Origin of the sequence: Pedobacter sp. CAN_A7 (assembly GCF_015752175.1) — a bacterium.
Classification (GTDB): Bacteria; Bacteroidota; Bacteroidia; order Sphingobacteriales; family Sphingobacteriaceae; genus Pedobacter.
The window spans coordinates 57,672-173,014 of the sequence record NZ_JADOUW010000004.1 but is presented as its reverse complement, the minus strand read 5'-3'; the positions used below and the strand labels follow the sequence as shown (position 1 = coordinate 173,014).

Below are 115,343 nucleotides of genomic sequence, written 5' to 3'. Positions count from 1 at the left end.
GAAGCCGACATGTCATTAATTGTTGACCTGATTGATCAGGTGTTAACAAATCCTGACGACGAAAGCAATCTTGCTGCGGTTAAGAAACAAGTGTTAGCTTTGGCTGCACAGTTTCCGCTCTATAAATAATACCCCATATAAATCTCCAAAGGTTGCCAAATATATTACTTATCAGGATAGAACACCATGAATCAGTTTGATAACCTATGCAAACTAGCCGCCTTGATATGTAATGCGCCAAGAGCTATCCTAGTTATAAAAACCGACGATCAGTTGGCATTAATGGCATCCTTTGGAGTTGCTAAACAAGAAGTTGAACCTAATTTAGACTTTGGCTTGTCCATAGTGGCAATGGAGGGTGATGGTTGTTTGGAAGTGTCCGACACTTTAATTGACGATCGCTTTAAAAATCATCGTTACGTGGTAGAGGAGCCTTTTCTACGTAGTTATTTTGGTGTTCCCCTCCTGGATGAACACGGGGCTAAAATTGGTGCCATCTGTGTATCTGATGTGGTTACAAAATCTTTGAATGAAGACCAAAAACAAGCTTTGGATATTCTGGCCCATGAAGTGATTACCCATGTTTCTTTAAGAAGACGTGAAAAGGAATTGGAGCTCCATATTACCGAAAATAAACGCGTTGAAAATAAACTGACTAATTTATCTTTTGTAGCCAGTAAGGTGAATAACGCCATTGTGATTAATGATGCCGATAATAACCATGTGACCTGGGTGAATGAGGCTTTTGAAAAGATTACTGGTTTTACGCTAGAGGATTTAAAAGGCAGAAGATTAGGCGATTTAATTTCCGGGCCCAAAACAGATGTGGACCTCATTGAGCACGCCAGGGAACTCAATAAAAACAATGAAAGTTTTACGCTTGACTTATTAGCCTACAGAAAGGATAAAAAGCCTATCTGGCTGTCGATTTACAATACGCTGATCTTTGATGAAGATGGCAAGCCGACGGCAGAAGTGGAAATTATCATCGATATTACCGATAAGAAAATAGCCGAGGCGGAAATGATGGAAGCCAAAGAACAGGCTTTACAGTTGAGTGAAGCCAAAGAAATGTTTTTATCGGTGATGAGCCATGAAATCAGAACCCCCCTGAATGCCATACTCGGCATGACGCATTTATTGCTGGAAAACGACCCTAAAGAGAGCCAGCTGGATGACTTGAATATCCTTAAATTTTCTGGCGAGAACCTGCTGCACATTGTAAACGATATCCTTGATTTTACTAAAATAGAAACCGGTAACCTGCAATTGGAATCCATTCCTTTCAATTTGCATAACCTGATTAACGATATCCTGAATTCTTTACAACTGAGTGTATCGAAAAAGAAAAATGTACTGAAGCTGATTTATGATCAGGACATTCCGGAAAGGATTTTGGGGGATAAAACGAGACTGTACCAGGTGCTGATGAACTTATTGGGTAATGCCATAAAGTTTACGGAAAAGGGGGAGATAACCCTGCTGGTGAAAATGCTGTCGGATGGTGAGCATGAAGTAGTCTTGTATTTTGAAGTGCGGGATACGGGCATTGGAATTGCCTGGGAGAAACAGAAATATGTGTTTGAGCCTTTTACCCAGGAGAAAGCAGATATTTCGAGAAAGTACGGCGGTACAGGTTTAGGCTTGGCCATTACTAAAAAGTTATTACAAATATTTGGTTCTGAGATTATGCTGAGCAGTACTGAAGGCCAGGGATCTATCTTCTCCTTCCACATTGCTTTTGATAAAATTCCGGTGATTAACCCGACTTCTGTTCTGGAGGATGCATTACCTTTTGTTTTTAAGGGCAAAAGGATTTTAGTGGTCGACGATAATGAGATTAACGTATTAATTGCTAAACGTATTTTAGGTAAGTGGGGACTGACCGTTGAAGTTGCGGGCAGTGGCATGGAAGCCCTGGATAAAGTGAAAAACGGGATCTACGACCTGGTTTTCATGGATGTGAAAATGCCTGATATGGATGGTTTTGAAGCCACTAACCTGATTCGTAAAATGGAGGGGGACTACTTTAAAACTTTGCCGATTATTGCCTTAACTGCTTCTTCGTTAAGCGATGAATTTACCCGTTATAAAGAGAGTGGCATGAATGGTCACTTAATGAAGCCACTGAATCCTGCGGCTTTCAAGCAGTTGTTGCTTGATTTCTTTGTGGACTAAGGTCCATTTCCAACTATTTCTTGTTATAAAATCTGGAATTTTGTGTTAAGCTATGGGCTGCAAAAAAGCCTGTAAAAGAAGAAAGAGCCGACACTTCCTAGGAAATGCCGACTCTTAAATTAACGCTCTCCTAACAAAGAAACATAAATATTTTGATTTAGCCTAATTTATTTAAAAAATGTTGCGAAGCCTGTGAGGGATATGAGGTCTTAACAGGATAAGGGCTTATTGTTCAGTGATTAGTGTGTGCAACTGTTGCACAACTTTTTTTTCGAAAGCCAAAATAGGACGTATTGTTTATAGGTGCACGATGTGGGATTACTAATATGGTTAAATGATGAAGTGTTGTTTATAGGTGTACGATGTGGTATTACTTATAGGGTTGCACTATAAGGTATAGGCAGCAGCCGCTATACTGATTTTTAAAGGTTGGTACATTTGAATAGCCTGGGCACATGCTTCGAGCGTAGCGCCGGTAGTGATGACATCGTCTATTAATAATACGTGTTTGTTCAGGATGGCTTCAGGGTGTTTAACGATAAAGGCCTGTTGGAGGTTTTCATACCGGTTGTAACGGTTTTTTTTGGTCTGTGTGGCGGTAGAAATATTCCTCCATAATATTTTGTTGTTCATGGGCACTTTTAATACTTCGGCAATGCCCCTGGCGATATAATCACTTTGGTTATAGCCTCTTTTTCTTTCCCTTTTGGGATGCAGGGGCACGGGCAATAATACGTCTATACCGGAATAGGTGTCGCTTTGCAATAACCTGAGCCCAATGGCCCTGCCTAAAAATAAGCCAATTTCTGGCTGGTCTTTGTATTTGAGTTGATGAATGAGGTTTTGCGTACGGCCGCCCTTGGTAAAGTAGAGCAGCGCCATGGCAGCATGTAAGGGTACCCGACCCCAGAATTGTTTTGCTAAGGGGTTATCTGCGTACTGGTGGAAATCTGTATAGGGCAGGTCAAAGGAACAGGGGGTGCAAATTTCTTTTTCGCCTTGTTTAAGTAATTTGTGGCAAGACGGACATAGTCTGGGATACAGTAAATTAAAAAAGTCTGTTAAAGGGTTATTCAAGAATAGCTGCATGAGCTAACTTAGCTCTTTTACAGCTAATTGTCCACATGCGGCGTCAATATCTTTTCCACGACTTCTTCTGATATTCGTGTTGATGCCCTGGCTTTTCAGGTAATTGGAGAACGCATCGATTTTATCACCTTCTGCGTTTACGAAATCAGCAAACTGTATCGGGTTGTACTCAATCAGGTTCACTTTGCAGGGAACATGTTTACAGAATTTGGCCAGGTCTTTTGCATCTTCAATTTCATCGTTGAAGTTGTTAAAGACAATGTATTCGTAAGTAACCGGATTTTTTGTTTTGGAGAAATAGTATTTAAGGGCTTCTGCCAGGGCAGCCAGGCTGTTATGCTCTGTAATGGGCATAATCTCATGCCTTTTGATGTCATTAGCCGCGTGTAAGGAAAGGGCAAGGTTAAACTTCACCCCATCATCGCCTAGTTTTTTGATCATTTTGGCAATACCGGCAGTGGAAACGGTAATCCGTTTAGAGGCCATGTTTAAACCATCGGGTGCCGTAATCCTTTCGATAGATTTTAACACATTAGCATAGTTAAGCAGGGGTTCGCCCATGCCCATGTACACAATATTGGTTAAGGGTACATTGTAGTTTTTCTTGGCCTGCTGGTCAATGAGGACCACCTGGTCATAGATTTCATCGGCATTAAGGTTGCGCTTGCGATCCATATAACCTGTTGCACAGAATTTACAGGTTAAACTGCAACCTACTTGTGAACTTACACAGGCGGTCATGCGATCGGCAAGGGGAATTAATACGCCTTCTACAATGTTACCATCGTATAACCTGAAGGCGTTTTTAATCGTATGGTCGTTACTGAATTGTGAACTGTTTACTTCGACAACGTTGATGGCGAAATGCTCATCCAACTTCTGACGCAGGTCTTTGCTGAGGTTACTCATCTCGGCAAAGGTACGGGCAGATTTTTCCCACAGCCATTGATAAACCTGCTTAGCACGGTAAGAAGGTTCGTTTATAGAACTAAAGTGCTGCTGTAATTGTGTTAAATCAAGCGCACGTATGTCTGTTTTTTTGGTAGTTGCCATCTGGCTGCAAAGTTACCAAAATTAAATAAGTATTTTTATAATGGCTTTGTAATCAAAATTATCGTTGTTTCCGGCTTCCGCTTTTGCCTGGAGCACCTGGTTTTCCGTTAGACGGTCTAACCGGTCTTTTTGCCGGACCATTGGTTTTATGCCAGTCGCCACTTGCTGCTGCGGCACTTCTGCCAGCACTTGCTCCTGGTTTTGGTTTTGCTGCCCTGCCTGAACTTGCTTTAGCGGCTGCAGCTGCTCTTCCTTTGGATCCTTTAACAAAGGTTCTTTTCGGGGCATCCTTGCCTAGGATTTCATCTAATGCGGGTTTGTCAGTTTTTGCTTTTTTAACCACGCGGCGAGGTTCCACGCTTTTTTCGTTGCTGGATTTCGCTACCAGTTTATTGATGCCGTCCATTTCTTCCGGTGTCAATTCTCTGAACTCGCCTAAAGGCAAACCTTTTACACTGATGTTCATGATCCTGGTGCGTTCCAGTTTGGTCACTTCATAACCAAAGTATTCACACATTCTTCTGATCTGTCTGTTAAGGCCTTGAATTAAGATGATTTTAAAAATTAACGGGGTTTCTTTTACCACCTTGCATTTTTTGGTCATCACACCTAATACAGGAACGCCTTTCGACATGCCTTCCAGGAAACCATCAGTAATGGGTTTATTTACGGTAACGACGTATTCTTTTTCGTGTGCATTGCCTGCACGTAAGATTTTATTAACCAGGTCGCCGTTATTGGTCATGAAAATCAGACCCTGCGAATCTTTGTCTAAACGGCCAATAGGGAATACCCTTTCGCTGTAATTGACATAATCAACAATATTGCTTTTTACACCTGCTTCTGTGGTGCTGGTAATGCCTACGGGTTTATTAAAGGCAAGCAGAATGGAGTTTTCTGCTTCTTTTGGTTCAATGGTTTGGCCATTGACCACCACGACATCACCAAAGATTACTTTATCGCCAATTTTGGCCTTTCTACCATTGATGAATACATTACCCTGCTCAACATACCTATCAGCAGCTCTTCTTGAGCACAAACCGCTTTCACTAATGTATTTATTTAATCTTGTATTGGTATCAGACATGGGATAATTTTAATATTGAAATTCTTTTTGCAAAGAAAAGCAATTTAAACCCTAATTTATTAAATATTTTTATACAGGTGCTCCAGGGTAGCTGACCTTGCCTCATCCTATGTTTAGCTGATCATTGGTATTTAGGTTATTTTGTGCCTACATCATTTTCTGGGAATGTGTTAACTTGCACCCATGTTACATTACCTTTCTGCATCTTATATTTATCCGGTAAGTTCAGCGCCTTTGAAAAATGGGGTTATCGCCATGGAAAGTGACGGAACCATACAGGCGTTAATGACAGCGGAAGAAGCTAAACACTTAAGTGCAGCGGAGGTAACACATTATGAGGGCTGCCTGATTCCAGGTTTGATCAATACCCATTGTCACCTGGAACTTTCTCGCCTATTTCAACGGATACCTCAACATACCGGGCTGCAAGCTTTTGTGCAGCAGGTCATCAAATTCAGGGCTACGCCTGATGCTGAGGTGATGCAAGCCATGCAATTGGCGGATAAACAAATGTATGAAAACGGTATTGTGGCCGTAGGTGACATTTCTAATGTGGTGATTTCTAAATCGGTAAAAGTTGATAGTAAAGTCTACTACCACACATTTATAGAAGTCCTGGGTTTTAATCCAGCGCAGGCGGAAAGTGTGATGCAAGCTGCCCTCCAATTAAAAGAGGCTTTTGCGCCGCTAAAAGCATCGGTGGTTCCACATGCACCTTATTCGGTATCGCCTGCTTTATTTGCTGAAATTAAAAAGTATAGTGAAACGACAGATAACCTGATTACGATGCATAACCAGGAAACCTTTGATGAGAACCTGTTTTTTGAGGAAAAACAAGGGGCTTTTTTAAAATTATATGAGTTTTTAGGACTGGATATAGCTTTCTTTAAAGCATCGGGCAAAACTTCGCTTCAAACGGTTTTACCACAATTGCCGGACGGAAAGGTATTGTTGGTTCACAACACACTCACAAACGAAGCGGATATTGCCTTTGCAAAAGCAGTGAATAATAATTTATTTTGGTGCCTGTGTGCGAATGCTAATTTATATATTGAAAATAGGTTGCCTGATGTGAGTTTATTGAAGGAGGCTGGTTTGAAAATTACCCTGGGTACGGATAGTCTGGCGAGTAACCACCAGTTAAGTATTTTAGCGGAGATGAAGACCCTGCAGGAAAGTCAGCGAGACGCCGGAGGGGCGCTTTCCTTTGAAGAACTCTTGCCATGGGCAACTATAAACGGGGCCGAGTTTTTGGGTATTGCTGAGCAATTTGGTTCATTAGCGCCAGGCAAAAAACCGGGGATTAATTTAGTACAACAAATGAATGGTGGTCAGTTAACTTCTGCGACGACCATTAAAAGATTAATATAATATGGGAAACCGCATTACCGATTTATTTAACATCAGATTTCCCATTATACAGGCTGGCATGGTTTGGTGCAGTGGCTGGCGCTTAGCTTCAGCAGTTTCCAATGCCGGAGGTTTAGGCATCATCGGTGCTGGATCGATGTATCCGGAGGTTTTGCGCGATCATATCCGCAAGTGTAAAGCCGCAACAGACAAACCCTTTGGGGTAAATGTGCCACTGATGTATCCCCAGGTAAAAGAAATTATGGATATCCTGGTGGAAGAGGGAGTGAAAATTGTGTTTACTTCTGCTGGCAACCCAGCTACCTGGACGAGCTTTTTAAAGGAACACCAGATGACGGTGGTGCATGTGATTGCGAACACTAAATTTGCGTTAAAAGCAGAGGCCAGTGGTGTAGATGCCGTGGTAGCCGAAGGTTTTGAAGCTGGTGGGCATAATGGGCGTGAAGAAACGACTACCCTGTGTTTAATTCCATTAATTAAAAAAGCAGTGCAGATTCCGGTGATTGCTGCCGGTGGTATTGGTAGTGGAGCAGCCATGCTTGCGGTAATGGCTTTAGGTGCCGAAGGGGTGCAGGTTGGATCCGCTTTTGCAGTGGCCGAGGAGTCTTCTGCGCATCAGCATTTTAAGGAAAAGATTCTGCAAGCGCAGGAAGGGGATACGCAGTTAAGGATGAAATCGCTGGTTCCGGTACGTTTACTAAGTAATCCTTTTGCAGCTGCGGTGGCAAAGGCCGAAGCGGAAGGTGCAGGCAAGGAGCAATTGCTGGAATTACTTGGTCGGGCAAGGGCAAAAGCAGGCATGTTTGAAGGCGATCTGGAAGAAGGGGAGCTGGAAATAGGGCAGGTGTCGGCAAGTTTGACTAAAATTGCATCCGCTAAAGAAATTCTGGAGCAAATGTGGCAGGATTTTTTAGCGGAAAAGGAGAGGATTCAGCAATTAAAGTTTTAAACTCGATGAATCCATGATCAGCTAACATATATCAAATTTTAACAAGCTGATCATAGCTTCATTTCAAATGAAAAACAATAGATAATTAATGAATCCATTGTCAGCTAACATATATCAAATTTTAAACAAGCTGATGATAGCTTCATCACAAATAAAGAACAATAAGTCAACTCGATGAAACATATCAATATAATAATTACAGGAAAAGTACAGGGTGTTTCGTTTCGTGCGGTCACTAAAATGGTTGCCGATCAAATGGGTGTTCGGGGAATGATCCGTAATGAGAAAGATGGCAGCGTGTATGCCGAAGCCGAAGGTGATGATGTATTGCTGGAAGTGTTTTTAGAATGGTGCCACGATGGACCGGATCGCGCGATTGTAGAAAAGGTGGAAGTGACCCCGGGTGAAATGAAAAACTATGGTAATTTTGAAATTATAAAAAATAAATAATCATAATATAACATGAGGGTTCCACGTGTCGGTCATTAAAAAGTTCCTCGGTCAGACAGCCGTTTACGGCATCACCACGGTCTTCTCCAGGCTGTTTAATTTTATTCTTACCCCAATTTATACCTCGGTTTATGCCACGGCAACCTATGGTATATTTACTACGTTATACAGTTATGCAGCCATGACCAATGCCGTATTGGCTTTTGGTATGGAAAGTACTTTCTTTAGGTACCTGAATAAACACGAGGATAAAAAGCAGGAGGTTTACAACAATAGTTTTCTGTGTATCGCCTTTATTGCCACCCTATTTCTGTTGACAGGTTTTGTGTTTGCCGAAACTATTGCTGGTTGGATTTATACAGGTTTACACAACAAGATGCTCGATTACCAGCATTACGTGCGGATTTTTGTGGCCATGTTATTTGTGGATGCCATATGTGTAATCCCTTTTGCGAAACTGCGTGCGGATGCTAAACCTTTACGGTATAGTGTAATTAAATTTGTGAACATCGGGACCTTCGTTGGCCTCAACTTGTTTTTCATTTTCGTTGTCCCTTTCCTGATCAAAAATCACTGGCCTTTGGCAGATTGGTTTGCTTCCTGGTACCGTTTTCATTGGGTTGGTTATGTATTTGTAGCCAATTTAGTGGCCAGTGTGGTCACCATGTTAATGCTTTTTCCACAATTTTTGGAGTTGCAACTGAAGTTTGACAAGGAGCTTTTTGGGAAGATGTTTTCTTACAGCTGGCCGATCCTGATTGCGAACCTTTCTTTTATTGTTAACGAAAATCTCGATAAACTTGCCCTTGGTAAACTCTTGCCCGCTGCTATTGCCGATGCCCAGGTTGGGATTTATGGTGCCGTTGCTAAGCTTGCCATTTTCATGAGTATTTTTATCACAGCCTTTCGTTTAGGTGCTGAGCCTTTTATATTCAGTTATGCGAAAAACCTGAACGCAAAAAAAGCCTATGCGGTTATTCTTCACTATTTTGTGATTGCCCTCACCTTGTTGTTTGTGTTTTTAGTGGCCAACATTGAGCTGTTGAAATATTTTATCAGGCGCGACGATTATTGGGTGGGTTTACCTGCTGTTCCTTTTTTACTAGCGGGATACATGTGCCTGGGTATTTACATGAACTTATCGATATGGTACCGCTTATCTGACCAAACCCGATTTGGCTTGTATATTTCCGTTGCTGGTGCGGTGATTACCATTGTGTTAAACTTTGTATTGATCCCTAAGTATAGTTATATGGGATCGGCATGGGTTTCTATGCTTACTTATTTTGTGATGATGGTGATATCCTATGTATTGGGTCAGAAGTATTATCCCATTCCTTATAACTTCCAGCGGATCGTATTGTATATGGTATTATCAACAGTGTTAGTGGGACTGAGTTTCTGGGTTTTCGACCGTAATATCTATATTGGGAATGCATTGCTCCTGGCTTTTCTTGGGCTAGTGGTGTATTTAGAAAAAGATGAAGTCAGGTTATTGTTACGTAAAGATCTGAAAAAATAAAAACATATAAACCGTGTTGAAGGTACTTATAGTAGCTTCACAATTTAAAAAACAATAAATTCTACGATGAAACCGTCGAATTACGACAGCTTCATCACCTTTAAATAAAAATAGACACTACGATGAAACCGTCGAAATTACGACAGCTTCATCACCTTTAAATAAAAATAGACACTACGATGAAACCGTCGAATTACGACAGCTTCATCACCTTTAAATAAAAATAGACACTACGATGAAAATTAACATTATTAATCATTCTGAATTCCCTTTACCACAATACGAAACCGCACATGCAGCCGGTATGGACCTGCGTGCTTACATAGGAAATGAAATTAAAATTAAACCTTTACAGCGCATATTGATTCCAACAGGTTTACACATCGAACTTCCTATTGGTTATGAAGCACAGATTCGTCCACGCAGTGGCCTGGCTTATAAACATGGAATTAGCATTGTAAATGCACCTGGAACGATCGATGCAGATTACCGCGGAGAGATAAAAGTATTGTTGATTAACTTGTCAGATACAGATTTTGTGGTGAATAATGGTGACCGCATTGCACAAATGGTGATTGCGAAACATGAAACCATTACCTGGGAAAGTGTGGAAGAGTTAAGTGATACCGCACGTGGCGAAGGTGGTTACGGCCATACGGGCAAATAACATACAAATGAAGAAGCGATCATCAGTTTTTGATCGCTTTAGGAGGATAAACTATAAATGTCAATGAATAGGAAGTACCTGAAAAGTATAGTGATGATGGGCGCGGTGGTGCTTACTTTAGCAGCTTGTAAAAGTCGCAAACTGGTGGAAGTGCCTCCGGTGGTTAAAAAGGATACCGTCACCATTGTAAAATCTACAACCCTTCAACTGTTAAAAAATAAAACCAGTACTTACCAGACCCTCTCGATGAGGGGGAAGGCTCAGTTGAATATTAATGGCGACGAGAATAATGTTTCTGTTAACATCAGGATGCTGAAAGACAAAAAGATCTGGATGAGCGTGACGGCCATCGCCGGAATAGAAATCGCCAGGGTATTGGTTACACCAGATAGCCTGGTGGTGATCAACCGCCTTCAAGGATTGGTGTTACAGCAACCTTTTCGTTACATCCACCAGTATGCCAACCGGGAAATCAACTTTAGCATGCTGCAGGATATCCTTGCTGGAAATGCAATTAAGGAGTTTATGGTGGAGGATGTGGCGCTGACTTCACAAAATGGAGCCTGGTTATTAAAAGGTCAAAAAAACAGCCTGGGCTTCCAGATCCTCTTTAATACCTTACTCAAGGCATCGCAGACCAATTTGAATGACGTGAGAACAGGCCAGGCGCTCAAAGTTGTTTATGGCAGTTATACAGAAGTGAACCAGGCTTTATACCCAACTGGTATGCAGTTACAATCTTTCTCCGGTCGTAAAAAGATCAACATCGACTTTGATTTTACAAAAATTGAAAGCAATGTTACATTGGATTTTTCGTTTACTGTTCCTAAGAGGTTTCAAGTTATAAACTAAATTTTTTATACTTTTGAATTAAATGAAGCTATACAGATTACTTTTCTTTTTATTCCTGATGACCTTTGCTGTTCAGGGTTTTTCCCAAAACAGTGCACAGTTAAAACGGAAAAAAGAAGCCATCCAGAGAGAGATTGAATTGTTGCAGCGCAACTTGAAAAAAGCTGCCAACGCGAAAAAACTAACGTTAAGTGAGATCAGGGCTTTAAACACCAAGATCGATTTGATGCAAAGTAAGATCACCGTGATCAACTCTGAGATGAAAAATCTGGATAACCAAATTCATGAGAACAGCAACACCGTACGTTCCCTGAAAGAGCAATTGGCGCATTTAAAAAAGGAATATGCGGGCATGATCCGCTTTGCACAGCGTAACAAAAATGCTTACGATAAGATGATGTTTGTTTTTGCGGCACAGGATTTTAATCAGGCTTACAAACGGATTAAATACATGCAGCAATTTGGGCAGTACCGTAAAAAACAAGCCGCCTACATCCAGGGAACGGAGAAAAACTTAAATTATAAAATCGTTATTCTTGATAAAAGTCTGAAAGAAAAAAGTAACCTGCTGAGGGAACAAGAGAACGAAAGAGAAATACTTGGTAAAAATAAAAGCCAGCGTTCGGCAGTACTCAACAAATTTAGTAAACAGGAACGTCAATACAACCAGGATATATCCAAGCGTAAAAAGCAACAACAGGCCATTGACCGCCAGATTCGTCAGGCTATACAGCGCGAAATTGCTTTAGCGAAGAAACGTGAAGAAGAAGCAGCGAGAGCAGCAGCAGCCAAAGCAAAAGCAGAAAATAAACCGGCTCCTGATGCCCCAAAAACCAAAACTACAGCTGGCTATTTAACAGCTACGCCAGAATCGGCAAAGTTATCTGCTGCTTTTGAAAGCAACAGGGGCGGATTACCTTGGCCAGTTGCTCAGGGGTCTATTACAGAAGGTTTTGGAAGACATAAAGAAGGTCAGGCGAGTTACGACAATGCCGGTATTACCATACAAACGGCTGCGGGTGCTACGGTGCGTGCTGTGTTTAACGGAAAAGTATCCAGGGTGATGAACAATTTGGGAACCTATTTCGTGTTGATTAAACATGGGGAGTACTTTACGGTTTATCAGAACCTGACTTCAGTGAGTGTATCTGCTGGTCAGGATGTGAGTACTAAACAATCAATAGGTGTGGTGGCTGACACAGGTGACATCCCTGAATTGCAATTCCAGATATGGAGAGGTGCTGTTGCCCAGAACCCACAAGCGTGGATAGCGAGATAATTTAAAATTTTAATGCATATATTTGTATTAGCAAACTATAATAGAGGTTAAAATGTACACAGGAACATTATTAGAATTCTTAAATATGGGTGGTGGCGAGATCATGCTTATATTAGCTGTGGTGCTGTTGCTGTTCGGCGGTAAAAAATTGCCTGAACTTGCCCGCGGATTAGGAAAAGGAATCAGAGATTTTAAAGATGCCTCGGAAGGGGTGAAACGCGAAATCCACAGGAATATTAATTCCATGGATATTGACGACGAGCTGAAACGTGATGCACAATTTACACCATCACCGGTAGTAACTGAACCTTTAGATCATACAGATCCTGTAGAACATACAGCAGCTGTATCAGAAACAGCACCTGAAGAACACACCGCACCGGTATTGAATACAGATCCTGTTCAACATACAGTACCCCTGCAACCAAAAGCACCGGTGAGTCATCCTGAAGAAGAAATAAAACCAAATCATAACATTTAATATAACAACTATGTTAAACTCAACCATACTAATAGGCTTAGGTGCCCCGGAAATTGCCATCATCTTAGTTATCGTTCTATTGCTTTTTGGCGGTAAGAAAATTCCAGAACTGATGCGTGGATTAGGTAAAGGGGTAAAAGAATTTAAAGACGGTAAAGATGGTACTGATAACGATCTTTATGATCGTGATGGCAACAAAGTAAACAAGCCGCTTTAATTAATCGATATCACCTAAATACTTCCTGTAGTTTTGAAGAAATTTAACTCTTTAAAAGAGATAAGAATACTTATTGATCAAAAAAAGACCAGCATGCCTCAATTGCTGGACTACTATTTTAGTCAGATCACCGCAAATGAAGGGCTTAATGCCTTTAATGAGGTGTTTACGGCATCGGCAAGTCTTCAAGCTGCAGCAGTTCAACAAAAGATCGACCAGGGTACTGCAGGTAAACTTGCAGGCATGGTGATCGGTATTAAAGATAATATCTGTTATAAAGACCACCAGGTAAGCGCTTCGTCGAAGATGCTTGATGGCTTTATTTCTCCTTATTCTGCTACCGTGGTACAAAGGTTACTGGATGAAGATGCCGTGATTATCGGTCGTCTCAACTGTGATGAATTTGCCATGGGTGGCTCCAATGAAACTTCTTATTTTGGTCCGGTTAAAAATGCCGTAGACGAGGAACGTGTAGCCGGTGGCTCATCAGGTGGTTCGGCGGTTGCCGTACAGGCTGATTTATGCCTGGCTGCATTGGGTACGGATACGGGTGGATCGGTACGCCAGCCTGCAGCTTTTTGTGGCTGCATTGGTATGAAACCTACTTATGGACGTATTTCCAGGTATGGGGTAATTGCCTATGCCTCTTCATTCGATCAGGTGGGAACCATTACCTCTTCTGTTACGGATGCCGAAATTTTATTGGAAGTATTGGCCGGTGCCGATGAATACGACAGCACCGTTGCCCAACAGCCTGTACCGCTTTACAGCGAAATGGCAACTTTGGATAAAAAATACAAGATTGCCGTTTTAAAAGAAACTATACACAGTGAAGCATTGGATGGCAGCATTAAGGCTGCGATACAAGATGCGATTTTGAAGTTAAAAGCGCAGGGACATACCGTTACGGAAGTTTCTTTCGATCTGCTGGATTATATGGTCCCTGCCTATTATGTGTTAACAACTGCAGAAGCTTCTTCTAATCTTTCCCGTTATGATGGTGTGCATTATGGGTACCGCAATACACAAGCGGAAAACCTCAATAATTTATACAAACGTTCGCGTGCTGAAGGTTTTGGGGAAGAAGTAAAACGCAGAATTCTGTTAGGTACTTTTGTGTTAAGCGCAGGCTATTATGACGCCTATTATCAAAAAGCACAACGTGTAAGGCGTTTAATCAGGGAAAAAACCGAAAGCCTGCTGCAGGAATACGATGTTATCTTAACGCCGGTTGCCCCTACACCACCTTTTAAAATTGGGGAAAATATTCAGGATCCATTAGTGATGTACATGGCCGACATTTACACAGTTTTAGCTTCTTTGTCTGGAATACCGGCAATTGCCATACCTTTAGGCAATAATGCCGATGGTTTACCGTTAAGTCTACAATTAATGGCCGGACATTTCAAGGAAGAGATATTATTCTCGTTAGCTGATACTTATTTAAAATAATTCTGAATATATTAAATCAAATATGTAACCTTAAATTGAGCGTGAGCTTGAAAAAGCCTATGAAAACAAATGCATGTCTACTCTCATTTTGTATAATAGCTTTAATCAGCTTCAGGGCCACTGCCCAAAAATACGATCCTTTAGTAGTTGTAGACACTGTCATAGTGCCCATGATCGTAGAAAGTCCCACCTTTAACGAATTTAACGGTCTTTATAAAGACAGGCTGGATGCTGTTCAACAGCGTGTTCCATTAAATTACAACGAATCTGTTCATAAATACATAGATATCTACAAGTCCCGCGGTCACCAGTTTGGTAAAATGCTGGGCATGTCGGAATACTACTTTCCTATTTTCGAAAAGGCTTTCAAAGCCTATGATATTCCCGAAGAAATTAAATACCTGTCGATTATTGAATCAAACTTAAACCCTAAAGCTGTTTCCCGCGTAGGGGCAACCGGCATTTGGCAGTTTATGTTTGGCACTGCTAAAGGTTATGGCTTGAATATGGACAACTATGTCGATGAACGCCGGGATCCGGTGGAAGCCAGTTATGCAGCAGCCGCTTATTTCAGGGATGCCTATGAAGGTTTGGGCGACTGGCTATTAGCCATTGCTGCCTATAACTGTGGTCGCGGAAATGTAGAACGTGCCATCACCAAGGCCAACTCCAGAGATTTCTGGGAAATCAGGCCGTTTCTGCCTGCAGAAACAAGAAATTATGTGCCTGCTTTTATTGCCGCCTTGTATTTGATGAAATTCTCGGAAGCGCATGACATCAAACAACAGCCTTCGGCCCTGGCCATTGCGACAGATTCGATACAGGTGAACCGTTATGTGTCTATTCCCACGATAGCCGAAGCCATGAATATGGAGCCGGAGCTTCTATATGCATTGAATCCTTCTTACAAAAAGAATGTGATCAATGGTACAGAAGACCATCCGAAGCGACTGGTGGTGCCGCGTATTACGCTCGACAACTTTGCACGGGTGTATGATGTGTTGTATAACCAGGAAGGTGTCCGTGAATCAAGGGTGATTTTAGCCAGCAATGATGATCGCCGGGTATCGAAGAAAAAAGCGGTAGCTAAAACGCCGGTTAAGTATCATCGGGTGAGTCAGGGGCAGAGCCTCTCTTCTATTGCAGAGAAATACCAGGTGGAAGTACAGGACCTGAAGGTATGGAACAGGCTGAAAACGTCAGTGTTAATGCCCGGACAACGATTAATTGTGTCACAGCAAGCCGCACTCAAGTCTTCCTCCTCATCAAGATCGCCTAAACAATATATATCTTCAAGAGAAAAAAGCAGTGCTTCCAGCCAGTCTGGCAAAATCTAAGCCGTTTTATTTCGAGGCTCATGAAAGAATCGTAACTTTGGGCTTTTACGAAGACATTTCATATGAGTAAGACGAACAAGAAACAAGATGCTTTAGACTACCACTCACAAGGTAGACCCGGAAAAATACAAGTTGTACCTACAAAACCAACGAATTCTCAGAGAGATTTAACATTGGCCTATTCTCCGGGTGTAGCTGAGCCTTGTTTGAAAATCGCAGATAATACCGAAGACGTTTATAAATATACCGCTAAAGGTAACTTGGTTGCAGTAATCAGTAATGGTACTGCCGTGTTAGGATTAGGAAATATTGGTCCTGAAGCTGGTAAACCTGTCATGGAAGGTAAAGGCCTTTTGTTTAAGATTTTTGCTGATATCGACGTATTTGACCTTGAACTGGATACCACCAATGTAGATGATTTCGTAAAGATTGTTAAAGCCCTGGAACCTACTTTCGGCGGTATTAACCTGGAAGACATCAAAGCGCCAGAATGTTTTGAAATTGAGCGTCGCCTGAAAGAGGAGATGAAGATTCCAGTGATGCATGATGACCAACATGGTACGGCTATCATTTCTGCAGCAGCTTTATTAAATGCCTGCGAATTACAGAAAAAGAAATTAGATAAAGTTAAAATTGTAGTAAACGGTGCAGGTGCTGCCGCCATTTCCTGCTCGAGGTTATACGTATCCTTAGGTGCGAAACTGGAAAACATTGTGATGTGCGACAGAACAGGTGTGATCAGGGCTGACCGCCCAGATCTTGGCGACCTGAAAGCGGAATTTGCCACCAGCAGAGATATTAGAACCCTGGGTGATGCCCTGAAAGATAGCGATGTATTTATTGGTCTTTCTTCTGCCGATTGTGTGTCTGCAGAGATGCTAAAGTCGATGGCTAAAAACCCAATTGTTTTTGCCATGGCGAACCCTAATCCGGAAATTGCTTACGATTTAGCCATCAATTCCAGGAAAGATTTGATTATGGCTACCGGCCGTTCAGATTATCCTAACCAGGTGAACAACGTATTAGGTTTCCCTTATATTTTTAGAGGTGCCTTAGATGTGCGGGCAACCAGCATCAACGAGGAAATGAAAATTGCTGCCGTACATGCCATTGCGGAACTGGCTAAAAAATCAGTTCCTGAAGCGGTGATCATGGCTTACAATGAGAAGAACATTAAGTTTGGCAAGGAGTATATTATTCCAAAACCAAATGACTTCAGGTTATTAACCAATGTTTCGATGGCAGTAGCGAAAGCAGCAATTGAATCGGGCGTAGCCAGAAAAATTATTACCGACTGGGATGCTTATTTCGAAGAATTGAAAGGCCGTTTAGGCAAAGATGATTCGATTATGCGTGCCATTACCAATACCGCAAAATCTGACCCTAAGAAAGTAGTATTTGCAGAAGCGGATAACTATAAAATTCTGAAGGCTGCGCAGATTGTAAAAGAAGAGAACATTGCGATTCCAATTCTTTTAGGTAATAAAGCCGTTATTAAACAGATTATTGAAGAAAGTGCTTTAGAACTGGAAGGCGTATTAATTATTGATCCTTTCCAGGAACCTGAACGCATGAAAAAATATGCAGAGTCCTTGTACCAGAAAAAACAAAGGAAGGGCATAACCCTGGTTGATGCAACGAAATTATTGCGCGACCGGAATTACTTTGGTGCTTCTATGGTAGAATTTGGTGAAGCGGATGCGATGATTTCTGGTTTAACTAAAAACTATGCATCGACCATCAAACCTGCTTTACAAATCATTGGAACAGAAGAAGGGGTGAATCGTGTAGCTGGAATGTACATGATGATGACGACAAAAGGTCCGGTTTTCTTTGGTGATACTACTGTAAACGTGGATCCTACCGCTGAAGAACTGGTAGACCTGACTTTATTACTGGAACATTCGGTAAGGAAGTTTAACATTAAACCACGTATCGCTTTGCTGTCCTACTCTAACTTTGGTTCAAACGAAGGTGATGTGCCACAAAAGGTGAGAAAAGCAGTGAACATTCTTCATAAAAATCACCCTGAAATTGTAGTGGATGGCGAAATGCAGGGCAACTTTGCCATGAACAACGAATTGCTGAGAGATAACTTCCCTTTTAGCACCTTAGCTGATGGGCCGGCGAATACGTTGGTATTCCCGAACCTGGAATCTGGTAACATTGCTTACAAGTTGTTGCAGGAATTAGGTGGTGCAGAAGCCGTAGGGCCAGTTTTATTGGGCCTGAAAAAACCAGTCCACATTGTACAATTGGGAAGTTCGGTTCGTGAAATTGTAAACATGGTAACCATTGCCGTGGTAGACGTACAGACCAAAGAAAGTGAAGCGGCTGCTAAAACAACCGGCTTTTTAAAAAGAAAGACTAAAGTATAAAACATGTTTGAATATATTGACGGGAAGTTAACGTTTAAATGCCCCACTTATATCGTTGTTGAAACCGGTGGGATTGGCTATCACCTCAATATATCTTTAAACACGTATAGCCTGCTTGCAGATGCGGAGCGTTGCAAAGTATATACCTGGCTACACATTAAGGAAGATGCGCATACCCTTTACGGCTTTGCCGATGAAGGGGAGCGCAGACTTTTCCTCCACCTGATCTCCGTTTCCGGAATCGGGCCTAATACCGGAAGAATGATGCTTTCTTCCATTACCCCACAAGAAATTCAACAGGCCATTGTTAATGGCGACCTTGCCCTGATTCAGCGCATTAAAGGCATAGGTGCCAAAGGTGCCCAGCGCATTGTGCTGGAACTGCAGGATAAACTGAAAAAAGAAGGTACAGGCTCTTTAATGGCTGCACCATTGAACAATACAGTAAGAGAAGAAGCGCTTTCTGCTTTGATGATGCTCGGTTTTGCCAAACCACCAGCAGAAAAAGCAATAGACAATGCCATTAAAAATGATGGGGTAGATCTGACGGTAGAACAGATGATTAAAATTGCCTTAAAAAACCTATAACTTGTAACCCATCTTGCGTAACGTATCTCTCCTGATAACCTTTTTGGTTATTCTTTTTCAGGGACAGCAAGCTTTATCTCAGGAGGAAAGCACTGTTGCTCCTGATAGCCTAAAAAACACGTTCGGCTGGAAAGAACGGCAGGATCTTGGTTTTCGCCTGGGGCAAAGGGAGGTGGAATACGACGCCGTAAGTAAATTATACATGATACGGGAAAAATCAGGCGGGCGTTACCTGTCTGCACCACAGTATTTAACGGTAGATGAATACCAGCGCCTGCTGAATGCCGAAATGAAACGCCAGAACTGGCGCCAATACTCCAATGCTGAAATTTCCCAGATCCGTGAAACCGGTATTATCCCAAGTCTTCAAGTAAACGACGCTTCTTTTGAGCGCCTTTTTGGTGGCAATACCATCAGCATAAAACCACGCGGAGAAGCGGAACTGACCTTTTTTGGCCGGGTGAATAAAAACGAAAATCCTTTATTAAACGAGCGTCAGCGCAAGCAGACAAGTCTCGATTTTGACCAGCGCATTCAAATGGACCTGGTAGGCCAGGTGGGCACCAAGCTGCAGGTGAACATGAATTACAATACCGAAGCTCAGTTTGACTTTGAGAATCAGTTCAAGCTGGAATATACGGGTAGCGAAGATGAAATAATTAAAAAAATAGAAGCCGGGCAGGTGAGTTTTCCTTTAAACACAACCCTGATGACCGGTATGGCCTCGCTTTTTGGCGTAAAAACGCAATTGCAGTTTGGGCGACTAAGTGTAACCTCTGTTTTCTCACAGCAGAAATCAGAAAGCAGGGAAATTCAGATCAATAACGGGGGGCAACAAAGTGAATTCAGGTTTGGTGCCGATCAGTACGAAGCAAACAAACATTATTTCCTCGCTCAGTATTTCAGGGAGCATTATAACCAGGCGATGAGCAAAGCGCCGATGATTACGAACGGGATTAACGTGACGAAAGTGGAAGTGTGGATTACCAATAAATCGGGTGCCACACAAGATTCCAGAGATGTGCTGGCCCTGTTGGATCTCGGGGAAAATAATCCCTACTCAAATACCCTTGTTCAGGGGGGAGCGGGTTTCTCTGCTTTACCCTCAGGCTTTAATTCCTCAGCTTTTCCGCGTTTTTCTAATGATTTGCTGACTAAACTTCCTGCCGATGCCAGACAAAGCAATTCCAATGCGGCCATTTCATTTTTTCAGGCCAATGGGGGTACAGATAACTTTGCCCGACTAAGTTATGCACGTAAATTAACCGATAGGGAGTTTAAATTCCATGCCCAGCTGGGCTACCTGTCATTAAATAACCCCTTAAATGCAGATGAGGTATTGGCTGTGGCCTATCGCTATACGTATAACGGTGTGGAGTACCAGGTGGGAGAGTTGAGCAGCGATGTGCCTTTTGATCCAACAGTGCCTAAAGTGCTGTATGCAAAGTTATTGAAAAATGAGACGATCAAGACCTATTTGCCAAGCTGGAACTTAATGATGAAAAACATTTATTCCATTGGCGGGTATCAGATTAGTCCGCAACAATTTAAATTAGACATCTTCCGCATCGACGAGCAAACAGGGGTGGAGCAGGCTTTTATGAGGGAGGGAGAAAAGATTGATGCCGAAACGAAAACCCCACTGAAGAACAAAACCTGGTTGCAAGCCACCCGTTTAGACCGCTTGAACCAACAACAGGAAATCACACCGGATGGGATTTTCGACTTCCAGTGGGAAAACAACCCTTTTTCAGGAGGTGGTTACTTCGGTGAGCAGCCTGGTCTGGGTAGCGGTAACGCCTTAGGAAACACAAGCAGTAATTTTAATGCTAATGCTTCCAACGCTTCAACTAATCCTAACATTTCAAACAACACAAACGCGAATGGGGGTTTAACTGCTTTTGCAACATTGGGACAAAGCGGCTACATTACCATTGATGCAAAACAGGGAAGTATCATTTTTCCGGTCCTGGAGCCATTTGGTAAAGACCTGGCCAGTCAGTTTTATGCAGCAGAGCAAAACTTAATTGATAAATATACCTACCAGGCTTTATACGATTCGACAAAAGTTGTGGCACAAACGCAGTTTATTGCTAAAAACAGGTACATTCTAAAGGGTAGCTTTCAAAGTGAGAACACCAATGAATTTAACTTAAATGCCATAAATGTGGCCGAAGGGTCGGTTAGGGTGTTTGCAGGAACTTTGCCTTTGCAGGAGGGCCTGGACTATACGGTCAATTACATGAGTGGGACGGTGAAGATACTGAACCAGAGTTTGCTGCAAACGGGACAGCCGATCCGCATCACCACAGAAAACAACGAACTTTTCGGTCAGCAGCAACGTTCCCTTTTCGGCACACGCCTGGATTATAAGGTGAATAAAAACCTATACCTCGGTGCCACCCTGATGAACCTGAGTGAGAAACCACTAACCCCGAAGGTAAACCAGGGCGAAGAACCGATATCCAACACCATGTGGGGGATGGACCTGAACTACAGTTCGCCATCACGCTTTTTAACGAAGATGGTGGATAAACTGCCCTTCCTTTCTACCAAGGAACCCTCCAGCATTACCTTTTCCGGCGAGTTTGCCAGGTTAGTTCCTGGTCACCCGAAAGCTTTAAATGCCAATGGAACCACTGCCGGAACCAGCTATCTCGATGATTTTGAAGCTGCACGTTCGGTGATCGACCTGAAAAGTGCGTTAACCTGGCAGCTGTCGGGTACGCCACAGTTGTTTCCTGAAGCACAACTGGTGGATAACCTTGCCTACGGCTATAACCGCTCCTTAATTGCTTTTTACAATATCGACCCTAACTTTTATTACGGTAACGCTTCTACTTTGCCCGAATCTTTGCGACAGAACCGTACGGAATTATCAAATCATTACGTACGAGAAGTACTGGAGCAGGAAGTATTTCCCTTTAAAGACCTGGGTGCTGGTCAGGCTTTAGCCTTGCCGACCCTTGATGTGGCGTATTACCCCACAGTGCGTGGCCCTTATAACTATAATACCACAGGTTTTAACGCTGACGGCACCTGGGTAAATCCGCGCAATAAATGGGGTGGTTTGCTCCGCCGCATGGAAACCAACGATTTTGAAGCACAGAACATTGAATATATTGAGCTTTGGGTGCTGGATCCTTTTCTGTATAAACCAGCTTCCACAGGTGGTGATCTTTATTTTAACATCGGTAACCTGAGTGAAGACATTTTGAAAGATGGCCGTAAATCATTGGAAAATGGATTGCCAACCGATGGTGATGCCAGTCGCTACGACGAAACCAATTGGGGCAGGGTGCCAAAACTGCAACCTGCAGTAGCCACATTCGACAATAATCCGGCATCCAGGAAAATACAGGATGTAGGTTTAGACGGTCTATCTAATGCGGAAGAGCAGGTGAAATTTGCTACACCACTGCAACAAATTTTAGGGAAGTTATTGCCGGCGGCTGCTGCAGAACTGGAAAATGATCCCTCGACGGATGATTATGCTTATTTCAGGGGCACGGCCATGGACCAGCGCAATGCAGGTATTTTAAATAGATACCAGCGTTTTAATGGTACCGAAGGAAATTCTAAAACACCCAGCCAGTCGATGCAGGATTTTGGTGTCGAAAATTCTGCTGCAACGGCCCTGCCCGATGGCGAAGATGTGAACCGCGATAACAACATGACGCAGTCGGACGAGTATTTCCAATACAAAATCTCTATGCGCCCGGCCGATCTGGTGGTGGGTAAAAAATATGTAACCGATAAAGTGACTTCACAGGTGAAGCTGTCTAACGGACAAACACAAGCGGTCAATTGGTACCAATTGCGTATTCCATTGAGTGAATACGACCAGCGCATGGGCGGCATACAGGACTTTAAGTCCATCCGTTTTATCCGTTTGTTTATGACGAATTTTGAAGATACCACGGTGCTTCGTTTTGCAAAAATTCAATTGGTGAAAGGCGAATGGCGCCAATACAATGGGCTAAACGAGGCTTCGAAAGTAATTACCGATCCAAACCTAATTGCGGTTAACGCCGACCAGTCGACATTACATGTAGCCACCATTAACATAGAAGAAAACGGTAAGCGGGCCCCGATTCCATATGTTTTGCCTCCAGGCATAGAAAGAGAGCGCGATTACAGCAATTACCGCACAGAAACCATTCAAAATGAGCAGTCGCTAACACTAACCGTAAAAAACCTGCGTGATGGTTATGGGCGTGCGGCATTTAAAACTGCCATCAATGATTTCAGGGCTTACAAAAACCTGGAAATGTATATCCATGTGGAAGCAGAGGCTAACAGCGTGTTAAACGATGATGACTTGAGTGCCTTTTTAAGGATCGGTACCGATAACCAGGATAATTATTATGAGTATGTGCAGCCGCTGCTTGTTACCCGGCCGGGTACTGCAAACCCGTATGCCATTTGGCCGGAAGAAAATGTGATGCGCATTGAACTGGAACTGTTCCAGAAAGCCAAGCTGGCGCGTAATGCGGCCGTACTTCCTAACGGACAATTATGGCCGCCAAACTTGCCCTATGAATACCGCAATGGCGCCAACACGATTATTGTGAAAGGGCAGCCAGACATGAGTAAAGTGCGGGTATATATGCTGGGCGTCAAGAACCCATTACGCAACCAGGCGGTGCAGGCAAGTGATGATGGTTTGGATAAACATGCACAAGTGTGGTTTAATGAACTTCGCTTAACGGAGTTTGATGAACGTGGTGGCTGGGCAGCCAGTGCAAGGGTGAATGCGCGTTTAGCTGATTTTGCAGACATTAACCTTTCTGGTAGCACATCGACCATTGGATTCGGTTCGCTGGAGAAAAAAGTAAGTGAGCGTAACCGCGCCGACCATGTATTTTTTGACCTGAGCACCAGCATGGAACTTGGTAAATTCTTTCCCGATAAGTCGGGCATAAAAATCCCGCTGTACCTCAGTTATGCTAACCAGGTGAGCACACCACAATATGACCCATTAATTCCGGATGTGGAGCTTAAAAATACCCTTGCCGGCAAGTCCGACCAGGAGAAAAAAGCCATCCTGAACTATGCACAGGATCATACCACCAGGAATACCCTGAGTTTAACCAATGTGCGTAAAGAACGTACAGATCCAGATAAAAAGCCACAATTATGGGATGTGGAAAACCTGAGTGCCAGTTATGCCTACAGCATTTATGAACACCGAGATTTTGTAAACCAGAACGCTATACAGCGCAGTTATAGAGGCTCACTGAATTACAACTATTCGGCGCCAGCGGTCATGATCACACCTTTCGAGAAACTGATTAAGTCGAATACCCTGGCTTTACTTAGGGACGTTAACTTTAGTTTGTTGCCCTCATCCATAAATTTTAGGATCGAGCTGGATCGTTTTTATGCAGAAAACAGCCTGCGCGACAATAACCCTTCCAATGGTATCCCTATCAATACCACCTTTAATAAAAACTTCCTGATTACCCGGGTATATGGCATTTCCTGGAACCTGACCCGTTCTTTCCTGCTTGATTTTGATGCCACCAATTATTCCATTATTGATGAACCCGACGGGCGGATAAATGGTTTAAAAAGAGATACCGTATGGCAAAACCTGCAACGTTTAGGGCGCACCACCGATTATGCACACAACCTGAACCTGACCTATAATTTGCCAATCAATAAAATACCCGGCCTGGATTGGGTAAACGTAGCCACCCGTTATGGAACTACTTTTAACTGGCAAACGGAGAACCAGGTGACGTTGCGTGATCCTCAGGTAGATTTAGGCAACACCGTACAGAATTCCAGAACCATACAGGTAAACCCTACACTGAACCTGAGTAGCTTTTACAGCCAGCTGGGCTTACAGGGGTCCCGGGATAACACCGGTGCCGGGCGTAATCTGTTGATGGATTTGTTAACTACGGTGAAAACCATTAATGGGGCATATACACAAACCAAGGGCATATTTCTGCCGGGGTACCTGCCGAAAACGCAATATTTTGGTATCGATGAGGCCAGCGGAGCACCGGGTTTAGGATTTGTGTTTGGCAGTCAGCGAGACATTAGGCTCATGGCCATCAACAACGGCTGGATCACCACCGACACCCTGCAATCGCAATTGTACATCAACACGCTGCGGGAAGACTTTAGTTTAACCAGTACCATGGAACCCATACGCGACCTTCGCATTACACTGACGGCTAATAAAAACAGAACCCTCAACTATTCCAGCAATTTCAGGTATAAAAACGAAAGCGCAGGATTTGATAATTTGAGTCCGAATACTACCGGTGATTATAGTGTAACCTTTATCACCTTAGGCACGGCATTTTCTGATCAGAAAGGCACCCTGGCATCTAAGGTGTTTCAGGCGTTTATGGATAACCGGCAGGTGATTTCGCAGCGCCTGGGGGTATTAAACCCTAATTCTTCGGGTACCCAGAATGGCTTTGCCGATGGTTACCAGAAAGAATCACAGGATGTAGTTATTGCAGCCTTTCTAGCCGCTTATACCGGCAAGGAAGCCGGCAGCGCGCGTATGAATGGTATGCCCAATATCCCTTTGCCCAACTGGCGCATCAGTTATGGCGGCTTAAGCCGGATAGCTTTCCTGCAAGAACATTTTAAATCCATCGATCTTCGTCATGGCTACCGCTCTGTATACAGCGTAAACGGCTTTAATTCGCTCCAGAAATATGCAGAAACTGGCGGTGCGGTGAGCAGCAGGGATGTGAACAATAATTTCCTGCCTGCCTATCAGTATTCGCAGGTAACGATTGCTGAACAATTTTCGCCATTGATTGGGGTAGACACCCGTTTAAAAAATAACATGACCCTTAATTTTGAAATGGGACGCACGCGATTGCTGGGCCTCAGTCTGGCCAACAGCCAGCTGGCACAGCTTTCTGAAAACAACATGGTTTTCGGCCTTGGTTACCGAAGTAACAAATTCCGCTTTCCCTTTGGCCTGTTCAAACAGCTAAAGCTGGATAACAATATGGATGTGAAACTTGATGTGGCGCTGAGGGACAACAAGACCATTATTTACCGCGCTGATGTGGAAGCGGCAGAAGTATCGGCAGGTGCAAAAAACATTACGCTAAGGCCAAGTGTTGACTATGTGCTTAACAAATTGTTCAATGTGAAAGTCTTTTACGATTCCAATATTACGCAACCCTATACCTCACAAACCTTTAACACGTCGTACAGTAATTTTGGTTTTAGTTTAAGAATGATCTTTAATTAGCGTTGATATAGCGCAGAAGAATAATTAACTTTGGCAACTAAAATAGAAAAGAATGAATTTTCCATCAGAATTAAAATATACTAAAGACCACGAGTGGGTTCGTGTAGAAGGTAACGAAGCTGTAATAGGAATCACTGATTTCGCACAACGTGAATTAGGCGACATCGTTTACATCGACATCAATACTGTGGGTGATGAAGTAGAACAAGATGAAGTTTTTGGATCTGTGGAGGCTGTTAAAACAGTATCTGATTTGTTTATGCCGGTAACAGGTACCATCAATGAAGTGAATGCTGCTTTAAACGATAATCCTGAATTGGTGAATTCTGATCCATATGGTGATGGATGGATGGTAAAAGTAACCCTTGCTGATGTAGCTAGTGTTGACGGATTACTTGATGCAGCTGCTTACCAAACCTTAGTTGGCGCTTAATAGATGAATTTATTTAAAGCATTAAAGTACCAGGGCTGGGCAATTGCCTGGTCTATATTTATTTTAATACTTTGTTGCATGAAAATGCCAGACTCTGGGAGTTCTGGCTTTTTTTTTGAAGGTTTTGATAAAATGGTGCACCTGGGCTTTTTCTATGTATTAACCATCCTGCTTTTCTTTGGTAAAATCAGGTACCAGCATCACTACCGTTTCAGCATTGTCACCATATTTAAAATTATTCTGGTTACCGCTTCTATTGGGGCTGCCATCGAAGTGGTACAAATGCTATTTTTCCCTTATCGCTCTGCCGAATTGTGGGATTTTGCCAGCGACATGCTCGGCGTAATGATGGGCGTTTTCAGTTATGTGGTGCTCCATTTGGCCGATTATGGCAAAAATAATAAAGGTGATGTCGTAAAATCCTGATCATTTCCTCCTGCCTTTATAATCCCCTTATTTCTTGTATTTAAAATGTTACTTATTAATTAATAAGTAGCATTAATCTTTCCGCCTGTTCTGGCGTCTATACCACTAAAATAATCCGATACCACATTTTTATGATAAGAACTTTTACCGCAGGCTTTACCTTTTTTCTGCTCATCACCCTGGCTGCATTTGCACAGGCTCAAACGACCACTACAGTTTCAGGTAAAATATTGAATGCGAAGGATAAACTTCCGATTGATTATGCCACGGTTGCCATCAGGAGCCTTCAGGATTCCAGTGTGGTGGGAACAACCAATACCGAAAAGGATGGTTCGTTTACGGTGAATGGATTAAAATCTGGTAACTACCGCCTGTATGTAGCTTATCTGGGTTTAAAAAGCACCACAAAAGATTTTACCGCCAATGGCGCCCCTGTTCAATTGGGTGCGGTGGAAATGGAAAATTCAGGCCTCGACCTGAACACTGTAGAAATTGTGGGTGATGCCCCACCGGTGAATGTTAAAAAAGATACCATTGAGTTTAATGCAAGCTCTTTCAGGGTGCGTGAAAATGCCGTGGTGGAGGATGTGTTGAAGAAACTTCCCGGCGTGGAAGTGGCAAAAGACGGTTCTATAAAAGCACAGGGCGAAGCCATTACCAGGATTAAGGTTGATGGTAAGGAGTTTTTTGGCAATGACCCATTATTAGCCACTAAGAACTTGCCTGCCGATATGATTGACAAGATCCAGGTGATCGACCAAATGTCTGAGCAATCGCAGTTTACCGGTGTCGACGATGGCAACCGCGAAAAAGTCATCAACATCACCACCAAAAAAGATAAAAAGAACGGTATTTTTGGAAACAGCAGTATCGGTTATGGATCTGACGACCGTCACGATGTCAATGTAAACGTCAATAAATTTAATGGCGATCAACAAATGTCGGTAGTGGCACAGTTTAATAATGTAAACAAACAAAACTTCGGCGGCGGCGGCGGTGGTGGCGGAAGAATGCGAATGGGTGGTGACGGCGGGGGCCAGCAAGGCATTACCACTACGAACGCTGCAGGTTTAAACTATGCCAATATCTTTAAAAATAAAACAGAAATTAACGCCAGTTATTTCTTTAACAATACGTCCTTATTTAACGAACAACAAAGTCTGCGTCAAAACTTATTGGGAAATACAACCACTACCTTTGCCAATAACTTAAACAGTACTACCGAGCGTACAAATCATCGTTTTAATTTCTTGCTTGATACTAAAATTGACTCCACCACGTCCATTAAGGTGCAGCCTAATTTCAGCCTGACCAATACGGATTTAATCAGAAACAGTGATTATGTGAACAACTTTGCAAATTCTGAAACCATTGGTGACCAGGTGTTTAAAACCAACTCTTCTACACCTTCTTTTGGTAACAACTTATTGATCAGAAAGAAGTTTTTGCGCAGAGGCCGTACGCTGTCTTTAAACGTTAACACCAGCTTTAACCAAAGCGATTCAGAAAACTACAACGCTATACAGAATTTTACCACTAACTCTTTGGGTACTTCTCAGGAATTCACCGACCAGTTTAACGATTCGGAAAGCAAAACCATTAGCAATACTTCCAGGTTAGTGTATACTGAACCATTATCGAAAACTTTAAGTCTGGAACTGAACTATGAGAACCGTTACAACTTCTCAGATTCGGAACGTTTTACCTATAACTTTAACCCGGTTACGTCAAGGTATGACCAGATTGATGATACCTATAGCAATACCTACGAAAACACCACTTTAACCAATGCGGTGGGTTTCAGCTTTAATAAAACGGCTAAAAAATACACATGGAATGCAGGTTTGGCCGTGCAGCATACCGATCGTGAAAACGCAAACATTACCACAGGTAACATCATTAACCAGGATTTTTACAACCTGACCCCAAGTGCGCAATTCCGTTATACATTTAGCAACAGCAAACGTTTAAGAATCAACTACCGTGGTAATACACAACAGCCAAGCATTTCACAAATCCAGCCGATTCCGGATAATACCGATACACAAACGATCCCGGTGGGTAACCCTAATTTAAGACCATCTTTTACCAATAATTTAAGTGTCTTTTATAATAACTTCGACTTTGCCAATTACCGTTCACTCTTTGTATTTGTGAATGCCAATCAAACCATCAACGCTTTTGGTAACAACAGTACGCTGATTGCCAATGATCCTGATTCGACCAGAAATGGTAAAATTGCGGTATTGCCGGTTAACGTAAAAGGCGTGTTCCAGGTAAATGCTGGTTCATATGTAGGTTTACCCTTAATTACAGGTAATAAATTGAACCTGAACATTAACTTAAATGGTTCATATGGCCGAGGGGTTAACTTTACCAATTCCATCGAAAACATTTCTAATGATTACAGCATCACCAATGGTTATAAGCTGGTATCGGTATTCGACAAAATTGACTTTACCGCAGGCATCAACGGGACTATGAACCGCAGTACCTACTCGGCAAACCCTAATCAAAATACAACCTATTACACGCTGAGCCCGACCTTAGACATTAGTTACCTTTTGCCAGGCGATATTCGTATAGCAGCTGATGTTGACTATTTCCAGAATACAGGCAGGGGAGAAGCTTTTGATACCAATTACACTTTGTTAAATTCGTTTGTGAGCAAACAGTTTTTTAAAAATAAAGGAACGCTGAAGTTTGCTGTGAACGATATCCTGAATCAAAATCAGGGGATTTTACGTACATCGAATAATAATACCATTACCGACTTGAATTACAATGTGTTAAAACGTTACTACATGGTTTCCTTTACCTATTCCTTAAACCGGATTGGTGGAAAGAACATTGATGGCGCACCACAGGGTCAGGGAGGTCGTCCGGGTGGACGCATGAGAATGTAGGATAAGCCTTAATTATTTGGAATTATTATAAATAAAGGGTAATTTGCGGAAAAATATAGATAATGAAACTATCGCAACTGGGTAAGGGAGAAACTGGAACTATCGTGGCATTTACCGATTTGGAAATGTCTGTAAAACTAATGGAAATGGGTTGTTTACCAGGCGAAACAGTCGAGGTAGAACGCTTTGCTCCACTGGGAGATCCTATGGCCATACGCGTTGCTGGTTATCAACTTTGTCTGCGTAAAGACGAAGCATCCATGATTATAATTTCGTAAAAGATTTGGTAGCTGCTTTAAAAATTGCCCTGGTTGGGAATCCGAATACTGGGAAATCAACACTGTTTAATTTATTAACTGGACTCCACCAAAAAATAGGGAACTTTCCTGGTATTACTGTCGACAAAAAAATTGGTTACTGTAAACTACCCAATAAACAGGCTGCAGAAATTATTGACCTGCCGGGTACGTATAGCTTATACCCGAAAAGCAAGGATGAAAGCATTGTTTTTCAGGCTTTAGCCGATAAACAAAACCCCGTACACCCAGATCTGGTTGTATTAGTGGCTGATGCGACCAACCTGAGACGTAACCTTTTATTATATTCACAGGTGGCCGACCTGGGGTTACCAGTAATCCTGGTGCTCAACATGATGGACATGGCCAAAAAAGAAGGCCTGGAAATAGATGTGAACCTGCTTGCCCAAAGACTGGGTATACAGGTAGTTGCCATTTCTGCCCGCGGTAACAGCGGCTTAGATGAATTAAAAAATGCCATTGTTAACAGGAGTACCATGGCTACCCAGCTTGCGGGTGCCGATGTGAGCGTACTGGCACCTGATGCGATTACCGCTGCACAGGGCCTGTTAAACGCTGATAATGAATATTATGCGCTGCAGATGTTACACCAACACCAGCACATTTCTAATATCCCTTTAGGGGTTCATCAGGAACTGGACAAAATTAAAGTCCAGGCTGAATTTGAATCATCTAAACAACAGGCTGCCGAAACCATTTCCCGTTACCGCTACCTGAGCACCATCCTTACGGGGGTCATTAAAGATACCGGTGCCGCACGTAAATTTGGTTTCAGCGATAAAATTGATTCCGTACTTACCCATAAGATTTGGGGTTTTGCCATTTTTATCTTTATCCTGTTTTTCATCTTTAATGCCATATTTTCCTGGTCTACATACCCCATGGACCTTATTGAAACCAGTTTTGCCTGGTTAACGGAATATGGTCATGCTCACCTGCCCGAGGGTTTGTTAACAGATCTTTTTCTCGACGGGATCCTGGCTGGTTTAGGCGGGGTGGTAATTTTTATCCCACAAATTGCGATATTATTTGCTTTTATCTCCATACTGGAAGACACAGGTTACATGGCAAGGGTTACGTTTATGATGGATAAAATCATGAGCAAATTTGGCCTGAGTGGTAAATCTGTGGTACCCATGATTGGGAGTCTGGCTTGTGCAGTGCCCTCTATTATGAGTGCCAGGAACATTGAAAGCTGGAAAGACCGTATTATTACCATTATGGTGGCACCACTGGTGAGTTGTGCTGCACGTTTACCAGTATATACGTTATTAATTTCGCTGATTATTCCTAAAGAGCATCTGTTTGGCTTTATTAACCTGCAGGGTTTAACGCTAATGGGCATGTACCTGATCAGCATTTTTGCTGCGGTGATTGTGGCTTTTGTGATGAAATTCCTGATCAAGGCTAAAGAGAAATCTTACTTTATTATGGAGCTGCCGGTTTACCGCATGCCTCGTTGGAAAAATGTGGTGTATACCATGTACGAAAAGTCGAAAACTTTTGTGGTGGAAGCCGGTAAAGTTATTATTGCCATTTCCATTGTGTTGTGGGTGCTGGCCACTTATGGTCCGCCAAGCCGTTTTGAAGCCATAGACAAAAAATATGCTGAAATAGAAGCAGGACAGGATAGTGTGCGCATCAGCACGCTGGAGCGGGACCATTCGGCCGAGCGTCTGGAAAACTCTTATGCAGGTATTTTGGGTCATGCCATTGAACCCGCCATTCGCCCTTTGGGTTTTGACTGGAAGATTGGTATTGCATTGATTACCTCTTTTGCGGCCCGTGAAGCTTTTGTGGGAACCATGGCCACCATTTATAGTGTAGAAGGTGGTGATGAGAATGTGGACACCATTCGTGGTAAAATGGAAGCGGCTACCAATTCACAAACTGGCTTAAAGGTGTTTACCTTTGCCACAGGTTTCTCGCTGATGTTGTTTTATGCTTTTGCCATGCAATGTATGAGTACTGTGGCCGTGGTGTACCGTGAAACCAAGTCATGGCGATGGCCAATGATACAGGTGGTTTACATGACGGTTTTGGCCTATGTGGCGAGTTTAATCGCCTACCAATTGCTCAAATAAAAGCTTTATCTTCGTTCTTGTGGAAAAAGATCAGGTACTCGCCCAATACATGCCGCCTGCTGCGGCTCCGGTGATCGCACGCTGGATTGATTATTTCCAATGTGAGTTTAAAATTGCCAAAGGGCGACGCACTAAATTAGGCGATTACCGGCATCCATACCTGGGCGCCGGGCACAAGATCTCTGTGAACAATGATATGAACCCTTATGCCTTTCTGGTCACTACCGTGCATGAGTTTGCACACTTGCTTACCTGGAACGACCATAAGAATAAAGTGAAACCGCATGGCAGGGAGTGGAAACATAATTTCAAAAGAATGATGCATCCCTTCCTGGAACAGCAAATCTTTCCCGACGATATACAGCAGGCCATTAGCCTGTACCTCCATAATCCTTCTGCATCCAGTTGTACTGATTTACAGTTGTCACGAGCCTTGAAAAAATACGACCAAGCCAGTAGCGGTTCCCGCCTGGAAGAGATTCCCCTACATACCGTGTTTACCATTAAGGATGGGCGTAAATTTAAAAAAGGGGAGCGCCTGCGTAAACGTTACCGTTGCACTTGTTTAGATAACGGGCATGTGTATTTGTTTAGTCCCCTTGCCGAAGTGTTACTGGCACCTACCGGTTCTTAAATCATCCAGTAATTATGCTTAATAATTCAGTAATCTTTCTACCGTATCTGGAAGACGGCTTTTAGCGAGGAAACTTTCTTCCAGGGTTTTGTTCATGGGTATGGCCGTATCCAGACTCGCGCATCGCATCACAGGAGCATCTAAATACTCAAAACAATGCTCAGCGATCCATGCTGAAAGCTCGGCACCAAAACCTGAACTCAGGGTATCTTCATGTAAGATCACCACTTTTCCGGTTGCCTTTACCGCTTTAAACACCGCTTCTTTGTCCCATGGCTGTAAGCTGTAAAGATCAAGCAGGTACACCGATAGCTCGGGATACTGGTTAATGAAACTCAGCGCCCAGTGCACACCCATACCATAAGTAAGGATACAAAAACCTGTGCCCTCACGGATTACCTGTGACCCGCCAATTTTCAGCGTATAATGGCCCTCTGGCACCTGGCCACTCAGGCTGCGGTACAGTGATTTATGCTCGAAATAGATCACCGGATTAGGATCTTCAATGGCCGCCAGCAGCAATCCTTTGGCATCATATGGGAAAGCAGGGTACACCACCTTTAAACCTGGCGTTTTGGTAAACCAGGCCTCATTACTTTGAGAGTGGAAAGGGCCTGCACCCGTACCCGCACCGGTAGGCATCCTGATGACTACGTCAGCTTTTTCGCCCCAGCGGTAATGTGTTTTTGCTAAATTATTAACAATCTGGTTGAAACCACAGGTAACAAAATCGGCGAATTGCATTTCCACCACCGATTTATACCCTTTGATGGATAAACCTAAAGCAGCGCCTACAATGGCTGATTCGCAAATTGGGGTATTGCGCACCCTTTGGGTACCAAAAGTATCACTAAAGCCTGCCGTAATCTTAAAGGCACCACCATAAGCGGCAATGTCCTGGCCCATGAGCACCAGGTTTGGGTATTGTTCCATCCCCAGCTTCAGTCCCTCACTAATGGCATCCAGAAAACGCATTTCTTTACTTGGGCCCTCTGGTGTTTTGACTTGCTGTAGGTAGGGGAAAAACATATCTGCCGTTTCGCGCTGCGGATCGGCCTGTGGTTCTTCTTCGCAGAAAGCAAGCTCCACATCCTGATCAATCTGTTTTTTAAAGCCAGTTTTTAAGTCCTCGCATAGGGCATCTGATAAAATGCCTTGCTCGTACAGATAAGCCTCAAAGTTTTTCACGGGGTCTTTTTTCTCCCAGGTCTCCAGTAAATGTGGCGGCACGTATTTAATGCCCGAAGCTTCTTCATGGCCCCGCATGCGGAAGGTTAAACATTCGATCAGTACCGGTTTAGGGTTTTTTCTTAGTCGTTCGGCCACCTCGCTGAGGGTGTCATAAACTTCCAGGATGTTATTGCCATCGATTTGCAGGCCTTCCATGCCGTAACCCAGGGCACGGTCTACCAGGTTTTTACAGCGGTATTGTTCTGAAGTAGGGGTGGAGAGGCCGTAGCCATTGTTTTCGATTAAAAAGATGACGGGTAAGTTCCATACGGAAGCCACGTTGAGGGCTTCATGGAAATCGCCTTCACTGGTGGCTCCTTCGCCGGTATAGGCTAAAGTAACACCAGGTTTCCCCGCCAGGAGGTCGGCAAGGGCCATGCCATCGGCCAGTGCCAGTTGCGGCCCCAGGTGCGATATCATGCCTACGATTTTGTGTTCTTGTGTACCAAAATGAAAGGAGCGGTCACGGCCCTTGGTAAAGCCGGTCACTTTGCCTTGCCATTGTGCCATCAGTTTCCACAGGGGCACACCACGCGAGGTGAAAACACCCAGGTTGCGGTGCATGGGCAGGATATAGTCGCCTGCGTCCATGGCCAAGGTGCTGCCCACGGCAATGGCTTCCTGGCCAATACCGGAAAACCATTTTCCAATGCGCCCCTGGCGAAGCAGGATCAGCATCTTTTCCTCAATTAAGCGAGGATAGAGCAGCTGTTTATACAAATTTAATAAAGTACGATTGTCTTTATCTTTTCTGTCAAAGCGCATGGATACAGGGTTAGGTTAAACTTTTTTGCTCTCCTCGTATTGCTTGGAGAAAGATTTTGGTGCTACTACGGGCATCTCGCGGTATTTTCCCCATATTTTTTTGAAAAGTAATTTCAGAAAAAAGTTTTTCATCTTGCCGCCAAACATATCCATCATGGATCTTTTGGCCATGCCTTTTTTCCAGATCTTCCAGCCGAAGGCTTCTGCTTTCGTGTTTTCATGTGCTGCAACAGCATCTCTGCGGTTGGCCAGCAACATCTTGTGGATGTCGATTTTTACCGGGCATACCTCTGTACACTTTCCACACAGGGTGGAGGCGTAACTCAGGTGTTTGAATTCCTTCATCCCTTTTAAATGCGGGGTGATCATGGAACCAATCGGGCCGCTGTAGGTAGTGTCGTAAGTGTGTCCACCGATGTTTTTATACACGGGGCATGCATTGAGGCAGGCACCGCAACGGATGCAGTACAAGGCCTGGCGTTGCTCTTTTTGGGCAAGCAGGTTGGTGCGGCCGTTATCCAGCAGAATTACATACATCTCTTCCGGTCCATCGGTTTCCCGGGGCTGCCTTGGGCCGCTTAAAATGGTGTTGTATACCGTTAAGTTTTGTCCGGTACCATGACTAGCCAGTAATGGCCAGAACAAGTCGAGGTCGGCCATCGAAGGAATGATTTTTTCGATGCCTACAATGGCAATATGTATTTTAGGGAAAGTGGTACACAATCGTGCATTCCCTTCATTTTCTGTCAACGCAATACTTCCGGTATCGGCAATTAAAAAATTACCTCCAGTTATGCCTACAGAAGCGCTTAAATATTTCTCGCGCAAAAGTTCGCGTGCTTTTTGTGTCAGTTGTTCGGGTGTGGCGTCCAGAGGGGTGCCAAAGTGTTCATGGAAAAGCTTCGCGATGTCTTTTTTACTTAAATGCATGGCCGGCGTAACGATGTGATAGGGTGCCTGACCCAATAGCTGCACAATGTATTCGCCTAAATCGCTTTCCAGTGATTCGATGCCATTTTTTTCCAGGAAATCATTTAAGTGGATCTCTTCGGTGGTCATAGACTTCGATTTGATCACCGATGTGCCACCTGCTTTCTTGATGATGTTCAGGATTTCGCGCTGGGCTTCTTCCACATCATTGGCCCAAATTACCTTGCCGCCTTTACGCTGGAAATTAGCTTCAAACTCTGGTAAATGCTTATCCAGGTTTTCCATTACCCTCCATTTGATGACGTTAGCCTTCTTTTTAGAATTTTCGAGGTTCTCGAATTTTGATAGTCCGCGGGCTACTGCAACGTTGTATTTACCAATATTATGATTGATAATGGTACGATGGTCGAGATCAAAAGCCTTTTCATCAGCCTTTACCAAAAAATCTTCTGCAGTTTTCATCATGTTCAAATATAAATATTTAGCCTGCACCAAAAAATAAAATCACGTTTATTGCAAATTTAGCGGGAAGCGAGGTTTCTCAGGAGGTAACAAGCGTCCTAGGTGCGAGCTGGAATTTTCGTTTGATTACCAGGTAAGCGATCGGTACAGGGGTGTTAACCCGGCGTTATAAGGGTATTTGAAGGGCTGTAGCCGTTTGGAGGCCCTTCAAAGGCCCTTCCAACCCCCTTCTAAAGCCCTTATATCTGGGGCAGAAAAGGTAATGATTTTTTAGTCCTGAACTGGTTGTACAAAATCCTATTTTACCGTAAAATAAAAAAGGGGTGCCGCTGATCTCCAGCGGCACCCCTTTTAAAAGATGTTCTAAAATTATTTTCTTGGTGTTCCGTCTTCGTTTTTATCAACCACTGGGCGTTTAGCAGCATTCGCTATTTCCCATGCGGTAAAATACACCAATTGTGCTCTTCTGGCCATCATTGGGAAATCAATTAGCTCAATTTCATCACCTGGAGCATGGTATTCCGGGTGTACACCGTTGAAATAAAAGATCACCGGAATATCGTGTTTAGCGAAATTATAGTGGTCTGAACGGTAGTAGAAACGGTTAGGGTCTGTGCGGTTGTTGTAACGCATATCCAGGTCCATTTTCACATAATCGTCATTGGCTTTGATACCCAATTTATTCAAGTCAGAACTTAACATGTCAGAACCGATAATATAAATATAATCAGGGTTATTGGCATGGTCCGCATCTACACGACCAATCATATCGATATTTAAATTGGTTACTGTGTTTTTTAATGGGAAAATTGGGTTTTCAGAATACCATTCAGAACCTAATAGACCTTTTTCTTCGGCGATAACCGTCATGAACAAAATACTTCTTTTTGGTCCTTTACCAGCTTTTTTAGCTTTAACAAAAGCTTCGGCTAACATCAATACCGCTGAAGTTCCTGATCCGTCATCATCTGCACCATTGTTTACTTTATCTTCACCAGATTCAGTTAAACCAATGTGGTCGTAGTGAGCGGTGATCACTAGTACTTCTTCTTTCAATTTAGGATCTGAACCTTCTAAAAAGCCCAATACGTTCTCTGCACGGATTGGCACCTCTTTACGTACTGCTGAAGCACAAAAAGCAACGTCGATTACTTTAGTAGCTGGTTTTTTAGTTTCTTTTAGTAGTTTCTCTAAAGCAGCAACGGTACTGCCACCTTCTTTTAAAATTTCATTGGCAGTTTTAGTCGAAACGGTAATAACCGGTAAGCTTTTGGCGTTGGCTTGTTCTTTCAGGTAACTTGCTGTTTTCATTACCAGACGGCCTTCGCCGTTGTGGTAACGTTCTTTAGTTTGCTCTGTGTAGGTATCCAATGAAGGATCTACGATCACAAGCGCAGCAGCCTGGTTATCGGCAAGAAATTTCACTTGCTCGCGTTGTGCCAGCATTCTTTGACGCATTTCATTGCGATCGGCAGGTGCAGCACCACCCAATATCATGACTACCTTATCTTTCAGGTCTTGTCCTGCGAAGTCATTGTAGCCATCTTTGTTTACGCCATAACCAGCAAAAAGCACAGGTTTGTTGTTAAACGTAAAACCCTCTCCCGATACGCTTCCCGGCGTAATGATAAAATCTTTCAGCAATTCTTTGGCTTCGCCATTGATGGTCACAATGCTTTGTACCAGGTTATTGGTGGCCAGGTCTACAGGCTGGTAGTAACTGCCATTTACTGGTGCTTTTAAGCCTAAAGCTTTGAAATGATTTTTTATATATTCAGCCGCCATAAAGGCGCCTTTTTTACCTGTCTCTCTACCTTCATACTCATCAGAAGCCAATACCGACAAATGTTTGTAGGCATTTTCCTTGGTAATGGTCTTGCTAAATTTGATGGCCGTTTTGTCTTGAGCGCAAGCATTAAGGCCTAGAAATAACACCAGACTGGTGTAAATAAAGTGTTTGTTCATGAATAGTTTTCAGTTATGTTTAGAATAGTAATAAGTTTTCGTTAACAAGACATTTTCCCTACACGGGTGCCATGTCGGCCACCTTCAAATTCAGTATTTAAAAAGAGGGTGGTGATTTCTTTGGCCAGTTCTTCTGAAATAAACCGTGCTGGAATACACAATATATTCGCATTGTTATGTTTCCTGGCCAATTCGGCAATTTCGGTCTGCCAGCAGATGGCTGCACGGATACCCTGGTGTTTATTGGCCGTAATGGCTACACCATTGGCACTGCCGCATACCAGAATGCCGAAGGTAGCTTCATTGCTTTCTACCGCTTCTGCAACAGGGTGTGCAAAGTCGGGGTAATCAACCGAATCAGGTGTGTAGGTACCAAAGTCGGTCAGCTCATAGGCAGATAAAAAATCCCTGAGCATTTCTTTGTATTCGAAACCGGCATGGTCGGAGCCGATGGCTATTTTGATGGATGTTGACATGTGTAGTGATCTAAAGTTTAAGGTTGGGTTTCTGTGCCAAACACGGCTTTATTTCTTTTTTTCTCAATGTAGGCAGAGATAAAAATACTCAGTTCGTATAAAATAAAAAGTGGGAAGGCCACCACCAACATGGTAATCATATCAGGTGTAGGGGTAACAATGGCTGCGATGACTAAAATAAGTACTGCTGCATACCTTCTGCTGGCCCGCATAAATGCTGGGGTCATGATGCCAAATTTCGACAAGATGTAAATGACAACCGGCAATTCGAAGATGATACCGGTACCGATGGTTAAGGTGGCTACCGACGATAGGTAAGAGGTGATGGTAAAGGTGTTTTCGATTTCCTTGCTGACCGAGAAATTGGTAAGGAAGTTAATAGACAGCGGACAAATGATGAAATATCCAAACAGGATACCGATGATGAACAATAGGGAGGAGAAAAAGACGAACCCACTGGCTGACTTGCGTTCACTATCGTGCAGGGCAGGTTTAATAAACAACCACAATTCGAACAGGAGGTAAGGCACGGCAAAAACGATACCTGCCATAATACAGGAGTTAATTTGCAGGGTAAACTGACCGGCCATTTCGGTGTTGATAATTTTACCGTTGATTTGGGTAATACAAAAGTCTGAACCGAGGGAAGGGAAACGATCTACCAGGTTGCACATCATTCTATACGTCCAGAAATCTGGCTTTTTAGGCCCCATGATAACGGTTTCAAAGATGAACTCGTAGAAATAGAAGGCAAGCGCGGTGAAGATGACTGTAACCAGGAGGGCCCGCAATAAATGTTTTCTTAACACATCAATGTGGTCAAAGAAAGACATTTCCGTTTCGATAGCTTTACCTTTATTTTTAATGGAATCGATTAGATTCTGCGTTTTATTCTCACTCATGTAAATTGCTTGTTAAAACAAAAATACCATTCTGTTCTATTAGAATGGTATTTACGTTTTAAATATTACAAATAGTTTTTTATTATTCTGTGAATACGAAGGTTTCCATGAATTTGGTAGTAAAATTACCTGCACGGAAGTTAGGGTCCTTCATTAATTTCAAGTGGAAAGGGATGGTAGTTTTAACGCCTTCAATCACAAATTCACTTAAAGCACGTTCCATGGTGCTGATGGCTTCTTCGCGGGTTTGGGCCACGCAAATCAGTTTTGCAATCATGGAATCATAGTTGGAAGGAATTTGGTAACCTGCATATACATGTGTATCTACACGTACCCCATGACCACCCGGAGAGTGGAAATTGGTAATTCTTCCCGGACAAGGGCGGAAGTTGTTAAATGGATCTTCCGCATTGATCCGGCATTCTATGGCATGCATATGTGGTAAATAGTTTTTACCAGTAATAGGGATGCCTGAAGCTACTTTAATTTGCTCTTTGATTAAATCGTAATTGATTACCTCTTCTGTAACCGGGTGTTCTACCTGGATACGGGTATTCATTTCCATGAAATAGAAGTTGCGGTGTTTATCGACCAAAAATTCGATGGTACCGGCACCTTCATATTGAACGGCAACTGCACCTTTGATGGCTGCATCGCCCATTCTTTCCCTTAATTCAGGCGTCATGAAAGGAGATGGTGCTTCTTCAACCAGTTTCTGGTGACGACGCTGTATAGAGCAGTCACGTTCTGATAAGTGACAAGCCTTACCATATTGATCACCGATAATCTGGATCTCGATATGACGTGGATCTTCGATGTATTTTTCAAGGTACAAGCCATCGTTACCAAAAGCAGCACCAGATTCTTGACGGGCACTGTCCCATGCATTTTCGAAGTCTTCATCTTTCCAAACCACGCGCATCCCACGGCCACCACCACCGGCAGTTGCTTTCAGGATAACCGGATAACCCATTTCATTCGCAATTTGTATACCTTCTTTTACGCTGGTTAACAAACCTTCGGAACCAGGAATAGTAGGCACGCCTGCTTTTTTCATGGTTTCTTTAGCCGAAGCCTTATCACCCATGGAGTTGATTTGCTCTGGAGTAGCACCAATAAATTTAATTCCATAATCACGGCATACCGAAGAGAATTTTGCGTTCTCTGATAAGAAACCGTATCCCGGGTGTATCGCATCAGCATTGGTTAATTCAGCTGCAGAGATAATGTTGGGAATGCTTAAATAGGAATCTTTACTTGGTGGCGGTCCAATACAAACAGCCTCGTCAGCGAAGCGAACATGCAGGCTTTCTCTGTCGGCAGTAGAATAAACTGCAACAGTTTTGATCCCCATTTCCTTACAGGTACGTATAATACGCAAAGCAATTTCGCCCCTGTTGGCAATTAATATTTTTTTAAACATATAATTGATTAGATAATGATTTACCCAAAGGCAAATATTACATAGGTTCTACTAAAAATAACGGTTGGTCGTATTCTACTGGTGATGCATTATCAACAAGTACTTTTACTATTCTTCCTGAAATTTCACTTTCAATTTCATTGAATAATTTCATGGCTTCGATGATACAGATTACTTTACCTGATGGGAATTCATCGCCAACGTTTACGAAAGAAGGTTTATCAGGACTAGACGAACGGTAGAATGTTCCGATCATTGGTGATTTGATGGTCACGTATCTCGAATCATCTTCCAGTTTTGCTTCTGGTTTGTTCTCCACCACTGCAGGTTGCGCTGCTGCCGCTGCTGGTAATACTGCTGCTGGCGCTGCTACTGGAGCAGGAACGGTAGTGGTAATAACAGTGGGCGTTTGGTTGGTTTTAATGGTGATCTTGAAGTCTACTTGCTCGATGGCGACTTCATTTACGCCTGAACGAGAAACAAACTTTATAAGTTCCTGAATTTGCTTAATATCCATTTTATGTGATTTTAAAAAGATGTATTTCCTTAGATAATACTAAGTTAAGATTATTTTATTAGATAAAATTAATATGCCCATTTCAAGTAAATGGATCCCCAGGTAAAGCCACCACCGAAAGCGGCCAGGATAAGGGTATCGCCCTTATTAAGCTGACTTTCCCATTCCCATAAACAAAGGGGGATGGTTCCATTGGTGGTATTACCATATTTTTCAATGTTGATCATTACCTTTTCTGTGCCAAGGCCCATGCGGTGTGCTGTGGCATCGATGATTCTTTTATTCGCCTGGTGAGGTACCAGCCAGGTTACATCATCAGCACTCAGGTGATTACGTTCCATGATTTCTGCGGCTACATTGGCCATGTTGGTCACGGCAAATTTAAAAACCGCCTGGCCTTCCTGGTGTACAAAATGTTCGTGGTTATCGATGGTTTCGTGAGATGCCGGCGTGACCGAGCCTCCCGCTTTCAGGTTCAGGTGATTTCTTCCTGACCCGTCAGTACGTAAAATGGAGTCGATGATTCCGTTTCCTTCTTCATTGGCTTCTAACAATACCGCTCCACAGCCGTCGCCAAAAATGATGCAAGTGGTACGGTCTTCGTAATTGATGATGGACGACATTTTATCGCCGCCAACAACCAATACGTTTTTATGTTTACCTGATTCAATAAATTGAGATGCAGTAGCCAGTCCGAAAATAAAACCCGAACAAGCGGCTTGCAAATCATAGCCCCATGCGTTTACAGCACCAATTTTATCGGCAAGTATATTTGCTGTGGCAGGAAATTGCATGTCGGGGGTTGTGGTGCAAAAAATAATCAGCTCGATTGCATCGGCGCTGATTCCACGTTTTTTTAATAAGCCATTAACGGCATGAACAGCCATATCTGAGGTGCCTAAACCTTCTTCTTTTAGAATCCGGCGCTCCTTGATTCCTGTTCTGGAGGTGATCCACTCATCTGTGGTCTCCACGATTGATTCCAGTTCCTTATTAGTTAAAACATATTCTGGAACGTAACCATTAACCGCTGTGATCGCGGCCTGAACTTTGCTCATTTTTAGTGTTTTTATTTAAAAGCGTCTTGTATTTTGCCTACAAGACCTGTGGTAATCATATCTCTGGACTGCATGACCATGTTTTTGACTGCCAGTGGGCTAGATATTCCATGACCAATAATAACGGGTGCGTTAACACCTAACACCGGGCTTCCGCCGTAGTTTTCGTAATTAAAGCGATCGAAGAATTCATCTTTAAAGCCTTTTTTCATGGTAAGCACGTAGAAAGATTCGGCGAGTTTAAGCATGATGTTTCCGGTAAAACCGTCACATACAATCACATCAGCCTTTTTATTAAACAAATCTCTACCTTCAATATTTCCGACAAAGTTAATCAGTGAACTTTCTTTCAGTAAGGGGAAAGCGGCCAGACTTAATGCATTGCCTTTTTTATCTTCTTCGCCTAAATTCATGAGCGCGACTTTAGGTCTTTCCACCTGCATCACGGTTTCTAAATAGAGAGCACCAAGGATACCAAATTGTAATAGAAAGTCGGGTTTGCAGTCGGCATTAGCACCAACATCCACCATCAGACCTATGCCGCCATCAAGCTTTGGAACAAAACTGGTGAGACAAGGCCTAAGTACGTTGGTACATGTTTTTACACTTAATACCGCACCAACAAGCATAGCGCCAGAATTACCGGCACTGGCAAAGGAATCCAGCTTACCTTCTTTAAGTAAGTTGAATCCAACGGAAATACTTGAATTTGGTTTTTGAAGGATTGCTTTTGTGGCATGATCGCCCATACCGATGACTTCGTCAGTATGAACGTATTCGAAATGATCCGGGTTGAATCCTTGTTCAGAAAGTAAAGGTTTAATCTGCTGTGTATCGCCAATCAGAACCAAATGTTCTCCAGGCGATAGTAATTGATGAGCAGCTATTGCTCCCAAAACGTTTGCTTTGGGAGCATAGTCTCCGCCCATTATATCGAGACCTATTCTCATAGTAAAAAATCAGTTTGTGTAATCAGCATTAATTGCATTTTTTTGATTGTCTAAGGTAAACTTAAACACCAGCAAAACACAAACTATTTTTCAAGAAAGTTAACCTATAGAGGTGTTTTCAATAACTAATTTGCCATTGTAGTACAAGTTACCATCAACGTTATAAGCACGGTGAGGCACGTGTATTGCGCCAGTGGTTTGGCAAGTAGCCAGAGAAGGAGCTTCTGCTTTATAGTGTGTTCTTCTTTTGTCTCTTCTACTTTTAGAAATCTTGCGTTTTGGATGTGCCATTACTAATTTGTTTAATTATTATTTTAATTTTTTTAATGCTGCCCACCGTGGGTCTTCATTTTTTGTTTCTTCTTTTTGTTCTGCGCCGTAGGCTAGTTCATCCAGTTTGGCAATCATCTCTTGATCGCAAGCCTGGCCATCCCCATTCTCTTCGCATATCTTAATAAAAGGTACTGAAACGCTGATCAATTCGTAAAGAATTGCTGCGATATCGATACTACTTTCTTTTTTATTCAACAGTATGATCTCCAGATCATCACTTTCTTCGCCTTCGTCGGCAAACTTAACAATTTGACGCTCCTTAATTGCTATAGGGGCATTAAATTCTGCTAAACATTTGTCGCAATCTAATTTTACTGTTCCATCAATCTGGATTTGCAAAATTAGCATTGTTTCTTGTTTGTCTAACTCTACCGTTGCTTTTAAGTTGCCTTTTTTTATTAAAGCATACTCAAAGGCATCAAAAAAGCTGTTATCAATGTCAAACTCAAATTGATGTTTGCCAATTTTTAAGCCGGTAAAGGGGATTGAAAATTGTTTTAATGGTTTCAATTGTAACAAAATTTTAGCCCGCAAATGTATGAATTATTTTAACATTTATAAAATGAATTTATAAAATGTTTAGCACTATTAATTTGCGTCGTCTTTCACGTCCGAAGCAGTTTCAATGATTTTGCCTCCGCTTCGCAATTGTCCGCGCAACAAGCTCTCCTGTTCTCTTCTGTTTTTAACAATATGTGTGGCTGCAAAAACCGCTTCAATGAAGGATGTAGGGTCGGCAAGGTTCTTACCCGCAATGTCATAACCTGTTCCGTGGTCAGGAGAGGTGCGCACCACTTTCAGTCCGGCAGTATAATTAACGCCTGTGCTAAAAGCAATGGTTTTAAAAGGCACTAAACCCTGGTCATGGTACATGGCCAGCACGGCATCGAACTGTTTGAAGGTGCCATTTCCAAAGAAGCCATCGGCAGGGTATGGACCAAAACAAATGATGCCCTTATCAAAGGCTTCGTGTATAGCGGGAATAATAATTTCCTGCTCTTCCTTACCCAGTAAACCATTGTCGCCAGCATGTGGATTTAAACCCAATACCGCAATTTTTGGTTTTTCGATCCAGAAGTCTTTTTTCAGACTCTCATTAATCATTTTTAACTTCTGAATAATGGATTCCTTCGTGATGGTGGTTGCTACATCCTTTACTGGGATGTGCCCCGTAACCACACCTATTTTAAGCTCTTCGCTAATCAGAAACATCAGTACATCGGCACTGCCGCTGCGTTCCTGCAAATATTCAGTATGTCCGGGAAATTTAAAGGTATCCGATTGGATATTGAATTTATTGATGGGTGCGGTAACCAGTGCATCAATTTCACCACTGATCAAATCTTCAGTAGCTTTTTCTAAAGATAATAGTGCGTATTTACCGCCGGTTTCCGTCGAAGTACCCAGCTCGATTTTGACATCTTCTTCCCAGCAATTAATCATGTTTGCTTTTTTCGGGTTTGCTGCACTGGCGCTTGCCGCTACATGGAAGTTTAAATCGGGTAAACCCAGGGCTTTGCGGTGATAAGAAGCTACTTTAGTATGTCCATATACAATAGGGGTGCAGTAATCAAGGATGGCGTTGTTAGCTAGAGTTTTGAGAATGACCTCTAAACCAATACCATTAACGTCACCAATACTTATCCCTATTTTAATTTTATTGCTCATGTTCAAAATAGAATTTAGCGCAAAATACAAGATTTTAACAATAATGTTAGTCCGATACTGGTAAAACTTTGCTTATTTTGCGTGCTTAGATCAGGAAAGCATGAGTTTGGTTAGGGCAAAAAAACATTTAGGACAACATTTTTTAACGGATAAAAACATTGCAGGAAAGATTGTCAATGGCCTGGTGCATACCGACCAGTACAAACAAGTGCTGGAAGTTGGACCGGGAATGGGAATTCTTACTGATATACTTCTTGCCCGTGAAGACCTGGAGACTTTTATGATCGATATTGATGTAGAATCTTACAATTTCCTGAAGGATAAATACCCGCAGGTGGGCGAACGTTTGATCAATGGCGACTTTCTGAAGCTAGACTTACAGACTGTTTTCTCTGGTAAATTTGCCATCATTGGTAACTTCCCTTATAATATTTCTTCACAGATTTTATTTAAGATACTGGAACACCGCAGCCAGGTGGTAGAAATGGTGGGCATGTTCCAGAAAGAAGTGGCAGAGCGTTGTGCCTCCAAAGAAGGAAGTAAGGAGTATGGTATACTGAGTGTATTAATCCAGGCTTATTATGATATTGAATACCTGTTTTCGGTAAAACCAGGAACGTTTAATCCGCCACCTAAGGTAAACTCCGGTGTGATTCGTTTATCAAGGAATAAAACGGTTGAGTTGCCATGTGATGAGAAATTATTCTGGCGTACGGTAAAAGGCGGTTTTAACCAAAGAAGAAAAACATTAAGAAACGCACTATCGGGCACGATATCAAAAGACCGAATGGATGATCATCCATTCTTTGATAAAAGAGCGGAACAGCTGAGCGTGGCTGATTTTGTTGCTTTAACCCAACACCTTACCCATTTAAATAAGCTTGCTGAACAATAATTATGGCTGCTCCTAAGATATTAATTGTTGACGACCTTCATCCCATTTTTAAAACACAGGCCCAGGCTTTAGGCTATGAGGTAGACGACCGGCCAACAATTAGCCGCGAAGAAACGATGGCAGTGATTGGCGACTATACCGGTATAGCGGTGCGAACCAAGTTTAGGATAGACCAGGAATTAATGGATGCTGCTCCTTTACTGAAGTTTGTAGCCAGGGCAGGTGCAGGACTGGATAATATTGATCAGGCTTATGCCCTGTCAAAAAACATTACCTTAATTAATGCCCCTGAGGGTAACCGCGATGCCGTGGGCGAACATGCCACCGGACTGCTGCTGGCCTTAATGAATAAATTCCAAAGTGCCGGCGCTAAGATCCGTCATGGAATCTGGGACCGTGAAGGTAGTCGCGGATGGGAGTTGAAAGGCAAAACCGTAGGTATTATAGGTTACGGATTTATGGGTCAAAGTTTTGCAAAGAAACTGGCCGGTTTTGAGGTCAACGTGATTGCCTACGATAAATATAAAACAGGCTTCTCTGATGCTTATGCAAAGGAGGTAAGTATGGAAGAAATTGTGAAACACAGCGATGTGCTGAGCTTACATATTCCACTCACGACGGAGACCAGGCAACTGGTGGATGAAGAGTACCTGTTTCACTTTAAAAAACCCATATTTTTTATCAATACCGCTAGAGGTGAAGTGGTGAATACCCGTGCCGTATTATCTGCCATCAAGGCCCAGCGCATATTAGGCGCCGGCTTAGACGTGCTAGAAGTGGAGAAATTTCCGGCACTTGCTGCACAGGATTGGTATGAAGAATTAATGGCTACAGACCAGGTGATACTAACACCACATGTGGGCGGCTGGACCATTGATTCTTACCGAAAAATATCTGAGGTGCTGGCTCAAAAATTAGCCGCTTTATAAAGATATTTCCAGCTTAAATATTTGCTTTTGTAATAATTGGCTACTATCTTCGTTTGAATTCGAAGCAAGACTATGTTGGCTTATGGCCGGTATAGTCTTGTTTGTATTTAAGACAAATCCGAATGATAATTTCGGAAAAATTAACAGAACAAAAATATTTGTAATATAAAATTAATTGAGCTATGACAGAGGTAACGTATTATACGCAAGAAGGTTTAGATAAACTAAAGCAAGAGATACATTATTTGAAAACCACCGGAAGGCAGCTCATCTCAAAGGCGATAGCAGAAGCAAGGGATAAAGGCGATCTTTCTGAAAATGCAGAATACGATGCAGCTAAAGAGGCGCAGGGTTTACATGAAGCTAAGATATCGAAGCTGAGTAATACGCTTTCGACCGCCAGGCTGATTGATGAATCGAAGTTGGATACCACTAAAGTATTGGCTTTGTCTATTGTTAAAATAAAGAATGTGAAAAACGGCGCCATGATGACTTACCAATTGGTAGCTGAGTCGGAAGCCGATATGAAAACGGGTAAAATCTCCGTAAAGTCCCCTATAGCACAGGGTTTGTTAGGGAAATCTGTAGGTGATAAAATCGAAATACAGGTTCCGGCAGGAAAAATTGAGTTTGAGGTGTTAGAAATTAGCAGATAAGTAAACAAGAGCAGATGGCAACTATATTTTCGAAGATTGTTAGTGGTGAAGTTCCGGCCCATGTAGTGGCAGAGACGACAGAGTTTTTAGCGTTTTTAGATGTGAATCCTTTAACCATGGGTCACGTATTGGTGATTCCTAAAAAAGAGATTGATTACCTATTTGATATGGATGAGGAAAGCTATTTTGGCTTGACCTTATTTGCTAAAATAGTTGCCGGAGGGGTTAAAAAGGCATTTCCATGTCTAAAAGTAGGGATGGCTGTGATTGGTCTGGAAGTGCCACATGTGCATATCCATTTGATACCAATGAATGCAGTAAGTGATATGAACTTTAGTAAGGAAAAGTTAACTCCAACAGAGGAACAGCTGGCAGAAGCTGCCGCAAAAATAAGAGCAGAACTTTAAGTTGTTTTAGCGTAAAGGATAGGAGGCCAGGTGTTTTACGCCTGGCCTTTTATTTTAGCTTGTCATTGTTATGGTGACGGTCGGCATCACGGATACTCTTTTTTACCATATTTTTTTCCAGGGCAGTGGTAAGATCAATGCCGGTTTGGTTGGCCAGGCAAATCAGCACAAATAACACATCAGCCATTTCATCACCCAGGTCTACGGCTTCATCACTCTTTTTAAAGCTTTGTTCACCATATTTTCTGGACATGATTCTGGCCACTTCACCTACTTCTTCCATCAGGATGGCGGTGTTGGTCAACTCGTTAAAGTAGCGTACGCCGGTGGTGGTAATCCATTGGTCTACCGTTTCCTGTGCTTCTTTGATGGTCATTATTCCTTGTTTTTAGTGTCTATGGTAATGGTTACCGGACCGTCGTTCAGCAAGCTGATCTTCATATCGGCACCAAATATTCCGGTTTGTATATCTTTTTGTAGTAATGTGCTCAGTTTTTTAATCATCTGCTCATACATCGGGATCGCTTTATCAGGTTTTGCTGCACGGGTAAAACCAGGCCTGTTGCCTTTTTTTGTTGCCGCAAAGAGGGTGAATTGGCTGATTAATAAAATGTTTCCGTCTATGTCTGCCAGTGCTTTGTTCATAAGTCCCTGCTCATCACTAAAAATGCGTATGGCTGCAATTTTCTGTGCAAGCCAGTCGAGGTCTTCCAGGGTATCGGCATCTTCAATGCCTAGCAATACTAATAAACCCTGTTCAATAACACCCGTTACCTGGTCATCTACACGGCATTCGGCCTGTGTTACCCTTTGTATAACTGCTCTCATCAAATTATTTGTGCTTTAGGCGCGGGTTTCATTGCCATGAAAAATACTTAAATAACTTTCGTATCGGCTAACTGCAATTTCTTCATCTTCCACGGCTTTGATAACAGCACAGCCGGGTTCGTTTACATGCCTGCAATTGTTAAACCGGCATTTATTCATCAGGGCACGCATTTCCACGAAGTAGTGGCCTAATTCTTCTGGTTTGATATCAAATATACCAAGCTCCCTAATGCCGGGCGTATCGATCAGGTAACCGCCAAATGGTAAGGTATGCATCTCGGCAAAGGTGGTGGTATGCTGCCCTTTATCGCTGGATTCGGAAATGATACCTGTTTTGATATCTCTTCCCGGTAACAATACATTGATCAGACTGGATTTACCTACCCCCGAATGGCCCGAAAATAAGGTGGTTTTATCTTTAAGTAAAGCTTCGATCTGTGGGATATTGGTTCCTTCCAAAGCAGAAACTTCATAACAAGGATAACCCAGCTGTTCGTAAATGCTTTTGTAAGCAGCCAGAATTTCCAGTCCCTCCTCACTAAAAAGATCAAGTTTATTAAATACCAACATGGTTGGAATGCGGTAAGCCTCGGAAGTCACCAGAAAGCGGTCAATAAAACCTAAGGAGGTTCTAGGTGAGGCCAGGGTAACAATAAGATAGGCCTGATCTAAATTGGCAGCAATGATTTGTGCTTGTTTAGATAGATTGATGGATTTACGAATGATGTAGTTCTTGCGGTCCAATAATTTGTGAATAACCCCGGTAGGGGCATTGGGTTCCATTTCAAACTCCACCTGATCGCCAACGGCAATGGGGTTAGTCGTTTGAATACCCTTAATCCTAAACTTCCCTTTGATCCTGCAGTCGTAATCCTGGCCATCTTCTGCATGTACCTGATACCAGCTCCCTGTTGATTTTATTACTAATCCTTGCATATTGTGCGGTAAAGGTATCAATTTAATATTTTTTAATAATCATTTGGTATTTAGAAAAATATAACTTTACTTTACGCTTAGCACAGTTAGTGTATAAAGTACAACGATGAATAATATCCTTTCAACCATTATTATTATTATTACCACCACCGGGGAATCTTGGAGGAAGGTAAGCTAATGGTTTAAAAAACAAAATAAATGTAACCACAAAAAGCACCTTCCTCTAAACAGGAAGGTGCTTTTTTTTTAACCTAAAAAAATGAATATCCTAAAATTCGGCGGCACCTCTGTCGGTTCAGCATCAAGCATCAGTGCTTTGCTGGCCATTGTAAGTGAAGCCCGTGAAAAAAACGATTGTGTCGTTGTCCTTTCCGCCATGAGTGGCGTAACCAACCTCTTATTAGATATGGCGGAGAAAGCCCAGCTGGGCGAGGATTATACGGCGCAATTAAGAACCCTCGAAGAAAAACATTTCGATGTTATCCGTAGCCTGCTACCCGCATCAGCACAAAATCCTGTATTTACCAAGCTGAAGATTTATTTTAATGAACTGGAGGATATTTTACAGGCGGTGTTTAACCTGAAGGAATTAACGGCGCAGTCAAAAGACCTCGTCTTAAGTTACGGCGAACGTTGTTCTACCTTTATGGTGAGCCACATTGCTAAACAGGAGCAGGCAGATGTATTGGCTGTAGACGGTTCAGAACTGATTAAAACGGATAGTGATTACGGACAGGCCAAAGTAAATATGCCTTTGTCGGAAATGCTGATCAATGAATTTTATAGTCACCACGTAGGAAAACTGCTCTTCGTAACCGGCTTTATTTCCAGTAACGATGAAGGCAGGGTAACCACTTTAGGCAGGGGTGGCAGCGATTATACCGCAGCCATCTGGGGATCGGCCTTAAATGCCAGGGAAATACAAATCTGGACAGATGTAAATGGCATGCTTACCGCAGATCCAAGGATTGTAGAAAAAGCCTTTTCTTTGACTGAATTGAGTTATACCGAAGCCATGGAGTTATCGTATTTCGGTGCCAAGGTAATTTATCCGCCAACAATGACCCCGGCGTTTTTAAAGAAGATTCCCATTGTCATTAAAAACACGTTTGATGCTTCTTTTCCGGGTACTTATATCAGACACGATGTAAAAGCCTCTGATTTACCCATTAAAGGACTATCGTCTATCGACGACATCAGCATCTTGAATTTGTCGGGAAGCGGTATGGTGGGTAAAACAGGTTTCAGCGGGCGACTGTTCTCTCTACTTTCCCGGGAGCAGGTGAATGTGGTGCTGATTACCCAATCGTCATCAGAGCATAGTATTACTTTCGCTGTTAAACCAGCGGATGCCATCAAAGCCTTAAACCTGATCAGTAAAGAATTTGAGCTTGAACTGCAGGCGAAAAAACTGGAATATCCGGAAGTAGAAAACGGACTTTCCGTTTTGGCTATTGTAGGAGAGAACATGAAACATACGCCTGGTATGTCGGCGAGGTTGTTTAATGCCCTGGGGCGAAATGGCGTGAATGTGCGCGCTATTGCGCAGGGTTCTTCAGAATACAATATTTCAGTAATTTTAGCCAAAGCTGATCTTTCCAAAGCGCTGAATGCGGTGCATGATGCCTTTTATTCAGAACTGAAAAAGACCCTTCATGTTTTTTGCCTGGGTACCGGAAACATTGGTAAAACTTTATTCCACCAGTTGGAAATTCAAATGCCATTTCTGGCTAAAAACAACGACCTGGAAGTTAAGGTAATGGGGATGAGTAATAGTCGCCAGATGTATTTAAGTAAGGGTGGTTTGAACTTACAAGATTGGCAACGTAAATTGGATGAGGTGGCAGAGCCTGCCGATTTGAAGCAGTTTGTAGCGCAAATGAAAGCGATGAATTTGCCGAACTGTGTGTTTGTGGATAATACGGCCAGTGCTACACCGGTAAACTATTATAAAGAGATACTGGAAAGCAGTATTTCTATTGTAACCTGCAATAAAATTGGTAATTCGGCTGATTTGGAGCAGTACCAGGCCTTTAAGAAGGCGGCCAGAACTTATGGCGTAGATTTCTATTATGAAACCAATGTAGGGGCTGGTTTGCCGATCATCCGTACGCTGCGCGACCTGATGATGAGTGGCGATAAGGTAGCGCGTATTGAGGCTATTCTGTCGGGTACGATTTCTTATATCTTCAACAATTTCAAAGGCGATAAGCTTTTCCATCATGTGGTGAAAGAAGCGCAGGAAAAAGGATATACGGAGCCTGATCCGAGAGATGATTTGAACGGAAAAGATTTTATACGGAAGATGCTTATCCTGGCGCGTGATGCCGGTTATGCAATGGAAGAAAAAGATATTTCTATCGAAAGTATGCTTCCTCCAGCTTGTTTGGCTGCCAGCTCTGTAGATGATTTTTACCAGGAACTGGAAAACAATGCTGCTTATTTTGAAAACATGAAAACACAGGCAACTGAAAATAACCAGGTATTACGCTACATCGGTAAGCTGGAAGATGGCAAGGTGGAAATTACCTTGCAGATGGTGGATGAGTCGCATCCTTTCTTTGCCCTTTCGGGTAGTGACAACATTATTTCTTTTACTACCGACCGGTATAAAGAACGCCCACTGGTGATCAAAGGTCCGGGTGCAGGAGCTGAAGTAACCGCGGCAGGCGTATTTGCTGACATTATAAACGTAGGTAAGAAATGAGTCCATCAATAAAAGTATTCGCCCCTGCCACCGTAGCTAATGTTGTTTGTGGTTATGATGTTTTAGGTTTTGCCGTTAACGCCCCAGGAGATGAAGTGGTGATGACCAGAAAAGACGCACCTGGCGTATTGATTTCGAAAATAACCGGTGATGACGGCCGTTTGCCGTTAGACCCTAATAAAAATACCGTGAGTGCCAGTGTGCAGCACTATTTGGAGCATATTGGTCGTCAGGATATTGGCGTAACCATCGAATTACATAAGAAAATGCCTATTGGTAGTGGCCTGGGTTCCAGTTCTGCCAGTACGGTAGCCGGTTTATTCGCCATTAATAACCTGATGGGCAACCCACTGACGAATAAAGAATTGGTGCCATTTGCAATGAAAGGAGAGGAACTGGCTTGTGGTTATGGCCATGCTGATAATGTGGCACCTGCCTTACTGGGTGGTTTTGTACTGATCAGAAGTTATGAACCTCTTGATGTGATTAGCCTGCCATCGCCAGAGGGTATGTATGCTGCTATTGTTTACCCCGAAGTAGATGTGCCAACGAAAGACGCCAGGCAAATGATACGGACGAAGGTATTGTTAAAAGAAGCCGTGACCCAATGGGGTAATGTAGGTGGTTTAGTGAGTGGCCTGTTTTTAAAGGATTACGACTTAATTGGCCGCAGTATGGTCGACGTGCTGGTTGAACCCACCCGCTCCATCCTCATCCCTGAATTTTATAAAATGCGCGCTTTGGCCATGGAAAATGGCGCTATTGGCTTTGGTATTTCAGGTTCCGGACCATCTGTATTTGCACTTACGCGTGATGAGGCAACGGCTAGAAACATTACCAACGCCTTACAGCAATTGCTAAAATCAATCAATATCAACAGTTTGGCTTACGTATCGCCGGTTAACCAGGCCGGACCCGTAATTCTCGACTAGAACCACCAACCTAAAATTAAACGTGATGAAATTATACAGTACAAATAACCGAAACCTGACGGTTGACTTTCCGGAGGCTGTTTTTAACAGTATGCCTCAGGATAAGGGTTTATACATGCCACAGGAAATACCTGCGGTGCCGGCAGAATTTATAGAAAACATAAAGGATTATACCTTGCCGGAGATCGCTTTTCAAGTGGCCGCTTCACTGCTTGGTGATGCCTTGCCTACTGCAGATTTGAAAAGGATTGTGGAAGAGGCTGTAAACTTTGATGCCCCGGCAGTACGACTGGATAAGAACACCTATGTGCTGGAATTATTCCATGGCCCTTCACTTGCTTTTAAGGACTTTGGTGCCCGTTTTATGAGCAGGATCATGGCTTATTTTCTGAAAGACGGGGAAGAGATGCTGGATGTATTGGTGGCTACTTCTGGTGATACCGGTGGAGCCGTAGCCCTTGGTTTTCTGGGGGTACCGAATACCCGCGTCACCATCCTCTACCCATCGGGGAAGGTAAGTCCGATACAGGAATTGCAACTATGTACAAACGGACAAAATATACATGCCATAGAAGTGGATGGAACTTTTGATGATTGCCAGCACCTGGTGAAACAGGCTTTTGCAGATCAGGAGCTACAAGAGAAAAGACGATTGACTTCTGCAAATTCCATTAATATTTCCAGGTTAATCCCACAAACCTTTTATTATTTCTATGCCTATGCGCAAATGCAGAAGCAAGGGAAAACAGAAGTGGTATTTTCTGTGCCAAGTGGTAATTTCGGTAACCTGGCAGCAGGCTTACTGGCAACCAAAATGGGTCTGCCTGTTAAACAATTTATTGCTGCCACCAATGCCAATGATACCGTGCCAAGGTATTTAGAAAGTGGGGTGTATGAAGCGCGTGCTTCTGTACAAACCTATGCTAATGCCATGGATGTTGGTGCACCAAGTAATTGGGTGCGAATTATGGATATTTTTAATCAGGACCGTGAAGCAATCAGGAAATTGGTAAGTAGTTGTACCTATACTGATGAGGAAACGCTTGCAGCTATCGAGGCCGTCTATAAGCGTTACCAGTATGTCGCTTGTCCGCATACTGCCATCGCCTGGTTAGCTTTAGAAGAATATACAGCTAAACATGAAGATGAAGTTTTTGCCGGGGTTTTCCTGTCTACAGCGCATCCCTGCAAATTTCCAGCAATCTTCCCTGTAGAAATTGCTGCGGCAATTGAAGTGCCTGAGCAGGTGCAGGAAATGAATTTAAGAGTGAAACAAGCGGTGCAAATGGAGGCTGATTTTGAGGCTTTTAAAACCTATTTATTAAACCTTTAAGGTTTAATAAATAGGTTTACTATTGTCATAGTTTATATCTATATTTTTCTTTTAAAATATAGCTTGGGCTATTTTTTTGGTAGGACCAGAGTTGCCCATGGTGTAAAAGTGCAATACCGGGGCACCCAATTCAATAAGGCCTTTACATTGGTGAATCATCCACTCAATGCCAACCTCTTTCACCTCTTTTTCTGATTTACAGGAAGAGATGGCTTCGCTAAGCGCCAAAGGAATATCCAAATGAAAAGTTTTTGGCAGACTGATCAGTTGTTTGCTATTGGTAATTGGCTTCAAACCTGGGATAATAGGTACATTAATACCATTCTGCCGGCATTTCTCTACAAAGTTTTTATATTTCTCATTGTCGTAAAACATCTGGGTCACAATAAACTCTGCACCCAGGTCTACTTTAAGTTTCAGGTATTTAAAATCAGTATCCAGGTTGGGCGATTCAAAATGTTTCTCCGGATAACCGGCTACACCAATACAGAAGTCGGTCTTTTCAGAGGTTTCTATATCCTCATGCAGGTATTTGCCATTGTTCATATCCATCACATGCTGCACCAGGTCTGAAGCGAAAGCATGACCTTCAGGTGTAGGTATAAAAGAACTGTCGCTTTTGCGGGCGTCGCCACGTAACACCAACACATTGTCGATCCCCAGGAACTGAAGGTCTATTAAGGCATTTTCTGTTTCATCTTTGTTGAACCCTCCACAAATTAAGTGCGGTACGGCATCCACTTTATATTTACTCATAATAGCAGCACAGGTAGCAACGGTACTTGGGCGTTTGCGGTAGGCTACTTTTTCAAGGAGACCATTTGCATGCTGTTTGTAAATGTAGTCTTCACGTAAATAGGTGACGTCAATAAAAGGTGGATTAAACTCCATTAAGGGGTCTATGGCATCGAATATACCTTTAATACTCTGGCCCTTTACAGGAGGTAATAATTCAAAGGAAAATAAAGGTTTTCCTTTTGCGCATTTAATATGGTCTACGATCTTCATGTTTCGTTTTCAGGTTGTTGGTATGGTTAGTAAGCTAAGTTAGGACTCAGCCATTTTTCGGTTTCTTCCAGGCTCAAGCCTTTGCGCTGCGCATATTCGGCTACCTGGTCTTTAGTGATTTTTCCAAGTCCGAAATACCGCGATTGCGGGTGTGCAAAGTAAAAGCCACTTACCGCTGCGGTAGGATACATGGCATAACTCTCTGTAAGTTTAAGGCCTATTTTCTCTTCTGCATCCAGCAATTCAAATAAGGTTTCTTTTTCGGTGTGATCCGGGCAGGCAGGATAACCTGGTGCCGGACGGATCCCAGCGTATTCCTCTTTTATCAGCTCCTGGTTGCTCAGTTCTTCATCTTTTGCATAAGCCCAAAACTCTTTACGAACACGTTCATGCATTCTTTCAGCAAAGGCTTCCGCCAGACGATCGGCCAGCGCTTTTGCCATAATGCTGTTGTAATCATCGTGGTCACGTTCAAATTCTTCCACCATCTCATCGCAGCCAATGCCTGTGGTTAAGGCAAAACCACCAAAGTAATCTGCTTTACCCGCTTCTTTAGGGGCTACAAAATCCGACAGGGCATAATAAGGTTCGCCTGCTACTTTTTCTGTTTGTTGGCGCAGCGTATGAATAGTCACCGCTTTGCCTTCGGCTTCAAGGATGATGTCGTCGCCTATGGTATGTGCCGGCCAAAAGCCGATCACTGCATTAGCTTTCAGGCGCTTTTCGGTCACAATCTTAGCAAGAAGGGTTTGTGCATCGTTAAATAGCTTAGTGGCCTCGGTACCGATTAATTTGTCGGTTAATATTTTGGGGTAACTACCTTTCAGTTCCCAGGTATGAAAAAATGGCGTCCAATCGATATAAGGAACAAGCTCTTCCAGGGGGTAATCTTCAAATACCCTTGTTCCGGTAAATTGCGGCGCAGGTGATATTTGTTCCGGATCTATTTGGAAACGGTTTTCCCTGGCATCGGTTATGCTTTTATAACGTTTATCTGAACGTTTATTTAAGTGTGCTTCTCTTGCTTTATCGTATTCCAGCTTTGTTTGCTGGATATATTCATCGCGCGTATCCTTGTTCATTAAGGTGCTGCACACGGTTACGCTTCTGGAAGCATCCAGTACATGAATAGCGGCGCCAGAATAATGCGGTGCAACCTTTACGGCGGCATGAATACGGGAGGTGGTGGCGCCACCGATGATCAGCGGAATGGTAAAACCTTCACGTTCCATTTCTTTGGCGAAATGGACCATCTCATCTAAGGATGGCGTAATTAAGCCGCTTAAACCAATAATATCCGCATCGATTTCCCGGGCTTTTTTAATGATTTCCTGTGCGGGAACCATCACACCCATGTCGATAATTTCGAAGTTGTTACAGGCTAATACCACACCTACAATGTTTTTACCTATGTCGTGTACGTCGCCTTTAACGGTTGCCATGAGCACGCGGCCAGCAAAAGAACTGGTGCTTCCATCGGGGTTGTCCAGTTTCTCCTGTTCAATAAAAGGCAGCAGGTAGGCAACGGCTTTTTTCATCACCCTGGCTGATTTTACCACTTGGGGAAGAAACATTTTACCTGCACCAAATAAATCGCCTACAATGTCCATTCCCGCCATTAAGGGTCCTTCGATCACCTGAATGGGCCTTGCGTATTGCTGACGTGCTTCTTCCACATCATCATCCAGGAATTCAATGATCCCTTTAACCAGGGCATGCGACAGACGTTCCTCTACAGTGCCTTTACGCCATTCTTCATCTTTAACAAGTACTTTACCTTTTGATTTAACGGTTTCGGCATAATCCACTAATCGCTCTGTGGCGTCAGCGCGGCGGTTAAGTAATACATCCTCCACATATTCCAGTAGCTCTTTAGGGATGGCTTCATAAACTTCCAGCATACCGGCGTTTACAATACCCATGTCTAAACCTGCCTGGATGGCATGGTAAAGAAAGGCAGAGTGCATGGCTTCCCGTACAGGATTATTGCCACGGAAAGAGAAAGAGATGTTGGATACTCCGCCGCTTACTTTGGCGTAAGGCAGGTTTTCTTTAATCCAGCGTGTCGCATTGATAAAGTCGACCGCGTAATTATTATGTTCTTCCAGTCCGGTACCTACCGTCAGGATATTAGGATCGAAAATAATGTCTTCCGCAGGGAAGCCTACCTGGTCAACCAGCAGGTCGTATGAGCGCTTACAAATTTCTTTTCTACGTTCAAAGTTATCGGCCTGACCTTGCTCATCAAAGGCCATGACCACAACGGCAGCACCATATGACATGATTTTGCGCGCACTCTCTACAAACTTTTCTTCGCCTTCTTTAAGGGAAATGGAGTTTACAATGCCCTTACCCTGTAAACATTTCAAGCCCGCTTCAATGACCGTCCATTTAGAGGAATCGACCATGATGGGCAACTTTGAAATATCGGGTTCTGATGCAATCAGGTTTAGAAACTTGGTCATGGCGGCTTCCGAGTCAATCATGCCCTCGTCCATGTTCACGTCAATAATTTGTGCACCACCGGCAACCTGCTGGCGGGCAACAGTTAAGGCCGCTTCATAATCGCCACTTAAAATCAACTTAGAGAATTTTGGTGATCCGGTGATATTGGTACGCTCGCCAATGTTGACGAAAATACTTTCTGGGGTTACAGTAACGGCTTCTAAGCCACTGAGGCGCAAATAACGTTCCTGCGTTGGGATTTTGCGGGGTTTAATATTTTTTGCCTTTTTTGCAATACAGGCGATGTGTTCTGGTGTAGTGCCACAACAACCACCAGCGATATTTACAAAGCCATGTGCCATAAAATCTTCCACTAAATGGGCAGTCTCATGCGGCTGCTCATCATAAGCACCAAATTCATTCGGCAGTCCCGCATTGGGGTAAGCAGAAATGAAACAAGGAGCTTTTGCGGACAGTTCTTCAATATGGGGCCGCATTTCTTTAGCACCTAAGGCACAGTTAAAACCAATACTTAAAGGGTTTGCGTGAACTACAGAATTTAGAAAAGCTTCTACGGTCTGGCCAGATAAAGTTCTGCCGGAGGCATCGGTAATGGTGCCGGAGATCATGATTTCTATTTTCCTGCCGATGACCGCTTCATAGTTTTTGATGGCAAATATGGCGGCCTTGGCATTCAGGGTGTCGAAAATGGTTTCAATAAGTAATACATCGGCACCGCCGTCAACCAGCCCCTTAATCTGCTGGTCATAAGCATCCACGAGCTCATCGAAAGTAAGGGCACGGTATCCCGGGTCGTTTACATCGGGCGAGATGGATAAAGTTCTGTTGGTTGGGCCTACGGCACCAGCAACGAAACATTGACGTTCCGGATGGTTGGCCATAAACTCGGTAACGGCTTCTTTAGCAATACGGGCACCTTCAAAACTCATTTCATAGTCGAGGTCTTCCATCTGGTAATCGGCCAGTGAAATTCGTTGGGTGCTAAAGGTATTGGTTTCGATAATATCAGCCCCGGCGGCTAAATATTCCAGGTGGATGGATTTAATAATGTCCGGTCTAGTCAGGTTCAGGAGATCATTATTGCCTTTCACATCACATGGATGATCTTTAAAACGCGTTCCCCTGAAGTCTTCTTCTGTTAATATATGGCGTTGTATCATGGTGCCCATGGCGCCATCAATAATTAATATTCGTTTTTCAAGTTCTTCTCTGATACTCATTTGTCATCTTTGTTAAAGCGTAGGGGAGCCTCCCAGGATGATGAATCACCTGCGGTTGGGTATGCCATACTAAAAGCTTATTCGGGATTCCGGATAGGAGTCGATTCAACTTATCTTTCCAAAACGTTTATACGTTTTAGTAGAATGTAGCACCTTGTAAGCACAGGTTGCTAAGACTTCGCAGGGTCTAATCCCTCCGTCTTTCTCTATAAGCGTTACAAAGGTGCAACAAAGAAAAATCATTTCCAAGAAAATGGCTTGTAAAGCTTATAAAATAAGGAAGGCCATGCAAATATGCACGGCCTTCCAAATAATATTCTGATTGAGATTATTTTCTGCTTCCAAAAATTCTTAATAAGAAAAGGAAGATATTGATAAAATCAAGGTATAAAGATAAGGCACCCATGATGGCTAATTTCTTAGTATCCGCAACTGCTACCTGATCGCCGTTTTCTTCAATGCCTTCGCCAATACGTTTCAGTTTTTGAACGTCGTATGCAGTAAGGGCAGTAAAGATGGCTACACCAAAGAAACTCATGATATAATCAAAAGTAGAGCTTCCCAGGAACATGTTGATCACACTGGCAATCACCAAACCAATTACACCAACCATAAGGATGGGGCCGAATTTACTCAAATCAGTTTCGGTGGTATAACCCAGCACGGCCATGATTCCGAAGATACCGGCAGCAGAAGCAAAACAAGCCACTACTGAACCAGCGGTATAGGTAAGCAAGATAAAACTTAAACTAATGCCCGTTAATACTGAATAGGCTACGAATATACCCAGCAAAGCAGGGTAAGAAAGGCGACTTAAACCTGCGCTCATCAATAACACCAAGGCTAATGGAGAGAACATGGCTACATAACCTAATATACTCATGCCAGCACGGTTCCCAGCGGCATCATATTTTATTAAATAATCCATTGCGGCAGGGGTATTTGCCATAAATACAGCTGCCAATGTCGATACACCCAAAGCAACGAACATCCATAAGAAGACATTAGCAAAGAAACGTTTCGCAACAACTCCTGTTTGTTGTTGAACATACTCTGGCTTATGTGCCCAGTTGTAATTATTATTGTTATCCATGTGTTTTAATTTTATTTAAAGATACGTATACTTTGTTCTTTACAAAAGCTATGCCCCGAGCCTTTTTGTCAGAATTTCTTCAACTTTCTTGAAAATCTGTAAAGGTTTTAACGTCCTCCATGCCATTTCGTCAAGCAATCCGCCGAAATTAATGTAGTAGTCGATATTAGATTCCCTGAATTCTTCGATCACATGCGGATTGAAATTTAAGCCGGTAATCCATCCATCTTCTACATCCTGGAACCATTCCTCGTAATAACTATCCTCGGAGGAATGAAAGTTCAATACATTTTCACCGATAAGGATGAATTTATTAATTCCTTCATCAATCATCAACTCTAAAATCTCTCTTTTCAAGAGCATAATGTCATTGTTAATGGCATCATTCCATTCGCCCATCAGTTCAATGATGGCATACTGGCGATCATAATCTACATAAAGCACTTTAATGTAAAGTGTTGTTGACCCAAAATCATCCCACTGCGGGTGGATCAGAAAATTATAGAGTTGTTTGTCGAAATAGAATTCTGAATATTCCGTGTTATAAAATGGCGAACGCTCATCTTCTGCAGCAATGTAGTCGTCGCGCCATTGGTAATAAGGTTCTATTTCGTGCATAATACTATTTATTTGCTGTGACTTGCTTCTACCGCCTTGCGTACACTGCCGTAACGTAATAATAAGTCTTCAGCAATAGCGTGACTGGTATTCAATTCGTCCATGACCATCTGGATACCGCGGTCAACCAGTTTATGATTGGTTAACTGCATGTCGACCATTTTATTGCCTTTCACTTTGCCCAGCCTAATCATTACAGTGGTACTCAGCATGTTTAAAACCAGTTTTTGTGCCGTACCAGATTTCATGCGGGTAGAGCCTGTTAAAAATTCTGGTCCCACCACTACTTCTACTGGATAATCACATGCAGCAGCGATAGGGCCGCCTTCATTACATACAATACAGCCGGTTAATATGCCATGCTCACGGGCGGTGTTTAAACCAGCCACCACATAAGGTGTAGTGCCGGATGCGGCCAGTCCGATTAAGCTGTCTTTTTCGTTAATCTGGTATTCCTGTAAGTCTTTCCATGCTTGTTCCACGTCATCTTCAGCGTTTTCTACGGCTTTGCGGATGGCGGTATCGCCACCGGCAATAATCCCAACAACAAAATCAAAAGGAACACCGAAAGTCGGTGGGCATTCAGAAGCATCTACCACACCTAAACGGCCACTGGTACCCGCACCGATGTAAAACAAACGACCGCCATTTTGCATGCGTTCGGCTACGGCAGTAGCTAGTTTTTCGATTTGTGGCAATGATTTTTCTACAGCCAGGGGTACGGTTTTATCTTCTTCATTAATCCCTTTCAATATATCAAGGACACTCATCTTATCTATATCGTTGTACCTTGATTCTTGTTCGGTTACTCTTATCATAAATGTTATTTTTGCTAAAAATCGTTAATTTCTTTCTAAACTAGAAATCATAACGAAAAACATCGGGTAATGTTTAGCAAATGGACCTTTAAATTCGCTTAATTAATTGCAAATCAATGCAGGTAAATTAGGATAATAACTTGGTTATTATTTAACTTTGTGTAACATCTATTTAATGAATAAACCTACCCGTCAAAATCTATACATCGCGCTCACTTATTCGATAACTTTAATAGGTGGAATGTTTCTTGGTTACAAATTTCTTAAAGACCAGGGTTATGCCATTCAAAAACCTTCTGCTGTAAGCGCAAACCACACTGCCAAAGTGGAGGAGATCATGCACCTTATCGACAAAAATTATGTTGATGAAGTGAATATTGATACACTAAACCACTTACCAATCGATAGCCTGCTCCACCAGCTGGATCCACACAGTAATTACCTGCCACCCGATAAAGCAACGGCGCAGCATGAATCACTTGAAGGTAACTTTGAGGGGATTGGCATAGAATATTATATCCTGAACGACACCTTACTCGTTACCAATGTGGTGAGGGGTGGGCCAGCATACTCGGCTGGTGTGAAGGTTGGCGACAGAATCCTGAAAATTGATAAGGTGAAGGTGAGTGGCCAGAAGCTGGAAAAAGAGGACATGATAGGCAAAATTAAAGGTAAAAAAGGAACGCCTGTTCAATTGGTATTGCTCCGTCCCGGAGGTATTAAACCCTTAAAATTAAGTATTAAAAGGGGTAGGGTCATGGTGAGCAGTATTGATGCTTCCTACATGCTTAACCCAACTACAGGCTATATCAGAATCAGCCGTTTTGGTGCAAACACAGATGTGGAGTTCCGTGACTCTTTGTCGGTATTAAAAACCAAGGGGATGTCTAAGCTTGTTTTAGACCTGAGGGATAACGGTGGAGGATATTTAAGTGCGGCTACAGGACTAGCTAACCAACTTTTTGCGGAGAATGAACTGATCGTTTATACCGAGGGTAAACATGAACCCAGAACGGATTATATTTCCACAGGTGGTGGCATATTTGAGCAGGGTAAACTTGCCGTACTCATTAATGAAAATACAGCCTCTGCAAGTGAAATTTTAGCAGGTGCAGTACAAGACCTGGATCGGGGGGTTATTATTGGCCGCCGTTCTTTTGGAAAAGGACTGGTACAAGAGCAGTTTCCTTTTGGCGATGGGTCGGCACTTAACTTAACCATTGCCAGGTATTATACCCCGCTAGGGCGTAGCATTCAAAAATCTTATAAAGATGGTTATGCGGCTTACCAGCATGAGTTAGACGCGCGTTTTGACGGAGGTGAACTGACGGCTGTTAAAAATACAAAAGCCATAAAACCTAAAGAAGTGGATGGTGGTGGTATCCACCCTGATATTTATGTGAAAATGGATACTGCTGGTGTAAACAAGTTCTATCAGCAGCTGCTCTCTCAAAAAATATTGTTTGATTTCGTATACGATGTGCTGGGTGGTAAGTATCAGCAGGAGTACCTGGACAAGAACCTGGGTAGTTTTAACATCAGTTCTTCTGATTTTAATTTGTTTATCAAATACCTGGAACGCAAAAAGATCACTATTGATTACCCGCAACTTCATGCTGCTAAAATGGTAATCAGTAATGACCTTAGGGTATTGTTATATAAATATCATTTGGGCGATTCAGGTTATTTCAAAGCCTTAAATCAACATGACCAAACGGTAAAACAGGCTTTAACAAGCCTGAAATAGGCTTCTCTTATTTCTGTCTGAAGTAAATCTGAATCGGTACGCCTTTAAAATCAAAGTGTTCTCTTAACTTGTTCTCAATAAAGCGCTTATAAGGCTCTTTAATGTATTGAGGCAGGTTACAGAAGAAAGCAAACATCGGCGACGTTGCATTGATCTGTGTGGCATACTTTACCTTAATGAATTTACCTTTGTTGGATGGTGGAGGATAGTTCTCGATAATGGGAAGCATCACATCATTCAATTTCGAAGTAGGTACTTTCTTCGCACGGTTTTTAAATACTTCTAAAGCCGTTTCAATAGCCTGGAAAATACGTTGTTTGTTTAATGCAGAAACGAAAACAATGGGTACGTCTGTAAATGGTTGCAGTTTGGTGCGGATCTGCTCTTCAAAAACTTTAACCGTTTGGTTGTTTTTCTCAATTAAATCCCACTTGTTAACTAAAATCACAATACCTTTTTTGTTTTTTTCTGCCAGGTGGAAGATGTTTACGTCCTGCGACTCTAAGCCTTCAACGGCATCAACCATAAGCAATACCACATCTGCTTCTTCTAAAGCTTTGATGGTACGCATCACAGAATAAAATTCAATGTTCTCCTTAACCTTAGTTTTTTTACGTAGTCCGGCGGTATCAATAAACATGAACTCATGCCCGAACTGGTTGTAGTGAATATGGATGGAATCTCTGGTAGTACCAGCAATTGGGGTTACAATGTTTCTTTCTTTACCGATTAAAGCATTGATTAGTGATGATTTTCCAACATTAGGGCGACCAACAATAGTTAACTTTGGTAAAGTATTTTGATCTTCAGCTTCGTCTTCAAAATGTTTGATCACGTCATCCAATAAATCTCCGGTTCCAGAACCCGTCATGGATGAAATCGAATAGATTTCGCCTAAGCCAAAGCTGTAAAAAACTGCAGCTTCATTTTCTAAGGCCGTGTTATCTACTTTGTTAACCACAATAAAAACCGGTTTTTTGCTTCTTCTTAATAAAGCAGCAATCTCATCATCAAGGTGAGTAATACCCGTAGTTACGTCTACCATAAATAAAAGTACGGTAGCTTCTTCAATGGCAATAACCACTTGCTCGCGGATGGCCGCTTCAAAAACATCTTCTGAATGGGCAACATAACCACCTGTATCAATTACAGTAAAGTTTTTGTCTGTCCATTCTGCTACGCCATAATGACGATCGCGGGTTACGCCACTAAAATCATCAACAATGGCTTTGCGACTTTCAGTTAAGCGATTAAAAAGGGTAGATTTGCCTACGTTTGGTCTTCCGACGATTGCGATAATGTTACTCATATATTTTTAGTGAATGGTATTCGTTATTAAGGGGTTGCAAAGGTAGGTTTAATTTTCGTACCCGAAACTTTTTAAATAATTCTTTTTACTGCGCCAATCCGGCAATACTTTTACAAAGGTTTCAAGAAAAACTTTCTGATCCAAAAATTTCTCTATGTCCTTACGGGCTTCAGTTCCAACCTTTTTTAGCATAGAACCACCTTTACCTATCAGGATGTTCTTTTGCGAATCGCGTTCTACAATGATTTCAGCGCTAATTCTGGTGATGTTTTCTTCTTCTTTAAACGATTTTACAATCACTTCCGTACTGTATGGAATTTCTTTCTGGTAGTTGTTAAAGATCTTTTCCCTGATAATTTCAGATACAAAGAATTTCTGGCTGCGGTCAGTAAGTTCGTCTTTATCATAATAGGCAGGGTGTTCTGGAATAAAGTCGAGAATCATTCCTAAAATTCCTTCCAGGTTATATTTATGCAGGGCAGAGATGGCGTATATATGTTTAGGGTTCAGCTTTTCCTGCCAGAAGGCCATTTTAGCTTCTACATCTTCCTGGGTAGCGTTATCGATCTTATTGATCAATACCACCATAGGAATGGTCGTGTTGATGATCTTCTCTAAAACATCATTTTCATCATGCTCTTCATTAATGTCGGTAACGAACAGTAATAAGTCGGCATCCGTCAATGCGCCTTTTACAGAACTCATCATCGAATCTTGCAATCCGTAACGTGGTTTTATAATACCCGGCGTGTCAGAAAAAACGATTTGATAGTCTTCTTCGTTCACGATACCCAGAATACGGTGACGGGTAGTTTGGGCTTTCGGGGTAATGATAGAAAGCTTTTCACCCACCAAGGCATTCATTAACGTTGATTTACCCACATTGGGCTTACCTATTATACTTACAAAACCTGCTTTATGTGACATGAAAATATTTTTTAAAATAAAGTTGCACAGCAAAGAAACGAATTATATCTTTGCATTCCAATTCAGAGGAAGAGTTAATCAAATAACATCAACTTTTAAATTGTACACAGTGCGGGGTGGAGCAGTTGGTAGCTCGTCGGGCTCATAACCCGAAGGTCATCAGTTCGAGTCTGGTCCCCGCTACCTAGAAAGTCGTAACACGTTGTTAAGGCACTTTCAAAAGGCCCGTTCGTCTAGGGGTGAGGACGCCAGATTTTCATTCTGGAAACAGGGGTTCGATTCCCCTACGGGCTACGGAAAATAATAGTTGCACGCTATTCTTTTTTATGATTACAACAAGTGCAATAGAGTGCGGGGTGGAGCAGTTGGTAGCTCGTCGGGCTCATAACCCGAAGGTCATCAGTTCGAGTCTGGTCCCCGCTACCTGGAAAGCGTTTAACTTCAATGTTAAACGCTTTATTTAAGGCCCGCTCGTCTACCGGTTAGGACGCCAGATTTTCATTCTGGAAATAGGGGTTCGATTCCCCTGCGGGCTACTTGATCTCGGATCAAAGCCAAAAAACTCTGCAAATATTTGCAGAGTTTTTTTTTTGTCTTAAATTTTAGAAAATCAAAATTTACGTGATGGAAAGCGCTTTTCTCCCACTCCTTCATCTATAGGGCACTCTTTTAACTGTGCCAAGAAAAGATCATTTGCCTCAATCGCATAGTATCTTCCACTGTACTCGGAAAGATAGTGGTAGTAGGTCTTTTTTTATTTTTAGAATAATGACATCTGAGTGTCTAATGGTCCTTTTCCCAGAAATGGGTAGTCTCCAATAATTTCGTATTTAATGTTGACAGATGTAAATGGTCTTCTTAGTAACAGCATGCGATCTGCGTGAGTACTAGATTGATACTCTGAATTTTCCCAGCTTCTCCAAGCGTTCATAAATTCAGGCTCTGAAATTCCTTTCGCAATAGTTAGATGAGCATTTTTTGTATTGTAATGTGGTGAATAATCCTTCACTGACTTCAGTATGGGGTTAGAAAATTTTTTGATGTATCTGGCCATTTCTGAAAATTCTTTCTCGTCTTTCAGTTTCACATAAAGTGCACAGGTTGATTTAGAAAAAAAATCAAAACCATAAAGGTCTATTTGAAATGGTGAAATATTTTCTATATTCCTTTCAAAACTTTTTATTAGTCTTTCTTCATACATCGCAGGTTGAATGATGTCAAAAATAGTAAAATGAGGTTTAGAATAAACTGCGGAAACCCAATCATGGTCATTCTTACAACGAATCTTCATGTCCATAGTATCTGATGTAACACATTTATTTGGCTTTATTACTCCTAAATACTGATAGTGAATGTTATTTTTCATATTCTATTTTTAAGCTAAAATACTAATATTTTTAGTATTTATCCTTGATTGATTCATAAATATTAATTAATAACAAGTGTTGAATCTGCCAACTCCCTGCTGCGTTAACAAATGTTTAAGTAAATGTTATCTCTTGTTTTACGTCATTTAATGACGTTCTATTTTATCATGTTTGTGCTATATACACGGTAACAAGGTTGGCCAATCTGGGTATTAAATCGAACACATATGAGAAATAATAAGATTACTATAAAAAATTGTATGCTTCTCATGGGTATGCTATTGATAAATAGTCATATTACTTTTGCCCAAAAAGGGAAAATCGAATGGTTCGCGCATAGAAGCTTTGTAGGGCTTCACCCGGAGAATACAATTGAAGGAATGAAACGAGCACTGCATTATAAGGCCGTTGTATTAGAAATGGACTTGGCAATAACGTCAGATAAACAGGTTGTAGTGAGCCATGATCCCGTATTGAATAGAAAGATTACATTAGGCCCCGATGGAGCTGAGCTTTCCACCGATCAGAAAATTGCTATCTATAACACACCCTACAATCAACTCAGGATGTATGATGTTGGTACGAAGCCGAATTCGAAGTTTCCAAATCAGCTCAGGTATAAAGCACACATTCCACTATTTTCTAATCTCATTGATAGCGTAGAACTTTATGCCAAGCAGGAGAAGCTAGCAAAGCCGGTTTATTTCATAGAAACCAAATTAAAACCTGAAACGGACGGAAAGTATCATCCTGCTCCAGAGGAGTTTGTAGATCTTATGCTAGCCGTGATTTTTGATAAAGGAATACAAGACCGTGTGATCATTCAGTCATTTGACGCCCGTACATTACAGATCATCCGCCAAAAACACCCAAATATACCTGTCGCTTTTTTGACAAAAATTAATACCACATTAGAAGATAATCTTAAATTGCTGGGATTTGTTCCAAATTATTATAGTGTAAAGTCTGATTTGATAACTGTTGCATTTTTGGAAAAATGCAAGAATTTAGGAATGGCTCCAATTGTAGGTGCGCTTAACAGTTATGACGATTTTGTGCGACTTAAAAAGCTAGGTGTGAGCGGATTTATTTCAGATTATCCGATTGAGTATCTGAAAAAGCATAACAAATAGTCTATGCAGCTAGCACCTTGAAAAAGATAGCCGTTTGAATAAAAGACAGATATATCTTTTATTATTGAGGCTGATGTTCTACCTTTGCCCTGCAAATGGGAATTTTTTCAAAAACATGTGAATATGCCATGCGCTCGGTATTCTTTATCGCGCATCGGACTGCTTCCGGCAGCCGTGTGGGTATCAAAGAAATTGCGACTGGTATTGATTCTCCTGAACATTTCCTGGCTAAAATATTACAGGACCTAAGTAGAAAGGGCATTGTTCAATCAGCAAAAGGACCAAATGGGGGCTTTTATATGGATTCTGCTGCCTTACAGCGACCACTTTCTGATGTGGTAGCAGCAGTTGATGGCAATGGACTGTTTACAGGTTGTGGCCTGGGGCTGGAATATTGTTCTGAAATTAATCCTTGTCCTCTACATCATGAATTTAAAGAAATCCGCAATAAAATCCAGCATATGCTGCAGCATACTTCCATATCAGAATTTAATGAAGACCTTAATTTAGGCATTACCTCCCTGAGAAAATAAAAAATTTAATCTAATAGAGGATAAAAAGGTATTAATATATTTATTATGACTACTGAACAAAAACAATTAATTACTGCAACAGTACCGGTACTCAAAGAGAATGGGGTGTTATTAACCACGCATTTTTATAACAGGATGTTTACCCATAACCCGGAATTAAAAAATCTATTTAACATGGGTAACCAGCAGAGTGGCAAACAGCAAACTGCCCTTGCCATGGCGGTGCTTGCTTATGCAGAAAATATTGCCAATCCAGGCGTACTCATGCCTGTGGTCGATAGGATTGGGCACAAACACGTGAGTCTTGAAATCAGGCCAGAGCAATATCAAACTGTTGGACGTCACCTGTTGGCTTCCATACAAGAAGTTTTAGGCGATGCCGCTACGCCAGAAATTGTTGGTGCCTGGGGGGCAGCTTATCAGCAGCTTGCAGACCTCATGTCTGGGCACGAAGCCAAACTTTATGGACAGAATATTGCAAAAGAACATGGCTGGACAGGCTGGCGCCCTTTTAAAGTGGGTAAAAAAGAAACGGAATCAACTGAAATCACTTCTTTTTATCTATATCCAGCTGATGGTGGCAAAGTCATGGCGCATGCTCCTGGACAATACATCAGCATCAGGGTGTTTTTGCCGGAAATGAGTTTATATCAGGCTCGCCAGTATAGTGTTTCCAGTGTTCCGGCGCAGGATTATTACCGGATCTCTGTAAAAGCCGAAAAAGGCGTTGATCTGGATACCAATGGGTTGATTAGTAACCACCTTCACCAAATGGTAAACATTGGTGATGTGATCGATATCACTGCACCTGCCGGGGATTTCAAGTTGGCTGAAGATCTTGCTGCACCGGTCGTTTTCATCAGTGGAGGCGTAGGCTTGACCCCGATGATGAGCATGCTTCAGCACCTGGTTGCAAAAGCGTATCAACATCCCATTACCTGGTTGCATGGTTGCCGAAATCGTTCGGTTCATGCATTTAAAGAACAATTAGATGAAGTAGTGCGCACCAGCGAACATATTAACCAACAGGTGTTTTATGATGCACCAACAGAATCAGATAAAAAAGAAGGCATCATGGAAGGGGTACTTGATCTTAAAAAAATTAAATCATTATCGCGGGTTCCTGGCACCAAATATTTTGTATGCGGACCAGCAGCTTTCATTCGTAAACAATACAACGATTTAATTGCAATGGGGGTGGATAAAGAAGCGATCCTCTTTGAGGAATTTGGACCTGCTTTACTGCAGTTAAAATAATAATAAAACAACTAAATACATCCTAAAGAGACTTGCCATATTAAACTGGCAGGTCTCTTTTTGTTTTATCACAGATGCAGCTGCACGCTTAAAGCCTTGACCGTATTTATACTGTTAAAATAGGTGTTTTATCTAAGAACCCTAAGAAAACTTAATTGTTATGTAACCGTGAATCATCCTGTTTAATCAAACTTGGAGTCACTAAGGTCACCTAAACTTAAATACCATGAAACGCAACTTAAAAAGTATCACCGGTTTTTCAATGGGCGCTGTAGATGGCGAGATCGGTGACGTAAAGGAGTTTTACTTTGATGATATGTCCTGGATTATTCGCTACCTGGTCGTAGACACCGGGTCATGGCTTGGGGGTCGTAAGGTGTTGATATCTCCCTTTGCCTTACAAGGCGTGGACATGCAACAGGAATCCATCCTGGTCAACCTGACTAAAGAGCAAATTAAACATAGTCCTGATGTGGATACCGAAAAGACAGTATCCCGACAACAGGAGCTCAACTTATACAACCATTATGGCTGGCCTTACAGCGACCCTGTAGGCATGGGTTTTTATGGAGGCTGGGGTTTTGCAGGAATGATAGATGCCAGGGTACCCTTTGAAGATCAGATTGCTCTGCAGAAAGTTAAGGAACATCCGGGTGATCCGCATTTGCGCAGTAACAAAGAAGTTCATGGGTATACAATCCATGCCACAGATGGGCATATTGGAGAAGCAGAAGATTTTATCATTGACGATGAGACATGGTCGATCCATTTTATGGTTATTGATACCGGAAAATGGCTTCCTGGCAAGAAGGTGCTGATCTCGCCAAAATGGATCAGGGAAATAAAATGGGCAACATCAGAAGTTTTTGTCGATCTCCCTGTGGATGCGATTAAAAACAGTCCTGCATACGACCCATCAATAAGCATCCCTGAAACCTATGAAGCCAAGCTTTACGACTATTATGATAAAAATAGAAATGTTCCCTTATAAGGGTTCAGTAGTTTGACTAAGGTTGGGGTTTCAACTTCCTTTTAAAGAAATCAACGGTAGCCTGGTTAACCTTCATTACATTTTCATATTTCATCCAATGGTGTGTATCGTCAACAATCACCAGGCTTTCCACTTCCACGCCTTTATCCACTAACCTGCGGTAAAGGTCTATACTTTGGCCAAATTCAACGTTTCGGTCATCGTCACCATGAATAAGCAACACGGGTGCTGTCCAGGTATGAATGTCGGCAGCCGGCGAGGAAGTCCATGCTACTTGAGCCGCTTCCTCCGCATCAGGTGCTTTTTCAAATCGATCCGGATAAAGTATACTGTTATTATCGCCAATGGTTCTGTCGCCAAGTCCATGTATACTCACTCCGGTTGCAAATAGCTTAGGGTCCCTGGCCAACGCCATATTAGTAAGGTAGCCACCATACGATCCTCCATAAACTCCTATTCTTGTGGCGTCAATACCCTTTTGTTTACTTAACCAAATGGCTGCGGCTTTAATATCCTGGTATTCTGCAGCTCCGGTAGTGCCTGTGCGTTTCGCATGTTGAAAGGCCTGGCCGTAACCTATGCCCATGCGGTAATTAACAGAGAGTACGGTAAAACCCTGGCTTGCTAAATATTGATTCATGGCATAAGCATTGGCATAATATTCTGAGTAATTCCATCCCAAAAGCATTTGTCGCGATGGCCCACCGTGAATATAAATGATGGCAGGTTTTTTTTGTTCATCGCCCTTACCAGCAAATAATTGTGCATGGATGGATAGCCCGTCTGGTGCGTTAAAAATAACTTGCTCAGGCGTTACCATAGATGAAACGGGATAATCTGAAGGTATATGAGCTAAAGCCAATACTTTCTGGTGCTGTTTGAAGTTATCCAGGTTTTTTAGGCTTATCACAGCTGGAAGCGGGGGCTGCTGGCCGATGGAGGTAATCAAGCTGAGGTATTGTGAGTCGCCGCTGAGCTGTGGGGTCCATTCCAGGTTCGTTCCCGGACTGAGCACCTGGAAATTAGCTTTGTCTACTGCCACCCGGGCGATGTGGCGCCGATCAATATCTTTTTTATCCGGACCGGTATTGGTGCTGAAATACAACCATTGTTTATCAGGACTCAGGACTAAGTGTTCTACAATAGCCTTTGCAGGTGTTAATAATAAGGCATTGCCACCAGCTATGGACATGCTGTATAATTGCGAATAGCCCTGGTGGGTGGACATAAAAACAATGCGATCTTTTGCTGCCCAATGTAAATTGGTTCCACCATTGGTGGCGGGTGGCGATCCTGCCAGCGTTTGTGGAGCTTTCCAAAGGGAAGAAGCTTGTCCGGTTTCAACATCTGCTTTCCAGATGGACCAAGGTTGATGTTTTTTGCTTAAAATGGAATCGGGCTTTCCGCCAATGCCCGCATAACGTATAAAGGCAAGGCCTTTGCCATCTGGGGACCATCGGGGCGACCGGTCTCTATAAAATGAAGGAGCAATCCATTTAATTGGCGCTTTCGCATGTGTATAGACACCGATAAAAGAATGGTCACTACGGTTCGACACAAAGGCGATGGCCTTGGCATCTGGCGACCATGTTAATTCGCTTACGGTACCGCGTGTGGAAAAGAGGGCGGTTGCAGGAGTAGAGCCATCGATCCTGGCCATCCAGGGCTGGCCCTTTTTTATAAACAGCAGCACATCACTTTTTGGCGAGATCAGGGGTTTTTCGCCTTCACCAATTTCGATATGCTTGCGTCCATCGAATGAAATGGCATGGATCTGCACTTTAGGAGGAATGGGATCTGCATTTACATTTACCGGTGACTCATCATTCCAGCTCGAACCATGATCGCCACCACGAATAAAAACTACCCATTTTCCGTCGGCAGAGATTGACAAACTGCTAATCTCTTGTCCGTCGTCTTTCCTATAATCCGTCAGCCTGCGGGCCTTGAAATCTGGCCCTTCAGCTACATAAATATTTCTTTTTCCTTGTTCATCAAAAGCCCAGGCCATTCTTGTGCCCGTTGCGGCAGTAGTGAGGCTAGTAGGGAAAGGGTAACTTTTAACAGCATCTAAGCGGTAAGGCTGGGCATTTAAGGAATGCAGGTTGGTAAAAAAGGTGATTGAGCAAGATATTAGCGTGAATAAGACAATTCTCATATGAAAATTAGGGTTATATGGGCAATTATGTGTTTTAGATATGTACAAATTATGAAATTATAATTATATTTAAGATATGTTTTAAGTTGCGTTGTAATTAAGGATTAAAACTATCCATATTTACTTCCTTACCTAAGAATATCGACTAAAACAGTATGGTAACCTTTAATTCAACTAAACAAACACACCTAAATCACCAATTATGAAAAGAACCTTTACTTTAAGTATGCTCAGTCTTCTTTTTTTCTGGAGCCATGCGGTCATGGCCCAAACGAAAGAAATAAGGGGTAAGGTTTCCGATTCGGAAAACGCACAAACCCTGCCGGGAGTAGTTGTTAAACTCAAAGGCTCCACTGCAGCTGTAGCCACGAATAACGACGGCCAATATGCCATTAACGTGCCAGGTGCTGGCGGTACTTTAACCTTTAGTTATGTAGGTTATATCACAAAAGAAATACAAATAGGCGCACAAACCGTAGTCAACGTATCCTTAGTACCCAACTCCGAACAACTCTCAGAAGTTGTAGTTACCGCATTAGGAATAAAACGTGATCCAAGATCTTTGGGTTACAGTGCGCAAACCGTTACAGGCGAGGACCTGACTGAAAACCGCCAGCCTAACGTGGTTAATGCCTTGCAAGGTAAAGTTGCCGGTGTTACCATCAGCAGCACCGGTGGTGCACCAGGTCAGGGGGCAAGAATCCAGATTCGTGGGGTAAACTCCATTGACCCTGCGCGTGATAACCAACCCTTATTTGTGATTGACGGTATTTTCATGGACAACAGCACATCAAATACTGGTTCTGGTGCCTATGGCATGAGTAACCGTGCGGTGGATCTTAATCCTGATGATATTGAGTCCATGAACATCCTTCGCGGTGGTGCCGCAACAGCCTTATATGGTTTGAGAGGTGCTAACGGTGTGGTAGTGATTACCACAAAATCTGGTAAAGCTGGAAACATTAAAATCGATTACCAGGGAACTTTTGGAATTGAGAATGTTAATACCATGCCGGAGTTGCAAACAAAATACAGCCAGGGATGGAGAGGTGTCTATAATAAGGATGATTTCTGGCCATCTTACGGGCCTACGGTAGAAGTAGCCAAAGCGGAAGACCCTACACACCCCGACAAATTATATAACCACATGGCCGATGCCTTTAAAACAGGTAGCCAATACCGCAATGGGGTAACCGTTTCTGGTGGAACGGAGAAAATGACCTTTTTGACTTCAATTTCACAATTACAACACAATGGTGTATTGCCTTCTACAGATTTTAAAAATCACCAGGGCAGATTAAATGCAACTTTTAAACCAAGTGAAAAATTTAATGCAGGTGCATCGATCAATGTATCCAATTCTGGCGGTTACCGTTATAATGCAGGTCGTTACATCGAGCAGTTGATTTACTGGTCGCCACGTCATGATGTTAATGATTACCTTATGGAAAATGGTACCATGCGTTCTTATGGAGAAACAACGAACCCACGTTACCTGGCAGAAACCAATCGCTTCAGCGATGATGTGTTGCGCCTCATTGGTAGTGCCAATGCCTCTTACCAACCATTTAAATGGTTAAATTTAAGCTACCGTGCAGGTATTGATACCTACCGCGACAACAGGCTGAATACTGCACCTGGATTTCAGGGTTTAGTGGGCGAGCGCCTGGTGGAAGACAATGGTACGGCAGCTTTTCCTGGCGAAGGTCTGGTAAACAATTACAATGGTACTTTCCGTAGCATCAACAGTACATTTATTGCAAGTTTAACCCATACGGTTTCAAAAGACCTCAGTGGTACCTTACGTTTAGGTCATGATTTATACAACCGCAAAACGTATAATACCTCCATGGAAGGCTCTGATTTGACGGTGTATAACTGGTATAGCCTAAGCAATGCAAAGTTTTTAACGGGTACAACCGATAGGGAATCTTATCGTTTAATGGGTATTTTTGGTGAGTTATCTTTGAACTGGAGAGAGTACCTGTACCTGACCATTACGGGCAGAAATGACGTGACTTCTTCTCTGTTAAGTCCGAATAACTCATTCTTTTACCCATCAGCCAGTTTAAGTTATATCTTCTCAGATCACATCAAACTACCTGAAGTGATTAGCAGTGCGAAGTTCAAATTGTCGTATGCCCAGATTGGTAAAGATGCCAATGCTTATTCTACCAGCCGTGGTTATTCAAATTATACCGGTTTACCAACAGGATATACAGGCTTCACCAGACCAGCATTATTAGGTTCACCTTCGCTTAAGCCAGAGTTTACCAATACTTATGAAGGTGGGTTGAGCATGCGTTTCTTGAATAGCCGGGTTGGTTTCGATGCCAATTACTACCATTCTTTGAGTAAAGACCAAATTATTAATGTACCCATCTCTTCCTCTACAGGTTATGTAACCGCTGCGGTAAATGCCGGAAGTATGAGAAATAAAGGTTTTGAACTTACCATATCAGGTACACCGGTTAAAACCAGTGACTTCTCATGGGAAACTTCCCTTAACTACTCTGCAAACCGCAATAAGATTGTTTCCTTACGTTCAGACCTGACAGAAATTGTTGGTGCTTCAGAACATGGTTACCTGAATGCCCGTGTAACCATGAAATTGATTCCTGGCGAAGCTTACGGTACTTTATACGGAACAGAATACAGACGTTATTTCACACCTGCTGAAATTGCTGCTGGCTTAGATAAATCTACTGAGGCTAGCGATCCGTCAAGACCATTGCTGATTGGTGCTAATGGTTTCCCGATCATCGGTATTGCCTCTGATCAAAAGAAATTGGGTAATGTACAACCAACTTGGATAGGTGGCTGGAATAACACCTTTAACTACAAAGATTTGTCGTTAAACGTATTGTTCGATGCTAGAATTGGTCATGAACGCTATAACCAATTGGCTAACTATTATGCGGCCTTCGGGATGTCAAAAGAGTCTGAAAATAGAAACGACCATAAGGTATTTCAGGGTGTACTTGCTGATGGTAGCGTGAACACTAAAGAAGTGTGGTTAGGACAAGGTATAGATCCTAGTACACAAATTAACTATGGTGATGGATATTACCGCCTGGTAAAAAGAGGTGCATCAGAAGATTACGTAGAAGATGCTTCCTGGGTAAGGTTACGCTCTGTTACTTTGGGTTATTCGCTTCCTAAACAATGGATAGAAAGAAGTTTTGTGAAAAACATTAAGTTATCTGTAACTGGGAATAACCTGATTCTGTGGACTAAATACTCTGGTTTCGATCCGGAAAGTACCACCACGAACAGCGGTTCTAACATCGATGGTTTCGCCGGTATGACCTATCCTGCGGTAAGAAGTTTCCTTTTCTCTTTAAATGTTGGCTTTTAGAATTAAATACGATGAACAAATATAATAAGATAGCAATCATCATCCTGCTTGTCGGTTTTGCCGCTATAGGGCAGGGATGTAAAAAATATTTCGAGTTAAACGAAAACCCTAATCAGGTGGTTGATCCACCATTAAATGCGCTGTTATCTACGGCAACCCATAAAGCGGGATTAAACGGCCAGCGCATTGCCAGTGTCAATACGTATTACTCACAATACCTGGCTAATCCTTCAGCCGGGGGAGCTACGGATACTTACCAGATTACCGATAATACCACGCAATGGGATAATGCTTATTATGCCATGGCCGATTTAAGTGACATGATCGCTAAAGCTTCAGCAAGTGGTGCTACAGAACACCTGGGTGTGGGTCAATTATTAATGGCTTATACCTTAGGTTTGGTTACTGATACCTGGGGAAGTGCCCCTTACAGTCAGGCTTTTGGAGTAGAGGGTAACCTGACCCCTAAATATGATTCGGAGGAAGAGCTTTACCAAACCGCACTGAACTTGATCAATGAGAGTATTGCTAACCTGCAGAAAACAGATGCAACAACTAATCTTGATCCGGCATCCGACCTGATTCACCAGGGTAACCGGGAGGCCTGGTTAAAAACCGCTTACGGCATCCAGGCAAGGTTTTTAAACAAGATTTCTAAAAAAGCAAGCTACAGTCCGCAAAGCGTTCTTGCTGCGGTAGAGAAATCTTATACCTCTGGCAATGATGATGCAGGAATGGAGGTGTTTTCGGGAATTAACCCTTGGGCACAGCTTGCCGTAAATAATGCAGGTAATTTATTGGGTGGCTGGTTGTCTGATAATTTTGTGGACCATATGAATGGTGTAAAATACGGCATCATTGATCCAAGGATTGCCAAAATCACCGACCCAACAATTACGGGAACATTTGTAGGTACCCGCAATGGTGCCGGAAACGCAGGCCTTGCCGCAAATACGGTACATGACGAGGTTTACGTGAGTTTGATTTCTCCTTTAACCAACAGAACTTCGCCTTTATATGTGCTTAATTACGATGAATTGAAATTTATCGAAGCTGAAGCGGCTTTCCGCCTGGGTGCCAGCGGACTTACGCGGGCCTATGCCGCTTACCTAGCTGGTATAACTGAAAACATGAATAGGTTGGGTGTAAGTGCAACAGACCGCGATGCTTACCTGGCACATCCTTCAGTTGGGGTTGGCGCAGCTAACCTGACTTTGAAATTAATATTTAAAGAGAAGTATGCAGCTACCTATTTAAGTCCTGAAGCCTGGAATGATGTACGCCGTAATGATTATGACTACACAGGTTTCCGCATGCCAGAAGGTGCTGTGATTGATAACTATATCCGTAGGGTGGCTTATCCAACCGCAGAAAGATCTAAAAATGGATCTAATGTACCTGCAGAGGTGCCTTTAGACACCCCATTATGGTGGGATAAACCATAAAATATCTTTATTGAGAAAAAAAGCGCCTGGATCATCACCAGGCGCTTTTTTTTACTGCCTGATTCCTGTTTTTGAACAGCAAAACCTGATCATAAGGCTATCATTACAAAATGCGCATCAGGCAGATAAAACCTATATTTGAAGAATAACATTTAGCAGTAGCAGTATGGAATTAGGTATAATGACTTTCGCGGATATGAAGCCGGAAAGCCAGACAGGAAATGGTGTCCATGGCGCCCAGCGTTTAAAGGATCTATTAGAAGAAATACAGTTAGCCGATCAGTTAGGCTTGGATATTTTTGGTTTAGGCGAACACCACCGTGCTGATTATGCAGTTTCGGCTCCTGCCGTAGTGCTCGGTGCTGCTGCGGCTTTAACCAAAAACATTAAACTAAGCAGTGCAGTAACGGTACTCAGCTCTGACGATCCCATCAGGGTGCAGCAGCAATTTGCCACCATCGACCTGCTGTCGGAAGGCCGTGCAGAAATTATGGCCGGCCGGGGCTCTTTTATCGAATCCTTTCCTTTGTTCGGTTACCAGTTGTCGCAATACGATGAACTCTTTACTAAAAAATTAGCGCTATTGCTGCGTCTTCAAAAGAATGAAGTTCCTGGTGTTTATCCACATCCTTATCAAAGTGAAATGCCGGTCTGGTTGGCTGCAGGCGGTACGCCAGCGTCGGCCGTGAGGGCTGCAACTTTAGGCATACCTCTTATGCTGGCCATTATAGGCGGCTATCCAGCACAATTCGTGCCTTTCGTTAACCTGTATCGCGAAACAGCTGTTAGCCTGGGACGTGATGTGAATACGTTACAAATTGGTGTTAATAACCATGTGTATATTGGCGTAGATGCTCAAAGAGCAGCAGATGAATTCTTTCCTTATTATGCCGCGATGATGAACCAGGTGGGTAAGGACCGGGGCTGGCCTCCACTTACCCGTCAGCAATTTGAACAAAGCAGATCGCAGCAGGGTGCTTTAATGGTGGGCAGTGTGCAGCAGGTGATCGATAAAATTTTATATGAGCATGAATTGTTTGGCAATACACGCTTTCTGGCACAAGGTAGCTTGGGACAGGTGCCACACCACATGACCATGAAATCGATAGAGCTTTTTGGGACACAGGTGGCACCTGCAGTGCGCAAAGCCTTGCAATAAAGCGCATTCTTGCCGGAAAAGCGGAAAAACCTATATAGGGATCGACATTTAATCTTGCAATAAGTTAAGGTTGACTTAACATTAGAAAAACATCTGTTGTCTATTTTTGTGGCGAAACTAGAACATATGAAAAGATTATTCTTCCTTGCTGCGGCACTATCGTTAACGGTGAGCATACAAGCTCAGGACCTTGCAAAAGGTTATATTTATGCAGATGCAAATGGTAACAAAAAACACGATCGTTCAGAAAAAGGCATTGGCCAGGTAGCCGTAACCAACGGCACAGAGGTTGTGCTCACCAATGAAAAAGGTTATTATGAGCTATCAGTAAGCAACGACCAGATTATTGCGGTGATTAAACCTGCCGGTTACCAGGTGCAGGTTAACGAAAATAACCTGCCTCAGTTTTTTTATAACCATAAACCACAAGGTTCGCCGGCCTTAAAATATAAAGGAGTAGCGCCTACGGGAAAACTTCCTAAATCTGTTGACTTTCTTTTGACACCAGTGGAGGAAGCACAAAACTTTACCGCATTAATTTTCGGTGATCCACAGCCTTATACCCTGGAAGAAGTAGCTTTCTTTGATAAAGGCATTGTTAAAGAAGTTGAAGGCATTAAAAATGTTGCTTTCGGTTTAAGTATGGGCGATTTAGTGGGTAATGATCCTGATTTATTCAATCCTTATATTAAAGCGGTACAGAAAATTGGTATACCCTGGTATAACCTGCTAGGTAACCACGACATTAATTTTGACGTGACCGATGATAAACTTTCTGATGAATCTTTTGAAGCGCATTTTGGTCCTGCTGATTATGCCTTTAATTATGGAAACGTGCATTTCATCGTATTGGATGACGTGATTTATCCGGATCCGCGTGGTGGTAAATCTTACTGGGGTGGATTGAGAAAAGACCAATTAGAGTTTGTGAAAAATGACCTGAAACATGTACCTAAAGACAAACTAATTGTATTGGCATTCCATATTCCTTTTGGAGAAGCTGGAAAAGATGCAGGTTTCCGTGAAGCAGACCGCATCGAATTATTTAACTTACTAGCCGATTTCCCGAACACACTATCGCTTTCTGCACATACCCATAACCAGAAGCAATTGTACTTTAACAAAAAAGACGGTTGGAAACAAGAAAAAGCGCACCATCATTATAATGTAGGTACCACATCGGGTAACTGGTATTCAGGAGAACTTGATGAACTAGGAGTGCCAATATCTACCATGAGCGATGGAACGCCAAAAGGTTACGCCTTCCTGAATTTTAAAGGCAACCAATATGATGTAGATTATAAAGTGGCTGGTAAAACTAAAGAATACCAGATGGAGATTTCTGCACCTAAAGTGATTGAACATAATAAAAAGACATCTGCTGCCATTTATGTAAACTTTTTTATGGGTGGCGAAAATGATAAGGTAGTTTACCGCGTAGGTCAGGGCGAATGGAAAGACATGACTTATGTGCCGCAAAATGATCCTTCATTTTTAGCACTGTTGCATAAATGGGATCATACAGAAACCTTATTAACGGGTAAACGTCCAAGTGCTCCTAACATCAGTCAGCACATCTGGAAAGGTGCAATCCCTTTTAAGTTGGCGCCAGGCACACACCAAATTACCGTTAAGGCCACAGATCGTTATGGTAAAACATTTGAACAAACCAAAGATTACCGCATTGTAAAACCATAGTCGATCACTTTGCCATCAACTAATAACTGCTGGTCTTTGTGTGTTATTTTACCGCCAGAAGGGACACTGATCAATATCGCCGACTGCCTTGCTGCAATCGCGATTTTGAAGTTCTTTTTTACCCTTCTGGCGATAAATTTCTTTGTTAACAGGTTATAAATATCTGTTGTTTGTCCCTTTACTGTCCTTAAGCGGATGGTTTTAATCTCCCCATAAGGATTGTAATATAAATAACTGGGATAATTATGGTCGGCAAAAAAGTCTGTAGTTTGCAGGTTTACCTGCAGCAACCCTTCTACTGCTGTCTCCTGCACCATGCCACCAAAAATGCCTACATGTCCGCTGCCATATACACTAAATTGTGAAACGGCAGGGTTCTTCCCTGGTACCCATTTCGGGCCATCGCCCTGGGCAACGGGAGCCTGCAGTTCAGTGTACAGGCTATCGTAAGTTGATGCTTTCGCTATACCTTCATAAGCAATAACCCCCTTGGTTACGTCGGCTTCATCCGGCAGGGTTTGGTGTTGTCGTGGCAAGTGTTCCGGGTAAAAGAAACGTGCTGCATTTACGGCATTCAGCATCCATTTTCCAATGGCATTCGCGTATTGTGGCTGGTATTTTAGTAAAGGCACCAATGGCCAGGCAGCATCGAAGGTATTCATTAAAAAAGCATAACCTCCATGGTCTACAGTGCTACCCACTGTGCCGGAAATTTCAATACCGTTCCAATTTCCTGTTAGTACTCCCCAGCCCTCCCGGCATACCGCCGTACCGTCAAAGGTCCAGTCGAGCATTTTATGCACATCAAATTGGGTTCCCTGCTCAGCATTCATGCGGGCGGCCACATAAGCACCAAAAGGCATCAGTAACTCGTAGGTAGGATTAATGGGCTGACTTTCGAGCGCTTTCATCGCATTGATGGCTCCTTTTAAATAACGTGGATCATTAAAATGCTTGTATGCCGAATACAATACGTAGGCATGGCCTGCTGCGGCATCGGGCTGGGCACAAATGTTATTGGTCATCGGTTTCATTTGCCGATAGTCAAAATAGGAGTAGCTGTAGTTGCCATTCAACACAGAATCGGCCAGGTAAAACTGGTCGGCAATGGTTCTGGCGAGCCGCTTAAATTCCGGTTCATCAGGATAAAGGTCGTAAATGGCATAGAAAAGTACATTGGGGTAAACATCATACCACCAGTCTCGCCCATAACCGCCACCCAACAGCGCCACCTCAGGTGCAGTATTGTTCATCATGATATTCCAGCCATTATCGCTGTTAAAATAGTTGCGCAGCATGCCTACATAGTTTAATGCGCTGCCTTTTTGTTTATCGATCCCGACCAGACTGGCGCCTAACACGGCGCCCATATTGGCCAGCGCTTCATGAAACATCCCTTTATTTGCCGGTCCCTGCCGCACATCACCTATCGCTGTATAAACACCGACCACCGGTTGGGGGAAGTTTTTGCCGGTGCTGTCAATCCAAACTAATGGCCAATAATTACCCCGGCTATTAAAATTATACACGGTACTGTCAAATTTTAAGGCCAATTCTTTCCAGTCGATAATGCGCAGGGGCTGCGGAATATCAGCCATTTCACCGACCCGACTTATCGTAATTTGTCTTACCTGTGCTTCCGCTAAAGGGCTGAGCAACAGGAAAAGCAATAAATAGGTTAAGCTTCTTTTCATAGCGAGGATAGTTTAACTTGTTTCAGGGATTGGCTTTATCAAGTTAAACAAAATGGCGATTAATAACACTAATATGTCATGTATAAAAAGAACATGAACAAATTAACCGTGTTATTGGTTATTGGAGGGTAATTAACATCATACGCTATGACATACAAAGAATTGCTTCAAAACCTTGCCGACCAAGCTTCGGAGAATTATAAAAACTACTTGCAGTCGAAAATTGCTGCCCAAGAAAATACTACAGACGAACTTTTGCCACAAAAAACTCAACAATTTAAGGACACTGCGGAGCTGTTAGAGAAGAAATTTTCGGCCGTTTTGGCAACCGTAAAAAGCGGGGAGGAACTTAATCAGGCTGTTCCTGACGAATCTTTAAACGATTTCCTTCCTTAAAAGCGTTCTTTTAATCTCTAAATCTTTGTTAGCTTTGTTATAATATGTTATCGAAGAAAACAAAGTATGCCATTAAGGCATTGGTAGCGCTGGGTAAAAATGTCGAAAATCCACCAATGCAAATTGTGAAGTTGGCAGAACAAGAGATGATTCCCAGGAAATTCTTGGAACAAATTCTGTTGGACCTTAGAAATGCAGGCTATTTATATAGTAAAAAGGGTGCCGGTGGTGGTTATAGCTTAAATAAAGAAGCAAAGGACATTTACCTGGCTGATGTGTTACGTATTACCGATGGCCCCATCGCTATGGTTCCTTGTGCCAGCATCAAGTTTTATCGCAAGTGCGATGAGTGCCATGATGAGGTTACCTGCGGTATTCGTAAAACATTTATTGATGTGAGAGATGCCACACTGCTGGTACTTTCTAACACCTCCATCGCTGATGTGATTGCGAGGGAAACCACCCCACCAACTGAAATTTAAATGTATAACGGGATAAGCCCTTTATTTAGCTCAAAACACACAAAGCAACATAATGAACATTAATTTTTTAACTAAAAAAACTTATGGCATCGCCTTGTTATCGGCCATGCCTTTTTTTGCCTTTGCTCAAAAAGACAACTGGCAAAATCTAGACCTGAAAACTGATTCTACTTTTGGGATTAGTACAGAAAAAGCATATACAGAATTACTAAAAGGTAAAAAGGCAAAACCTGTTGTGGTTGGCATACTGGATAGTGGGGTAGATTATAACCATGAAGACCTTAAAACGGTCATGTGGACCAATACCAAAGAGGTTGCAGGTAACAAAAAAGACGACGATAAAAACGGCTACATTGACGATGTGTATGGCTGGAATTATCTGGGTTCTGAAAAAGGTTCTATTCACCATGAAACATTAGAATTAACACGTATTCTGAAAAGAGACGAAGCTAAATTTGGACAAGCAGATGCCACTTCTGTGCCAGCCGCAGATCTTCCTGCTTTCGAAGCTTACCAGAAAATGCGTGCAGAATATGAATCGAAACTCGCGGAAGCCAAAAGTGGACTGATCAGTATTGAAGGCTTTAAAAGCGTGATTGATGCGGTAGTTAAAAAGATTGGAAAAGAAGAGCCTGCAGTAGCAGATTTTGAAAGCTTAAAGCCAGACAATGAAATGGAAGGCCGCGTGAAAGACATTATGTTGGCGCAATTAAAAACACAAACCTTTAAAGAATTTTACGATAGTCAGATTCTTAAAGGCCTTGAGTACTACAGTGGACAGGTAAATTATAACCTGAACATGGATTATAACCCGAGAGCAGAACTGCAGGTAGATAATTACGCTGACAGCAGGGAACGCAAATACGGAAATAACGACGTCATTGGTGCAGATGCCAGTCATGGTACTCACGTAGCGGGTATTGTTGCGGCCATTAGAAATAATGAGTTAGGCGTTAAAGGTGTTGCCGACCAGGCGGTTATTTTAACGGTAAGGGCTGTACCAGATGGGGATGAACGCGATAAAGATGTGGCGAATGCCATTCGCTATGCAGTAGATAATGGTGCGAAAGTATTAAACATGAGCTTTGGTAAAGGTTATTCATGGGACAAAAAAGTGGTAGACGAAGCCGTGAAATATGCCATGTCTAAAGACGTCTTAATTGTACAGGCTGCCGGAAACGACAATAAAAACTTAGATGTAGAGAAAAGCTTTCCAGACCGTCGTTACGAAGGTGGCGGTGTAGCTGGCGCATACTTGGTTGTAGGTGCATCAGGTTATGTGGATGATGAAACTTTAAAAGCAAGTTTCTCTAATTATGGTAAAACAACAGTGGATGTATTCGCTCCTGGTGTAAACATTAACTCAACAATTCCAGGTTCACAGTATGCAAAATTCAATGGTACAAGTATGGCTGCTCCTGTAGTTGCAGGTCTTGCTGCCCTTATTCGTTCGTATTATCCTAAGTTTTCTGCACAGGAAGTGAAAGATATCATCATGAAATCTGTAGTGAAAGTTAATCACAACGTAAATGTTAAACAAGGTGAAGAAACCAAATCTCTTCCTTTTGCTGATTTAAGCGTTACTGGTGGTGTAGTTAATGCTTATGAAGCTTTAAAACTTGCTGCTGAAACGAAATAATGAGTCATTGAACATACTAAAGGGTGCCGGTCATGCTTGACTGGCACCCTTTTTCGTAACGCTATTTTTCAGGTAGTCAGGCGAATACATGGGAATCTGCCTTTTCACAGTGGGTACAACCTCATTAGGATATTCGTATTTGTACGTGGTTTTTAGTATAATTACAATAATTAATAAATCATAAAAAACCGATGTCAACAGCAACATTTGATTTCTTTCAATTGTCTCCACTTCCTATGTGGATCTATGACATCAATACGTTTGCATTTTTAGCCGTTAATGAAGCTGCTGTACATTTTTATGGATATGAAAAAGCAGTATTTCTGCAAATGATCCTGCATGAAATCGAGGGTCCAAACGTACCCACCAAATTAGGAAAAGAGATTAAACTACACCGAAAAAAATGTGGTAGTGTGGTGTATACCCATGTTATTCCAAGCTCATTTCAGTGGGAGGGTCAAGATGCCAAACTGGTTATTATTTACGACTATACCGAAAGTCTGGAGAATGAACGTCGCCTGGAAGAAAGCGCGCAGCGCTTTAACACCGTTTCTAAGGCTACTAGTGATACCATATGGGATCACCGTATCGGTTCGCAGGAAATCGTTTGGAATAGGGGTATAAAAGGGATCTTTGGCCATAAAAATATCAAAGGCGATACCACCTCTTATGAATGGTGGAACGAGCAGGTACATCCCGAGGATCGCGAAAGGGTAATCGACAAGAAAATAAAAATCCAACTTGACGGAACTAACAGGTGGCAGGATGAATACCGTTTTCGTTGCGGCGATGGCACTTACCGCTATGTATGCGACCGGGGTTTTATCGTTTATGATGAACAGGGTGCACCTGTTCGAATTATTGGCGCCATGGAGGATATCACCAAAAGAAAGGAATATATCCGTGCTATAGAAGACCAGAATAAAAAATTCAAAGAAATCGCCTGGATACAGTCGCACATGGTACGCGCACCTTTAGCCAGGATTTTGGCCCTGGTAGACCTGATCCGCCTGGACCATCCAGATGATGATTATGAAATTATGCTAGATTACCTCAGCAATTCTGCTAAAGAACTGGATTCCCTGATCGTTAATATTGCAGATAAATCTCCGGTAGTCTAAAATCTCCGGTAGTCTAAAACTGTATCGGTTCAAACTTCTTAAAATCCCAAGTATTCTTATTGTTCTTCGCATACCAAACCTTAAAGCTCTGGTTTGGTGGTACCGTAAAATGGAAAGATACTTCTGCTTCTGCAGGGTCCTTTGGCAAAAAGCCAGGCAGCAGGGTTTCCGCGATCATTTTTACTTGCTCTTCTTTTAACATGGTGACTATGATTAAATTCCTTTAAATACTTCAGCCACGATTTCATAGGAACGTAACTTTGCAGGGTGATCGTAAATATGTGCCGTTACCATGATTTCATCCACCTGGGTTTGGTCCAGGAAATCTTGCAGCTCCGACTTTAACGTTTCTTTGCTTCCAACAAAAGTGCAAGCCAACATCTGGTTCACCTGTTCCTCTTCATAGTCGTTCAGTACATCTTCCAGGCTGGCGGCCGGTGGTTGTAACAACTCTCTTTTTCCACTAATGACGCCTTTAAACATGCGGTATAAGGACGTGACCAGTTTCTGTGCTTCCGCATCGGTATCTGCAGCAACCACATTTATACAAGAAATCACATAGGGTTTATCTAAAAATTCCGAAGGTTTGAAGTTTTCCCGGTACAGGTTAATGGCCGTTAAAAACTGGGCAGGTGCAAAGTGACTGGCAAAAGCATAAGGTAAACCTAAAGCGGCTGCTAAACGGGCACTGTCGGTACTCGAACCTAATATCCAGATGGGGATGTCTAATCCTTCGCCGGGGATGGCACGTACGCTGCTTCTGCTATTATCTGCTGATAAATAGGCTTGCAACTTTAACACATCCTGTGGGAAATTCTGTGCAGCGATCATGCGTTGTTCACCACGGATGGCCATGGCTGTCAGCTGGTCAGTGCCAGGTGCACGACCTAAACCGAGGTCAATACGATCCGGATATAAAGATGCCAGCGTTCCAAATTGCTCTGCAATAATTAAAGGGGAGTGGTTAGGTAACATAATGCCGCCAGAACCCACCCTGATGGTTTCTGTACCTCCTGCAATGTGCCCAATAACCACTGCAGTAGCAGAACTGGCCACACTGGGCATGTTATGGTGCTCGGCAAGCCAATAACGGGTAAAGCCCCATTTTTCGGCATGTTGTGCTAAGTCTAAGCTGGTTTTAAATGTATATGCTGGTGTTTTGCCTTCGATGACTGTCGCCAGGTCAAGAACAGAGTAGGTGGTAGAATTAAGTAGTTTCTTCATAAGAATAACGTTGATGCAAAAATACACAGGATTTGTTGTATAGCCCAGTTCCCTATTAGGATATGACTTTAAAGTAGCAATTTGAATCCCCCCTTAAAACGGGTTAAATAATTATTTATTTGATTAATTATTATTTACACTTGGTAGTTCATGAAAAGAAAAACAGTCCAACTCCTGCTGCTGCTATCACTCCTGTTAAGCGGCTTTTATGCCGATGCGCAAAACTGGCTGCCTGGTTACCGCTACCGAAAGTTAATTACCATTGAAAAGAGTAAAATCGAGAATGACCCAACCAGTTTTAACCAGTGGGTCAATCATTATGTATTGCTACAGCTTGAACATGCAGACCTTCAGTATGAGGAAGGGGCATTTGAACCGAAAATCTCACATCCCCAGGGACTGGATATTTCCTTTACCTTGTCAACCACTTCCCAAACAGCCTTAAAATTCCAGCTTGAGAGTTACGATGCTGCTCGTGGGAAGATTACCTGTTGGGTACAAATCCCATCGTTAGTTACCAAAGGCGGTAATGCTTCTACCAAAATTTATATGTATTATGGTTCCACGAACAATCATAATCCGGCAGCTCCGGCGACAATAGCCATGTGGAATACAATGTACACTCATGTAGACCATTTTAATGAAGGTGCTGAAGGAGTAATCAGTACCGGCGCAAGTTTTAATGGCAACAGGCGGATATTAATAAAACCCCTTGTTCCAACAACCTTTACTTTTTCTGCCTGGATCAAATATCAATCCAACGCCCAAGAACAAATGATTATTGCAAATGATACCGCAGGTCGTGGGGGATTTCAACTTAAAGTAAATACCGAAGGAAAATTGGTTCTTACAACTTTCAGCACTGCAGGTTCGCGAACACTGGTGAGTACGACCATTCTTCAACCTAATGAATGGTATCTTGTTAGTCTTTCTTACAGAGACCGTGTAAAGGAGTTCCTAGTAAATGGGGTAATTGCCGGCAACTTTGCAACGGCGCACCAAATTGCGCCCGGAGGACAGGTGGTTATCGGTAGTTCAAAACAGCAACACCAATACTTTAATGGGTTAATGGACGAACTTAGAATCAGTTCGATCGAAGTTACTAGACCATGGTTCATTACCGAATATAATATGATTAGAACTCCTGTCGGAATGTTTACAGCTGGAGCAGAAGAAGTGAATATGACTTTGAATACTACCTATACTTTCACCGGGGCCCTTGACAGCAATTGGCTGGAACCCGATAATTGGGTCCCGAAAGCTGTCCCCGTACCGGGTAGAAACATCCGCATCAAGGCAGGGGTAAGGGCTTATTACACCGGCGATTTAATCGTAAACAAACTGCTCCTGGAAAGTGGTGCCCAACTGAACCTAATTAAGAACCTCTACGCCACACAAAAAATCGAGCTGCAAGCCGCTAGTACCCTCACCGCTGCAAGCACCTCTACCTTACAGCTGCAAGGCGATGTATTAAACCACGGCACACTGCAAACTGAAGGCAAACTCCTGTTTCTTGGAAACCAAAACTCAATAACTTACTACGGTACCGGGCTGGCGGAAGTAGGCGTCTTAGAACTAAACTTAAACACCTCACAGGCCTTGCTTAAGCTACAGTCGCAAATAAACGTGAGCCGATCATTAAATTTAACCCGCGGCCATGTAGAAGCAAATGGTAATATCCTGCTCTTGGCTAGCGCCACACATAGTGCTGCCGTAGCGCCAATAACTAACCTGGGCAGTATCAGTGGTGAATTGCAAGTACAAAGTTATGTGACAGGTACTTTCCCTGCACCTGCAACCGGTAGGGGCTGGCGTTTGTGGAGTGCCCCAATATGGCACAATGGTACACCCGGAAATTATCAATACCGCATTACTGATGTCCAGCAGTCGGTATTTGTTACCGGTAAAGGAGGAACAGCCAACGGTTTTGATGTGTCGCCTAACAATGGTGCTACCATTTATACCCATGATCAAGCCTTAACCGGAACACTTGCACAGAAATATGTGCCTATTGCAAACTTGCAAACAGCAATTCCGTTAGGGCGGGGTTTCTTTATCTATTCCAGAGGCAGTCGCCTCTTGCCTAATGCTTTCCAGCAGCAGGTACAAACACCCCCTTTTTCAAATGCTGCGCCTTATGTCATCACTTATAAAGGGCAGTTATTTACCGGCAACCTCGAGGTAGCCGTTGCTAACCGCGATGCGGATGGAGAAGGTAATGGATTTAACCTCTTAGGCAATCCTTATGCCGCAGCCATCAGGTGGGGTAGTCTGCAGAAAACCAATGTAGGTCCATTTGTCTGGTTGTTTGATCCCTTAAATAACACCTATATCGTGAGCGATGATCCCAATACCATTATCCCTGCAGGTGCTGGTTTCTTTATCCGGGTACTTAAAGGAATCAAAACCGGTACCGTTCATTTTTCTGAAAGTGCTAAAGTGATATCCTCCTTATGAAAAGATTGCTGTTACTACTCCTGTTTATGAAAAGACTATTTTTACTATGCTTGATGTCGGCTTTCTGCCTGGCGCCAGCATGGGGGCAGCATAAAAGCGAACGCCTAAACGTCACCTTGAGCAGAGGTGCTTTTTCTGATCACTTTATTTTGCTTTTTAAAACAGGCGGTAACGACGAAACAGATGATCAGGATGCACCTAAAATAAGCGATGGCCACTTAAGTATAGCGAGCATAACTACAGCCGGGCATAAAATAGCGATAGAAGAAAAGGCTTTTCCAACTGGGCCGCAAGTGATCGACTTATACAGCCGGGTTTATGCAGCGGGCTCTTATTCCCTAATGCTGGAATGGGCAGCGCGAGAAAATGAGGGATTCAGTGTTACCCTATACGACCATTTACTCGAGTTGAAAACCCCTGTACATGGGGGGCAGCACCTATACAGTTTCCAGATGGATTCTGCCCAGTTAGGGCAAACAAGCCGTTTTTCGCTACTATTAGACAAGCGTGTACAGGCGATTGAACCCCTAGGGGTTAAAGAACAAGATTTGATTGCCTACCCAAATCCTTTCACCAACCAGCTTTACCTGCAGGTAAAAGAATTTGCCGCGGAGGCCGAACTGCAGCTCACCGATATGATGGGCCGTAAACACTGGCGGAAGACCTTTACACAGGTACAGCCACTTCAGCAAATCGAAATTCCCGTGCAGCAATTAACCCCGGGGCTTTATTTGTTAGGCTGGCGTGATCTGGCAAACCCAAAAGCGGCAACCACCTTAAAAATTATCAAACGATGAAATTCCTCGCCTAAGAAAATTGAAAGATATGAAAAAAATGATGTTGACTTTTGGTGTGGCCCTATTGGCGACAACCCTTTTCGCTCAGGACCCAGGACTTCCCGGTGGAGACCCTGATACTCCAGTTCCCATAGATGGGGGTTTGTTTGCCTTACTGGCGGCAGGTTTAGGTTATGGCCTAAAGAAAATGCGAGATGCCAGTCGCCTACCTGGTGACGGTAAAAAGTAAGGAACTCCTTAAACCAGGAGTCCTTCTTTTTTAAGAATATAATTGTAAATCCCTTCGATAGGTTTTTGCAGAATCTTTCCTGGTTTAACACCATGCGCTTCACATACTTTGATCAGCGTATCGCGATAGTAATAAGCGATGGAACCTACAAAATGGCAGTCTATCGTTTTGTAATTAGCGTAATCTTTAATATTAGTCTGCACAAACTCTTCGAATACATCATAAATAAGCTGTGCAATAAAAGGATGATCCGTATGTTTAGTCATGAACTTGCTTAAGGATGCCAAATAGGTGTTTGGATAAGGATTTTGGTAAACCCTGTTAATCACCGATTCTTTGGTAATGCTATATTCTTCAGCAAATAAAACGCCTAATTCCTGGGGCATCTTTCCGTACAGATAGCTAGTAACCAGTTTTTTGCCCATATGCGTGCCAGCGCCTTCATCGCCAAGAACATAACCCAGTCCATGTTTACTCTTGTGCACCGTGTTGCCATCATAATAGGAGATGTTAGATCCAGTGCCAAGTATGCAGGTAAGGCCTTCCTTATCGCCACATGTGGCATAGGCCGAACCTAACAGATCGTGTTCCACACAAATAAAGGCATTGGTAAAAAATAACGACAAACCATTAGAAATTACTTCATGCTTGTCGGGAGAGGAACACCCGGCGCCGAAGAAATAAATTTCCGTCACCTCATCAGGGTTAAAACCCAGGTCTTTTTTCTTCGAAAAAATCTTGTAGATATCCTGAGCATTTAAAAAGTATGGATTTATACCCTGGGTATGAAAACGAACGGGATCGCCTGGTCTGTTACCCATCCAATCCGTTTTAGAGGAACCACTATCTGCAACTAAAATCATGTGCTAAATTTAATCAACTTATTGAACATTCAAAGTACCGCTAATCTCTTTTAAGCTAATCTCTGTTAATTTAGCCAGGTATTGTGCATCCAGAAATCTGGTGATGGCCTGGATCGAATTCCGTTGAGCTTCGCGCAATTCTATAGGTGCAATACTTCCTAAACGATATTTATCCAGGGTTATATCCAGATTCTGTTTAGCAATCTCCACATTGCCCTCTTCAACTTTAAGCAGGTCAAGGTTAGTCTTGTAATTTTGATAAGCACGTAACAACTCGGCGTTTATGGTTTGCTGCGTCCGTTCCAGGGTTAATTCCGAAGAGTTAATCAGCACCTTCGCATTGCGTTCATTCTGACGCTGCAAAAAGCCATTGAAAATGTTCATGCTGGCAGTTACCCCATAGGTAAATCCCCGGCCGGTAAACTTCTGGTTAAATCCGGTAGGGTTTGCACTGTTTGAAAACTCATACCCTCCATTAAGTCCAATCACCGGATAGCGCTGCCCCTTAACTTCTTTTAAACTAAGCTCGGCAACTTTTTTATTGATAAAAGCATTTTGCAGGTCAGGATTTAATTTCATCGTGGCCTCTTGCAGGTTACCGTAATTCAGTTGGTCGTCAATATTAATCTCTTCCTGGGCGTATACCTGGATATTCAGGTCGCGGGCCATCACCTGGTTTAGGTTAACCATCGCATTTTGAACCAAATTCTTTTGTTGTAAATAGGCAGAGGTATCAGTGTTGTAATCCACAGTTGCCGTTAATACATCCAGTTTTGACCCCTTACCAATTTGCAGTTTACTGTCTGCAATACGCATCCTGAACCTGGAAATGTCTAAAGCGCTGTCAGTAGCCAGTACCAGTTGCTGTTGTCGCACCAAATCATAATAGGAGTTAATCACCTGTGCAATGGTACTCAACACCGTTGCTTTAGCGTTAACTTCGCCTTGTTTTTGCAGTTCTTTCAGTTTGTCGTAAGTAGCAAACATGCGTAAACCATCAAATATCGTCCAGTCCAGCGCCACACCATAATTCATGTTAGTGTTGCGCACACCATCATTTTTGCGTTCTTCGCCGGATGAGGTAGTCTGTACTGTATTTTGCCTGCTTCCACCATTGCTAAAGTTACCTTGTAAACCTGGCAGTACGCCTGCATTACCCAGGTTAACATTGTTCTTTGCAATGTCCAGGTCGTTATTAACCAGCTTGATGTCGTAATTATTTTGTAAGGCTATGGTAACGGCTTCTCTTAATGATAATCTTTCCTGTGCTGCGGCGGTTTGAATACCGAGGGCAACGAGTATAAAAAGGAGGATGTTATACGGTTTCATGTATCTCTTGTTCAATTTCAGCCTTTTTTAAGGATTCTTGGAGTTCTTCATTTACTTTGTGTTCTTTAGACCAGGCAGAATAAATAGCTGGAATAACAAATAAGGTAAGTACCAGGGAGAAGGTGGTACCACCCACAATCACAATACCCATCCCCATCCTGCTTTTTGCAGCTGCACCTAAGGCCATGGCAATCGGAAGGGCACCAATTGCAATCGCTAAACTGGTCATCAAAATCGGGCGTAACCTGGAAACCGAAGCTTCGCGGATGGCATCATGTACATTTTTGCCCTGCTCTTTAAGCTGGTTGGCAAATTCTACAATCAGGATCCCGTTTTTAGTTACCAAACCAATCAGCATGATCGTTCCAATTTGGCTAAAGATGTTCCAACTCTGGCCAAATAACCATAAAGAGAGAAAGGCTCCGGCAACAGCCATTGGTACAGTTAGAATAATGATCACCGGGTCTTTGAAACTTTCAAACTGTGCCGCTAGAATCAGGTAAACGAGTAAGATGGCTAAACCAAAAGCAAAAAGAGTATTCGAAGAACTTTCTTTAAAATCCCTTGATTCTCCGCCCAGGTCAGTAGAGAAAGTTTCGTCAAGCACCTTCGCCGATATCCTGTCCATGGCCTCAATACCATCACCAATACTTTTCCCTGGGGCTAGTCCTGCAGATACAGTAGCAGATATAAAACGGTTGTTCCGGTAAAGTTGCGGCGGACTACTTTCTTCCTTCGCAGTAACCAGGTTATCTAGTTGTATCAGTTCGTTTTTTGTATTCCTTACATAAATAGAGCTCAGGTCTAAAGGATCTTTACGGTTCGCTACTTCAAACTGACCAATTACCTGGTATTGTTTCCCATTCATAAAGAAATAAGAGAAACGCTGACCACTTAAGCCCAGTTGTAGTGCGGTACCAATATCCTGGACCGAAACACCCAAGTTTTTAGCTTTATCACGATCAATCGTTAAGTTGATTTCCGGTTTATTAAATTTTAAGTTCACATCCGAGGTGGTAAAGGTTGGATCGTTAGCAACCTCTTCCATAAACAAAGGCACTTTTTCGCGAAGTTTCTCAAAGTTTTGCGCCTGAATAATATAGTTAACCGGTAAACCACCGCGACGGCCTACAGAAATGGTTGGTTGTTGTGTAACCACCACCTTACCTTCTGTATAAGTTTTGGTGATCTGGGTCAGTTTTGTTGCAATTTCTGCCTGTGAACGTTCTCTATCGCCAGAGGGGGTTAATCCCATCCGCACGAAACCACCATTGGTAGAGCCACCACCAAATCCTGGCGAGGTAATGGTAATGTTTACTTTTTTCTCCGGCACGGAGTCGCTCACCATGTCCGAAATCTTTGTCATAAAACGGTCGGTATAAGCAAAAGAAGCACCTTCAGGTGTAGAAATGTTCATGTTAATGGCGGCGCGGTCATCATATGGTGCCGTTTCTTTCGGCAGCACATTCCAGAATAACGCAATTAAACCCACACAAGCCAATAATATCGGAATGGCTAACCATCTTTTGTTAAGGAATTTATTCAGGTTCTCCGCATAGTTATCGTTCAACTTGACGAAGTATGGTTCAGTCACCTCATAAAAGCGTGATTTTTTGTGGCCAGTTTTCTTCATCAGGTAAGCGTTCAACATCGGTGTTAAAGTCAGCGACACAAAGGCCGAAATGAGCACTGCTGCGCCGATTACGATACCAAACTCCCGGAAGAGCCGCCCGACAAATCCTTCGAGGAAAACCACCGGTAAAAACACTGCGGCAAGGGTGATGGAAATAGAGATTACAGCAAAAAAGATTTCATTGGAACCTTTAATGGCGGCTTCAAAAGGAGAATAACCTTCCTCCACCTTTTTAAAGATGTTTTCCGTGACCACAATCCCATCATCCACCACGAGCCCGGTGGCCAGTACAATCGCTAAAAGCGAAAGCACATTGATGGAGAAACCACAGATGTACATGATGAAAAAGGTAAAAATCAATGATACCGGAATATCAATAAGGGGCCTAATAGCGATGGCCCAATCCCTAAAAAACAGGTAAATAATCAGGATCACCAGGATCAGTGAGAGAATAATAGTTTCCGCTACCTCAGTTACGGACGCCTTAATAAACAAGGTGTTGTCTAAAGAGATGTTTAAATTAATATCCTTTGGTACATCCTTTTTTAATTGTTCAAAGCGGGTGTAAAATTCTTCAGAAATCTCCAGGTAATTGGCTCCCGGCTGAGGCACCAAACCTACGGCCACCATGGGTTTTCCAGATTCCCTTAATACGGTTTCTTCATTTTCAGACCCTAAGGCCGCATGGCCTATATCTTTTAACTGCACCACACCGGTCGAGTCATTTTTTAGGATCAGGTCGTTAAACTCCTGTTCAGTGGTTAGTTTTCCTAATGTTTTTACCACCAGTTCGGTGTTTGCACCAGTAATTTTACCTGAAGGTAATTCAACGTTTTCCTGGTTTAATGCAGTTATAATATCTTGTGAGGTCAAACCATAAGCAGCTAGTTTATCAGGTTCTATCCTGATCCGCATGGCATATTTCCGTTGCCCCATAATCTGCACGGCACTCACACCAGTAATGGTTTGCAGGCGATCAGCAATCACGTTCTCTGCAAAATCACTCAGTTCCATCACATTACGCTTGTCACTTTGCACAGTCATGGTAATTACGGCATCCGAGTTGGCATCAGCCTTACTTACTACCGGGTTACCATCAATGTCTTTTGGCAATTGCCTGGCGGCCTGCGATACTTTATCGCGCACATCATTTGCGGCGTCATCAATATTTTTATCCAGGTTAAACTCAATAGTAATATTACTACTTCCCTGGTTACTTGAAGAGGAGATGTTTCTGATCCCATCTATCCCATTAATGGATTTCTCCAGGGGCTCTGTAATTTGCGATTCAATAATATCAGAGTTGGCGCCCGGGTAGGAGGTACGCACATTAACCACGGTGGGGTCAATATTCGGATACTCTCTTACACCTAAAAAGCTGTAACCGATGAACCCGAATACCAGGATCATCAGGTTCATCACAATGGCCAAAACTGGCCTTTTTATACTGGTGGTTGAAATACTCATGATCAGGGTCTTTAGTTTTTAACAACCGATACATTTACCGGCGCGTCTGGTTTCAGCGCCATCGCGCCGGTGGTCAATACGGTGTCACCTACTTTTAGTCCCGAAGTAATGACAATGTTATTGGCAGTACGGGTGCCTGCTTCTACAGGCACTTGTTGTGCTTTCCCGTTTCTGCTAATAAACACGGTTTTTCCTTCCAATACTGGAATGACCGCTTCATTAGGAATTAAAATAGCATCTTCAAGTGTATTTAAAGAGAGTTCAATTTTAGCAAAAGCACCAGGCAGCAATTCCATGTTTGGGTTATCGGCAATGGCTTTAATCTGTAAAGTCCTGGTCTGGCTGTTTATGCCTGGTTCTACGGCAAATACCCTGCCTACATAGTTTCTGTTTGAACCACTTGTTTTAAAATTTATGGCTGAATTTAATTTAATCTGTCCAGCATATTTCTCCGGTACAGAAAAACTTATTTTAATCGGGTTTATGCTCATCAGGTTGGCAATCACCCTTGTTGGGGTAATGTACTCTCCACTAGAGATATTACGTAGCCCTATTTTTCCACTAAATGGGGCATAAATAGCCGTTTTTGCCAGTTGTGCACGTATCAATTGCGTTTCTGCTTGTAGCGAGCGTAAATCGGCAAGGGAAGTGTCGTATTCTTCCTGACTAATTGCGCCTCTTTCCAATAATTGTTTTGCACGGTTTTCATTGGTCGAGCTTAGTTTTTGTTTCGTTTGCGCCTGTTGTAATTGCGCTTGTATATCACGGTCGTTAATTTTAACCAGTAAAGTTCCTTTAGTTACATTGGTGCCTTCCTTAAAGAAAATGCCGGTTACCAGTCCAGGCACCTCGCTTTGCAAAGAAACCGACTCATTAGCCTCAATGGCACCGGTAATGCCCAAATCGTTGCTGAAACTTGCCGTACGTACCACCACTCCATTAACATTTAAGCCAGGCGCAGGCCCGTTTTTGCTTGCAGACGGACCACCACCACTAATCTTTTTATTAGCGTTAATCCGGTAGTAAACGAAAAAAGCAAGGCCGAGGGTAAGCAGGATATAGATGATGTATTTAAGCTTCATAGAAATGGTTAATCAATTGTTAAGACAAAAATATCTTAAATATGTTGTTAGGTTAGCGTTGTATTAAGTATGTTACAGCTTAATTAATTAGGGCCATGTAAAGCAAAAAGATAAGTACTAAATTTGCCAGCCTATAGAAATAAGAAAACAGATCGTTAAATGAAAAAATCATTAGTAGGGTTAGTGGTATTTATTGCCTTGGGTATGACCGCCAAATCACAAGTGAAAATAGGCTTTGAAGTAAGCTTTATCGAACCGCAAGCACATTATGCAGAAGTGCAAATGGATCTATCGGGATTGCAGAAAGAATATACAGACGTAAAAATGCCAGTCTGGGCCCCAGGATCGTACCTGGTACGCGAATTTGCCAAAAACGTAGAAGGCTTTACAGCCTCTGCTGCCGGTAAACCGCTTAAAGCAGAAAAGATTGATAAAAATACCTGGAGGGTATTCCATGCAAAAGCCAATGCCGTAAAAATCAATTACCGCGTATATGCTTTTGAAATTTCTGTTCGTACCTCTTTTGTTGATGCAGAACATGCCTTCCTTTCCTCAACGGGTATATTCATGTACCCTGCAGGCTTGCTAAAATCAGCAAGTACCGTTAAAATTATTCCTTACAAAACCTGGAGCAAAGTGTCAACTGGATTAGCTCCGGTTAGTGGCCAGCAGTTTACTTTCCATTCCCCAGATTTTGATACCTTGTTTGATAGTCCTATAGAAGTAGGAAATCAGGATGTTTTTGAATTTGAAGCCAGTGGTGTGCGTCATGAAGTGGCCATGGTAGGTGGTGGAAACTACGATGCTGCCCGTTTGAAAGTAGACATGGCAAAAATTGTAGAACAAGGAACAGCCATTTATGGCGAAAACCCAAATAAACACTATACGTTTATTGTACACCACTTTTTGCGTGGTGGCGGTGGTTTAGAGCATTTGAACTCTACGGTACTTGGTGCATCTCGCGACCAGTACACTTCTGAGCGTGGTTATACCGGCTTTTTAGAGCTTGTTGCACACGAATACTACCATTTGTGGAATGTAAAACGTTTACGTCCGGTGGCATTAGGGCCTTTTGATTACGATAAAGAAAATTATACCACCAACCTGTGGATCTCTGAAGGTTTTACTGCCTATTATGAGAATAAACTGATGTTACGTTCAGGTTTTAAAAATGAGGCACAATTTGTAACTGGCCTGGCAACCGCTGTAGCTAACGTAGAAAATACCCCAGGAGCGAAGGTTCAATCGGCTGCAGAAGCTAGTTTTGATGCCTGGATTAAATTTTACCGTCCGAATGAAAACTCCAACAATACCACTGTTTCTTATTATGCCAAAGGCGAAGTAATTGGTTTAATGATGGACTTAGAGATTGCCAATGCCACTAAAGGAAAGAAAAGCCTTGACGATGTGATGAAAGCTATGTATGAGCAGGGTAAGACTTTAAAAAGAGGTTATACCGATGCAGAATTCAAAGCGATGACAGAGAAAATCAGCGGCATTAGCTTTACTGATTTCTGGGCTAAATATGTAAACGGTACTGCTGCTGCAGACTATGTGAAATACTTTGGTTATGCAGGTGTTAACGTTAAGAATGAAAACGAAGGTAAAAGCATTCCTTATTTAGGCGTATCTTCCAGAAGAATAGAAGGAAAGATTTACATTAATTCCATCTCCCGTAATTCAGCGGCCTGGGTAGCAGGCTTAAATGTAAACGATGAGGTTGTTAGCGTGGAAGGCGTTCCGGTAGAAGCTATTATCGAGCGCATGCCAGTCATAACAGGCAAGAAAGTAGGTGATGTAATAAAGGTAGATGTGATTAGAGATGGCGTGAATAAATCCATTCCGGTAACTTTAATGGCCAATCCTAACATTAAATTAGTTGCAGAACTTAATGCAAACGCCACTCCTCAACAAGTAGCTGTACGTAAAGGCTGGTTCGGAATTTAGTAATAAACACTTAAAATATTAAGGGTGTCCGGCAATCGGATGCCCTTTTTTGTAGCAGTGGTTTTCGAGGCAACTGCATGAAGGAACTAAATATTAAGCATAAATTCGGTCGACATGGAGGGCACCTAAATCCATATTAAGTCCATATTCAGTCCAAGTTGAAACCAAGTTTCTCTAGAAATACTTGGATTCAATACGGTTTTAATATGAAGTGAATTTGAATGGAGGGATAGCCACTCTACTGTCGCTGCAGAGACGCCATTGACCTGAATTAAATTAACTACCTTAATTAAGGGGTTTTCACATAAAAAAAAGGTTGCCGGAATATTCCGGCAACCTTTTTTTAAATCCTGACTGGCTATTAAACGCCAGATATTGTGTTTTATTTAGAACGTGAAACGAACCGATAAACCTAGACCAGCACCATCAAATTCAGTATCCGGAGCAAGTTCAATTGCTGGTTTCCAGTCTAAAGAGAAGTTAATTGGCGCAGTACGGATTTTGTAATCCAAACCTAAAACACCATCAAGTGATAAGTACAAATCATTGTTATCCCAATGTTTGTGGTTAACAGAACCGATGGTACCACCGATACCATAGTACCAGTTTAAACCAGGTGCACCAGCAATTGGGTTATAGATTTCATATAAACCAGTTAAGCGGAAATAATCCATGTCGTTATGTGACCTGAAGTTGGCAATGATGTCGATCATTTTGTTGCCACCTAAACTTGTTTTGAAAGTTACACCGTTAGCCGTTCCAAAACGTCCACCGATTGCATTTTTATAATCTTGTGCATTCGAAGTCGAGTGCAGGCATAGGGTCGTAATAAATACTAAGCTTAAAATAGTAAAGATTTTTTTCATGATGTTTATTAAAATGTATGTTAAAGTGAAAGCAGTGAGCAAATACTATGCCGACTCTTCGTTAAGTCTTTTTATTTTATGGAGTATTGTGCCCCCATCATAAATGGTATAGATAAAACAGACCAAAATTAAAATCGGTTTTTTTAAAAAAGATAATTTGTTAGATTTGATATTCTAGAGAAAAACCAAATCTAACCCGTAGCCCTATGTCTGAGATCACACGTGTATTCGACCTCCTCCAATATAATCTTCAGAAATTTCCAAAAGACGAGTTTATCAATGGTAAAAAAGATGGAAAATGGAATGTTAATAGTACCCAGGGGTTTATCAATAAGGTAGACGACTTGAGTCGCGGACTCATAGAACAGGGTATAGTTAAAGGATCCAGGGTAGCGGTCATGGCCCATAACCGTCCGGAGTGGAACATCACGGATTTCGCTATTATGCAGATTGGTGCTTATCAGGTGCCTTTATATCCAACGTTACCTGAAACAGACATTAAGTTTATTCTGCAGAATGCCGAGGTGAGTCTTGTTTTTGTGGAAGATGCCAAATTATATGAAAAAGTAAAAATGGCTGTTGCACAGCTGGCACAGCCGATTGCGATTTATACCATAGAAGAAGTACCTGGCGCCGACAACTGGAAACAGCTTACTTCTGCCGGTGCATTAAAGACCGACATTGATTTGGATACTTACAGGCAGTCGGTAACTGGGGAGGATATATTAACCCTCATTTATACTTCAGGAACCACAGGCACACCTAAAGGGGTGATGCTTACCCACAATAACCTGATTCAAAATTTTAAAAATTCTGCGGTAGTGGTGCCAAAAGGCATGACCAAAGGATTGAGTTTTCTGCCTTTATCGCACATCTTTGAGCGCATGATCGTATACCTTTATTTGTATTCAGGTATTTCGATTTATTATGCTGAAAGCATGGAGACGATTGTGGCCGACATACAGCATGTAAAACCCAATGTTTTTACTACAGTTCCGCGTTTACTGGAAAAGGTGTATGAAAAAATCATGGAAAAAGGTAAAGCCCTTACCGGCGTAAAAAAGGCAATGTTTTTCTGGTCGGTAGGTCTGGCCGAACAATATGAGCTGGAAGGTAACTGGTTTTATAACCTCCAGCTAAAAGTGGCCAGAAAACTGGTCTTCAAAAAATGGCAGGAAGCCCTGGGCGGTAACATTGTGGTTATTGTATCGGGTGGTGCTGCGCTAAACCCAAGGCTGGCCAGGATATTCTGGGCGGCAGGTATGCCAGTGTTTGAAGGTTATGGTTTAACGGAAACCTCGCCGGTGATTACCGTCAACCATTTTGGCCATACCAAGTTTGGTACGGTGGGTGTGGCCTTAGATGGCATGGAGATAAAGATAGCACCTGATGGGGAGGTATTAGCACGTGGTCATGCGGTGATGAAAGGTTATTACAAACGTGATGACCTGACTTCAGAAACTATTGACAGTGAAGGCTGGTTCCATACCGGTGATATCGGCGAAATTCTGGAAGGTAAATTTCTTAAAATTACCGACCGGAAGAAAGAAATTTTTAAAACAGCAGGGGGTAAATATGTAGCACCGCAGATGCTGGAAAATAAGTTTAAGGAAACCATTTTAATTGAGCAGGTCATGGTATTGGGGGAAAACCGGAAATTTCCAGCTGCGTTAATTGTGCCTAACTTTGTGGCCTTGCGGTCATGGGCAGAGAAAAAAGGTGTTTCTTACACCAGCGATGCCGAGATGGTTAAACATCCGCAGGTGCTGGAGAAATTTGGACAAATTGTAGAAAACAGCTGCCAGGACTTTGGGAAATGGGAGCAAGTAAAGCGTTTTGCATTATTGCCTAAACAATGGAGTGTAGATGGTGGAGAGTTGACCCCGAAACTTAGCTTTAAGCGAAAGGTTATTTTAGAACGAAATATTGATATTATTGAAAAATTGTATAAAGATGCAGAAAGTTTTAAAGGGTAGGTCTTCAACCTTTATCCTTATATTATTTATCCCTTTTTTAATCACTGGCTGTGCCGGCGGACAACTGGGGAAACAAAGCAGTAAAGAATTCCGCAACGGAATGGTGGTTTCTGCCCGGGAGGAAGCTTCTCAAGTAGGGATTGACATTTTAAAAAAAGGTGGGAATGCTGTAGATGCCGCAGTAGCCGTACAGTTTGCCTTAGCCGTGGTGTATCCTAATGCAGGAAACCTCGGTGGGGGTGGTTTTATGGTGTATCGATCTGCCAAAGGCGAAACCAACAGCCTGGATTTTAGGGAAAAAGCACCTGCTGCAGCATCGAGAAACATGTATCTGGATTCCCTGGGGCAGCCAATCGTAGACAAAAGTTTGTATGGTACGCTTGCCGCTGGGGTACCGGGATCGGTTGCTGGTATGTATGAAGCGCACCAGAAATATGGAAAATTAAAATGGGCCGATTTGATTGAGCCCTCAGTTTTGCTGGCACAACATGGTTTTAAAGTAACGGAGAAGCAGGCTAAGGAACTAAACGAATTACACGATGATTTTTCGCGATTAAACCCTTTGGGAACCGCTTTAATAAAAGAGGGTACATGGCAAGCTGGTGAAAAAATGGTGCAAGCCGAACTGGCGCAAACCCTGATTCAGATTCGCGATCATGGACGTGATGGTTTTTACCAGGGTACGGTAGCCGATGCGGTGGTTGCAGAGATGCAGCGTACGGGTGGCATTATCACTAAACAAGATTTACAAAATTATAAAGCCATCTGGCGTAAGCCCATCATCGGGCAATATAGAGGTTATAAAGTGATTACTATGCCGCCACCATCCAGTGGAGGTATTGCCCTGCTTCAATTGCTAGGTTCAGTAGAAGGTTATCCTTTGAAAAAATGGGGGCATAATGCCGATTCAACGGTGCAATTAATGGTAGAAGCCGAACGCCGCACTTATGCCGACCGTGCAGCACACCTGGGTGATCCTGATTTTTACAAGGTGCCGCAAAAACACCTAATGGAAAGCAGTTACCTGAAACAGCGCATGAGTAATTTCAGTTGGGCAAAAGCAACGTTAAGCTCAGCCATAGGTGCCGGAGTGATGCCACCCGCGGAACATGAAGAAACCACTCATTTTTCTATTGTAGACCGTGAAGGAAATTCGGTATCCCTTACTACCACTTTAAATGGCTCTTATGGCGCTTTAGTGGCGGTTAAAGGTGCAGGTTTTCTCTTGAACAATGAGATGGACGATTTTTCCGTGAAACCAGGTGCACCAAATATGTACGGTTTGGTAGGTGGCGAAGCAAATGCGATCCAGCCGGATAAACGTATGCTGAGCTCCATGACACCAGCAATATTAGAAAAAGAAGGAGATTTGTTTATGGTGGTAGGTACACCTGGAGGATCTACCATTATGACTTCGGTATTTCAGACCATATTGAATGTAATTGATTTTGATATGAGCATGCAGGCAGCTGTAAATGCGAAGAAGTTTCACCACCAGTGGTTACCTGACGTTGTGCAGGTGGAGGAAGGCGCTTTAGATAGTGTTACCCGTGTGAAATTAGAATCAAAAGGATACCCCATCAAGGTGCGTGGGCCGATTGGTAGGGTAGATGCGATATTAAAAAATAAATGGGGCTATTACCAGGCTGGAGCTGACCCTAGGGGTGATGACAAAGCCGTTGGATGGTAAATTAGATTTTGTGGTACAGAAATTGTAATGTGATATGTACTGTGTTATAAGTATAAAATTTAAATTATGAAACAAAATTTATTAAAATGCCTGCCTGCTGCTGTTGCCGCTTTATTTATGGCAAATAGTGTTCAAGCTCAAGATTCGCTTGGTACATCACCAAAATTAAATACCTGGTCAATTGGTATCAATGCAGGTGCTTTATCACCTATTTCACCGCTTGGAGGAAAAAATGATTTCTCTAACTGGAAAACTAACTTAGGTTACGGATTATACATTAAAAAGCAAATTACGCCTGGTTTTTCCATTAAATTAGATGGTGTTAAAGGAAAATTAAGTGGAGATAATTTAGAGCCGTATGAAAGCGGATATTCTAATACCGATGCAGTTACAGCATATGAAACAGAATTAAGCTGGTCGGCTGCTTTAAATGCACAAGTGAATATGTTAAACCTTAACATGTTTAGAAAGCAAGATAACGTACAATTGTACGCATCAGCTGGTGCTGGTTTAGCGGGTTACAAAACTGAGATAACCACTGCAGCTGGAACAACAGAATTTGGCGACGGATCGGCAACTGAACTGGTAATTCCGGTAGGTGTTGGTGCTAAGTTCAGGGTTACAGATAAAATCAACTTTGATTTAGGCTGGACTGTAAACTTTGTTGATGGCGATAACCTTGACGGTGTTTACAAAGGAAGTACTAATGATAAATATAACTATGCTTATGCTGGTTTAGAGTTCTCTCTGGGTAGCAGCGACAAACAATTGGCATGGCATAATCCTGTAGCTTTAACTTATGATGAGGCTTTAGCTGCAAAAGCTACTGCTAACGCACTTAAAGGTGATCTTGATGCTCAAAAAGCAGAAAACGCACGTTTAAGAGCTGATATGGATAACTTATTAACTGATACAGATGGTGACGGTGTTGCTGATAAATTAGATAAATGTCCTGATACCCCTAAAGGTGTTGTGGTTGATGGTTCTGGTTGTCCGTTAAACGTTCCTGCTCCGAAAGTAATTATCACTGAAGCAGATCGTAAAGTGGTTAACGAAGCGATTAGAAACTTAGAATTTGATTTAGGTAAATCTACTTTAAGAACAAAATCATATGCTACTTTGAATAAAGTTGCTGCGTTATTAGTAGAGAAAAACTTTAGCTTGAAATTAGCTGGTCACACAGATAACACAGGTTCAATGAAATTGAATTTAGGTTTATCTAAAGATAGAGCAGAATCAGTAAAAGCTTACTTAGTTTCTCAAGGTGCTAATGCATCTAGAATTGAAGCAACAGGATATGGTCCAAACCAACCAATCGCTTCTAACAAAACGGCTTCTGGTCGTCAACAAAACAGAAGAGTAGAGTTTACTTTATTTTAAATATTAAACCTTCGGGTTATTGAAGCCGCACTGTAATAGGTGCGGCTTTTTTTGTGGATTACATTTTTGGCGGTATAATAGGTAGTGCAATGTGTGGTGATATCATTAATATGAATTTAATAAATGGCTGTTCCAATAGGGGATCCAATCCTATTTAGGTTGAAAATATTCCCCAAAAAAAGAGCTTGTCGTTAATCAAAACAACAAGCTTTTTTTTGCATAAATTATACTTGTTTTGCAGGTTAATATTAATTAGCTTTGTTATGCAAGCATAATAATAAATGAAACAGCAGGAAACAATAGATTATTTATTAAAGGTGGTTTGGCAAAATATGGCCAATTCTTATAACCAGATTGCTTCAGGGGTTGGTATTACACAAGCTATTGGCTACGTGTTAATTAATATCGAGAAAGAAGGAACTCCAGTTTCTAAACTGGCAGGTTTGCTGGGAGTGAAGGCCACCAGCCTTTCCAGAATGTTGAATAACATGGAAGAGCAAAACCTGATTTACCGGGAAATTGCTGTTGGCGACAAGCGCTCCGTCAAAGTGTTCCTAACCGAGTTTGGGATTGAGAAACGTCAGGTGGCAAAAGGAGTGGTGATTGCCTTTAACGAATACCTGAACGCCAACCTTAGCATTACCGAAAGAAACCACCTGGTGTCGACCTTGCAAAAAGTTAATAAACTCACTTTAGCATATACAATAACTACAGAAGATGATAAACAAAAAGATTAATAAGGTAGCAGTTCTGGGCTCTGGCATCATGGGCTCCCGTATTGCCTGTCACTTTGCGAATATAGGTGTAGAGGTATTATTGTTAGATATTGTTCCTAAAGAAGGACCAAGAAACAGCATTGTGGATACGGCATTACAAACCGCATTGAAGACTAATCCATCACCTGTCTATTCAAAAAAAGTTGTACAGAAAGTTACTACAGGAAATTTTGAAGACGACATGGCCAGGATCGCTCAGTACGACTGGATCATTGAAGTTGTTGTTGAGAATTTAGACATTAAGAAAAAAGTATTTGACCAGGTAGAGCAATTCCGTAAACCGGGAACCCTGGTTACCTCCAATACTTCTGGTATACCAATTCATTTAATGGCCGAAGGCCGAAGTGCTGATTTTAGGGAGAACTTCTGTGGATCTCACTTTTTCAATCCGCCACGTTACCTGCGTTTGCTGGAAATTATTCCTACTAAAGAAACGAAACCAGAAATTGTGGAGTTTCTGATGCATTATGGCGACAAGTTCCTGGGTAAAACTACCGTATTGTGTAAGGATACCCCAGCCTTTATTGCCAATCGTGTAGGTGTATATTCCATCATGGCACTTTTACACCTGGTGGAAAAGATGGACCTGACGGTAGAAGAAGTTGATAAGTTTACCGGGCCAGCTTTAGGCCGACCGAAATCTGCCACCTTCCGTACCACAGATGTAGTAGGTTTGGACACCATGATTAAAGTGGCCAAAGGTTTATATGATAATTGTCCGGAAGATAAAGCACACGACTTATTTAAGTTGCCTGCTTATGTTGAAAAGATGGCTGAAAATAACTGGTTGGGCGATAAAACCAAACAGGGCTTTTATAAAAAAACAAAAACAGCCGAGGGTAAAACAGAGATCTTGGCGTTGGACTTAAAAACGCTGGAATACCGTCCTCAACAGAAAGTTAAGTCGGCCACCTTAGAATTAACCAAACCTGTAGAGAATCTGCAGGACAGGATGAAAATCTTTGCCACAGGTAAAGATAAAGCGGCTGAACTGTTCCGAGCTTCTTCCTTTGGTTTATTTGAATATGTATCTGACCGTATTCCCGAAATATCAGACGAGTTATACCGCATTGATGATGCAATGCGTGCTGGTTTTGGCTGGGACCTGGGTCCTTTCGAGTTATGGGATGCGGTAGGTATAACAGCAGCCGTGGATGGCATGAAAGCATATGGCCATACGCCGGCTGCATGGGTACAGCAAATGTTGGATGCCGGGCACACTTCATTTTATAAAGTAGAAGACGGCGTTAAAAAATACTATGATATTCCAAGCCAATCTTATAAGGCGGTTCCAGGTGCCGGTGATTTTATCATTTTAGATAACCTGCGGGCCAATAAAACCATCTGGAAAAATTCAGGTGCTTCTATTATTGACCTGGGCGATGGGATTATTAACCTGGAGTTTCATTCTAAAATGAATACCATTGGTGGCGACACCCTACAGGCGATTAATAAAGCCATTGACCTGGCCGAAAAAGAATATAAAGGTTTAGTGATTGGCAACGATGGGGCTAATTTCTCAGCAGGTGCAAACGTGGGAATGATCTTTATGATGGCCGTGGAACAGGAATGGGATGAGTTGAATATGGCGATCCGGATGTTCCAGAACACGGCGATGCGCATACGTTATTCTTCAATTCCAGTAGTGGTTGCGCCGCATAACCTGACTTTAGGTGGAGGTTGTGAATTTAGTTTACATGCCGATCACGTACAGATTAACGCAGAAACTTATATGGGACTGGTGGAATTTGGAGTAGGCCTGATTCCGGGTGGTGGCGGAACCAAAGAATTCGCCCTGCGTGCCTCAGATGAATTCAAAGACGACCAGATTGTGCAAAACGTGTTAAAAGAGCGTTTTCTGACGATTGGTATGGCGAAGGTTTCTACATCAGCTGTGGAAGCTTTTGAACTGGGCTACCTGCAAAAAGATAAATATTCGATTTCGATGAACCGGAGCCGTTTAATTGCAGATGCGAAAGCTAAAGCCATTGAACTGGCCGATGCAGGATATACACAACCGGTGAGGCGCAAAGATATCAGGGTATTGGGAAAACAAGGTTTAGGTATTGTTTATGCGGGTGCAAACTCCATGTATTCTGGGCAGTATATCTCAGAACATGATAAAAAGATCTCAGAGAAACTAGGTTATGTATTGTGTGGAGGCGATCTATCGGCACCTACGGAAGTCACCGAGCAGTATTTACTGGATTTGGAAAGGGAGATGTTTTTATCGCTATGTGGAGAACGTAAAACTTTGGAAAGAATACAGAGTATTATGACCAAGGGAAAACCGCTAAGAAACTAATTATACACAGATTATTATAAAGACATAGACATGCAGGAAGCATATATAATAGCAGGATATCGTACAGCAGTGGGCAAGGCCCCACGTGGTGTATTCCGTTTTACAAGAGCTGATGATTTAGCCGCTGAGGTGATCAAACACCTGGTGGCTTCGGTGCCTAACCTGGATCAGGAGCAAATTGATGATGTTATTGTGGGTAATGCCACACCTGAAGCAGAACAAGGTTTAAATATTGGGCGCATGATTTCTTTAATGGGCCTCAATACTGATAAAGTACCTGGTGTAACCGTAAACCGTTACTGTGCTTCGGGTTTAGAAACCATTGCCACTGCCGTAGCGAAGATTAGAAGCGGTATGGCCGACTGTATTATTGCAGGTGGAGTAGAGGTGATGTCGGGTATGCCTTTTGGCGGCTGGAAATTAGTTCCAAATGCAGAGGTGGCTAAAAACAATCCAGACTGGTATTGGGGTATGGGTTTAACCGCAGAAGCGGTGGCCAAAGAATATAAGGTGAGTCGCGAAGACCAGGATGAGTTTGCTTATCACTCGCACCGCAAAGCGGTAGAAGCCATTAAAAATGGTCACCTGAAAGATGGTGTCGTACCCATTACCATTACTGAAAATTATGTTGATGCCAACATGAAGAAACAAAGTCGCAGTTATGTGGTGGATACAGATGAAGGGCCTCGTGCAGATACTTCCATAGAGAAATTAGCAAAGTTAAAACCGGTATTTGCAGCAAATGGTTGCGTTACTGCCGGTAACTCTTCGCAAACTTCTGATGGTGCTGCTTTTGTGCTTGTTGTTTCTGAGAAACGAATGAAAGAGCTGGGTGTAGAGCCTATTGCTCGACTGGTGAGTTATGGTGTGGCAGGTGTGCCGCCAAGAATTATGGGTATCGGACCGATCTATGCGATTCCTAAAGCTTTGGAAATGGCAGGGATGACACTTGACCAAATGGACCTGATTGAGTTAAATGAAGCCTTTGCTTCGCAGTCTCTGGCCATTGTTCGTGAATTGGGTATCAACACTGACATTCTGAACGTAAATGGTGGTGCTATTGCGCTTGGTCACCCATTGGGTTGTACCGGGGGAAAACTAACCGTACAGCTTTTTAGCGAACTGAAAAGAAGAGAAAAAAAATACGGCATGGTGACCATGTGTGTTGGTACCGGACAGGGTGCTGCGGGTATTTTCGAGATGTTATAAAAGATAAAAATCTGCAGGCTTTTGAATAGCTGCATAAAATAAAATATATGGAAACGACAGACAAAAAAACAATAAAAGGTGGGGAGTTCCTGATTAAGGATACCACTTACCAGGAGGTCTTTATTCCTGAAGAATTTGATGAAGAGCAACAAATGATTGCCCAAACCTGCCGTGATTTTTTAACGGCAGAGGTTTTTCCTAACCTGGATCGCATTGATAAAATGGAAGAAGGTTTAATGCCTTCGTTATTAGATAAAGCCGGTGAATTAGGTATTTTAGGCGTTTCTATTCCTGAAGAGTTTGGTGGTTTTGGCAAAAACTTTAATACCTCTATGTTGGTGGCAGATGTGATTGGTGCTGGACATTCCTTTGCCGTAGCTTTATCAGCCCATACAGGTATTGGTACGTTGCCAATTCTATACTATGGAAACGAGGGGCAGAAAGCAAAATACATTCCTAAACTGGGAACCGGGGAGTGGAAAGCTGCCTATTGTTTGACAGAACCTAATTCAGGATCAGATGCTAATTCTGGTAAAACAAAAGCAAAATTAAGTGACGACGGTAAACACTATGTGATTAACGGGCAGAAAATGTGGATTACCAATGGTGGTTTCGCAGATATCTTTATTGTTTTTGCAAAGATAGATGATGATAAAAACCTGACTGCTTTTATCGTAGAGCGTGAGTTTGGTGGCATTACTATGAATCCTGAAGAGCATAAAATGGGCATCAAAGGGTCGTCTACCAGACAAGTATTCTTTAACGACTGCCATGTGCCGGTAGAAAACATGCTGTCAGACCGCGAGAATGGGTTTAAAATAGCGGTTAACATTTTAAATATTGGCCGTATCAAACTGGCTGCAGCAGCTATTGGCGCATCGAAATCGGTAATTAACAGTGCAGTGAATTATGCCAGCGAAAGGGTTCAATTTGATCGCCCTATTTCTAAGTACGGTGCTATACGTCATAAACTTGCCGAAATGGCGACTAAGGTATATGCTGTAGAATCTGCTAATTATCGCGCTGGACAAAACATTGATGATGCTTTTGACAGCCTTGTTGCAAGTGGTATGGAAGTGAATAAAGCGAAGTTGAAATCGACGGAGCAGTTTGCAGTAGAATGTGCAATTTTAAAAGTGTGGGGCTCTGAAGCTTTAGATTATGTAGTGGATGAAGGGGTGCAAATTTACGGTGGTATGGGCTTTTCTGCCGATGCACCGATGGATCGTGCCTACCGTGATGCCAGGATTAACCGAATCTTTGAGGGAACCAACGAAATTAACCGCCTGTTAACGGTTGATATGATGCTGAAACGCGCCATGAAAGGCGAGTTGGATTTAATGACGCCTGCGACTGCAGTTGCTGGCGAATTAATGTCTATTCCTGATTTTAGCGAAGAAGATGATACCTTATTTGCTGCCGAAAAGAAAATCATTACGAACCTGAAAAAAGCTGCTTTAATGGTAGCCGGAGCTGCTGTTCAAAAGCTGATGATGAGCTTATCAAAAGAGCAGGAGGTATTGATGAATATTGCGGATATGGCTAGTTATGTATATGTTGCAGAATCTGTGATGCTGAGGACGGAGAAATTGGTGAGCATGAGAGGTGAAGAAGCTTGTGGCGGACAACTGAACATGATGCGTATTTACTTTATGGAAGCTGTTGACGGTGTTCAGAAAGCTGGAAAAGAAGCACTCTGGGCTTTTGGCGAGGGCGATGAACTGCGCATGATGATGGTGGGTTTACGCAGGTTTACTAAAATGGAAGCCTTTAACGTAAAAGATGTACGTCAGAAAGTTGCACAAGAGTTGATTGCAGCAAACAAGTATTGTTATTAATTACCATAATCTCGAATAATATAGGCGTCCTTAGCATTAGGGGCGCCTTTTTTTATGGTATTTGTTAAAAATGGTTAAAAATTGTGCTATCCCTAATAAAAGACTATTTTTGTAAATGATGTTCAAAAAGAAGATTTTATTGGCAATAGCCGTCTTAACTATTGCTATTTCAGCTTGTCAGAAAGAAGTAGAATATGATAGTACTGCCCAATACAGTATAGATACAGCAATTATTCACAAATTTATTGCAGAGAAAAAACTAATCGGCGTTAAAGAGCATGAAGGTCTATTCTACCAGGTGATCAAGCCAGGTACAGGCACAGAAAACATTGCTTTAGTTGACACGGTGGAAGTAAACTATACAGGCCGTTTGCTGGATGGAACTGTTTTTGATTCGTCTGACGGTACACCGATTAAATTTGTACTTGAAAGTGTAATCGAAGGATGGCAAAAAGGGGTTCCGCTGATCAGACAAGGTGGAGAGATCAGGTTGATCGTTCCCTCGACAATGGCGTATACCAACAGACCGGTTGGTCCGATTCCGGCGAATTCGCCATTGGATTTTACCGTTGATTTAGTAAAAGTATATAAACAAATACCAAAAAAATAAGTACCAATGCTTAAAAAAATAACTGCAGCTTATACGCTTGCATTGATGGGGTTAATAGTGGTTTTAGGGTCTTGTAAAAAAGAATATGAGGCTATTGAAACAACCGATGACGCTGTTATCCAACAATATATTACCGCTAATAACATTACAGCAACTAAAGACACAACCGGCTTTTACTACCAGGTGGTTAGCCAGGGTGATACCGGCACGTTTTTTAAATCCACAGATTCTGTATTTTATCACGTTGCTGTGAAATCGTTGGCAAATGGTACGGTTTATTATACAGATCCGGTGAATACTAACCTGGCTACTTATGTGGGTTATGCGAATAAGTTAGTGACTATTGATGTTCCTGCAATCAGAACAGCCATGTTGGCTTTAAAACCAGGTGGTGTAGCAAGGGTATTCTTGCCATCTTACCTTGCTTTTGGAAGAAATGGACTAACGAATATCAACGTGCCGCCAAATGAGGTTATAGATCTTGTGATAACGACTTTGCCGGAAAGAACCCAGGCAGCAGTTGACGACCGTGTGATCAGGGAATTTATTGCGGCTAAAAACATTACTGGCATGGTAAAACATCCTTCAGGAGTTTATTATGCGATATCTGCTCCTGGATCAGGTGGTCAGCCAATCAGTCTTCGTTCTTCGCTTACGGTTAACTATACAGGTAAAACCCTTGACGGTGTGACTTTTGATTCGTCTACTGATGGTACGGCAGTATTACCACTTAATGGGGTGGTTGCAGGCTGGCAAGAAGTCCTTCCTTTGCTTAAAAAAGGTGGGAAAATGAGAATGTTGATCCCATCGCCGTTGGCTTATGGCAGGGGAGGAACTCCAGCGGGTACTTTAGCAAATACAGTATTGGATTTCGATGTAGAAGTACTGGACGTAGCGAATTAAAATAACTATCCGCGATCTAAAGCGGCTTTAAATACTTTTAATATTCTTTCTCTTGCAAAAGCATGTTCAACAATCGGTTGTACATGCTTTTGTTGTTTATAAGCAGGGGCCCAACGATGGATATAAGTGTTTTGCGGATCAAACTTCTTTGCCTGAAGCTCTGGGTTAAATACCCTGAAATAGGGTGCTGCATCATTGCCACAGCCACATGCCCACTGCCAGCCGCCAATATTGCTTGCCATTTCGTAATCCAACAATTTCTCTGCGAAATAAGCCTCACCCCAGCGCCAGTCGATTAGCAGGTGTTTGGTTAAAAAGCTGGCCACCACCATGCGTACCCGGTTATGCATAAAGCCGGTTTGGTTCATTTGTTTCATGCCGGCATCAACAAGCGGGTAACCCGTTTCTCCGGCGCACCAGGCCGCAAATTCGGCTTCGTTGTTTCTCCAATTGATGTTATCGTAGGGAAGTTTGAATGAAGTATTCACCGTTCTGGGGAAATGCCATAAAATCATCATGTAAAATTCGCGCCAGGCCAATTCAGAGACCCATTTATGGGCCTGCTGTTCCAGTCCGGTACGCACTGCGGCGCGTATGCTCACCGTTCCAAACCGCAGGTGCATTCCTATGCGGGTGGTGGCGTCGTCGGCCGGGTAATCCCTTCTGCTCTCATATTGATCAAGCCTTTCTTCAAACTGTGCCGAAGGGAAATGTAAATCGGACTTTTCAAAACCCAGGTCAGTGATGGAAGGAAAAGGTAAAGGATCTGTTTTTAAGAGGTTGTCCCAATATTTTTCTACCGGATAGGGCTTGAGGAAAAAAGGACTAAGTGTAGTTTGCCATTTCCTATAATATGGGGTGAAAACCGTATATGGAGTGCCATTGTCTTTAATAACTTCGTTTTTTTCAAAAATAACCTGGTCCTTATAAGCATGAAGTGGAATGTTTTGCTGTTGCAACTGTTCCTTGATCTGTTCATCACGCTGGCGGGCACTAGGTTCATAATCGTGGTTGGTATAAACCCCTTTCACCAGGTATTGTTGCGTTAACTGTGAAAAGACCTGCTCTGGTGTGCCATATTTCACCAACAGGGAGGAACCCTGGCTTTGCAGTTCCAGATTCATATCCTGCAGCGTTTGGTAAATGAAAGTAACCCGGGCATCCTTTTTATTTTGCAGCGGCAATAAAATATTAGTGTCGAAGATAAAGAGGAGTAATACTGGATGGCCACTTTTTAAGGCATGGTATAAGGCGGTATGGTCAGTTAAGCGCAAGTCTCTACGGAGCCAGCAAATAGCGATTTCTTTCTGCATCAGGAAGTATAAATATCATTTAAAGCATCATCTAACTGAGTGAAGCTGAAAATATAACCAGCGTCAAGCAGCTTTTGTGCGGAGGTGTTCGTGCTCATTAAGGCTACTGCACTCATTTCTCCAAGGATCGTTGTCAGCACAGTTTCTGGAACTTTTACTGGCCAAACGGGTCTGTGGAGAATATGGGCAATACTTTTTGTTAGGGTTTGGTTGCTTACCGGATACGGTGCGCAGGCATTGTAGGCACCGTTCATATTGGTGTTGGAGATGGCTTCCATGTAAATGTTAGTGATGTCTTTATAATGTATCCAGGGTACCCATTGTTGGCCGGTGCCTAAGGGTGAACCTACAAAAAAGCGAATGGGTTTATCCATGGCTGCCAACCCACCTTCATTGTGTTTAAGGATAAAGCCTGTTCGAATTTTTACCACCCGAAGTCCTAATTGCGCTCCCTGGTCTACCGCTTTCTCCCATTGTTCACAACATTCGGCCAGAAATCCGTAACCATTTTCATGGGTTTCTGTTA

92 protein-coding genes, 4 tRNA genes and 1 riboswitch (2 of these 97 cut by a window edge) are annotated in these 115,343 nt (G+C 42.5%); of the genes, 59 read left to right on the top strand and 37 right to left on the bottom strand.

Annotated elements, in window-relative coordinates:
- Both glyA and IWX76_RS15515 read left to right on the top strand, forming a co-directional pair.
- A protein-coding gene (gene glyA / locus IWX76_RS15520; RefSeq protein ID WP_196860940.1) for a serine hydroxymethyltransferase crosses the window boundary here: on the top strand, nucleotides 1-129 show its final stretch. 1,143 nt of this gene lie to the left of the window's left edge; 129 of the gene's 1,272 nt are visible here — the last part of the coding sequence; its start codon lies beyond the left edge, outside the window; it ends in the stop codon at nucleotides 127-129.
- A gap of 57 nt (nucleotides 130-186) precedes the next feature.
- Nucleotides 187-2,178, top strand: coding sequence for a hybrid sensor histidine kinase/response regulator (locus IWX76_RS15515; protein WP_196860939.1), 1,992 nt, complete (start codon nucleotides 187-189; stop codon nucleotides 2,176-2,178).
- Nucleotides 2,179-2,565: 387 nt separating this feature from the next.
- On the opposite strand, the gene IWX76_RS15510 is transcribed toward IWX76_RS15515, so the two are convergent.
- From IWX76_RS15510 to rluF, 3 genes are read right to left on the bottom strand one after another with little or no spacing between them, the layout of a single operon-like run.
- Nucleotides 2,566-3,267, bottom strand: a complete 702-nt coding sequence (locus tag IWX76_RS15510) for a ComF family protein (RefSeq protein ID WP_196860938.1) — start codon at nucleotides 3,265-3,267, stop codon at nucleotides 2,566-2,568.
- Between the two features lie 3 nt (nucleotides 3,268-3,270).
- Complete coding sequence (rlmN, locus tag IWX76_RS15505; protein ID WP_196860937.1) at nucleotides 3,271-4,320, bottom strand: 23S rRNA (adenine(2503)-C(2))-methyltransferase RlmN; 1,050 nt, start codon at nucleotides 4,318-4,320, stop codon at nucleotides 3,271-3,273.
- Between the two features lie 58 nt (nucleotides 4,321-4,378).
- On the bottom strand, nucleotides 4,379-5,407 hold the full coding sequence (gene rluF / locus IWX76_RS15500; protein ID WP_196860936.1) for a 23S rRNA pseudouridine(2604) synthase RluF: 1,029 nt from the start codon (nucleotides 5,405-5,407) through the stop codon (nucleotides 4,379-4,381).
- A 183-nt stretch (nucleotides 5,408-5,590) separates the two neighbouring features.
- Between rluF and IWX76_RS15495 the strand changes: the two genes are divergently transcribed.
- From IWX76_RS15495 to IWX76_RS15400, 20 genes are all read left to right on the top strand, one after another.
- Nucleotides 5,591-6,778 carry an amidohydrolase family protein gene (locus IWX76_RS15495; protein WP_196860935.1) on the top strand — a complete coding sequence of 396 codons (1,188 nt, stop codon included), beginning with the start codon at nucleotides 5,591-5,593 and terminating at the stop codon, nucleotides 6,776-6,778.
- Between the two features lies 1 nt (nucleotide 6,779).
- On the top strand, nucleotides 6,780-7,727 hold the full coding sequence (locus tag IWX76_RS15490) for an NAD(P)H-dependent flavin oxidoreductase (protein WP_196860934.1): 948 nt from the start codon (nucleotides 6,780-6,782) through the stop codon (nucleotides 7,725-7,727).
- Between the two features lie 174 nt (nucleotides 7,728-7,901).
- Nucleotides 7,902-8,177, top strand: a complete 276-nt coding sequence (locus tag IWX76_RS15485; protein WP_196860933.1) for an acylphosphatase — start codon at nucleotides 7,902-7,904, stop codon at nucleotides 8,175-8,177.
- A 25-nt stretch (nucleotides 8,178-8,202) separates the two neighbouring features.
- Nucleotides 8,203-9,699, top strand: coding sequence for an oligosaccharide flippase family protein (locus tag IWX76_RS15480; protein WP_196860932.1), 1,497 nt, complete (start codon nucleotides 8,203-8,205; stop codon nucleotides 9,697-9,699).
- A gap of 235 nt (nucleotides 9,700-9,934) precedes the next feature.
- Nucleotides 9,935-10,366: a dUTP diphosphatase gene (gene dut / locus IWX76_RS15475; RefSeq protein ID WP_196860931.1), complete on the top strand. Its 432-nt coding sequence runs from the start codon at nucleotides 9,935-9,937 to the stop codon at nucleotides 10,364-10,366.
- A gap of 63 nt (nucleotides 10,367-10,429) precedes the next feature.
- On the top strand, nucleotides 10,430-11,218 hold the full coding sequence (locus IWX76_RS15470) for a DUF4292 domain-containing protein (RefSeq protein WP_196860930.1): 789 nt from the start codon (nucleotides 10,430-10,432) through the stop codon (nucleotides 11,216-11,218).
- A gap of 22 nt (nucleotides 11,219-11,240) precedes the next feature.
- Complete coding sequence (locus tag IWX76_RS15465) at nucleotides 11,241-12,497, top strand: murein hydrolase activator EnvC family protein (RefSeq protein ID WP_196860929.1); 1,257 nt, start codon at nucleotides 11,241-11,243, stop codon at nucleotides 12,495-12,497.
- 52 nt (nucleotides 12,498-12,549) lie between these two features.
- Entirely contained in the window at nucleotides 12,550-12,978 is a 429-nt protein-coding gene (locus IWX76_RS18100; RefSeq protein ID WP_334642058.1) for a Sec-independent protein translocase subunit TatA/TatB, read from the top strand.
- A gap of 10 nt (nucleotides 12,979-12,988) precedes the next feature.
- Nucleotides 12,989-13,195, top strand: a complete 207-nt coding sequence (locus IWX76_RS15455; protein ID WP_196860928.1) for a Sec-independent protein translocase subunit TatA/TatB — start codon at nucleotides 12,989-12,991, stop codon at nucleotides 13,193-13,195.
- A 33-nt stretch (nucleotides 13,196-13,228) separates the two neighbouring features.
- Nucleotides 13,229-14,647, top strand: a complete 1,419-nt coding sequence (gatA, locus tag IWX76_RS15450; RefSeq protein ID WP_196860927.1) for an Asp-tRNA(Asn)/Glu-tRNA(Gln) amidotransferase subunit GatA — start codon at nucleotides 13,229-13,231, stop codon at nucleotides 14,645-14,647.
- A gap of 59 nt (nucleotides 14,648-14,706) precedes the next feature.
- Nucleotides 14,707-15,984, top strand: a complete 1,278-nt coding sequence (locus tag IWX76_RS15445) for a lytic transglycosylase domain-containing protein (protein WP_196860926.1) — start codon at nucleotides 14,707-14,709, stop codon at nucleotides 15,982-15,984.
- A gap of 62 nt (nucleotides 15,985-16,046) precedes the next feature.
- Nucleotides 16,047-18,362, top strand: coding sequence for an NADP-dependent malic enzyme (locus tag IWX76_RS15440; RefSeq protein WP_196860925.1), 2,316 nt, complete (start codon nucleotides 16,047-16,049; stop codon nucleotides 18,360-18,362).
- A gap of 3 nt (nucleotides 18,363-18,365) precedes the next feature.
- Entirely contained in the window at nucleotides 18,366-18,950 is a 585-nt protein-coding gene (gene ruvA, locus IWX76_RS15435; protein ID WP_196860924.1) for a Holliday junction branch migration protein RuvA, read from the top strand.
- 13 nt (nucleotides 18,951-18,963) lie between these two features.
- The gene (gene sprA, locus IWX76_RS15430) at nucleotides 18,964-26,184 is read left to right on the top strand and encodes a T9SS outer membrane translocon Sov/SprA (RefSeq protein ID WP_334642057.1); all 7,221 of its coding nucleotides are present in this window, start codon (nucleotides 18,964-18,966) and stop codon (nucleotides 26,182-26,184) included.
- A 52-nt stretch (nucleotides 26,185-26,236) separates the two neighbouring features.
- Nucleotides 26,237-26,617: a glycine cleavage system protein GcvH gene (gene gcvH, locus IWX76_RS15425; protein ID WP_196860923.1), complete on the top strand. Its 381-nt coding sequence runs from the start codon at nucleotides 26,237-26,239 to the stop codon at nucleotides 26,615-26,617.
- Between the two features lie 3 nt (nucleotides 26,618-26,620).
- A complete protein-coding gene (locus IWX76_RS15420; protein WP_196860922.1) occupies nucleotides 26,621-27,043 on the top strand; it encodes a VanZ family protein in 423 nt (140 codons plus the stop codon).
- 131 nt (nucleotides 27,044-27,174) lie between these two features.
- A complete protein-coding gene (locus IWX76_RS15415) occupies nucleotides 27,175-29,949 on the top strand; it encodes an outer membrane beta-barrel protein (RefSeq protein ID WP_196860921.1) in 2,775 nt (924 codons plus the stop codon).
- 62 nt (nucleotides 29,950-30,011) lie between these two features.
- A complete protein-coding gene (locus IWX76_RS15410) occupies nucleotides 30,012-30,227 on the top strand; it encodes a FeoA family protein (protein WP_196860920.1) in 216 nt (71 codons plus the stop codon).
- Nucleotides 30,228-30,232: 5 nt separating this feature from the next.
- Nucleotides 30,233-32,350, top strand: a complete 2,118-nt coding sequence (feoB, locus tag IWX76_RS15405) for a ferrous iron transport protein B (RefSeq protein ID WP_196860919.1) — start codon at nucleotides 30,233-30,235, stop codon at nucleotides 32,348-32,350.
- 19 nt (nucleotides 32,351-32,369) lie between these two features.
- Nucleotides 32,370-32,984, top strand: a complete 615-nt coding sequence (locus IWX76_RS15400; protein WP_334642056.1) for a sprT domain-containing protein — start codon at nucleotides 32,370-32,372, stop codon at nucleotides 32,982-32,984.
- 18 nt (nucleotides 32,985-33,002) lie between these two features.
- On the opposite strand, the gene IWX76_RS15395 is transcribed toward IWX76_RS15400, so the two are convergent.
- The 12 genes from IWX76_RS15395 to pdxA all read right to left on the bottom strand — a co-directional run bounded on the left by IWX76_RS15395 (nucleotide 33,003) and on the right by pdxA (nucleotide 45,663).
- Nucleotides 33,003-34,979 carry an alpha-ketoacid dehydrogenase subunit alpha/beta gene (locus IWX76_RS15395; protein WP_196860918.1) on the bottom strand — a complete coding sequence of 659 codons (1,977 nt, stop codon included), beginning with the start codon at nucleotides 34,977-34,979 and terminating at the stop codon, nucleotides 33,003-33,005.
- Nucleotides 34,980-34,994: 15 nt separating this feature from the next.
- Nucleotides 34,995-36,374 (bottom strand): LutB/LldF family L-lactate oxidation iron-sulfur protein, encoded by a 1,380-nt coding sequence (locus IWX76_RS15390; protein WP_196860917.1) that lies wholly within the window; start codon nucleotides 36,372-36,374, stop codon nucleotides 34,995-34,997.
- A 366-nt stretch (nucleotides 36,375-36,740) separates the two neighbouring features.
- Complete coding sequence (locus tag IWX76_RS15385; RefSeq protein ID WP_196860916.1) at nucleotides 36,741-38,336, bottom strand: M28 family peptidase; 1,596 nt, start codon at nucleotides 38,334-38,336, stop codon at nucleotides 36,741-36,743.
- Nucleotides 38,337-38,377: 41 nt separating this feature from the next.
- Complete coding sequence (rpiB, locus tag IWX76_RS15380) at nucleotides 38,378-38,812, bottom strand: ribose 5-phosphate isomerase B (RefSeq protein WP_196860915.1); 435 nt, start codon at nucleotides 38,810-38,812, stop codon at nucleotides 38,378-38,380.
- 17 nt (nucleotides 38,813-38,829) lie between these two features.
- Nucleotides 38,830-39,714, bottom strand: coding sequence for a twin-arginine translocase subunit TatC (tatC, locus tag IWX76_RS15375; protein WP_196860914.1), 885 nt, complete (start codon nucleotides 39,712-39,714; stop codon nucleotides 38,830-38,832).
- An 82-nt stretch (nucleotides 39,715-39,796) separates the two neighbouring features.
- Nucleotides 39,797-41,137 (bottom strand): acetyl-CoA carboxylase biotin carboxylase subunit, encoded by a 1,341-nt coding sequence (gene accC / locus IWX76_RS15370; RefSeq protein WP_196860913.1) that lies wholly within the window; start codon nucleotides 41,135-41,137, stop codon nucleotides 39,797-39,799.
- Nucleotides 41,138-41,174: 37 nt separating this feature from the next.
- Nucleotides 41,175-41,654, bottom strand: coding sequence for an acetyl-CoA carboxylase biotin carboxyl carrier protein (gene accB, locus IWX76_RS15365; RefSeq protein ID WP_196860912.1), 480 nt, complete (start codon nucleotides 41,652-41,654; stop codon nucleotides 41,175-41,177).
- 68 nt (nucleotides 41,655-41,722) lie between these two features.
- Entirely contained in the window at nucleotides 41,723-42,712 is a 990-nt protein-coding gene (locus tag IWX76_RS15360; protein WP_196860911.1) for a beta-ketoacyl-ACP synthase III, read from the bottom strand.
- A gap of 11 nt (nucleotides 42,713-42,723) precedes the next feature.
- Entirely contained in the window at nucleotides 42,724-43,662 is a 939-nt protein-coding gene (gene plsX, locus IWX76_RS15355; protein WP_196860910.1) for a phosphate acyltransferase PlsX, read from the bottom strand.
- Nucleotides 43,663-43,761: 99 nt separating this feature from the next.
- Nucleotides 43,762-43,953 (bottom strand): 50S ribosomal protein L32, encoded by a 192-nt coding sequence (gene rpmF / locus IWX76_RS15350; protein WP_196860909.1) that lies wholly within the window; start codon nucleotides 43,951-43,953, stop codon nucleotides 43,762-43,764.
- 18 nt (nucleotides 43,954-43,971) lie between these two features.
- Nucleotides 43,972-44,505: a YceD family protein gene (locus IWX76_RS15345; protein ID WP_196860908.1), complete on the bottom strand. Its 534-nt coding sequence runs from the start codon at nucleotides 44,503-44,505 to the stop codon at nucleotides 43,972-43,974.
- Nucleotides 44,506-44,583: 78 nt separating this feature from the next.
- Nucleotides 44,584-45,663: a 4-hydroxythreonine-4-phosphate dehydrogenase PdxA gene (gene pdxA, locus IWX76_RS15340; RefSeq protein ID WP_196860907.1), complete on the bottom strand. Its 1,080-nt coding sequence runs from the start codon at nucleotides 45,661-45,663 to the stop codon at nucleotides 44,584-44,586.
- A gap of 100 nt (nucleotides 45,664-45,763) precedes the next feature.
- Here pdxA and rsmA point away from each other — a divergent pair, with 100 nt between their 5' ends.
- From rsmA to IWX76_RS15320, 4 genes are all read left to right on the top strand, one after another.
- The gene (gene rsmA, locus IWX76_RS15335) at nucleotides 45,764-46,558 is read left to right on the top strand and encodes a 16S rRNA (adenine(1518)-N(6)/adenine(1519)-N(6))-dimethyltransferase RsmA (RefSeq protein ID WP_196860906.1); all 795 of its coding nucleotides are present in this window, start codon (nucleotides 45,764-45,766) and stop codon (nucleotides 46,556-46,558) included.
- Between the two features lie 2 nt (nucleotides 46,559-46,560).
- Nucleotides 46,561-47,487 (top strand): 2-hydroxyacid dehydrogenase, encoded by a 927-nt coding sequence (locus IWX76_RS15330; RefSeq protein WP_196860905.1) that lies wholly within the window; start codon nucleotides 46,561-46,563, stop codon nucleotides 47,485-47,487.
- A 182-nt stretch (nucleotides 47,488-47,669) separates the two neighbouring features.
- On the top strand, nucleotides 47,670-48,143 hold the full coding sequence (greA, locus tag IWX76_RS15325) for a transcription elongation factor GreA (RefSeq protein ID WP_196860904.1): 474 nt from the start codon (nucleotides 47,670-47,672) through the stop codon (nucleotides 48,141-48,143).
- 14 nt (nucleotides 48,144-48,157) lie between these two features.
- Nucleotides 48,158-48,550, top strand: coding sequence for an HIT family protein (locus IWX76_RS15320; protein WP_196860903.1), 393 nt, complete (start codon nucleotides 48,158-48,160; stop codon nucleotides 48,548-48,550).
- Between the two features lie 49 nt (nucleotides 48,551-48,599).
- On the opposite strand, the gene IWX76_RS15315 is transcribed toward IWX76_RS15320, so the two are convergent.
- From IWX76_RS15315 to rsgA, 3 genes are read right to left on the bottom strand one after another with little or no spacing between them, the layout of a single operon-like run.
- Nucleotides 48,600-48,926: a nucleotide pyrophosphohydrolase gene (locus tag IWX76_RS15315; protein WP_196860902.1), complete on the bottom strand. Its 327-nt coding sequence runs from the start codon at nucleotides 48,924-48,926 to the stop codon at nucleotides 48,600-48,602.
- Nucleotides 48,926-49,378, bottom strand: a complete 453-nt coding sequence (gene dtd / locus IWX76_RS15310; protein ID WP_196860901.1) for a D-aminoacyl-tRNA deacylase — start codon at nucleotides 49,376-49,378, stop codon at nucleotides 48,926-48,928. The genes IWX76_RS15315 and dtd overlap by 1 nt, the downstream gene beginning before the upstream one ends.
- 15 nt (nucleotides 49,379-49,393) lie before the next feature.
- A complete protein-coding gene (gene rsgA, locus IWX76_RS15305; RefSeq protein ID WP_196860900.1) occupies nucleotides 49,394-50,314 on the bottom strand; it encodes a ribosome small subunit-dependent GTPase A in 921 nt (306 codons plus the stop codon).
- 259 nt (nucleotides 50,315-50,573) lie between these two features.
- Here rsgA and thrA point away from each other — a divergent pair, with 259 nt between their 5' ends.
- From thrA to thrC, 3 genes are read left to right on the top strand one after another with little or no spacing between them, the layout of a single operon-like run.
- The gene (gene thrA / locus IWX76_RS15300; RefSeq protein WP_196860899.1) at nucleotides 50,574-53,021 is read left to right on the top strand and encodes a bifunctional aspartate kinase/homoserine dehydrogenase I; all 2,448 of its coding nucleotides are present in this window, start codon (nucleotides 50,574-50,576) and stop codon (nucleotides 53,019-53,021) included.
- Nucleotides 53,018-53,953, top strand: a complete 936-nt coding sequence (locus IWX76_RS15295; RefSeq protein ID WP_196860898.1) for a homoserine kinase — start codon at nucleotides 53,018-53,020, stop codon at nucleotides 53,951-53,953. Before thrA ends, IWX76_RS15295 begins: the two co-directional genes overlap by 4 nt.
- A 25-nt stretch (nucleotides 53,954-53,978) precedes the next feature.
- On the top strand, nucleotides 53,979-55,286 hold the full coding sequence (thrC, locus tag IWX76_RS15290) for a threonine synthase (protein WP_196860897.1): 1,308 nt from the start codon (nucleotides 53,979-53,981) through the stop codon (nucleotides 55,284-55,286).
- 51 nt (nucleotides 55,287-55,337) lie between these two features.
- Here thrC and IWX76_RS15285 read toward each other — a convergent pair whose 3' ends face one another.
- The 5 genes from IWX76_RS15285 to murQ form a co-directional block, all read right to left on the bottom strand.
- A complete protein-coding gene (locus IWX76_RS15285; RefSeq protein WP_196860896.1) occupies nucleotides 55,338-56,294 on the bottom strand; it encodes a methylenetetrahydrofolate reductase in 957 nt (318 codons plus the stop codon).
- Nucleotides 56,295-56,320: 26 nt separating this feature from the next.
- Nucleotides 56,321-59,980 (bottom strand): methionine synthase, encoded by a 3,660-nt coding sequence (gene metH, locus IWX76_RS15280; protein ID WP_196860895.1) that lies wholly within the window; start codon nucleotides 59,978-59,980, stop codon nucleotides 56,321-56,323.
- A 107-nt stretch (nucleotides 59,981-60,087) separates the two neighbouring features.
- Nucleotides 60,088-60,195, bottom strand: a riboswitch (SAM riboswitch).
- Between the two features lie 113 nt (nucleotides 60,196-60,308).
- Complete coding sequence (locus IWX76_RS15275) at nucleotides 60,309-61,073, bottom strand: Bax inhibitor-1/YccA family protein (RefSeq protein ID WP_196860894.1); 765 nt, start codon at nucleotides 61,071-61,073, stop codon at nucleotides 60,309-60,311.
- 48 nt (nucleotides 61,074-61,121) lie between these two features.
- Entirely contained in the window at nucleotides 61,122-61,691 is a 570-nt protein-coding gene (locus IWX76_RS15270) for a hypothetical protein (RefSeq protein WP_196860893.1), read from the bottom strand.
- Between the two features lie 8 nt (nucleotides 61,692-61,699).
- Nucleotides 61,700-62,509: an N-acetylmuramic acid 6-phosphate etherase gene (murQ, locus tag IWX76_RS15265; RefSeq protein ID WP_196860892.1), complete on the bottom strand. Its 810-nt coding sequence runs from the start codon at nucleotides 62,507-62,509 to the stop codon at nucleotides 61,700-61,702.
- Between the two features lie 175 nt (nucleotides 62,510-62,684).
- On the opposite strand from murQ, the gene IWX76_RS15260 reads away from it, so the two are divergent.
- Nucleotides 62,685-64,256, top strand: coding sequence for a S41 family peptidase (locus IWX76_RS15260; protein WP_196860891.1), 1,572 nt, complete (start codon nucleotides 62,685-62,687; stop codon nucleotides 64,254-64,256).
- Between the two features lie 7 nt (nucleotides 64,257-64,263).
- Here the strand turns inward: IWX76_RS15260 and der are convergent, their stop codons facing one another.
- Nucleotides 64,264-65,565 carry a ribosome biogenesis GTPase Der gene (gene der / locus IWX76_RS15255; RefSeq protein WP_196860890.1) on the bottom strand — a complete coding sequence of 434 codons (1,302 nt, stop codon included), beginning with the start codon at nucleotides 65,563-65,565 and terminating at the stop codon, nucleotides 64,264-64,266.
- Nucleotides 65,566-65,613: 48 nt separating this feature from the next.
- Complete coding sequence (gene era / locus IWX76_RS15250) at nucleotides 65,614-66,492, bottom strand: GTPase Era (RefSeq protein ID WP_196860889.1); 879 nt, start codon at nucleotides 66,490-66,492, stop codon at nucleotides 65,614-65,616.
- 110 nt (nucleotides 66,493-66,602) lie between these two features.
- On the opposite strand from era, the gene IWX76_RS15245 reads away from it, so the two are divergent.
- From IWX76_RS15245 to IWX76_RS15230, 4 genes are all read left to right on the top strand, one after another.
- A tRNA-Met gene (locus IWX76_RS15245) sits at nucleotides 66,603-66,675 on the top strand.
- A gap of 39 nt (nucleotides 66,676-66,714) precedes the next feature.
- A tRNA-Glu gene (locus IWX76_RS15240) sits at nucleotides 66,715-66,786 on the top strand.
- 56 nt (nucleotides 66,787-66,842) lie between these two features.
- Nucleotides 66,843-66,915, top strand: a tRNA-Met gene (locus IWX76_RS15235).
- A gap of 41 nt (nucleotides 66,916-66,956) precedes the next feature.
- Nucleotides 66,957-67,028 (top strand) — tRNA-Glu (locus tag IWX76_RS15230).
- A 224-nt stretch (nucleotides 67,029-67,252) separates the two neighbouring features.
- Here the strand turns inward: IWX76_RS15230 and IWX76_RS15225 are convergent.
- Nucleotides 67,253-67,858, bottom strand: a complete 606-nt coding sequence (locus IWX76_RS15225) for a 2'-5' RNA ligase family protein (RefSeq protein WP_196860888.1) — start codon at nucleotides 67,856-67,858, stop codon at nucleotides 67,253-67,255.
- Nucleotides 67,859-68,086: 228 nt separating this feature from the next.
- On the opposite strand from IWX76_RS15225, the gene IWX76_RS15220 reads away from it, so the two are divergent.
- The 4 genes from IWX76_RS15220 (at nucleotide 68,087) to IWX76_RS15205 (ending at nucleotide 71,773) form a co-directional block, all read left to right on the top strand.
- A complete protein-coding gene (locus tag IWX76_RS15220; RefSeq protein ID WP_196860887.1) occupies nucleotides 68,087-68,992 on the top strand; it encodes a glycerophosphodiester phosphodiesterase family protein in 906 nt (301 codons plus the stop codon).
- 95 nt (nucleotides 68,993-69,087) lie between these two features.
- Nucleotides 69,088-69,525, top strand: a complete 438-nt coding sequence (locus IWX76_RS15215) for an RrF2 family transcriptional regulator (protein ID WP_196860886.1) — start codon at nucleotides 69,088-69,090, stop codon at nucleotides 69,523-69,525.
- Between the two features lie 45 nt (nucleotides 69,526-69,570).
- Complete coding sequence (gene hmpA / locus IWX76_RS15210) at nucleotides 69,571-70,782, top strand: NO-inducible flavohemoprotein (RefSeq protein WP_196860885.1); 1,212 nt, start codon at nucleotides 69,571-69,573, stop codon at nucleotides 70,780-70,782.
- 226 nt (nucleotides 70,783-71,008) lie between these two features.
- Nucleotides 71,009-71,773: a PRC-barrel domain-containing protein gene (locus tag IWX76_RS15205; RefSeq protein WP_196860884.1), complete on the top strand. Its 765-nt coding sequence runs from the start codon at nucleotides 71,009-71,011 to the stop codon at nucleotides 71,771-71,773.
- Nucleotides 71,774-71,789: 16 nt separating this feature from the next.
- Here the strand turns inward: IWX76_RS15205 and IWX76_RS15200 are convergent, their stop codons facing one another.
- Entirely contained in the window at nucleotides 71,790-73,931 is a 2,142-nt protein-coding gene (locus tag IWX76_RS15200) for a S9 family peptidase (RefSeq protein WP_196860883.1), read from the bottom strand.
- A gap of 202 nt (nucleotides 73,932-74,133) precedes the next feature.
- Here IWX76_RS15200 and IWX76_RS15195 point away from each other — a divergent pair, with 202 nt between their 5' ends.
- The 4 genes from IWX76_RS15195 to IWX76_RS15180 all read left to right on the top strand — a co-directional run bounded on the left by IWX76_RS15195 (nucleotide 74,134) and on the right by IWX76_RS15180 (nucleotide 81,591).
- Nucleotides 74,134-77,289, top strand: coding sequence for a SusC/RagA family TonB-linked outer membrane protein (locus IWX76_RS15195; RefSeq protein ID WP_196860882.1), 3,156 nt, complete (start codon nucleotides 74,134-74,136; stop codon nucleotides 77,287-77,289).
- 11 nt (nucleotides 77,290-77,300) lie between these two features.
- Nucleotides 77,301-78,734: a SusD/RagB family nutrient-binding outer membrane lipoprotein gene (locus IWX76_RS15190; protein ID WP_196860881.1), complete on the top strand. Its 1,434-nt coding sequence runs from the start codon at nucleotides 77,301-77,303 to the stop codon at nucleotides 78,732-78,734.
- A gap of 166 nt (nucleotides 78,735-78,900) precedes the next feature.
- The gene (locus IWX76_RS15185) at nucleotides 78,901-79,893 is read left to right on the top strand and encodes an LLM class flavin-dependent oxidoreductase (RefSeq protein ID WP_196860880.1); all 993 of its coding nucleotides are present in this window, start codon (nucleotides 78,901-78,903) and stop codon (nucleotides 79,891-79,893) included.
- Between the two features lie 126 nt (nucleotides 79,894-80,019).
- Entirely contained in the window at nucleotides 80,020-81,591 is a 1,572-nt protein-coding gene (locus tag IWX76_RS15180; protein WP_196860879.1) for a calcineurin-like phosphoesterase C-terminal domain-containing protein, read from the top strand.
- On the opposite strand, the gene IWX76_RS15175 is transcribed toward IWX76_RS15180, so the two are convergent.
- Nucleotides 81,570-83,285: a hypothetical protein gene (locus tag IWX76_RS15175; RefSeq protein ID WP_334642043.1), complete on the bottom strand. Its 1,716-nt coding sequence runs from the start codon at nucleotides 83,283-83,285 to the stop codon at nucleotides 81,570-81,572. The genes IWX76_RS15180 and IWX76_RS15175 overlap by 22 nt on opposite strands.
- Before the next feature lie 147 nt (nucleotides 83,286-83,432).
- Between IWX76_RS15175 and IWX76_RS15170 the strand changes: the two genes are divergently transcribed.
- The 4 genes from IWX76_RS15170 (at nucleotide 83,433) to IWX76_RS15155 (ending at nucleotide 86,923) form a co-directional block, all read left to right on the top strand.
- Complete coding sequence (locus IWX76_RS15170) at nucleotides 83,433-83,681, top strand: hypothetical protein (RefSeq protein ID WP_196860878.1); 249 nt, start codon at nucleotides 83,433-83,435, stop codon at nucleotides 83,679-83,681.
- Nucleotides 83,682-83,725: 44 nt separating this feature from the next.
- A complete protein-coding gene (locus IWX76_RS15165) occupies nucleotides 83,726-84,163 on the top strand; it encodes an RrF2 family transcriptional regulator (RefSeq protein ID WP_196860877.1) in 438 nt (145 codons plus the stop codon).
- A gap of 52 nt (nucleotides 84,164-84,215) precedes the next feature.
- On the top strand, nucleotides 84,216-85,802 hold the full coding sequence (locus IWX76_RS15160) for a S8 family peptidase (RefSeq protein ID WP_196860876.1): 1,587 nt from the start codon (nucleotides 84,216-84,218) through the stop codon (nucleotides 85,800-85,802).
- A gap of 191 nt (nucleotides 85,803-85,993) precedes the next feature.
- The gene (locus tag IWX76_RS15155; RefSeq protein ID WP_196860875.1) at nucleotides 85,994-86,923 is read left to right on the top strand and encodes a PAS domain-containing protein; all 930 of its coding nucleotides are present in this window, start codon (nucleotides 85,994-85,996) and stop codon (nucleotides 86,921-86,923) included.
- Nucleotides 86,924-86,936: 13 nt separating this feature from the next.
- Here IWX76_RS15155 and IWX76_RS15150 read toward each other — a convergent pair whose 3' ends face one another.
- The gene (locus IWX76_RS15150; protein ID WP_196860874.1) at nucleotides 86,937-87,125 is read right to left on the bottom strand and encodes a hypothetical protein; all 189 of its coding nucleotides are present in this window, start codon (nucleotides 87,123-87,125) and stop codon (nucleotides 86,937-86,939) included.
- Between the two features lie 11 nt (nucleotides 87,126-87,136).
- Nucleotides 87,137-88,147, bottom strand: coding sequence for an LLM class flavin-dependent oxidoreductase (locus tag IWX76_RS15145; protein WP_196860873.1), 1,011 nt, complete (start codon nucleotides 88,145-88,147; stop codon nucleotides 87,137-87,139).
- 150 nt (nucleotides 88,148-88,297) lie between these two features.
- Here IWX76_RS15145 and IWX76_RS15140 point away from each other — a divergent pair, with 150 nt between their 5' ends.
- From IWX76_RS15140 to IWX76_RS15130, 3 genes are read left to right on the top strand one after another with little or no spacing between them, the layout of a single operon-like run.
- A complete protein-coding gene (locus tag IWX76_RS15140) occupies nucleotides 88,298-90,604 on the top strand; it encodes a DUF2341 domain-containing protein (protein WP_196860872.1) in 2,307 nt (768 codons plus the stop codon).
- 26 nt (nucleotides 90,605-90,630) lie between these two features.
- A complete protein-coding gene (locus IWX76_RS15135) occupies nucleotides 90,631-91,401 on the top strand; it encodes a T9SS type A sorting domain-containing protein (protein WP_196860871.1) in 771 nt (256 codons plus the stop codon).
- Nucleotides 91,402-91,429: 28 nt separating this feature from the next.
- Nucleotides 91,430-91,630, top strand: a complete 201-nt coding sequence (locus IWX76_RS15130; protein WP_196860870.1) for a PID-CTERM protein-sorting domain-containing protein — start codon at nucleotides 91,430-91,432, stop codon at nucleotides 91,628-91,630.
- Between the two features lie 8 nt (nucleotides 91,631-91,638).
- Here IWX76_RS15130 and IWX76_RS15125 read toward each other — a convergent pair whose 3' ends face one another.
- Genes IWX76_RS15125 through IWX76_RS15110 form a run of 4 tightly spaced genes read right to left on the bottom strand, consistent with a single transcriptional unit; the run spans nucleotide 91,639 to nucleotide 98,004 of the window.
- Nucleotides 91,639-92,493 carry an N-acetylglucosamine kinase gene (locus tag IWX76_RS15125; RefSeq protein WP_196860869.1) on the bottom strand — a complete coding sequence of 285 codons (855 nt, stop codon included), beginning with the start codon at nucleotides 92,491-92,493 and terminating at the stop codon, nucleotides 91,639-91,641.
- Between the two features lie 18 nt (nucleotides 92,494-92,511).
- Nucleotides 92,512-93,822, bottom strand: a complete 1,311-nt coding sequence (locus IWX76_RS15120; RefSeq protein WP_196860868.1) for a TolC family protein — start codon at nucleotides 93,820-93,822, stop codon at nucleotides 92,512-92,514.
- Nucleotides 93,809-96,922 (bottom strand): efflux RND transporter permease subunit, encoded by a 3,114-nt coding sequence (locus tag IWX76_RS15115; RefSeq protein WP_196860867.1) that lies wholly within the window; start codon nucleotides 96,920-96,922, stop codon nucleotides 93,809-93,811. Before IWX76_RS15115 ends, IWX76_RS15120 begins: the two co-directional genes overlap by 14 nt.
- A gap of 11 nt (nucleotides 96,923-96,933) precedes the next feature.
- The gene (locus IWX76_RS15110) at nucleotides 96,934-98,004 is read right to left on the bottom strand and encodes an efflux RND transporter periplasmic adaptor subunit (RefSeq protein ID WP_196860866.1); all 1,071 of its coding nucleotides are present in this window, start codon (nucleotides 98,002-98,004) and stop codon (nucleotides 96,934-96,936) included.
- Nucleotides 98,005-98,163: 159 nt separating this feature from the next.
- On the opposite strand from IWX76_RS15110, the gene IWX76_RS15105 reads away from it, so the two are divergent.
- Nucleotides 98,164-99,951, top strand: coding sequence for a M61 family metallopeptidase (locus IWX76_RS15105; RefSeq protein ID WP_334642038.1), 1,788 nt, complete (start codon nucleotides 98,164-98,166; stop codon nucleotides 99,949-99,951).
- A gap of 386 nt (nucleotides 99,952-100,337) precedes the next feature.
- Here the strand turns inward: IWX76_RS15105 and IWX76_RS15100 are convergent, their stop codons facing one another.
- Nucleotides 100,338-100,817, bottom strand: coding sequence for a hypothetical protein (locus IWX76_RS15100; protein ID WP_196860865.1), 480 nt, complete (start codon nucleotides 100,815-100,817; stop codon nucleotides 100,338-100,340).
- Nucleotides 100,818-101,023: 206 nt separating this feature from the next.
- Here IWX76_RS15100 and IWX76_RS15095 point away from each other — a divergent pair, with 206 nt between their 5' ends.
- From IWX76_RS15095 to IWX76_RS15055, 9 genes are all read left to right on the top strand, one after another.
- Nucleotides 101,024-102,793, top strand: coding sequence for an AMP-dependent synthetase/ligase (locus tag IWX76_RS15095; protein ID WP_196860864.1), 1,770 nt, complete (start codon nucleotides 101,024-101,026; stop codon nucleotides 102,791-102,793).
- Entirely contained in the window at nucleotides 102,771-104,483 is a 1,713-nt protein-coding gene (gene ggt / locus IWX76_RS15090; protein ID WP_196860863.1) for a gamma-glutamyltransferase, read from the top strand. Before IWX76_RS15095 ends, ggt begins: the two co-directional genes overlap by 23 nt.
- Before the next feature lie 66 nt (nucleotides 104,484-104,549).
- On the top strand, nucleotides 104,550-105,863 hold the full coding sequence (locus IWX76_RS15085; RefSeq protein ID WP_196860862.1) for a DUF6089 family protein: 1,314 nt from the start codon (nucleotides 104,550-104,552) through the stop codon (nucleotides 105,861-105,863).
- A gap of 281 nt (nucleotides 105,864-106,144) precedes the next feature.
- A complete protein-coding gene (locus tag IWX76_RS15080) occupies nucleotides 106,145-106,600 on the top strand; it encodes a MarR family winged helix-turn-helix transcriptional regulator (RefSeq protein ID WP_196860861.1) in 456 nt (151 codons plus the stop codon).
- Complete coding sequence (locus IWX76_RS15075; RefSeq protein WP_196860860.1) at nucleotides 106,581-108,944, top strand: 3-hydroxyacyl-CoA dehydrogenase/enoyl-CoA hydratase family protein; 2,364 nt, start codon at nucleotides 106,581-106,583, stop codon at nucleotides 108,942-108,944. Before IWX76_RS15080 ends, IWX76_RS15075 begins: the two co-directional genes overlap by 20 nt.
- Before the next feature lie 30 nt (nucleotides 108,945-108,974).
- Nucleotides 108,975-110,153, top strand: coding sequence for an acetyl-CoA C-acyltransferase (locus IWX76_RS15070; RefSeq protein ID WP_196860859.1), 1,179 nt, complete (start codon nucleotides 108,975-108,977; stop codon nucleotides 110,151-110,153).
- A 47-nt stretch (nucleotides 110,154-110,200) separates the two neighbouring features.
- Entirely contained in the window at nucleotides 110,201-111,991 is a 1,791-nt protein-coding gene (locus IWX76_RS15065; RefSeq protein ID WP_196860858.1) for an acyl-CoA dehydrogenase family protein, read from the top strand.
- 115 nt (nucleotides 111,992-112,106) lie between these two features.
- The gene (locus tag IWX76_RS15060) at nucleotides 112,107-112,601 is read left to right on the top strand and encodes an FKBP-type peptidyl-prolyl cis-trans isomerase (RefSeq protein ID WP_196860857.1); all 495 of its coding nucleotides are present in this window, start codon (nucleotides 112,107-112,109) and stop codon (nucleotides 112,599-112,601) included.
- 6 nt (nucleotides 112,602-112,607) lie between these two features.
- Complete coding sequence (locus tag IWX76_RS15055) at nucleotides 112,608-113,504, top strand: FKBP-type peptidyl-prolyl cis-trans isomerase (protein ID WP_196860856.1); 897 nt, start codon at nucleotides 112,608-112,610, stop codon at nucleotides 113,502-113,504.
- A 5-nt stretch (nucleotides 113,505-113,509) separates the two neighbouring features.
- Here IWX76_RS15055 and IWX76_RS15050 read toward each other — a convergent pair whose 3' ends face one another.
- Complete coding sequence (locus IWX76_RS15050) at nucleotides 113,510-114,817, bottom strand: cryptochrome/photolyase family protein (protein ID WP_196860855.1); 1,308 nt, start codon at nucleotides 114,815-114,817, stop codon at nucleotides 113,510-113,512.
- A protein-coding gene (locus IWX76_RS15045; RefSeq protein WP_196860854.1) for a TIGR01777 family oxidoreductase crosses the window boundary here: on the bottom strand, nucleotides 114,817-115,343 show its 3' portion. 382 nt of this gene lie beyond the right edge of the window; only the last 527 of its 909 coding nucleotides appear in the window; the start codon falls outside the window, past its right edge; it ends in the stop codon at nucleotides 114,817-114,819. The genes IWX76_RS15050 and IWX76_RS15045 overlap by 1 nt, the downstream gene beginning before the upstream one ends.

Coding starts and splice junctions, on each gene's coding strand:
- IWX76_RS15115 (WP_196860867.1), bottom strand. CDS start 96,922: ATGAGTATTTCAACCACCAGTATAAAAAGGCCAGTTTTGGCCATTGTG.
- pdxA (WP_196860907.1), bottom strand. CDS start 45,663: ATGAGCAATAAAATTAAAATAGGGATAAGTATTGGTGACGTTAATGGT.
- IWX76_RS15320 (WP_196860903.1), top strand. CDS start 48,158: ATGGCAACTATATTTTCGAAGATTGTTAGTGGTGAAGTTCCGGCCCAT.
- IWX76_RS15060 (WP_196860857.1), top strand. CDS start 112,107: ATGATGTTCAAAAAGAAGATTTTATTGGCAATAGCCGTCTTAACTATT.
- metH (WP_196860895.1), bottom strand. CDS start 59,980: ATGAGTATCAGAGAAGAACTTGAAAAACGAATATTAATTATTGATGGC.
- rlmN (WP_196860937.1), bottom strand. CDS start 4,320: ATGGCAACTACCAAAAAAACAGACATACGTGCGCTTGATTTAACACAA.
- IWX76_RS15225 (WP_196860888.1), bottom strand. CDS start 67,858: ATGAAAAATAACATTCACTATCAGTATTTAGGAGTAATAAAGCCAAAT.
- IWX76_RS15420 (WP_196860922.1), top strand. CDS start 26,621: ATGAATTTATTTAAAGCATTAAAGTACCAGGGCTGGGCAATTGCCTGG.
- accC (WP_196860913.1), bottom strand. CDS start 41,137: ATGTTTAAAAAAATATTAATTGCCAACAGGGGCGAAATTGCTTTGCGT.
- IWX76_RS15215 (WP_196860886.1), top strand. CDS start 69,088: ATGGGAATTTTTTCAAAAACATGTGAATATGCCATGCGCTCGGTATTC.
- IWX76_RS15200 (WP_196860883.1), bottom strand. CDS start 73,931: ATGAGAATTGTCTTATTCACGCTAATATCTTGCTCAATCACCTTTTTT.
- IWX76_RS15385 (WP_196860916.1), bottom strand. CDS start 38,336: ATGAACAAACACTTTATTTACACCAGTCTGGTGTTATTTCTAGGCCTT.
- thrC (WP_196860897.1), top strand. CDS start 53,979: ATGAAATTATACAGTACAAATAACCGAAACCTGACGGTTGACTTTCCG.
- IWX76_RS15135 (WP_196860871.1), top strand. CDS start 90,631: ATGAAAAGACTATTTTTACTATGCTTGATGTCGGCTTTCTGCCTGGCG.
- thrA (WP_196860899.1), top strand. CDS start 50,574: ATGAATATCCTAAAATTCGGCGGCACCTCTGTCGGTTCAGCATCAAGC.
- IWX76_RS18100 (WP_334642058.1), top strand. CDS start 12,550: ATGTACACAGGAACATTATTAGAATTCTTAAATATGGGTGGTGGCGAG.
- murQ (WP_196860892.1), bottom strand. CDS start 62,509: ATGATAAGAGTAACCGAACAAGAATCAAGGTACAACGATATAGATAAG.
- IWX76_RS15315 (WP_196860902.1), bottom strand. CDS start 48,926: ATGACCATCAAAGAAGCACAGGAAACGGTAGACCAATGGATTACCACC.
- IWX76_RS15075 (WP_196860860.1), top strand. CDS start 106,581: ATGATAAACAAAAAGATTAATAAGGTAGCAGTTCTGGGCTCTGGCATC.
- hmpA (WP_196860885.1), top strand. CDS start 69,571: ATGACTACTGAACAAAAACAATTAATTACTGCAACAGTACCGGTACTC.
- tatC (WP_196860914.1), bottom strand. CDS start 39,714: ATGAGTGAGAATAAAACGCAGAATCTAATCGATTCCATTAAAAATAAA.
- dtd (WP_196860901.1), bottom strand. CDS start 49,378: ATGAGAGCAGTTATACAAAGGGTAACACAGGCCGAATGCCGTGTAGAT.
- gcvH (WP_196860923.1), top strand. CDS start 26,237: ATGAATTTTCCATCAGAATTAAAATATACTAAAGACCACGAGTGGGTT.
- IWX76_RS15260 (WP_196860891.1), top strand. CDS start 62,685: ATGAATAAACCTACCCGTCAAAATCTATACATCGCGCTCACTTATTCG.
- IWX76_RS15130 (WP_196860870.1), top strand. CDS start 91,430: ATGAAAAAAATGATGTTGACTTTTGGTGTGGCCCTATTGGCGACAACC.
- rluF (WP_196860936.1), bottom strand. CDS start 5,407: ATGTCTGATACCAATACAAGATTAAATAAATACATTAGTGAAAGCGGT.
- IWX76_RS15205 (WP_196860884.1), top strand. CDS start 71,009: ATGAAACGCAACTTAAAAAGTATCACCGGTTTTTCAATGGGCGCTGTA.
- IWX76_RS15455 (WP_196860928.1), top strand. CDS start 12,989: ATGTTAAACTCAACCATACTAATAGGCTTAGGTGCCCCGGAAATTGCC.
- IWX76_RS15185 (WP_196860880.1), top strand. CDS start 78,901: ATGGAATTAGGTATAATGACTTTCGCGGATATGAAGCCGGAAAGCCAG.
- IWX76_RS15150 (WP_196860874.1), bottom strand. CDS start 87,125: ATGTTAAAAGAAGAGCAAGTAAAAATGATCGCGGAAACCCTGCTGCCT.
- IWX76_RS15195 (WP_196860882.1), top strand. CDS start 74,134: ATGAAAAGAACCTTTACTTTAAGTATGCTCAGTCTTCTTTTTTTCTGG.
- IWX76_RS15220 (WP_196860887.1), top strand. CDS start 68,087: ATGAGAAATAATAAGATTACTATAAAAAATTGTATGCTTCTCATGGGT.
- rpmF (WP_196860909.1), bottom strand. CDS start 43,953: ATGGCACATCCAAAACGCAAGATTTCTAAAAGTAGAAGAGACAAAAGA.
- IWX76_RS15180 (WP_196860879.1), top strand. CDS start 80,020: ATGAAAAGATTATTCTTCCTTGCTGCGGCACTATCGTTAACGGTGAGC.
- IWX76_RS15125 (WP_196860869.1), bottom strand. CDS start 92,493: ATGATTTTAGTTGCAGATAGTGGTTCCTCTAAAACGGATTGGATGGGT.
- IWX76_RS15330 (WP_196860905.1), top strand. CDS start 46,561: ATGGCTGCTCCTAAGATATTAATTGTTGACGACCTTCATCCCATTTTT.
- der (WP_196860890.1), bottom strand. CDS start 65,565: ATGAGTAACATTATCGCAATCGTCGGAAGACCAAACGTAGGCAAATCT.
- IWX76_RS15285 (WP_196860896.1), bottom strand. CDS start 56,294: ATGAAGATCGTAGACCATATTAAATGCGCAAAAGGAAAACCTTTATTT.
- era (WP_196860889.1), bottom strand. CDS start 66,492: ATGTCACATAAAGCAGGTTTTGTAAGTATAATAGGTAAGCCCAATGTG.
- ggt (WP_196860863.1), top strand. CDS start 102,771: ATGCAGAAAGTTTTAAAGGGTAGGTCTTCAACCTTTATCCTTATATTA.
- accB (WP_196860912.1), bottom strand. CDS start 41,654: ATGGATATTAAGCAAATTCAGGAACTTATAAAGTTTGTTTCTCGTTCA.
- IWX76_RS15410 (WP_196860920.1), top strand. CDS start 30,012: ATGAAACTATCGCAACTGGGTAAGGGAGAAACTGGAACTATCGTGGCA.
- IWX76_RS15295 (WP_196860898.1), top strand. CDS start 53,018: ATGAGTCCATCAATAAAAGTATTCGCCCCTGCCACCGTAGCTAATGTT.
- IWX76_RS15100 (WP_196860865.1), bottom strand. CDS start 100,817: ATGAAAAAAATCTTTACTATTTTAAGCTTAGTATTTATTACGACCCTA.
- IWX76_RS15490 (WP_196860934.1), top strand. CDS start 6,780: ATGGGAAACCGCATTACCGATTTATTTAACATCAGATTTCCCATTATA.
- IWX76_RS15495 (WP_196860935.1), top strand. CDS start 5,591: ATGTTACATTACCTTTCTGCATCTTATATTTATCCGGTAAGTTCAGCG.
- dut (WP_196860931.1), top strand. CDS start 9,935: ATGAAAATTAACATTATTAATCATTCTGAATTCCCTTTACCACAATAC.
- IWX76_RS15360 (WP_196860911.1), bottom strand. CDS start 42,712: ATGAGCAAAGTTCAGGCCGCGATCACAGCGGTTAATGGTTACGTTCCA.
- rsmA (WP_196860906.1), top strand. CDS start 45,764: ATGAGTTTGGTTAGGGCAAAAAAACATTTAGGACAACATTTTTTAACG.
- IWX76_RS15070 (WP_196860859.1), top strand. CDS start 108,975: ATGCAGGAAGCATATATAATAGCAGGATATCGTACAGCAGTGGGCAAG.
- IWX76_RS15515 (WP_196860939.1), top strand. CDS start 187: ATGAATCAGTTTGATAACCTATGCAAACTAGCCGCCTTGATATGTAAT.
- IWX76_RS15065 (WP_196860858.1), top strand. CDS start 110,201: ATGGAAACGACAGACAAAAAAACAATAAAAGGTGGGGAGTTCCTGATT.
- IWX76_RS15145 (WP_196860873.1), bottom strand. CDS start 88,147: ATGAAGAAACTACTTAATTCTACCACCTACTCTGTTCTTGACCTGGCG.
- IWX76_RS15470 (WP_196860930.1), top strand. CDS start 10,430: ATGAATAGGAAGTACCTGAAAAGTATAGTGATGATGGGCGCGGTGGTG.
- IWX76_RS15270 (WP_196860893.1), bottom strand. CDS start 61,691: ATGCACGAAATAGAACCTTATTACCAATGGCGCGACGACTACATTGCT.
- IWX76_RS15095 (WP_196860864.1), top strand. CDS start 101,024: ATGTCTGAGATCACACGTGTATTCGACCTCCTCCAATATAATCTTCAG.
- IWX76_RS15110 (WP_196860866.1), bottom strand. CDS start 98,004: ATGAAGCTTAAATACATCATCTATATCCTGCTTACCCTCGGCCTTGCT.
- IWX76_RS15155 (WP_196860875.1), top strand. CDS start 85,994: ATGTCAACAGCAACATTTGATTTCTTTCAATTGTCTCCACTTCCTATG.
- rsgA (WP_196860900.1), bottom strand. CDS start 50,314: ATGCAAGGATTAGTAATAAAATCAACAGGGAGCTGGTATCAGGTACAT.
- IWX76_RS15485 (WP_196860933.1), top strand. CDS start 7,902: ATGAAACATATCAATATAATAATTACAGGAAAAGTACAGGGTGTTTCG.
- IWX76_RS15190 (WP_196860881.1), top strand. CDS start 77,301: ATGAACAAATATAATAAGATAGCAATCATCATCCTGCTTGTCGGTTTT.
- IWX76_RS15165 (WP_196860877.1), top strand. CDS start 83,726: ATGTTATCGAAGAAAACAAAGTATGCCATTAAGGCATTGGTAGCGCTG.
- IWX76_RS15395 (WP_196860918.1), bottom strand. CDS start 34,979: ATGCGCTTTGACAGAAAAGATAAAGACAATCGTACTTTATTAAATTTG.
- IWX76_RS15510 (WP_196860938.1), bottom strand. CDS start 3,267: ATGCAGCTATTCTTGAATAACCCTTTAACAGACTTTTTTAATTTACTG.
- greA (WP_196860904.1), top strand. CDS start 47,670: ATGACAGAGGTAACGTATTATACGCAAGAAGGTTTAGATAAACTAAAG.
- IWX76_RS15440 (WP_196860925.1), top strand. CDS start 16,047: ATGAGTAAGACGAACAAGAAACAAGATGCTTTAGACTACCACTCACAA.
- IWX76_RS15175 (WP_334642043.1), bottom strand. CDS start 83,285: ATGAAAAGAAGCTTAACCTATTTATTGCTTTTCCTGTTGCTCAGCCCT.
- IWX76_RS15105 (WP_334642038.1), top strand. CDS start 98,164: ATGAAAAAATCATTAGTAGGGTTAGTGGTATTTATTGCCTTGGGTATG.
- IWX76_RS15465 (WP_196860929.1), top strand. CDS start 11,241: ATGAAGCTATACAGATTACTTTTCTTTTTATTCCTGATGACCTTTGCT.
- IWX76_RS15170 (WP_196860878.1), top strand. CDS start 83,433: ATGACATACAAAGAATTGCTTCAAAACCTTGCCGACCAAGCTTCGGAG.
- IWX76_RS15050 (WP_196860855.1), bottom strand. CDS start 114,817: ATGCAGAAAGAAATCGCTATTTGCTGGCTCCGTAGAGACTTGCGCTTA.
- plsX (WP_196860910.1), bottom strand. CDS start 43,662: ATGAGAATAGGTCTCGATATAATGGGCGGAGACTATGCTCCCAAAGCA.
- IWX76_RS15160 (WP_196860876.1), top strand. CDS start 84,216: ATGAACATTAATTTTTTAACTAAAAAAACTTATGGCATCGCCTTGTTA.
- IWX76_RS15445 (WP_196860926.1), top strand. CDS start 14,707: ATGAAAACAAATGCATGTCTACTCTCATTTTGTATAATAGCTTTAATC.
- IWX76_RS15120 (WP_196860868.1), bottom strand. CDS start 93,822: ATGAAACCGTATAACATCCTCCTTTTTATACTCGTTGCCCTCGGTATT.
- IWX76_RS15085 (WP_196860862.1), top strand. CDS start 104,550: ATGAAACAAAATTTATTAAAATGCCTGCCTGCTGCTGTTGCCGCTTTA.
- IWX76_RS15415 (WP_196860921.1), top strand. CDS start 27,175: ATGATAAGAACTTTTACCGCAGGCTTTACCTTTTTTCTGCTCATCACC.
- IWX76_RS15080 (WP_196860861.1), top strand. CDS start 106,145: ATGAAACAGCAGGAAACAATAGATTATTTATTAAAGGTGGTTTGGCAA.
- ruvA (WP_196860924.1), top strand. CDS start 18,366: ATGTTTGAATATATTGACGGGAAGTTAACGTTTAAATGCCCCACTTAT.
- rpiB (WP_196860915.1), bottom strand. CDS start 38,812: ATGTCAACATCCATCAAAATAGCCATCGGCTCCGACCATGCCGGTTTC.
- IWX76_RS15055 (WP_196860856.1), top strand. CDS start 112,608: ATGCTTAAAAAAATAACTGCAGCTTATACGCTTGCATTGATGGGGTTA.
- IWX76_RS15140 (WP_196860872.1), top strand. CDS start 88,298: ATGAAAAGAAAAACAGTCCAACTCCTGCTGCTGCTATCACTCCTGTTA.
- IWX76_RS15390 (WP_196860917.1), bottom strand. CDS start 36,374: ATGATGAAAACTGCAGAAGATTTTTTGGTAAAGGCTGATGAAAAGGCT.
- IWX76_RS15275 (WP_196860894.1), bottom strand. CDS start 61,073: ATGGATAACAATAATAATTACAACTGGGCACATAAGCCAGAGTATGTT.